At 63.7% G+C, this 111108-nt stretch carries 107 protein-coding genes, 4 tRNA genes and 1 pseudogene (1 of these 112 running past the window's edge); 66 read left to right on the top strand and 46 right to left on the bottom strand.

The window, feature by feature from the left end:
• Nucleotides 1–8: 8 nt before the first annotated feature.
• Nucleotides 9–1781: a trypsin-like peptidase domain-containing protein gene (locus K3725_RS14070; protein WP_260015929.1), complete on the bottom strand. Its 1773-nt coding sequence runs from the start codon at nt 1779–1781 to the stop codon at nt 9–11.
• 256 nt (nt 1782–2037) lie between these two features.
• Here K3725_RS14070 and K3725_RS14065 point away from each other — a divergent pair, with 256 nt between their 5' ends.
• From K3725_RS14065 to glmM, 8 genes are all read left to right on the top strand, one after another.
• Nucleotides 2038–2979: a glycine--tRNA ligase subunit alpha gene (locus tag K3725_RS14065; RefSeq protein WP_260015928.1), complete on the top strand. Its 942-nt coding sequence runs from the start codon at nt 2038–2040 to the stop codon at nt 2977–2979.
• A gap of 17 nt (nt 2980–2996) precedes the next feature.
• A complete protein-coding gene (locus K3725_RS14060; RefSeq protein ID WP_260015927.1) occupies nt 2997–3530 on the top strand; it encodes a DUF6446 family protein in 534 nt (177 codons plus the stop codon).
• Nucleotides 3531–3606: 76 nt separating this feature from the next.
• The gene (gene glyS / locus K3725_RS14055) at nt 3607–5832 is read left to right on the top strand and encodes a glycine--tRNA ligase subunit beta (protein ID WP_260015926.1); all 2226 of its coding nucleotides are present in this window, start codon (nt 3607–3609) and stop codon (nt 5830–5832) included.
• Between the two features lie 177 nt (nt 5833–6009).
• Nucleotides 6010–8586, top strand: a complete 2577-nt coding sequence (locus K3725_RS14050; protein ID WP_260015925.1) for a pyruvate, phosphate dikinase — start codon at nt 6010–6012, stop codon at nt 8584–8586.
• Nucleotides 8587–8758: 172 nt separating this feature from the next.
• Entirely contained in the window at nt 8759–9415 is a 657-nt protein-coding gene (locus K3725_RS14045) for a cell wall hydrolase (RefSeq protein ID WP_260015924.1), read from the top strand.
• A 128-nt stretch (nt 9416–9543) separates the two neighbouring features.
• Nucleotides 9544–10464 carry a dihydroneopterin aldolase gene (locus tag K3725_RS14040; RefSeq protein ID WP_260015923.1) on the top strand — a complete coding sequence of 307 codons (921 nt, stop codon included), beginning with the start codon at nt 9544–9546 and terminating at the stop codon, nt 10462–10464.
• Complete coding sequence (gene folP / locus K3725_RS14035) at nt 10461–11456, top strand: dihydropteroate synthase (RefSeq protein WP_260015922.1); 996 nt, start codon at nt 10461–10463, stop codon at nt 11454–11456. The genes K3725_RS14040 and folP overlap by 4 nt, the downstream gene beginning before the upstream one ends.
• A 23-nt stretch (nt 11457–11479) precedes the next feature.
• A complete protein-coding gene (gene glmM / locus K3725_RS14030; RefSeq protein WP_260015921.1) occupies nt 11480–12826 on the top strand; it encodes a phosphoglucosamine mutase in 1347 nt (448 codons plus the stop codon).
• Nucleotides 12827–12839: 13 nt separating this feature from the next.
• Here glmM and K3725_RS14025 read toward each other — a convergent pair whose 3' ends face one another.
• The 3 genes from K3725_RS14025 to ilvC all read right to left on the bottom strand — a co-directional run bounded on the left by K3725_RS14025 (nt 12840) and on the right by ilvC (nt 15858).
• Entirely contained in the window at nt 12840–13745 is a 906-nt protein-coding gene (locus K3725_RS14025; RefSeq protein ID WP_260015920.1) for a DMT family transporter, read from the bottom strand.
• Between the two features lie 92 nt (nt 13746–13837).
• Entirely contained in the window at nt 13838–14746 is a 909-nt protein-coding gene (locus K3725_RS14020) for a DMT family transporter (RefSeq protein ID WP_260015919.1), read from the bottom strand.
• A gap of 89 nt (nt 14747–14835) precedes the next feature.
• Nucleotides 14836–15858: a ketol-acid reductoisomerase gene (gene ilvC / locus K3725_RS14015; RefSeq protein ID WP_019298383.1), complete on the bottom strand. Its 1023-nt coding sequence runs from the start codon at nt 15856–15858 to the stop codon at nt 14836–14838.
• A 132-nt stretch (nt 15859–15990) separates the two neighbouring features.
• Here ilvC and K3725_RS14010 point away from each other — a divergent pair, with 132 nt between their 5' ends.
• The 4 genes from K3725_RS14010 to K3725_RS13995 all read left to right on the top strand — a co-directional run bounded on the left by K3725_RS14010 (nt 15991) and on the right by K3725_RS13995 (nt 19029).
• Nucleotides 15991–16446: an Lrp/AsnC family transcriptional regulator gene (locus K3725_RS14010; RefSeq protein WP_222480646.1), complete on the top strand. Its 456-nt coding sequence runs from the start codon at nt 15991–15993 to the stop codon at nt 16444–16446.
• On the top strand, nt 16443–16901 hold the full coding sequence (locus K3725_RS14005) for an Lrp/AsnC family transcriptional regulator (RefSeq protein WP_065268380.1): 459 nt from the start codon (nt 16443–16445) through the stop codon (nt 16899–16901). The genes K3725_RS14010 and K3725_RS14005 overlap by 4 nt, the downstream gene beginning before the upstream one ends.
• On the top strand, nt 16901–17677 hold the full coding sequence (locus K3725_RS14000) for a hypothetical protein (RefSeq protein WP_260015918.1): 777 nt from the start codon (nt 16901–16903) through the stop codon (nt 17675–17677). The genes K3725_RS14005 and K3725_RS14000 overlap by 1 nt, the downstream gene beginning before the upstream one ends.
• Before the next feature lie 227 nt (nt 17678–17904).
• Nucleotides 17905–19029, top strand: coding sequence for an aminotransferase class V-fold PLP-dependent enzyme (locus tag K3725_RS13995; RefSeq protein WP_260015917.1), 1125 nt, complete (start codon nt 17905–17907; stop codon nt 19027–19029).
• On the opposite strand, the gene K3725_RS13990 is transcribed toward K3725_RS13995, so the two are convergent.
• The 4 genes from K3725_RS13990 to K3725_RS13975 all read right to left on the bottom strand — a co-directional run bounded on the left by K3725_RS13990 (nt 19026) and on the right by K3725_RS13975 (nt 22063).
• Nucleotides 19026–19730 carry a M50 family metallopeptidase gene (locus tag K3725_RS13990; protein WP_260015916.1) on the bottom strand — a complete coding sequence of 235 codons (705 nt, stop codon included), beginning with the start codon at nt 19728–19730 and terminating at the stop codon, nt 19026–19028. The genes K3725_RS13995 and K3725_RS13990 overlap by 4 nt on opposite strands.
• Before the next feature lies 1 nt (nt 19731).
• Nucleotides 19732–20928, bottom strand: coding sequence for a UbiH/UbiF family hydroxylase (locus K3725_RS13985; protein WP_260015915.1), 1197 nt, complete (start codon nt 20926–20928; stop codon nt 19732–19734).
• Nucleotides 20929–21006: 78 nt separating this feature from the next.
• The gene (locus K3725_RS13980) at nt 21007–21255 is read right to left on the bottom strand and encodes a hypothetical protein (RefSeq protein ID WP_039184022.1); all 249 of its coding nucleotides are present in this window, start codon (nt 21253–21255) and stop codon (nt 21007–21009) included.
• Nucleotides 21256–21418: 163 nt separating this feature from the next.
• A complete protein-coding gene (locus tag K3725_RS13975) occupies nt 21419–22063 on the bottom strand; it encodes a pyrimidine 5'-nucleotidase (RefSeq protein ID WP_260015914.1) in 645 nt (214 codons plus the stop codon).
• 142 nt (nt 22064–22205) lie between these two features.
• On the opposite strand from K3725_RS13975, the gene K3725_RS13970 reads away from it, so the two are divergent.
• On the top strand, nt 22206–22850 hold the full coding sequence (locus tag K3725_RS13970; protein WP_260015913.1) for a GntR family transcriptional regulator: 645 nt from the start codon (nt 22206–22208) through the stop codon (nt 22848–22850).
• On the opposite strand, the gene K3725_RS13965 is transcribed toward K3725_RS13970, so the two are convergent.
• Together K3725_RS13965 and carA are read right to left on the bottom strand one after the other, a co-directional pair.
• Nucleotides 22810–24747 (bottom strand): glycosyltransferase, encoded by a 1938-nt coding sequence (locus K3725_RS13965; protein ID WP_260015912.1) that lies wholly within the window; start codon nt 24745–24747, stop codon nt 22810–22812. The genes K3725_RS13970 and K3725_RS13965 overlap by 41 nt on opposite strands.
• Nucleotides 24748–24857: 110 nt before the next feature.
• Entirely contained in the window at nt 24858–26018 is a 1161-nt protein-coding gene (gene carA, locus K3725_RS13960; protein WP_260018615.1) for a glutamine-hydrolyzing carbamoyl-phosphate synthase small subunit, read from the bottom strand.
• 182 nt (nt 26019–26200) lie between these two features.
• Here carA and K3725_RS13955 point away from each other — a divergent pair, with 182 nt between their 5' ends.
• Nucleotides 26201–26674, top strand: coding sequence for a GatB/YqeY domain-containing protein (locus tag K3725_RS13955; RefSeq protein WP_260015911.1), 474 nt, complete (start codon nt 26201–26203; stop codon nt 26672–26674).
• Nucleotides 26675–26769: 95 nt separating this feature from the next.
• Here K3725_RS13955 and K3725_RS13950 read toward each other — a convergent pair whose 3' ends face one another.
• The gene (locus K3725_RS13950; protein WP_260015910.1) at nt 26770–27261 is read right to left on the bottom strand and encodes a DUF2244 domain-containing protein; all 492 of its coding nucleotides are present in this window, start codon (nt 27259–27261) and stop codon (nt 26770–26772) included.
• 155 nt (nt 27262–27416) lie between these two features.
• Nucleotides 27417–29090 carry a cytochrome c oxidase subunit 1 gene (locus K3725_RS13945; protein WP_065268372.1) on the bottom strand — a complete coding sequence of 558 codons (1674 nt, stop codon included), beginning with the start codon at nt 29088–29090 and terminating at the stop codon, nt 27417–27419.
• A gap of 234 nt (nt 29091–29324) precedes the next feature.
• On the opposite strand from K3725_RS13945, the gene K3725_RS13940 reads away from it, so the two are divergent.
• Together K3725_RS13940 and K3725_RS13935 are read left to right on the top strand one after the other, a co-directional pair.
• The gene (locus K3725_RS13940) at nt 29325–29744 is read left to right on the top strand and encodes an HIT family protein (protein ID WP_260015909.1); all 420 of its coding nucleotides are present in this window, start codon (nt 29325–29327) and stop codon (nt 29742–29744) included.
• 375 nt (nt 29745–30119) lie between these two features.
• Nucleotides 30120–31799, top strand: a complete 1680-nt coding sequence (locus tag K3725_RS13935; RefSeq protein WP_260015908.1) for an alpha/beta fold hydrolase — start codon at nt 30120–30122, stop codon at nt 31797–31799.
• Between the two features lie 2 nt (nt 31800–31801).
• On the opposite strand, the gene lipB is transcribed toward K3725_RS13935, so the two are convergent.
• Nucleotides 31802–32452 carry a lipoyl(octanoyl) transferase LipB gene (lipB, locus tag K3725_RS13930; protein ID WP_260015907.1) on the bottom strand — a complete coding sequence of 217 codons (651 nt, stop codon included), beginning with the start codon at nt 32450–32452 and terminating at the stop codon, nt 31802–31804.
• Nucleotides 32453–32578: 126 nt separating this feature from the next.
• Here lipB and K3725_RS13925 point away from each other — a divergent pair, with 126 nt between their 5' ends.
• The 7 genes from K3725_RS13925 (at nt 32579) to K3725_RS13895 (ending at nt 42891) form a co-directional block, all read left to right on the top strand.
• Nucleotides 32579–34192, top strand: coding sequence for a peptidoglycan-binding protein (locus K3725_RS13925; RefSeq protein WP_260015906.1), 1614 nt, complete (start codon nt 32579–32581; stop codon nt 34190–34192).
• Nucleotides 34193–34431: 239 nt separating this feature from the next.
• Complete coding sequence (locus K3725_RS13920) at nt 34432–36009, top strand: caspase family protein (RefSeq protein ID WP_260015905.1); 1578 nt, start codon at nt 34432–34434, stop codon at nt 36007–36009.
• Nucleotides 36010–36179: 170 nt separating this feature from the next.
• Nucleotides 36180–36266, top strand: a tRNA-Leu gene (locus K3725_RS13915).
• Between the two features lie 298 nt (nt 36267–36564).
• The gene (locus K3725_RS13910) at nt 36565–38742 is read left to right on the top strand and encodes a glycosyltransferase family 2 protein (RefSeq protein WP_260015904.1); all 2178 of its coding nucleotides are present in this window, start codon (nt 36565–36567) and stop codon (nt 38740–38742) included.
• A 111-nt stretch (nt 38743–38853) separates the two neighbouring features.
• Nucleotides 38854–40422 (top strand): class I SAM-dependent methyltransferase, encoded by a 1569-nt coding sequence (locus K3725_RS13905; RefSeq protein WP_260015903.1) that lies wholly within the window; start codon nt 38854–38856, stop codon nt 40420–40422.
• Between the two features lie 119 nt (nt 40423–40541).
• Entirely contained in the window at nt 40542–41915 is a 1374-nt protein-coding gene (locus K3725_RS13900) for a hypothetical protein (protein WP_260015902.1), read from the top strand.
• 73 nt (nt 41916–41988) lie between these two features.
• The gene (locus K3725_RS13895) at nt 41989–42891 is read left to right on the top strand and encodes a hypothetical protein (protein ID WP_260015901.1); all 903 of its coding nucleotides are present in this window, start codon (nt 41989–41991) and stop codon (nt 42889–42891) included.
• Here K3725_RS13895 and K3725_RS13890 read toward each other — a convergent pair.
• The 6 genes from K3725_RS13890 to K3725_RS13865 all read right to left on the bottom strand — a co-directional run bounded on the left by K3725_RS13890 (nt 42875) and on the right by K3725_RS13865 (nt 49143).
• On the bottom strand, nt 42875–43813 hold the full coding sequence (locus K3725_RS13890) for a hypothetical protein (protein WP_260015900.1): 939 nt from the start codon (nt 43811–43813) through the stop codon (nt 42875–42877). The two genes, K3725_RS13895 and K3725_RS13890, sit on opposite strands and share 17 nt — an antisense overlap.
• A 4-nt stretch (nt 43814–43817) precedes the next feature.
• Nucleotides 43818–45128, bottom strand: a complete 1311-nt coding sequence (locus K3725_RS13885; protein WP_260015899.1) for a TRAP transporter large permease — start codon at nt 45126–45128, stop codon at nt 43818–43820.
• A gap of 6 nt (nt 45129–45134) precedes the next feature.
• A complete protein-coding gene (locus tag K3725_RS13880; RefSeq protein ID WP_260015898.1) occupies nt 45135–45668 on the bottom strand; it encodes a TRAP transporter small permease in 534 nt (177 codons plus the stop codon).
• A gap of 73 nt (nt 45669–45741) precedes the next feature.
• Nucleotides 45742–46716 (bottom strand): TRAP transporter substrate-binding protein, encoded by a 975-nt coding sequence (locus K3725_RS13875; RefSeq protein WP_260015897.1) that lies wholly within the window; start codon nt 46714–46716, stop codon nt 45742–45744.
• 49 nt (nt 46717–46765) lie between these two features.
• Entirely contained in the window at nt 46766–48019 is a 1254-nt protein-coding gene (locus tag K3725_RS13870) for an FAD-binding oxidoreductase (RefSeq protein ID WP_260015896.1), read from the bottom strand.
• Entirely contained in the window at nt 48016–49143 is a 1128-nt protein-coding gene (locus tag K3725_RS13865; RefSeq protein WP_260015895.1) for an enolase C-terminal domain-like protein, read from the bottom strand. Before K3725_RS13865 ends, K3725_RS13870 begins: the two co-directional genes overlap by 4 nt.
• 100 nt (nt 49144–49243) lie before the next feature.
• On the opposite strand from K3725_RS13865, the gene K3725_RS13860 reads away from it, so the two are divergent.
• The 3 genes from K3725_RS13860 to K3725_RS13850 all read left to right on the top strand — a co-directional run bounded on the left by K3725_RS13860 (nt 49244) and on the right by K3725_RS13850 (nt 51678).
• Nucleotides 49244–50146, top strand: coding sequence for a LysR family transcriptional regulator (locus tag K3725_RS13860; protein ID WP_260015894.1), 903 nt, complete (start codon nt 49244–49246; stop codon nt 50144–50146).
• A gap of 95 nt (nt 50147–50241) precedes the next feature.
• On the top strand, nt 50242–50934 hold the full coding sequence (locus K3725_RS13855; RefSeq protein ID WP_065268704.1) for a GntR family transcriptional regulator: 693 nt from the start codon (nt 50242–50244) through the stop codon (nt 50932–50934).
• 9 nt (nt 50935–50943) lie between these two features.
• A complete protein-coding gene (locus K3725_RS13850; RefSeq protein WP_260015893.1) occupies nt 50944–51678 on the top strand; it encodes an aspartate/glutamate racemase family protein in 735 nt (244 codons plus the stop codon).
• A 113-nt stretch (nt 51679–51791) separates the two neighbouring features.
• Here K3725_RS13850 and K3725_RS13845 read toward each other — a convergent pair whose 3' ends face one another.
• From K3725_RS13845 to K3725_RS13815, 7 genes are read right to left on the bottom strand one after another with little or no spacing between them, the layout of a single operon-like run.
• Nucleotides 51792–52724, bottom strand: coding sequence for an AEC family transporter (locus K3725_RS13845; protein ID WP_260015892.1), 933 nt, complete (start codon nt 52722–52724; stop codon nt 51792–51794).
• A 50-nt stretch (nt 52725–52774) separates the two neighbouring features.
• Nucleotides 52775–53572 carry an MBL fold metallo-hydrolase gene (locus K3725_RS13840; RefSeq protein ID WP_260015891.1) on the bottom strand — a complete coding sequence of 266 codons (798 nt, stop codon included), beginning with the start codon at nt 53570–53572 and terminating at the stop codon, nt 52775–52777.
• Nucleotides 53572–54381 carry a TatD family hydrolase gene (locus K3725_RS13835; RefSeq protein WP_260015890.1) on the bottom strand — a complete coding sequence of 270 codons (810 nt, stop codon included), beginning with the start codon at nt 54379–54381 and terminating at the stop codon, nt 53572–53574. Before K3725_RS13835 ends, K3725_RS13840 begins: the two co-directional genes overlap by 1 nt.
• Nucleotides 54382–54416: 35 nt before the next feature.
• Complete coding sequence (locus K3725_RS13830; RefSeq protein ID WP_260015889.1) at nt 54417–55535, bottom strand: DNA polymerase III subunit delta'; 1119 nt, start codon at nt 55533–55535, stop codon at nt 54417–54419.
• Nucleotides 55532–56191 (bottom strand): dTMP kinase, encoded by a 660-nt coding sequence (tmk, locus tag K3725_RS13825; protein WP_260015888.1) that lies wholly within the window; start codon nt 56189–56191, stop codon nt 55532–55534. Before tmk ends, K3725_RS13830 begins: the two co-directional genes overlap by 4 nt.
• Nucleotides 56188–57402 (bottom strand): D-alanyl-D-alanine carboxypeptidase family protein, encoded by a 1215-nt coding sequence (locus tag K3725_RS13820; RefSeq protein ID WP_260018614.1) that lies wholly within the window; start codon nt 57400–57402, stop codon nt 56188–56190. The genes tmk and K3725_RS13820 overlap by 4 nt, the downstream gene beginning before the upstream one ends.
• The gene (locus K3725_RS13815) at nt 57386–58309 is read right to left on the bottom strand and encodes an SPOR domain-containing protein (RefSeq protein WP_260015887.1); all 924 of its coding nucleotides are present in this window, start codon (nt 58307–58309) and stop codon (nt 57386–57388) included. The genes K3725_RS13820 and K3725_RS13815 overlap by 17 nt, the downstream gene beginning before the upstream one ends.
• A gap of 252 nt (nt 58310–58561) precedes the next feature.
• Between K3725_RS13815 and K3725_RS13810 the strand changes: the two genes are divergently transcribed.
• Both K3725_RS13810 and K3725_RS13805 read left to right on the top strand, forming a co-directional pair.
• Nucleotides 58562–58651: transfer RNA gene (locus K3725_RS13810), tRNA-Ser, on the top strand.
• A gap of 181 nt (nt 58652–58832) precedes the next feature.
• A complete protein-coding gene (locus tag K3725_RS13805; protein ID WP_260015482.1) occupies nt 58833–59765 on the top strand; it encodes an IS5 family transposase in 933 nt (310 codons plus the stop codon).
• On the opposite strand, the gene K3725_RS13800 is transcribed toward K3725_RS13805, so the two are convergent.
• A complete protein-coding gene (locus tag K3725_RS13800; RefSeq protein ID WP_260015886.1) occupies nt 59696–60022 on the bottom strand; it encodes a hypothetical protein in 327 nt (108 codons plus the stop codon). The two genes, K3725_RS13805 and K3725_RS13800, sit on opposite strands and share 70 nt — an antisense overlap.
• A 112-nt stretch (nt 60023–60134) precedes the next feature.
• Here K3725_RS13800 and K3725_RS13795 point away from each other — a divergent pair.
• From K3725_RS13795 to K3725_RS13785, 3 genes and pseudogenes are all read left to right on the top strand, one after another.
• Nucleotides 60135–61274, top strand: a pseudogene (locus K3725_RS13795) (IS3 family transposase).
• Nucleotides 61275–61340: 66 nt separating this feature from the next.
• Nucleotides 61341–61664, top strand: coding sequence for a c-type cytochrome (locus K3725_RS13790; protein WP_260015885.1), 324 nt, complete (start codon nt 61341–61343; stop codon nt 61662–61664).
• Entirely contained in the window at nt 61651–61830 is a 180-nt protein-coding gene (locus K3725_RS13785; RefSeq protein WP_260015884.1) for a hypothetical protein, read from the top strand. Before K3725_RS13790 ends, K3725_RS13785 begins: the two co-directional genes overlap by 14 nt.
• Nucleotides 61831–61871: 41 nt before the next feature.
• On the opposite strand, the gene K3725_RS13780 is transcribed toward K3725_RS13785, so the two are convergent.
• Complete coding sequence (locus tag K3725_RS13780) at nt 61872–62327, bottom strand: Rrf2 family transcriptional regulator (protein ID WP_260015883.1); 456 nt, start codon at nt 62325–62327, stop codon at nt 61872–61874.
• 108 nt (nt 62328–62435) lie between these two features.
• On the opposite strand from K3725_RS13780, the gene K3725_RS13775 reads away from it, so the two are divergent.
• Genes K3725_RS13775 through K3725_RS13755 form a run of 5 tightly spaced genes read left to right on the top strand, consistent with a single transcriptional unit; the run spans nt 62436 to nt 66383 of the window.
• Nucleotides 62436–62945 (top strand): cytochrome C oxidase subunit I, encoded by a 510-nt coding sequence (locus tag K3725_RS13775; RefSeq protein ID WP_260015882.1) that lies wholly within the window; start codon nt 62436–62438, stop codon nt 62943–62945.
• Nucleotides 62946–64406, top strand: a complete 1461-nt coding sequence (locus K3725_RS13770; protein ID WP_260015881.1) for a cbb3-type cytochrome c oxidase subunit I — start codon at nt 62946–62948, stop codon at nt 64404–64406. It begins immediately after the preceding gene.
• A complete protein-coding gene (locus tag K3725_RS13765; protein WP_260015880.1) occupies nt 64406–65005 on the top strand; it encodes an SCO family protein in 600 nt (199 codons plus the stop codon). The genes K3725_RS13770 and K3725_RS13765 overlap by 1 nt, the downstream gene beginning before the upstream one ends.
• Complete coding sequence (locus tag K3725_RS13760) at nt 65002–65571, top strand: hypothetical protein (protein WP_260015879.1); 570 nt, start codon at nt 65002–65004, stop codon at nt 65569–65571. Before K3725_RS13765 ends, K3725_RS13760 begins: the two co-directional genes overlap by 4 nt.
• A complete protein-coding gene (locus K3725_RS13755; protein ID WP_260015878.1) occupies nt 65568–66383 on the top strand; it encodes a formate/nitrite transporter family protein in 816 nt (271 codons plus the stop codon). The genes K3725_RS13760 and K3725_RS13755 overlap by 4 nt, the downstream gene beginning before the upstream one ends.
• A gap of 166 nt (nt 66384–66549) precedes the next feature.
• Here the strand turns inward: K3725_RS13755 and K3725_RS13750 are convergent.
• The 5 genes from K3725_RS13750 to K3725_RS13730 form a co-directional block, all read right to left on the bottom strand.
• A tRNA-Glu gene (locus tag K3725_RS13750) sits at nt 66550–66624 on the bottom strand.
• Nucleotides 66625–66728: 104 nt separating this feature from the next.
• Nucleotides 66729–68468 (bottom strand): single-stranded-DNA-specific exonuclease RecJ, encoded by a 1740-nt coding sequence (gene recJ / locus K3725_RS13745; protein ID WP_260015877.1) that lies wholly within the window; start codon nt 68466–68468, stop codon nt 66729–66731.
• A 113-nt stretch (nt 68469–68581) separates the two neighbouring features.
• Entirely contained in the window at nt 68582–69568 is a 987-nt protein-coding gene (gene glpX / locus K3725_RS13740) for a class II fructose-bisphosphatase (protein ID WP_260015876.1), read from the bottom strand.
• Between the two features lie 156 nt (nt 69569–69724).
• Entirely contained in the window at nt 69725–71011 is a 1287-nt protein-coding gene (locus tag K3725_RS13735) for a homoserine dehydrogenase (RefSeq protein ID WP_260015875.1), read from the bottom strand.
• 116 nt (nt 71012–71127) lie between these two features.
• On the bottom strand, nt 71128–71382 hold the full coding sequence (locus tag K3725_RS13730) for a hypothetical protein (protein WP_039184135.1): 255 nt from the start codon (nt 71380–71382) through the stop codon (nt 71128–71130).
• A gap of 167 nt (nt 71383–71549) precedes the next feature.
• Between K3725_RS13730 and K3725_RS13725 the strand changes: the two genes are divergently transcribed.
• Both K3725_RS13725 and K3725_RS13720 read left to right on the top strand, forming a co-directional pair.
• Nucleotides 71550–72137: a TetR/AcrR family transcriptional regulator gene (locus K3725_RS13725; protein WP_260015874.1), complete on the top strand. Its 588-nt coding sequence runs from the start codon at nt 71550–71552 to the stop codon at nt 72135–72137.
• The gene (locus K3725_RS13720) at nt 72134–72613 is read left to right on the top strand and encodes a GNAT family N-acetyltransferase (protein ID WP_260015873.1); all 480 of its coding nucleotides are present in this window, start codon (nt 72134–72136) and stop codon (nt 72611–72613) included. The genes K3725_RS13725 and K3725_RS13720 overlap by 4 nt, the downstream gene beginning before the upstream one ends.
• Before the next feature lie 8 nt (nt 72614–72621).
• On the opposite strand, the gene K3725_RS13715 is transcribed toward K3725_RS13720, so the two are convergent.
• The 4 genes from K3725_RS13715 to K3725_RS13700 all read right to left on the bottom strand — a co-directional run bounded on the left by K3725_RS13715 (nt 72622) and on the right by K3725_RS13700 (nt 76322).
• Nucleotides 72622–72924, bottom strand: a complete 303-nt coding sequence (locus K3725_RS13715; protein WP_226430105.1) for an antibiotic biosynthesis monooxygenase — start codon at nt 72922–72924, stop codon at nt 72622–72624.
• 185 nt (nt 72925–73109) lie between these two features.
• A complete protein-coding gene (locus K3725_RS13710) occupies nt 73110–74021 on the bottom strand; it encodes a pirin family protein (protein ID WP_260015872.1) in 912 nt (303 codons plus the stop codon).
• A 182-nt stretch (nt 74022–74203) separates the two neighbouring features.
• Nucleotides 74204–75391, bottom strand: a complete 1188-nt coding sequence (locus K3725_RS13705; RefSeq protein ID WP_260015871.1) for a 4Fe-4S double cluster binding domain-containing protein — start codon at nt 75389–75391, stop codon at nt 74204–74206.
• A 55-nt stretch (nt 75392–75446) separates the two neighbouring features.
• Nucleotides 75447–76322: a LysR substrate-binding domain-containing protein gene (locus K3725_RS13700; protein ID WP_260015870.1), complete on the bottom strand. Its 876-nt coding sequence runs from the start codon at nt 76320–76322 to the stop codon at nt 75447–75449.
• A 121-nt stretch (nt 76323–76443) separates the two neighbouring features.
• On the opposite strand from K3725_RS13700, the gene K3725_RS13695 reads away from it, so the two are divergent.
• Both K3725_RS13695 and K3725_RS13690 read left to right on the top strand, forming a co-directional pair.
• A complete protein-coding gene (locus tag K3725_RS13695; RefSeq protein WP_260018613.1) occupies nt 76444–77400 on the top strand; it encodes an NAD(P)-dependent oxidoreductase in 957 nt (318 codons plus the stop codon).
• 103 nt (nt 77401–77503) lie between these two features.
• Entirely contained in the window at nt 77504–77980 is a 477-nt protein-coding gene (locus K3725_RS13690; protein ID WP_260015869.1) for a hypothetical protein, read from the top strand.
• Nucleotides 77981–78000: 20 nt separating this feature from the next.
• Here the strand turns inward: K3725_RS13690 and K3725_RS13685 are convergent, their stop codons facing one another.
• The 3 genes from K3725_RS13685 to K3725_RS13675 are packed head-to-tail and all read right to left on the bottom strand — an operon-like array spanning nt 78001 to nt 80793.
• Nucleotides 78001–78630, bottom strand: a complete 630-nt coding sequence (locus K3725_RS13685; protein WP_260015868.1) for a TadE/TadG family type IV pilus assembly protein — start codon at nt 78628–78630, stop codon at nt 78001–78003.
• 4 nt (nt 78631–78634) lie between these two features.
• Nucleotides 78635–79171, bottom strand: a complete 537-nt coding sequence (locus K3725_RS13680) for a TadE/TadG family type IV pilus assembly protein (RefSeq protein ID WP_260015867.1) — start codon at nt 79169–79171, stop codon at nt 78635–78637.
• Complete coding sequence (locus K3725_RS13675) at nt 79168–80793, bottom strand: TadE/TadG family type IV pilus assembly protein (protein ID WP_260015866.1); 1626 nt, start codon at nt 80791–80793, stop codon at nt 79168–79170. Before K3725_RS13675 ends, K3725_RS13680 begins: the two co-directional genes overlap by 4 nt.
• Nucleotides 80794–81129: 336 nt before the next feature.
• Between K3725_RS13675 and K3725_RS13670 the strand changes: the two genes are divergently transcribed.
• The 17 genes from K3725_RS13670 (at nt 81130) to ribD (ending at nt 98151) form a co-directional block, all read left to right on the top strand.
• Nucleotides 81130–82560, top strand: coding sequence for a Glu/Leu/Phe/Val dehydrogenase (locus K3725_RS13670; protein WP_260015865.1), 1431 nt, complete (start codon nt 81130–81132; stop codon nt 82558–82560).
• A 265-nt stretch (nt 82561–82825) separates the two neighbouring features.
• Nucleotides 82826–84079, top strand: a complete 1254-nt coding sequence (locus K3725_RS13665) for a sarcosine oxidase subunit beta family protein (protein ID WP_260015864.1) — start codon at nt 82826–82828, stop codon at nt 84077–84079.
• A gap of 66 nt (nt 84080–84145) precedes the next feature.
• Nucleotides 84146–84415, top strand: coding sequence for a sarcosine oxidase subunit delta (locus tag K3725_RS13660; protein WP_260015863.1), 270 nt, complete (start codon nt 84146–84148; stop codon nt 84413–84415).
• Nucleotides 84412–87357, top strand: coding sequence for a sarcosine oxidase subunit alpha family protein (locus tag K3725_RS13655; RefSeq protein WP_260015862.1), 2946 nt, complete (start codon nt 84412–84414; stop codon nt 87355–87357). The genes K3725_RS13660 and K3725_RS13655 overlap by 4 nt, the downstream gene beginning before the upstream one ends.
• Entirely contained in the window at nt 87350–87895 is a 546-nt protein-coding gene (locus K3725_RS13650) for a sarcosine oxidase subunit gamma (RefSeq protein WP_260015861.1), read from the top strand. Before K3725_RS13655 ends, K3725_RS13650 begins: the two co-directional genes overlap by 8 nt.
• A gap of 37 nt (nt 87896–87932) precedes the next feature.
• Complete coding sequence (locus tag K3725_RS13645; protein ID WP_260015860.1) at nt 87933–88271, top strand: hypothetical protein; 339 nt, start codon at nt 87933–87935, stop codon at nt 88269–88271.
• Nucleotide 88272: 1 nt separating this feature from the next.
• A complete protein-coding gene (gene dnaG, locus K3725_RS13640) occupies nt 88273–90264 on the top strand; it encodes a DNA primase (protein WP_260015859.1) in 1992 nt (663 codons plus the stop codon).
• A 131-nt stretch (nt 90265–90395) separates the two neighbouring features.
• Nucleotides 90396–92378, top strand: a complete 1983-nt coding sequence (rpoD, locus tag K3725_RS13635; RefSeq protein WP_260015858.1) for an RNA polymerase sigma factor RpoD — start codon at nt 90396–90398, stop codon at nt 92376–92378.
• A gap of 48 nt (nt 92379–92426) precedes the next feature.
• On the top strand, nt 92427–92912 hold the full coding sequence (locus tag K3725_RS13630) for a hypothetical protein (RefSeq protein ID WP_260015857.1): 486 nt from the start codon (nt 92427–92429) through the stop codon (nt 92910–92912).
• Nucleotides 92913–93356, top strand: a complete 444-nt coding sequence (locus tag K3725_RS13625; RefSeq protein WP_260015856.1) for a thiol-disulfide oxidoreductase DCC family protein — start codon at nt 92913–92915, stop codon at nt 93354–93356.
• Nucleotides 93353–93898: a DUF4166 domain-containing protein gene (locus tag K3725_RS13620; protein WP_260015855.1), complete on the top strand. Its 546-nt coding sequence runs from the start codon at nt 93353–93355 to the stop codon at nt 93896–93898. Before K3725_RS13625 ends, K3725_RS13620 begins: the two co-directional genes overlap by 4 nt.
• Before the next feature lie 83 nt (nt 93899–93981).
• On the top strand, nt 93982–94278 hold the full coding sequence (locus K3725_RS13615; protein ID WP_260015854.1) for a hypothetical protein: 297 nt from the start codon (nt 93982–93984) through the stop codon (nt 94276–94278).
• A 106-nt stretch (nt 94279–94384) separates the two neighbouring features.
• The gene (locus K3725_RS13610) at nt 94385–94786 is read left to right on the top strand and encodes a hypothetical protein (protein WP_260015853.1); all 402 of its coding nucleotides are present in this window, start codon (nt 94385–94387) and stop codon (nt 94784–94786) included.
• A 776-nt stretch (nt 94787–95562) separates the two neighbouring features.
• Entirely contained in the window at nt 95563–95988 is a 426-nt protein-coding gene (locus tag K3725_RS13605; protein ID WP_260015852.1) for a hypothetical protein, read from the top strand.
• A 59-nt stretch (nt 95989–96047) separates the two neighbouring features.
• The gene (locus tag K3725_RS13600; protein ID WP_260015851.1) at nt 96048–96464 is read left to right on the top strand and encodes a secondary thiamine-phosphate synthase enzyme YjbQ; all 417 of its coding nucleotides are present in this window, start codon (nt 96048–96050) and stop codon (nt 96462–96464) included.
• Between the two features lie 122 nt (nt 96465–96586).
• A complete protein-coding gene (gene nrdR, locus K3725_RS13595; protein ID WP_260015850.1) occupies nt 96587–97054 on the top strand; it encodes a transcriptional regulator NrdR in 468 nt (155 codons plus the stop codon).
• A gap of 20 nt (nt 97055–97074) precedes the next feature.
• Entirely contained in the window at nt 97075–98151 is a 1077-nt protein-coding gene (gene ribD, locus K3725_RS13590; protein ID WP_260018612.1) for a bifunctional diaminohydroxyphosphoribosylaminopyrimidine deaminase/5-amino-6-(5-phosphoribosylamino)uracil reductase RibD, read from the top strand.
• A 73-nt stretch (nt 98152–98224) separates the two neighbouring features.
• On the opposite strand, the gene K3725_RS13585 is transcribed toward ribD, so the two are convergent.
• The 3 genes from K3725_RS13585 to K3725_RS13575 all read right to left on the bottom strand — a co-directional run bounded on the left by K3725_RS13585 (nt 98225) and on the right by K3725_RS13575 (nt 102764).
• On the bottom strand, nt 98225–100237 hold the full coding sequence (locus tag K3725_RS13585; RefSeq protein ID WP_260015849.1) for a capsular polysaccharide biosynthesis protein: 2013 nt from the start codon (nt 100235–100237) through the stop codon (nt 98225–98227).
• A 5-nt stretch (nt 100238–100242) separates the two neighbouring features.
• Nucleotides 100243–101376, bottom strand: coding sequence for a polysaccharide biosynthesis/export family protein (locus tag K3725_RS13580; protein WP_260015848.1), 1134 nt, complete (start codon nt 101374–101376; stop codon nt 100243–100245).
• Nucleotides 101377–101471: 95 nt separating this feature from the next.
• Nucleotides 101472–102764 (bottom strand): capsule biosynthesis protein, encoded by a 1293-nt coding sequence (locus tag K3725_RS13575; RefSeq protein ID WP_260015847.1) that lies wholly within the window; start codon nt 102762–102764, stop codon nt 101472–101474.
• A gap of 163 nt (nt 102765–102927) precedes the next feature.
• On the opposite strand from K3725_RS13575, the gene K3725_RS13570 reads away from it, so the two are divergent.
• From K3725_RS13570 to K3725_RS13545, 6 genes are all read left to right on the top strand, one after another.
• Entirely contained in the window at nt 102928–103515 is a 588-nt protein-coding gene (locus tag K3725_RS13570; protein ID WP_260015846.1) for a riboflavin synthase, read from the top strand.
• Nucleotides 103516–103732: 217 nt separating this feature from the next.
• Nucleotides 103733–104860 (top strand): 3,4-dihydroxy-2-butanone-4-phosphate synthase, encoded by a 1128-nt coding sequence (ribB, locus tag K3725_RS13565; protein WP_260015845.1) that lies wholly within the window; start codon nt 103733–103735, stop codon nt 104858–104860.
• Between the two features lies 1 nt (nt 104861).
• Nucleotides 104862–105413 carry a 6,7-dimethyl-8-ribityllumazine synthase gene (locus K3725_RS13560; protein ID WP_260015844.1) on the top strand — a complete coding sequence of 184 codons (552 nt, stop codon included), beginning with the start codon at nt 104862–104864 and terminating at the stop codon, nt 105411–105413.
• Nucleotides 105410–105892, top strand: coding sequence for a transcription antitermination factor NusB (nusB, locus tag K3725_RS13555; RefSeq protein ID WP_260015843.1), 483 nt, complete (start codon nt 105410–105412; stop codon nt 105890–105892). Before K3725_RS13560 ends, nusB begins: the two co-directional genes overlap by 4 nt.
• A 170-nt stretch (nt 105893–106062) precedes the next feature.
• Entirely contained in the window at nt 106063–106389 is a 327-nt protein-coding gene (locus tag K3725_RS13550; RefSeq protein ID WP_260015842.1) for a hypothetical protein, read from the top strand.
• A 351-nt stretch (nt 106390–106740) separates the two neighbouring features.
• The gene (locus K3725_RS13545; protein WP_260015841.1) at nt 106741–107223 is read left to right on the top strand and encodes an MmcB family DNA repair protein; all 483 of its coding nucleotides are present in this window, start codon (nt 106741–106743) and stop codon (nt 107221–107223) included.
• 103 nt (nt 107224–107326) lie between these two features.
• On the opposite strand, the gene K3725_RS13540 is transcribed toward K3725_RS13545, so the two are convergent.
• Together K3725_RS13540 and K3725_RS13535 are read right to left on the bottom strand one after the other, a co-directional pair.
• Entirely contained in the window at nt 107327–108856 is a 1530-nt protein-coding gene (locus tag K3725_RS13540; protein ID WP_260015840.1) for a hypothetical protein, read from the bottom strand.
• Nucleotides 108857–108981: 125 nt separating this feature from the next.
• On the bottom strand, nt 108982–109167 hold the full coding sequence (locus K3725_RS13535) for a DUF6324 family protein (RefSeq protein ID WP_260015839.1): 186 nt from the start codon (nt 109165–109167) through the stop codon (nt 108982–108984).
• 90 nt (nt 109168–109257) lie between these two features.
• Here K3725_RS13535 and K3725_RS13530 point away from each other — a divergent pair, with 90 nt between their 5' ends.
• Together K3725_RS13530 and K3725_RS13525 are read left to right on the top strand one after the other, a co-directional pair.
• The gene (locus tag K3725_RS13530) at nt 109258–109758 is read left to right on the top strand and encodes a GNAT family N-acetyltransferase (RefSeq protein ID WP_260018611.1); all 501 of its coding nucleotides are present in this window, start codon (nt 109258–109260) and stop codon (nt 109756–109758) included.
• A 175-nt stretch (nt 109759–109933) separates the two neighbouring features.
• A tRNA-His gene (locus tag K3725_RS13525) sits at nt 109934–110010 on the top strand.
• A 210-nt stretch (nt 110011–110220) separates the two neighbouring features.
• Here K3725_RS13525 and K3725_RS13520 read toward each other — a convergent pair.
• Complete coding sequence (locus K3725_RS13520; RefSeq protein ID WP_260015838.1) at nt 110221–110559, bottom strand: hypothetical protein; 339 nt, start codon at nt 110557–110559, stop codon at nt 110221–110223.
• A 152-nt stretch (nt 110560–110711) separates the two neighbouring features.
• On the opposite strand from K3725_RS13520, the gene K3725_RS13515 reads away from it, so the two are divergent.
• Nucleotides 110712–111108, top strand: partial view of a hypothetical protein gene (locus tag K3725_RS13515; protein ID WP_260015837.1) — the 5' portion only. The gene runs 185 nt beyond the window's last position; only the first 397 of its 582 coding nucleotides appear in the window; its start codon is at nt 110712–110714; the stop codon falls past the right edge of the window.

The raw sequence follows: 111108 nt of genomic DNA, 5'->3' as shown, positions 1-111108 counted from the left end.
GGCAGGGATTACTCCCAGCAGCTGACCAGGACGGTCATGCCGGAGGCCAGCCGGGTCATGGCCGCGTTCGGCAGGCTGCCGCCGGAGGCGGGCTGGGCGGCGGGGCTCAGCCCTGCGCCGTTCAACGCGCCGCGGATCACCTCGGCGTTCACTGCAAAGCTGACGCCTTCGGGCAGCTGCTTCCCGCCGGACTGCTGCGGCAGCAGCATCCCCAGCACCGCGCCGGTTGCATCCAGCACCGGGCCGCCGGCATCGCCGGGCTGGGCTGCCAGCTCCAGCCGGGCGACATTGGTGTTGCCGTCCAGGCTTTTCACGTCTGCAATCTTGCCCCAGGTGAGGCTGGGGGCGCCAAGCACGCCCTCGTAGGAGAAGCCGGAGACCGCGACCTCGGACTGTAGTCGCGGCGAGGCGGTGCTGAGGCCGCCCACGGCGGCAGGCGCCAGCGCCTGCACCGGGGTCAGGACCGCGATGCCGTCAGCGGTGTGATTGGCGGCGACGGTGGCTTCATAGCCGTGATCCAGGGTGATCCGGGTGCAGCCGGCCACCACGTCCGAGGTGGTCAGGACGCTGCCATTTCCGTCCACGAAGAAGCCGCTGCGCGACAGCTTCGGCTTGCGGATCTCCAGGCCGGAGACCAGGTCGACGCTTTGCACCGCGTCGCCGCCTTCTGCCGGGTCCAGCACGCCATCCAGACGGGTGAAGCTGGACTGCATCGCCGCCAGAACGCGCGCGCGGCGCTCTTCGTCGCCCGCGGGCCAGACCAGGGTGAAGCCCTTGATCTCGCCGTTTTTCAGGCTGGCCTGGGTGAAGGAGACGATGCTCGCGTTGCGGCCTTCGATGGTGAAGCTGTCAGCGCCGCGTTCGCGCGGGCCATCCAGCGGCACGATTTCCAGCGTTTGCAGGATGTCGTAGAGGCCGAACAGGGTGCGCTTGTCGCCGGGCTGGCTGATCAGCAGCAGCTGGGCGCCCAGGCCGCCTTTGCTGGTGTAATGGGCAAAGGGCGATTCATAGCGGTCAAAACCCACTTCACTGCCTGGGATCTGCAGCGCGATGCCGGCCTTGGCGTCCTCAGCCCGGGCCATGCCCACGGAGATCAGAGGCGCGTTGAATTCATCCATCAGCACCTGGCGTTGGGCGGTGGTCAGCACGCCGGTCGGCTCAAAGCCGCGGGCTGCCTGCCAGTCGCTCATCGAGGCGCGGGTGCCGCGGCCGAAGGCGCCGTCGATGCCGGAATTGTAGAAGCCTGCCGCCTTCAGGGCGACCTGCAGCTCCATCCGCTGTTCACGGCTGAGCGCGCTTTCGCTGCGCCGCGCCTGGGCCGGGGTTTCATCCGGCAGGGTGGTCTGCAGAGCGGTTTGCGGCTGCGGTTCGGGTTCCTGCACCGCGGGTTCCGCGGGGGCAGGTGCCGGGGCCGGCTGCGCAGGCTGGGTGGCATCCGCGGCCACCGGGTAGAACTGGCTGCGCAGGTTGCGTTCAAAAGCGATGAAGCTGTCGCGCGGGATCTGGCCTTCGGCGCGGTAGACCTGCAGCACCCGTTCTGCGTCCTCGCGGGCGTAGGGGCCCAGCACCACGCCGTACCAGCCGCCGCCAAGCGCATAGCCGGAGACATCGGGCAGGCGGGCGGCATAGCTGCGGGCCTCGTTTTCGGCCTCGCGCAGGGAGGGGCGGGCGGCAATCTGGATCCAGACGCCATCGCGGCTGCTTTGCGCCGAAACCGGCGCCGTGAACGCAATGGCCAGCGCAATCAGCGGCAGGGCCAGAGCGGCAAACAGTTTTTTCATGATCAGGGCCTCGTATCCCGGAAGTACTCTTATTCTTTGAGGCGGAGGTTAAGCATTTTGCGGCGGCAAAGGGAACTCCTCATGACAGGGGGAATTCCCGGCCCGTTGCCGCATTCCCGCACTTTTGTTGCCGATGCGCTGCGGGCATCGGGGCAGAGCCGGGGCCTGATGCGCCGCAGGGCGTTGACCCTGCCAAGAGCCTTGCATAGGAAGAACCCCGCAATTGCTGCCCCAGATGCCCCTAAAGGGATAAGAGATGACCCAGACCAACGGCGCGCCGCGCTCCTTCCAAGAGATTATCCTGAGGCTCCAGAACTACTGGGCCGCAAAAGGCTGCGCGGTGATGCAGCCCTATGACATGGAAGTCGGCGCCGGCACCTTCCACCCGGCGACCACGCTGCGCTCTTTGGGGTCCAAGGCCTGGGCCGCCGCCTATGTGCAGCCCTCGCGCCGCCCGACCGACGGGCGCTATGGCGAGAACCCGAACCGGCTGCAGCATTACTACCAGTACCAGGTGCTGATCAAACCCAGCCCGCCGGACCTGCAGGAGCTGTATCTGGGCAGCCTTCAGGCGATCGGCGTCGATATGGCGATGCATGACATCCGCTTTGTCGAGGATGACTGGGAAAGCCCGACCTTGGGCGCCTGGGGCCTGGGCTGGGAGGTCTGGTGCGATGGCATGGAAGTCAGCCAGTTCACCTACTTCCAGCAGGTCGGCGGCCACGACTGCCACCCGGTGTCGGGTGAGCTGACCTATGGGCTGGAGCGTCTGGCGATGTACATCCTGGGCGTCGATCATGTGATGGACATGCCCTACAACGACCCGGACGCGCTGATCCCGCTGAGCTATGGCGACGTGTTCAAGCAGACCGAGGAAGAATACGCGCGCTGGAACTTTGACGTGGCCAATACCGAAGTGCTGCTGCGCCATTTCGAGGAAGCCGAGGCGGAATGCGCCGCGATCCTCGCGCAGGAACATCAGGACCCGAAGACCGGCAAGCGCATCATCATGGCGCACCCCGCGTATGATCAGTGCATCAAGGCCAGCCACATCTTCAACCTGCTGGATGCCCGCGGGGTGATTTCGGTCACCGAGCGCCAGGCCTATATCGGCCGCGTCCGCGCCCTGGCCAAGCAATGCGCTGATGCCTTTGTGCTGACCGAGGCCGGCGGCCACGCGCCCGAGAGCGCGGCCTGAGCAGGGGGCGGCACGTTATGGGGAAACTCCTTGCCCTGATCCTGATCGTCTCCGGCCTCGCGGCCGGGGGGGCGATGTATTACCTGCAGGTCTATGGCTTTTATGATGAGGTCGCGCTGCAGCCGGGCCGCGATGTGGTGCTGGTGCCGCTGGATGGCGGTGAGGCCCAGCCGATTGCCTATGCGGATTTCGAGGCGATTGACGCCGGCAGCTCCCCCATCCGCTACCGCGCCTGCTTCAGCACAAAGATGACGCCGGACGCGCTGGCGCAGGTCTTTACCCTGTCGGACAAGACCGAGCCGCGCAATGCGCCGGACTGGTTCGAGTGTTTCGATGCTGCAGCTATTGGCGGGAAACTGGCAGAGGGTTCGGCCAAGTCGTTCCTGTCGGTCAAGAACATCTCCTATGGCGTCGACCGCATTGTCGCCGTCACCGATGAGGGCCGCGGCTATGTCTGGCATGAGCTGAATGACTGCGGCCAGAAAGCCTATGACGGCACCGTGGTGGGCGAGGAATGCCCGACGCGGCCTGAGGCGGGTGCAAGCGAATGATGCGCCTTCGCCCGATGCCCGCCTTTTCTGAATTTTCCGCTGCGCCCGCCCGCGCGGCCACGCCCGAGGATATCTGATGCCCGATCTGCTGATTGAACTGTTTTCCGAGGAAATCCCGGCCCGCATGCAGGCGCGTGCCGCCGAGGACCTGAAAAAGCGCGTGACCGATGGTCTGGTCGAGGCGGGTCTGACCTATGCCGGTGCCGCCGCGCTGTCGACACCGCGCCGCCTGACGCTGGCGGTGGATGGCCTGCTGGCGGAAAGCCCGACCATCCGCGAAGAGCGCAAGGGGCCGAAAGTGGGCGCGCCGGACAAGGCCATCGAGGGCTTCCTGCGCGGCGCTGGCCTTACCCGTGACCAGCTGGAAGAGCGCGAGACCCCCAAGGGCGCGGTCTATTTTGCGATGATCGAAAAGCCGGGCCGCCCGGCAGCCGAAATCATTGCCGAGGTGCTGGAAGACACCATCCGCAACTTTCCCTGGCCGAAATCCATGCGCTGGGGCGCAGGGTCCTTGCGCTGGGTGCGGCCCTTGCATTCGATCCTCTGCATCCTGTCGGATGAGGCAGGCGCATCCGTGGTGGATCTGGACATTGATGGCATCAAATCGGGCAACACCACCCGCGGCCACCGCTTCATGGCGCCGGATGAAATCACCGTCACCGGCTTTGACGACTATGCCGCCAAGCTGAAGCGCGCCTTTGTGGTGCTGGACCCGGCGGAACGGCAGGCGGCGATCTGGCAGGAAGCGACCAATCAGGCCTTTGCGTCGGGTCTGGACGTGGTTGAGGACAAGGGCCTGCTGGCTGAGGTTGCCGGGCTGGTCGAATGGCCGGTGGTGCTGATGGGGGCGATTGACGCCGAATTCCTGGAGCTGCCGGCAGAGGTGCTGCAGACCTCGATGAAGGAGCACCAGAAGTTTTTCTCGGTGAAGAACCCCAAGACCGGCCGCATCGAGAGGTTCATCACCGTTGCCAACCGCGAGACCGCGGACAATGGCGCCACCATCCTGGCGGGCAACCAGAAGGTGCTGTCGGCGCGTCTGGCAGATGCCAAGTTCTTCTGGGAAAACGACCTGCGCACGGCCAAGTCCGAAGCGGGCATGAGCGCCTGGGTGGAGAACCTGGGCAACGTGACCTTCCACAACAAGCTGGGCACCCAGGCCGCGCGCATCGACCGTATCGCCGCGCTGGCGCGGGAAATCGCGCCGGTGGTCGGGGCGGACGCAGATCTGGCAGAGCAGGCGGCGCGGGTGGCGAAGGCCGACCTCAGTTCCGAAATGGTCTATGAGTTTCCGGAACTGCAGGGCCTGATGGGCCGCTACTACGCTGAGGCTGGAGGCCTGCCGCAAGAGGTCGCCAACGCCTGCGAACAGCATTACTCGCCGCTGGGGCCGGGTGACGATGTGCCGTCGGAGCCGGTCTCGGTTGCCGTGGCGCTGGCCGACAAGCTGGACACGCTGACCGGCTTCTGGGCGATTGATGAAAAGCCCACCGGGTCGAAAGATCCGTTCGCCCTGCGCCGCGCCGCACTGGGGGTGATCCGGCTGGTGCTGGAGAATGATGTGCGGATGCCGCTGGACCGGTTCTTCGACAGCCAGCTTCTGCGGGCGGAAAGCGCCGCCAATGGCGGGCTGCCGGCGGAGACCGTGAATAGCCTGCTGCAGGAGATTGCAGAGCACGGCGTATTCGGGTCCGCTTTTGAGGCCGTGAAAGAGAGCCTTGGCGGGTCTCCTGCGGAAGCCTTCCTGAACCTCGAAAAGAAGGTTCCGGATACTTCGGATGATCTCCTCTCCTTCTTCCATGACCGGCTCAAGGTCTTCCTGCGTGATCAGGGCATCCGCCATGACGTGATCGACGCCTGCATCGCGATGGACGGCAACGATGACCTGACCCTCTTGGTGAAACGCGCCCGCGCGCTGGAGGATTTCCTTAAGACGGAGGATGGCGGGAACCTGCTGCAAGGCTTCAAACGCGCCAACAACATCCTCAGCCAGGCGGAGGAAAAGGACGGTGTCGAATACTCCTATGGCGCCGACCGCAAGTTTGCCGAGGACGACGCTGAAAAAGCGCTGTTCGATGCGCTGGAGGCGGGCGGGGCGGCGGTCTCTCCGGCCATCGAGGCCGAAGATTTCGCGGCAGCCATGCGGGGCATGGCTGCCCTGCGTGCCCCCATCGATGCGTTCTTTGAAGCGGTGCAGGTGAATGCGGACAGCGAAATCGTCCGCCGCAACCGGCTGAACCTCCTGAGCCAGATCCGTCAGGTCTGCGGTCAGGTTGCCGACCTCACCAAAGTCGAGGGCTGAGAGAGCCGCTGGCCCCTCCATCTTTCTAGAAATACTCCCGCCGGAGGCACCGGCCTTGCCGCAAGGGAAGGCCGGTTTTCCGTATCTGCGCCCGCCTGACCCGTTACCGCCCCGTTACAAGACCCTTGCGCCGTCGCGTCTTGGCCTTATGGTGACTTTCAAAGGAGACGTGCTGCAGTGCAGAAAGATTTCGAACAGACCCCGCAGGCCTCGCTGATCACTTCGACAGCTCCCATTGCCACCGCCACCCACGGCGGCCGGGCGAAATGCCTGCAGCGGCTGGTGCGGCTGGACCTGCCGGTGCCGCGCACGGTGGCGCTGTCGTTTGATGCGGTGCACTCCATTGCCGAGGGGCAGATGCCGGACTTGGGTGCGGTGCTGGCTGAATTCGACCCGGAGGCGCTCCTGTGCGTGCGCCCGTCCTCGGAGGATCCGGATTGGGGCGGGCCGGGCGCGATCCTGAACATCGGCATGAACGATGCCCGCTATGTCGACCTCTGCGACAGCCTGGGGCGGGAGGCCGCGGCGGCGCTCTATCTGCGGTTCGTGCAGTCTTATGCGGTGCATGTGGCGCGGCTGGACCCGGATGTGTTCGACGATGTCGAGGACGGCGGCCCGGATGCCCTGAGCGAGATCCTGCATGCCTATGAGGCAGAGACGGACGAGCCTTTCCCGCAGGACCCAGGCGAGCAGCTGGCGGCGGTGCTGCGCTCGATGGCACGGGCCTGGGAGGGCACCTCGGCGCGGCTGCTGCGCCAGGCCAAGGGGGCGCCGGCCGATGCGGGCCTCGGGCTGGTGGTGCAGGAGATGATCCCGGGCGTGGGCCAGGGCGAATGCGGTTCGGGTGTCTTGCAGCTGGTGAATTCCACCACCGGCATGCCGCAGCTGACCGGCCGCTATCTGAGCCAGAGCCAGGGGCGTGATGCGCTGGGGGCCGGGGCCGGGGCGCTGTACCTGGGCAAGGATGCGCGCGGGCTGTCGCTGGAGGAACTGGCGCCGGAGGCTTTTGCGGACCTGAAGGCCCACGCGGCGCAGATGCGGGTGAAGCTGCGCGAGGAGATGCAGCTGGAGTTCGTCATCGAGAGCGGCCGGGTGCACATTCTGGACGGGGTGCGGGTGGCGCGCTCGTCGCAGGCGGCGGTGCGGATTGCCATTGCGCTGGCCGAGGACGGGGTGATCCCCAAGGAAGAGGCGCTGATGCGCGTGGATGCGCATATCCTGAACGAGCTGCTGCACCGCCAGGTGGCGCCGGATGCCGAGCGCGACGTGATCGGCCGCGGCATTGCCGCAAGCCCCGGCGCCGCGACCGGCAAGCTGGTGTTCACCGCCGCCGGGGCGCAGGCCAGTGCTGCGCGCGGTGAGCCCTGCATCCTGGTGCGCCGGGAAACCTCGCCCGAGGATGTGCGCGGCATGCATGCCGCCGCCGGTGTACTGACGGAGAAGGGCGGCATGACAAGCCATGCGGCGGTGATCGGGCGCGGCCTCGGCCTGCCGTGCATTGTCGGCGCCTCCAACATGAAATTCCACAGCAAGCGCAAGATGCTGGAGTCCGCCGATGGCCGGGTGTTCAACGCGGGCGACATCATCACCATCGACGGCAGCAGCGGCCAGGTGCTGGCAGGCCAGCCGCAGATGCTGGAGGCGGCTGAGGACGGGGCGCTGCTGACCCTGCTGGCCTGGGCCGACGAGGCCCGCGATATCGGCATCCGTGCCAATGCCGACACTCCGGAAGACGCTGAAATGGCGCGGAAATTCAACGCACAGGGCATCGGCTTGTGCCGGACGGAGCATATGTTCTTTGAGCCCGGGCGGCTGACCGTGATGCGCGAGATGATCTTTGCTGAGACGCCCTCGGGCCGGGCGGCGGTGCTGGAGCGCCTGCTGCCGATGCAGCGCGACGACTTCCGCGAGCTGTTCCGGATCATGGAGGGGATGCCGGTCTGCATCCGCCTGTTCGACCCGCCGCTGCATGAATTCCTGCCCGCCACCAAGACCGGCCAGCGCGAATTGTCGGAGGCCTTGGGCATTCCGGTGAGCGATGTGACCCGGCGGGTGGAGGAGATGGACGAGTACAACCCGATGCTGGGCCTGCGCGGGGTGCGGCTGGGGGTCACCGTGCCGGAAATCTACGACATGCAGGCGCGCGCCATTTTCGAGGCCACGCTGGAGGCCTCGAAATGGGGCGAGCCGGTGGTGCCGGAGATCATGATCCCGCTGGTGTCGGCCAAGCGCGAAGTGGAGCTGGTCAAGGCCCGCATCGATGCGGTGGCCGCGGCGGTGAAATCGGAGCGCGGCGAGGATTTCACCTACCGGCTGGGGGTGATGGTGGAAACGCCGCGCGCGGCGCTGCGGGCGGGGGAGATTTCGCCGCATACGGCTTTCCTCAGCTTCGGCACCAACGACCTCACGCAGATGACCTATGGGCTGTCGCGCGATGACGCCGGGCGGTTCATGTCGGAATATGTGAACCAGGGGGTGTTCCCGGAGGATCCGTTCCATGTGCTGGACACCGACGGGGTTGGCGAACTGCTGAAACTGGGGGTTCAAAGGGGCCGCGCGGAGAACGGCGAGATCACGCTGTCGATCTGCGGCGAGCATGGCGGCAACCCCGAATCGATTGCATTTTGCCGTGACGCGGGATTTGATTACGTTTCCTGCTCGCCGTTCCGGGTTCCGGTTGCGCGGTTAGCCGCCGCCCAGCTGGCAATCAGCAGCCGAACCGGGCAGATCGCGCCAACTTACCAAAAATATTAGGAAAATTCTGAATATCCAGTGGCCGGAGACGGTCCTGGCCCCGCCTGTGCGTTAACCATGCTGTCGCACCCCCGGGCGGCAAGCTGGACGTTTGGGGTCATTTCCTTTAAAGGCTGCGTCCGCATGTGGCCGGGGCAACCGGTTGCAAGCTGCTAGGACGGGGGAACCCTGAATGAAATTGTTGACTATGATTGCCGTGATGGCTGCCACCATCACGATGGGTAAGAGTGTTTCTGCCGAAACCGGCCTGGATGCGCTGATCGAGCGTGAGCAGGCCAGTCTCAACGCGGTGCCTGCGCGGAAGTTCAGCGGATTTTTCGGATTCCGCTCCAATCCGTTCAAGAACCGCAAGACCGGCACGCAACAGGTGGAGTACTCAAAAGCCTGGCTGGATGCCCAGCCCAAAGCGACCGGCGGCGAACAGTTCGCCTGCCTGGCCGAGGCGCTGTACTTCGAGGCGCGCGGCGAGACCGTGAAGGGCCAGTTCGCGGTGGCCGAGGTGATCCTGAACCGGGTCCAGAGCGAACAGTTCCCGAACACGCCTTGCGGGGTGATCAACCAGGGGACCGGGCGCAAGTACCAGTGCCAGTTCACCTACACCTGCGACGGCTACGAGGAAGTGATCCGCGAGAAGAAAGCGTATCAGCGGGTGGCCAAGGTGGCGCGTGCCGCGCTGGACGGGCTGAAGTCGGAGCTGACCGCAGGCGCGACCTACTATCACACCACCGCGGTGCGCCCGCGCTGGAGCCGCACCTTCACAAACACCACGCGCATCGGCGTGCATCTGTTCTACCGCGACGATCGCTATCAGACCGCGATGAGCAACTGATGTCTTGAAGGCGGCATCCCGGTGCCGCTTTCTGCTACTGGCATGGCGTATGCGGGACTGTTAAGAAGCCGCTGAAAGTCTATTGTTGGGTCCCGCACCTGACACAGCCAGCCAAAGGCCCGTTTCCCATGTCCTCTGAAATCCGCCTTGCCTTTGCGCATCCGTCCGAACGTTCGATGGCCACCGCGGCTCCCGGCCCGCTGGACCGGATTTCGCTGCGAGACCATACGGTCGAAGTGGAGATCGGCGCGTTCCAGGCAGAGCGCGGCACCACCCAGCGGATCAGTTTCAACGTGGTGGTCGAAATCGCGCCGCTGCCCAAGGACCTGGACGACGATGTCGACCGGATCCTGTCCTATGACAAGCTGACCGAGGCCATCGCCCATGAACTGGCGGCGGAACGGCTGAACCTGCTGGAGACGCTGGCCGAGCGTGTGGCGGAACGGATCCTGCTGGAGCATCAGGCGGTGCGCGCCTTTGTGCGGATCGAGAAGCTGGACCGCGGTCCCGGCGCGCTGGGCGTCGAGGTGGTCCGCTCCAAGGATCAGATCAGCCATCTGGCGGAAGAGCAGGACCGCCCGCATCCGCGGCTGATGTACCTGTCCAATGGTGCCATCGACAGTGAACACCTGACCACCTGGATCGACCAGATGGAGTGCCGCAAGCGGCCGCTGATCCTGTGCGTCGGAACGCATCCGCTGGCGGTGCCTGCCACGGGTCACAAATGGACCCAGCGGCGGATCGATTTGCTGGCGATTGAACAGAATGCCTGGCGCCTTGCGGCCAAGGACGACCGCTGCGTCGTGGTCTCCACCCGGACCGAGCTGGACTGGGCGATGAAGAACGGCCAGATCTGTGTCTGGGCGCCGTCCAAGATCGTGCTGGATGCGGTGGACGGCCCTTCGGCGCCGCCGTCGAACTCGGTGGCGCTGGCGGCCTGGTTTGCGGCGACCTTCGAGGCGGGCGAGATGATTGTGCTTGGCGGGGATTTGCCTGATAATCCCGGTGTCCCCTTGCGGGCCGTCAGCGTGGAGCAAGCACAACTGTGACATATTACCGGCCGTTGGTTCAGCACGGTGAGGCGCGTCCCGAAGGCGCGGTTCCGCTGGCGGGCAGTGCACTGTGGTTCACCGAGGTTGAAATCCTCAGCCGCGAGGCGCCGCCGCGGATTGTGCCTGCGGGCCTGGTGCCTGAGATGGAGCGCCGCCGCCTGAGCGCGCGGCGTGCGTCGATTGCCGGGCTGGACATGACACAGCCGCAGATCATGGGCATTCTGAACGTGACGCCGGACAGTTTCTCGGATGGCGGCAAACATGCCGGTATCGAGGCTGGAAAGGCAGCGGCACTGCAGATGGCGGCTGATGGCGCCACGATCATCGACGTGGGCGGCGAGTCCACCCGGCCCGGGGCTGCCGAAGTGCCCGAAGCCGAGGAGATCGAGCGCACGGCGCCGGTGATCGCGGCCATTCGTGCCGAGAGCCCGGTGCCGGTCTCCATCGATACCCGCAAAGCCACCGTAGGCATGGAGGCGCTGGAAGCGGGGGCGAACCTGCTGAATGATGTCTCAGGCTTCACCTTTGATCCGGCGCTGGCGCCGCTGGCGGCGCAGGCCAGCGTGCCGGTCTGCATCATGCATGCGCAGGGCGATCCGGCCACCATGCAGGATGACCCGCAATACGGAAATGTGCTGCTGGATGTCTATGACTTCCTGAGCGATCAGATCGACCGGCTGGAAGCCATCGGCGTGGTGCGCGAGCAGATCGTGGTCGACCCGGGCATCGGGTTCGGCAAGACGCAGGCGCACAACCTGACGCTGCTGCGCAATCTCAGCCTGTTTCACGGGCTTGGCTGCCCGGTGCTGCTGGGGGTGTCGCGCAAGAAATTCATCGGCACCATCGGCGATGCGCCGCGCGCGGATGCAAGGGCGCCGGGGTCGATTGCGGTAGGGCTTGCAGCGCTGGCGCAAGGCGTGCAATTCCTGCGCGTGCATGACGTGGCTGAGACGGTCCAGGCTCTGCGGCTTTGGCAGGCGGTCCGGTAAGGCCTTATTGGCAGGAAAGCATAATGCGGAAACTCTTTGGTACCGATGGCGTGCGCGGCACGGCCAACATCCATCCCATGACCGCGGAGATGGCGCTGCGCATCGGCGCGGCGGTGGGGCGCTATTTCCGGCGTGACGGCACCGGGGTGCACCGGGTGGTGATCGGCAAGGATACCCGTCTGTCCGGCTATATGTTCGAGAACGCGCTGACGGCGGGGCTGACCTCGACCGGCATGAACGTGCTGCTGCTTGGGCCGGTGCCGACGCCGGCGGTGGGGCTGATGACGCGCTCGATGCGGGCGGATCTTGGCGTGATGATCTCTGCCAGCCACAACCCGTCCGAGGACAACGGCATCAAGTTCTTCGGCCCCGACGGCTTTAAGCTGTCGGACGGTGCCGAGTTGGAGATCGAGGCGCTGGTGGAGGCCGGGGTCGAACCGGCCCAGGCTGTCAATATCGGCCGTGCCAAGCGGATCGATGATGCCCGGTTCCGCTATGGCGAGCGGGTCAAAAGCTCCTTGCCGCGCAATCTGGGCCTCAATGGCCTGAAGGTGGTGATCGACTGTGCCAATGGCGCGGCGCACCGGACCGCGCCCGAGGTCCTGTGGGAACTGGGGGCTGAGGTGATCCCGGTGGGGGTGGCGCCGGATGGTCTGAACATCAACCGCGGCTGCGGTTCGACCCATCCGCAGGCCGCGGCTGAGGCGGTGGTGGCACATGGCGCGCATGTCGGGATCTGCCTGGACGGCGATGCCGACCGGGTGATCCTGATCGATGAGACCGGCACCGTGGCGGATGGCGACCAGCTGATGGCGCTGCTGGCCAGCCGCTGGGCGGAGGATGGCCTGCTGACCGGCGGGGCGCTGGTTGCAACCGTGATGTCGAACCTCGGGCTTGAGCGTTTCCTGGAGGGCAAGGGCCTGGGGCTGGAGCGCACGGCTGTGGGCGACCGCTATGTGGTGGAACGGATGCGCGAAGGCGGGTTCAACCTGGGCGGCGAGCAATCCGGCCATATCGTGATGAGTGACTATGCCACCACTGGCGACGGGCTGATGGCGGGGCTGCATTTCCTGGCGGCGATGGTGCAGACCGGCCAGAAGGCCTCCGCGCTGGCGCATCAGTTCGAGACCGTGCCGCAGCGGCTGCGCAACGTGCGGTTCCAGGCGGGCCAGGTGCCGCTGGAGGATGCGCGTGTGCAGGAGGCGATTGCCGCGGCTGAGAAGATGCTGGACGGCCAGGGGCGCCTCTTGATCCGCAAGTCCGGCACCGAGCCGCTGGTGCGGGTGATGGCCGAAAGCGAAGACGCAGAAGTGATGACGCTGGCGGTCGACAGTGTTGTTGCCGCGGTTGAGGCGGCTGTCGCGGAGTAACTGAAGGGGGCGTTTAGCCCCCTTTGCCGAACAGGCGGCTGAGCCTGCCGAACTGGCTAAGGCCAAGGCCGCCCAGGATCAGAACCATTGCCAGCAGCATCGAGGGCGGCAGTTCCTCGCCCAGGAACACCGCCCCCAGCACCACCGCCCAGACCGGCACCTGGTAATTGGTGAGGGTCATGAAGGTCGGCCCTGCCTCGCGCACCACGATGACGCGCAGGAGATTGGCGGCGGCGGTCGGGATCAGGCCTAGGATGGCGGCGATCAGCAGCGTCCGCGTGTCCGGCATCACCGGCGGGCCTTCGGCAATCCAGGCGGCCGGAAAGATGATGAAACAGCCGATCACCAAAAAGATTGCAGCCAGCCCGACCGGGTCGGCGGGCGGCAGGCGGCGGGTCAGGATGGAACTGACGGAGTAGCAGGCCGCCGCTGACAGGCAGGCAGCGCGGCCATAGGCTTCCAGCTGGGCGCCGCTCGTCTCAAACGCCTTGCCGCCGATCAGCAGTGCGACCCCGGCAAAGCCGATGCAGAAACCGATGAGGCGGCGCAGGGTCATCTGCTCCCCGGGCACAAAGACATGCGCCAAGGGCAGCACCATCAGCGGGATTGCCGCCATGCTGACACCGGTGAAGCCGGAGGAGACATGCTGCTGGCCCCAGTTGATCAGCATGAAGGGCAGGGCGGTGCTGAGGATGCCGATCAGGATCAGCGAGGGCCAGTTGGCCTCGCCCCGGAACAGCTTGAACCCGCGCCACCCCCAGACCGCACAGAGCAGGAGCGCAGCAAAGCCGATCCGGCTGGCCGCCAGCCAGAATGGGGTGGTTCCCTCCAGCGCCAGCTTGATCAGCAGAAAGGTTCCGCCCCAGACAAAGCCCAGGGTGGCAATCATCAGCCAGTAGCGCGGGGCGATATCGGGCATGGGGTCCTCGTGCCGGGTCTCCGCGCGACAAGACCCCGCCGGGCGGGCGGGGTCAATGGCAATTGCTTTGTTACCGATCGAAGTGTTTGCTCTCAGGCAGTGCGCGGGCGGCGGTTGCGGCTGAGGAGGAGGCCGCCGAGGATCAGTGCAAGGGCGGCAAACAGCTGCGGCGGCAGGGTTTCGCCCAGGAGGGCGGCGCCGAAGATCACCGACCAGACCGGCACCTGGTAGTTCACGGTGGACAGGAATGCCGGGCCTGCGCTGCGGGCGACTTGCACAAGCAGCACCTGGGCGAGGGCGGTGGGCAGCAGGCCAAGGTAGATAACGGCACCAAGCGGCAGGACGGCGGGCAGCTCCGGCACGCCCTCGGCCCAGAGCGCGGCGGGGGTCATCATGGCGGCCCCGCAGAGGAGAGCGGCGGCGGAGAGCGACAGCATGTTCACCTGCGGGCAGAGCCGGGTGATGATCGAGCCTATGGCGTAGCACAGAGAGGCGCCAAGGCAGGCAAGGCGGGCCAGCGATTCAAAGTCGGACCCGGCAGAGCGGAAGGCGTCGAGCCCGATCAGCACCACCACACCGGCAAAGCCGATCAGGAAGCTGATGGTGCGGCGCAGGGTCATATGCTCACCCGGCACCAGCAGATGCGCCAGCGGCAGCACAAACAGCGGCACCACCGCCATGCAGACCCCGGCAAAGCCGCTGGCCACATAGGTCTGCCCCCAGCTGAGCAGGGTGAAGGGCAGGGCGTTGGTGAAGAACCCCATGCCGAAGGCGCAGGCCCAGATGATGCGGCCCTCGCGGGAACGCGGGGACGGCAGGCAGATGCCCATGGCATAGACCACGCTCAGGAGACACAGCGCGCCGATGGAGATCCTGAGCGCGGCGATGGTCATTGGCGGGAAGCCCCGCAGCGCCAGCGACACCGCCATGAAGGAGGCGCCCCAGATCACACCGAGGAGCAGGAGCTTGGCCCAATTTGCGGCGCCGGGGGAGTCTGGCATCGGATACCCTCAATGAAACAAATGAAAAAGGGCGCCCCGAAACGGAGCGCCCTGCAGAGGTAAGGTCAGCGGAGGATTCCGCGGGCGCCTTAGTTCTTCTCTTTGTCGACCATCTTGCCGGCCGAGATCCACGGCATCATGCCGCGCAGCTTGGCGCCGGTTTCTTCGATCAGGTGCTCGTCGTTGGCACGGCGGGACGCCTTCAGGGTCGGCTGGCCAACCTGGTTTTCCAGCATGAAGTCGCGGACGAATTTGCCCTGCTGGATGTCTTCCAGAACCGCTTTCATGCGGGCTTTGGTTTCGTCGTACTTCAGGATGCGCGGGCCGGTGACGTACTGGCCGTACTCGGCGGTGTTGGAGATCGAGTAGTCCATGTTGGCGATGCCGCCTTCATAGATCAGGTCAACGATCAGCTTCACTTCGTGCAGGCACTCGAAGTAGGCCATTTCCGGGGCATAGCCGGCTTCGACCAGGGTCTCGAAACCGCAGCGGATCAGCTCAACCAGGCCGCCGCACAGAACCGCCTGCTCGCCGAACAGGTCGGTTTCGCACTCTTCGCGGAAGTTGGTTTCGATGATGCCGGAGCGGCCGCCGCCGATGGCGGAGCAGTAGGACAGGCCGGTTTCCAGCGCTTTGCCGGTGGCGTCGGTGTGAACCGCGACCAGGCAGGGCACGCCGCCGCCTTTGGTGTATTCGCCGCGCACGGTGTGGCCCGGGCCCTTGGGCGCCATCATGATGACGTCGACGCCTTCTTTCGGCTCAATCAGGCCGAAGTGCACGTTCAGGCCGTGGGCGAATGCGATGGCTGCGCCCGGACGGATGTTGTCGTGGACGTATTTCTTGTAGGTCTCAGCCTGCAGTTCGTCGGGCATGGTGAACATGATCACGTCGCACCAGGCGGCAGCTTCTGCAATGCCCATGACCTGCAGGCCTTCGCCTTCGGCCTTCTTGGCGGAGGGGGAGCCTTCGCGCAGAGCAACGACAAGGTTCTTGGCGCCGCTATCGCGCAGGTTCAGCGCGTGGGCGTGGCCTTGGGAGCCATAGCCCAGAATGGCCACTTTCTTGTCCTTGATCAGGTTCACATCGCAATCGCGGTCGTAATAAACGCGCATGATCCACGTCCTTTCGTTTGGTGTTTGAGGGCATCATAGGCATGTGGGCGGGGAAGGCGATTGCTGTTGCGCATGAAATTCACAGTTTCTTTGCGGTAGTCATTCGTCGATTTGACTGATAGTGAATAAATCATGCTTGATGATCTGGACCGGCGCATTCTGCGCTATATGCAAAGCGACCCGGAGCAATCGATTCCGGATCTGGCCGAACGGCTGGGCCTCAGCGCGTCGCGTCTGTCGCGGCGGCTGGAGAAGCTGCGGGAGGGCGGCGTAATCCTCGGCCAACGGGCCGTGATCGACTGGCGGGCCCTGGGGTATGAGGTGGAGGTGTCGCTGCGGGTGACGCTGGACAAGACCAACCCGCGCGCCTTTGACGAGTTCATCGAGGCGGCCCGCGGCATTGCCGAGGTGATCGAGATCCAGACCTTTCTGGGCCAGGTCGATGTGCGGCTATCGGTGATCGCGCGGGACATGCCGCATTATCAGCAGATCTACCGCGCCGCCATTTTGAACCTGCCGCATATCACCGATATCGAAGCGCTGATGCATGTGGCGCGGATTAAGTCGGATGAGGTGCTGCCGGTATGAGCGCGCTGGATGATCTGGACTTTGCCATCCTGCGGGCGCTGTCGGAGGATGCAACGCTGTCCGCTGGGGCGCTGGGGCGGCAGCTGGGGTTGAGTCAACCGGCCACCTGGCGGCGGATCAAGCGGCTGCAGGAGGCGGGGATCATCGCGGGCCGCAGGCTGGAACTGGACAAGGAGAAGCTGGGGTTTGGCGTCACCGTCTTTTTGGGCGTGAAGCTCGCCACCAAAGGCCGGGTGTCCCTGGAGGATTTTGAGCGTGCGGTGTCTGCCATTCCCGAGGTGCAGACGGTGGAGCATGTGCTGGGCATGTATGACTACCGCCTGCGGGTGACGGCGCGGGACATTTCCGATTTTGAACGGGTGCTGCGGCGCCGGGTGATGACCCTGCCAGGGGTGGGGAATGTTGAGGCCAATGTGCTCTTGAGCGAGGAGCGCAGGCCGGGGCCGCTGGGGTGATGGGGCGACGGGATCTGCAAGGCAAGAACGGAAAGCCGGTGAAGGCGACACTGCCGGCGGATCATGAATTCGCGGAACTGATTGCGGAAGCCTACAGGGTTTTTGCGGCACCCAAGCCCGCGGAGACTGGCGTCTGCAAGGGGTGCTGCATGGATCCAAGCATCGAGGCAGATTTCCTGGTGCCCGATATTGCGGACCTGCCGCTGCACTTTCTGCAGGACTGGTATTTTGCCGCCGTGTCCGATGCCTTCGGTCAGAACATCTGGCGTTACCTGCTGCCGAGGGTTCTGGAGGTGCTCGCCAGCGGAGAGGAGCTGGCCTATGTCGGGCTCGAGGTCAGCCTGAACCGGTTTCCAACCGGAGACGCTGCGCGCTGGAAGGCAGCGGAGTGGGCGGTGCTCGACAAGTTCCAGCGGATGTATCTGGACTGGGCTGTCCGGCAGGGCGAGGACTGCCTGGATGATGTGCTGTGCATGTTCGGGATCGCCGGATGGAGGCTGGAGGATTTGTTCGCGCAGGTGCTGGACATTCCGGCAGAGACGCTTGCGGAGAGACTGTGGCGTGACTGGTGCATCGGGCGCCCGTCCATCTGGATCACGGCGTTCTGGGACAATGGCGGAAATTCTGCGGCCTTTGCCTTTTACACCTCGCCGGTGCTTTACTGGCGGATGGCAGATCTGGCTTTGGATGACCGTACCCGGCCGGAGATCGCTGAAAAGGCGCTGGCGGTGGCAGGGGTGATCGAGCAGGCGGTGGCCTGGGACGCCGGCGGCTGAGGCGCGATTGCGCCGGATGGGCGCGCCGCAGCGGAGTGTTTGTTGCCGATCAGAAACCCGCTTGGCGCAAATGCGGGTGTTTTCTGTCGTGCTTGGGCTGTCTTTTCCTTTGCGTTTCGCCAGTATCCCCCTTCGGAGAATAGCGGCGGCGCTGTATGCCATTGTAGGCTTTGCCAAAGCCTGCGGCACCGGCTAGCCGTTAGTAAAGGAAGACAAGGGAGGCCCAGATGGCACTGCTCGATACCGTGGACCCGCAGGGTCTGGATGAATTTTCGGTGGTTTTCACCGACCGCTCGCTGAACCATATGTCCAAGACATTCCAGCAGGTGATGCTGGATATCAACGCGATGCTGAAAGAGGTCTATAACGCCGAGGCCGTAGCGCTGGTGCCCGGCGGCGGGACCTATGCGATGGAGGCGGTGGCGCGCCAGTTTGCCTGCGGCGCCAATGCGCTGGTGGTGCGCAATGGCTGGTTCTCCTACCGCTGGAGCCAGATTTTCGAGGCAGGCGGCTTCACCGCGTCCTCCACCGTGATGAAGGCGCGCCGCACCGGCAATGAGAGCATCTCTCCGTTTGAGCCCGCGCCGATTGCGGATGTGGTGGCTGCGATTCACGAGCAGAAGCCCGATATCGTTTTTGCCCCGCATGTGGAAACCGCGGCAGGTGTGATCCTGCCGGACGACTATGTGACCGCCATGGCCGCAGCCGCGCATGAGGTTGGCGCGCTGATGGTGCTGGACTGCATCGCGTCGGGCTGTGCCTGGATCGATATGAAGGCAACCGGTGTCGACGTGCTGATCTCTGCCCCGCAAAAGGGCTGGAGCGCCTCGCCCTCGGCTGGTCTGGTGATGTTCTCAGAGCGTGCGCTGGCGCGGCTGGAAGAGACCTCGTCCGACAGCTTTGCCATCAACCTGAAGCAGTGGCGCACCATCATGAAGGCGTATGAGGATGGCGGCCACGCCTATCACGCGACCATGCCGACCGATGCGCTGAAGGCCTTCCGGGACACCATGCTGGAGACCAAGGAATACGGCTTCGATAGGCTGCGCGATGCGCAGTGGGCGCTGGGCAACGGCGTACGGGCCATGCTGAAAGAGAAAGGCATCACTTCGGTGGCTGCGGACGGCTTTGGCGCGCCGGGCGTGGTGGTCAGCTACACCAGCGATCCGGACGTGCAGAACGGCAAGAAGTTCCTGGCGCTGGGCACTCAGATTGCCGCCGGCGTGCCGCTGCAGTGCGATGAGCCTGCCGATTTCCGCACCTTCCGTCTGGGTCTGTTCGGCCTGGACAAGCTCTATGACGTGGATGCCACCATTGCGCGGCTGAAAACCGTCGTGGATCAGGTGCTTTAACGCAAGATCCGGACTGGGCTGCGCAAGGGAATATTGCTTGTGCGGCCCAGCCCGTGGCGCAGGGTGAGCCAGATCACCCCGAGGCTGATTGCCAGCCAAACTCCGCCCCACAGCATGGTTGCGCCGCCGAACTCCTCGGCCATCATCCGCGCGTCGGATCGCAGGTAGGACCGCGCAATGGTGTCGTCCCAGAGATCAAGCGGCGCGTAGATCATGCTGCTGACCCCGATCACCCTCAGGATCATGTCGTTGATGTTCAGGCTGAGGTACCGCGACGCGGCCAGCATCAGCGCGCCGGTGGCAAAGGTGAAGCCGAGCGCAAAGAGATCCCGGACATAGAAAGCTGCAACAGCGAGGGTGATTGCGCCGAAGACGGCAAGCACCTTGCGGTCCCAATCGGTGCGCAGGGCAATCACGAACAGGGCCGCGCCGATCAGCAGTGAGCCGGTGTAGCCAGCCGTGAGCGTCAGGAACCGGCTGCCGCCGCGCGAGACCACCCTGCCGCCCTCGTAGGGGTCTATGGTCAGGCTGACCACATCGCCGCCGGTGAGCAGGGTTGCTGCTGCGTGCGACAGCTCATGCAGGAATACGGTCAGGATCCGCAGCGGGAGCAGTGCCGGGGTCTGCCAGAGAACAGCAATGGCCAGGGTCAGGCAGAGAAGCTGCCAGTGGCCTTTCACAAAGCGTCCGGCAGCCTGCATCCTATTTAACACCCAGCCCCATCTGCATCAGCGTCTTGCGCACCGGCGCCAGGGAATAGAGCGCGTTGAGGCCAAAGGCGCGCAGGTCGCGCAGCGGACGGGGGGACAGCATCGAGGTGCGGTTCAGCAGGTCGATGCCCTTCACGCGCAGCAGGATCTCGTTGTGGCGGGCCTTGTGGTAGGCGGCCAGCATCTGCGCATCGCCTAAGGCTTCGGGGCGGGCTTCGGCCAGGTCCAGCAGGCTGCGCAGATCGCCCAGGGACATGTTCAAACCCTGGGCGCCGATCGGCGGCACCACATGGGCGGCTTCGGCCATCAGCGCCAGCCGCTCGCCGTTCAGCCGCTCTGCCGATTGGCTGATGATCGGCCAGATGGTGCGGCGCGAGGCCAGTTTCAGATCGCCGAACAGCCCGCAGCTGCGCTCGGTCATCGCGGCCTCAAAGGCGGCGGGTTCCAGGTTCAGCAGTTCCTGCGCCTTGGGGCCGCGCTCCATCCAGACAATGGCGGAGGACGGCTGGCCCTGGTAGTCGGGCAGAGGCACCAGCGTGAACGGCCCGCCGGAGCGGTGGATCTCGGTCGAGACGTTTTCATGCGGCACCGGATGGGTGACGGCAAAGGCCAGCGCCTTTTGCCCGTAACGGGTGGTTTTCACCGGAATGCCTGCGGCCTCGCGCATGGGGGAATTGCGGCCGTCACAGGCCACTACCAGTTTTGCGGTCACCTGGGTGCCGTCGCTGAGGGAGACGCGCGCCTCATCGGTGCGGGTGAACAGGCCCGTGGTGCCGGTGCCGAAACGCAGGTCGACGTTCGGCAGTTCTGCCAGCCGGGCAATCATCTCGCGCCGCAAGAGCCAGTTGGGCAGGTTCCATCCGAACGGCTGGTCCGAGATGTCGGCGGCATTGAAGTCCTTGACCACCCGCGGTTCGGGCCGGGCGCCGCCCGCATCGACGATGCGCATGATCTGCAAGGGGGCGGCGTGGTCCGCCAGACGCGCCCAGATCCCGCAGCGCTCCAGCAGCGCCTGGGCCGGTTGCAGAAAAGCGGTGGTGCGCAGGTCGGAGCCTTCGGCGTCGCGTTCGGTGACCGGCGGGGCCGGGTCGGCGCAAATGACGCTGAAGCCTTGGGAGGCAAAGGCTGCGGCTGCGGTCAGTCCCGCAATGCCGCCGCCGGAAATCAGGATGTCGCAGGTCTCGCCCATGGTTTCAGCCCTCCGTTGTTGCCCTGAAATAGGCCCTGACGGAGGGGGAAGACAAGCGGCAACCTGCCGCGCGGGGAATTAGCCGCGGGTGATGGACAGCAGTACCAGGAACATCACCGGCACCATGCACAGCGCCGGGATGTAGAGGCCCGGAATGCCGAACAGCAGGATGGAGCAGCCCCAAAGGCTGACAAAGGTTGCCAGGGCGTAGCCGATGTTCTCTTCGGGGCCGTAAGCGACCTCCTTGAAGATCCGTCCCAGCAGCGGCACGGCAAACAGGATGCGCTGCCACAGGGTCAGGCGGGCGGGGAGGGTGTATGCGCTCATCGGGTGGTCTCCTGCGTGTGGGTTCGCGGCGCATATAGGGAGGAAAACATGCAGCAAACAGGTATATTTTGACGCAGTTGCGAAGTTTTGCCGGAATGCAATGGCACACATTCCGCGTTGCGGCAAACGGCTGCGTAAAAGCGTCCCGGCGCTGGTTCCGGGGTCAGGTCAGGGCGGCGAGAAATCCGGCCAGATCGTCCGAGTGATGATGGATATGGTCCGCCTGGACCGGCTCCGGCGCCACATGCACGGTGCGCATGCCCATTTCATGCGGGGCGGCCAGATTGCGCGGGTCGTCCTCGAACATGGCGGCCTGCTGCGGGGCGATCCCGGCGCGGGTAAACACCCGGTCAAAGGCGCGGCGTTCGGGCTTGGGGTGGTAGTCCGCGTGTTCGACACCGTAAACGTCATCGAACAGTCCGGACAGCCCGCGCGCGGCCAGCACCCGCTCCGCATAGGGGGCAGAGCCGTTGGTATAGACGATCTTCTTGCCTGGCAGGTTGCGGATCGCGGCCGCCAGCGGAGCGTCCTCTTCCAGGTGGTCCATCGAGATGTCGTGCACCGCAACCAGATAGGGGTCCGGGTCCAGATCGTGCTCGCGCATCAGCCCTGCCAGGGTGGTGCCGTGCTCGCGCCAGTAATGGCTGCGCAGGCGGTCGGCCTCGGCCTTGTCCACCTTGAGCGCGTCCATCACATAGGCGGTCATCTTGACCTCGATCTGGTCGAACAGCCGTGCGGAGGGGTGATAGAGGGTGTTGTCGAGATCGAACACCCATTGGCGGACGTGGGAAAAGGCGTGTTTGGGCATGGTGCCGAAGTAGGGATCCCAAGCGGCATTTGCAATCAAAAGCGCATTTTGCCTGCGGGTTTTCAGCGCGTTGGCGCCATCAGGGTTGATTGCTGGGGGATGCACTGTAGAGATTGTCGGATCAAAATAGACAGGGACGACCATGAGCCAGAGCCGCAGCAACCAGAAAGATGCCTATGCGCTGATCCTAGAGGCCATCGACTCGGGGATCTACAAACCGGGTGACCGGCTGGTGGAAAGCGATCTGGCGGAACGCTTTGGTGTGTCGCGCACCCCGATCCGCGAGGCGCTGCAGCGGCTGGAGACGCAATCGCTGCTGGAGCGTGACGGGCGGTCGCTGATCGTCGCCTCGCTGGATCACAACCAGATGGCGGAGCTGTATGTGGTACGGCGCGAGCTGGAGGGGCTGGCGGCCCGGCTGGCGGCGCGCCATGCCACCGAGGAAGAGATCAAGGTGCTGAAGGAGATGGTTGAGTCCGACGACAAGCTGATCGGCGATCCGACGGCGCTGTCCAAGGCGAACCGCCGGTTCCATGAGCAGATCCACCTGGCCTCGCACAACCGCTATCTGGTGCAGCAGCTGGATCTGGTGCACCGGACGATGGCGCTGATGGCCACCACCTCGCTGGCGGCCGAGGGCCGCAGCGAGATTGCCCAGTCCGAGCACAAGGGCATTGTCGACGCAATCAGCCGCCGCGACGAGGCGGCGGCGGGCGAGGCTCTGAAGGAGCACATCTCGATTGCCTTCATGACCCGGCTGAAGCAGGACGCCAGCGGGCGGGGATAACCCGCCAGAGCCAGCGCCGGCGCCTGGGCCGGGCTGCCGGTTTGATGCCGTGGGCCGTCTTGTCCCAGAAATACGGGCGGGCCAGCAGTTCATGCGCCGCCTTGGCAACAGCGATGGCCCCCATCGGGAAGTAGAGGATCATCGCCGGCGCCCAGGCGGCCAGCCAGGGCCGCCCCATGGCAAAGGCCGCAGTGATGCTGATCACCAGCCCCAGCCCTTCAAAGAGCACCAGCGTGGCCGCCGCCAGCGTCAGCAGCTGCGGCGGCAGGCTTTCGGCGCCAGGGTGCGGCAGGCCCAGGGTAAACAGCCAGAACGACCAGAGCACGGGGGCAAACAGAAACTGCCCGATTGTGCCCAGAAAGAAGGCCTGAAAGCCCAGGAAGCGCTTCCAGCCCAGATCCGCCAGCAGCCGCAGCGGCTGGCGCATATGCACCAGGTAGGTCACCATGAAGCCCTTGAGCCAGCGCGAGCGCTGCCTGATCCAGGGCCAGGGGCGCCAGTTTGCCTCCTCATAGGTGGTGCTGGGCAGCATTTCGGTGCGGTAGCCCGCCCGGTACAGGCGGACGCCCAGATCGGCGTCCTCGGTCACGTTGTGGGCATCCCAGCCGCCCAGTTCTTCCAGCACCTCGCGGCGCACGAACATTGTGGTGCCGCCCAGGGGCACCACCAGGCCAAGCCGGGCAATGCCATCCAGGACGATGCGGAACCAGCTGGCATATTCCAGTGTGAAGCAGCGCGAAATCCAGTTGGTGCCCGGATTGTAGTAGTCCAGCACCCCCTGAAAGCAGGCAGTGCGCTTCCCGGCGGAGGCGAAGGCCTGCGCCACCCGGTTCAGCTGGTCTGTCTGGGGCGCGTCCTCGGCATCCCAGACCCCGATGATGTCGCCCCGGCAGAAGTTCAGCGCATAATTCATCGCCCGCGGTTTGGTGGTCAGCCCGCCATAGGCCGGGACCTCCACCACCCGGATCCACGGCGGCAGGCGGGTGTTCTCCAGGGCGGCCCGGGTGACGCTGTCGTGCTCCTCCAGCACCAGGATCACGTCCGTCTGCGCCCGCGGGTAGCTGAGTTTCCGGATCCGGGCAAGCAGCGCATGGCTGATCTCGGCCTCCCGGTAGAGCGGCACCAGGATCGAAATCATGGGGCAAGAGGGGCGGGCGGGGGAGGCCGACGCCGGCGCAGCGGATGTCCTCTCTGCCCGCGCCTGCCAGTAAGAGGCGAGCCCGAAAAGCTTGAGCGCCGTGAACAAAAATACGGTCAGCAGGGCGATTGCACTGAGGGCGGCGGGAAGTGCTGCCGGCGCGTGCCAGGCCAGATAGAGCGCCGGGGCCGTCAAGGCGGCCAGCAGAGCGCGGCCCCGGGGCGGCCGCAAGGAGCGGCAGCTCAGGCGCGGGGGCACGCTGCAGCTTGCCTGCCGCACCAGCGCCGGGCTGAAGTGAGCTGTCAGCAGCGCCGTGATTTGCGCTTCGCTGGCCAGAACAGGCGTGATCCGTTCGAAATTGTCCTGCAGCTCCTGCTGCAGGGTTTCAAACCGGTCGGGGTGGGCTACGGCCAGGGTGACGGTCCGGCCCAGCTGCATCCAGGGAACAGCGCAGTGGCGCAGCCAGAACGCTGCGGGTTTGCAGGCGAGCAGCCGCGCATTGGCCATTTGGCCGGACAGGTCGGCGCGGGGCATCCGGTACTGGCTGGACAATGTGTCCTGAACCCGGTCTTCGCTGGCCAGGCCTTCGGCGACCAGCACCCGGCCAAGCGCGGCCCCCTGATGCTGGCGCAGCACCAGCGCCTTCATCATGCTGCTGCTGTCCACCGGTGGCAGAGCACCAGAGGCCCTGCCCTGCTGCGGGGGCTTTCCATGCTGCGGCAGACGGAACTGCCGCAGCGGCTTTGACACAATACCCATCGCCTGCCCGCAACACTGAAACCAGAGGCGCTCAGGCTGGCGGTCGGGGGTTAAGAGTTGGTAAACGCGGCATTAACCATGCCGCCCGGGCGGCATGGTTAACTGATTTTTTACGCGGATTTGCGCTCTGCCATTGCGTCGGCAAAGCGCTCGAACAGGTAGAAGCTGTCCTGCGGGCCGGGGCTGGCTTCAGGGTGATGCTGCACCGAGAAGACCGGCTTGCCGGTGATGCGGATGCCGCAGTTGGAGCCGTCGAACAGCGAGACATGCGATTCTTCGACGCCCTCCGGCAGGGTCTGCGCATCCACCGCAAAGCCGTGGTTCATCGAGGTGATCTCCACCTTGCCGGTGGCATGCTCCTTGACCGGGTGGTTGGCACCGTGGTGGCCGTGGTTCATCTTGACGGTCTTGGCGCCCAATGCCAGCGCCAGCATCTGGTGGCCAAGGCAGATGCCAAAGACCGGCAGGTCCGCTTTCAGAACGTCCTGGATCATCGGCACCGCGTATTCGCCGGTGGCAGCCGGATCGCCCGGGCCGTTGGACAGGAACACGCCGTCGGGGTTGTGCGCCAGAACTTCCTCGGCCGTTGCAGTGGCGGGCAGCACGGTCACGTCGCAGCCCGCGGAGGCGAGGCAGCGCAGGATGTTGCGCTTGGCGCCGTAGTCGACCGCCACAACCTTGTGCTTGGGGGCTTCCTGGCGGGCATAGCCGTCCGGCCAGGCCCAGCGCATCTCGTCCCAGCGGTAGCTTTGCGCGCAGGTCACGTCCTTGGCCAGATCCAGGCCGACGAGGCCGGACCAGCCGCGGGCCCTGGCGACCAGCGCCTCGACGTCGAAGTTGCCTTCGGGGTCATGCGCCAGCGCCACATGCGGCGCGCCTTGCTGGCGGATCGCGCGGGTCAGGCGGCGGGTGTCGATGCCGCCGATGGCGATGCGGCCGGTGCGGGTCAGCCAGTCCTTCAGCTCTTCGGTTGCGCGCCAGTTGGAGGCCAGGGTCGGATCCCATTTCACCACCATGCCTGCGGCAACCGGATCGCCGGTCTCGTCATCTTCCGGGGTGACGCCGGTGTTGCCGATGTGCGGGAAGGTGAAGGTCACGATCTGGCCCGCATAGGAGGGGTCTGTCATGATCTCCTGGTAGCCGGTCATCGCGGTGTTGAAGCAGAGCTCGGCCACGGTGTTGCCGGTCGCGCCGAAACCGGTGCCGTAAAAGACGGTGCCATCAGCGAGCGCCAGGCATGCGGTGGGCTTGGTCGGGGCGGAAGCGGCCATTGCGCGAGTCTCCATGCGGGTAAAATTCATGGGCTTGTAAGGGGAGCGCCCATGCGGGTCAAGCCTGCAAGGGGCGGGCAGGCTGACGCGGGGTCCGGAATTGAAAGTTTACTGAAAACTTGCGCAGAAGCGCCGGAATGGATAACCATCGGTGTCCGGCAACCATGGGGATGCTTTTGCATATGGATACGCGCACTCGGGTCAATCAGGCCCTGAAGCAGGCGATGAAAGACAAGGCCGCCGCCCGGCTGGCCACGCTGCGGCTGATCAATGCCGCCATCAAGGACCGCGAGATCGCGGCCCGTGCCGATGGCGAGGAAACCAGCATCGGCGACGGCGAAATCCTTGCCATTCTCGGCAAGATGACCAAGCAGCGCAAGGAAAGCGCCCGCGCCTATGAGGAAGGCGGGCGGCTGGATCTGGCGGAGCGGGAACTGGGCGAGATCAGTGTGATCGAGGAGTTCCTGCCGCAGCAGCTGAGCGACGAGGAAGCGTCCGAGGCGGTGAAGGCCGCGGTGGCGGAAACCGGCGCCGAATCGATTCGCGACATGGGCAAGGTGATGGCTGCGCTGAAGGCGAAATACACCGGCCAGATGGATTTCGGCAAAGCCGGGCCGATGGTCAAGGATCAGCTCTGCAGCAAAGGCGATTGCTGATCCGCTGCTGCCAAGCGGATACCGCGCTGGCGCGCGGTGCCTGCGGCGCGAGTATTTGAAGAATGATGAAGAGAGGCCCGCAGCGCGGGCCTTTTTCATGCCTGCTGCACGGACAGGGCGTCTTTCAGGTCGCCGTAGAGCGCCACCCGTTCCTCTTCTGACAGGAAGGCGCCGATCTCCACTTCGCGGCCGCCGCCCTGCAGGGTGACGTAGTGGGGCACCGGGCCGTCATGGTCGTGCATCTCCACGCGGGTCCAGTAGCGGTTGCAGTGCCAGCTTTGGCGGCCCCCGTCCGGGTTGATCCGCTCCAGCCGGGCTTCCTTGGCTGTGAGGGTCAGCACTTCGAGAATCTGGTGGTCGCGGCGGCTGCGGTCCAGCGCCCATTTCATGCCGAACAGCGCCAGCAGCAGGAAGGGCAGCAGGCCCCAGAGCAGGAAGGATCCCAGGAGCGGCACCAGCGGCACGCAGATCAGAGCGGCAGTGAGGCCAATGAAGCGCACGTAGCCCTTGGGCGGCAGCGACTGGTGCGGCCAAAGGTGCAGTTCGCGCTCGGCGCCGGCCTGCGGGCGGGTCCAGGTGTAGGGCATTGGTTCGGGCCTGCTGGGGAGGGAAGCTCTTGTTCAAAGAATGTGCCGGAAGGGCGGAATGTCCACTGCGGCTGTTCCGCCCGTCAGGAGGGCAAGAAAAAGGCCCCGGAGCATCAGCGCCGGGGCCTTTTCGCTATGTCAGGATCCGGACCCGCTTAGTGCGAATGCGAGCGGTCCCAGTCTTCCTGCTTGGGCAGGATTTCGAAGGTGTGCTCCGGCGGCGGAGAGGGCAGGGTCCACTCCAGGGTGTCCGCGTATTCGTTCCAGTAGTTGTTCTGGGTGACGCGGGCGCCGCGCAGCAGCGAATAGATCACCACGCCGAAGAACAGCAGGAACGAGGCAAAGGACAGGAACGCGCCGTAGGACGAGATCTTGTTCCAGTAGGCGAAGCCTTCCGGGTAGTCGATGTAGCGGCGCGGCATGCCCTGACGGCCCAGGAAGTGCTGGGGGAAGAAGGTCAGGTTGGCGCCGATGAAGAACATCCAGAAGTGGATCTGGGCACCCAGTTCGTTGTACTGGCGGCCGGTCATCTTGCCGAAGTAGAAGTAAACGCCCGAGAAGATCGCGAACACCGCGCCCAGCGACATCACGTAGTGGAAGTGCGCCACAACGTAGTAGGTGTCGTGATAGGCACGGTCAACGGCAGCCTGGCTCAGCACCACGCCGGTCACACCGCCGACGGTGAACAGGAACAGGAAGCCGAAGGCAAACATCATCGGCGCTTTGAACTCGATCGAGCCGCCCCACATGGTGGCGATCCAGGAGAACACTTTCACGCCGGTCGGAACCGCAATCACCATGGTCGCCAGCATGAAGTAGGCCTGCTGGTTCAGCGACATGCCGACGGTGTACATGTGGTGCGCCCACACGACAAAGCCCAGAACGCCGATCGCGATGATCGCCCAGACCATCGGCAGGTAGCCGAAGACGGGTTTGCGCGCGAAGGTGGCGATGACGTGGGAGATGATGCCGAAGCCGGGCAGGATCACGATGTACACTTCCGGGTGGCCGAAGAACCACAGGATGTGCTGGTACAGGATCGGGTCGCCGCCGCCGGCTGCATCAAAGAAGGTGAAGCCGAAGTTGCGGTCCATCAGCAGCATGGTGATGGCGCCGGCCAGAACCGGCAGGGACAGCAGGATCAGCCAGGAGGTGACGAAGATCGACCAGGAGAACAGCGGCACCTTGAACAGGGTCATGCCCGGGGCGCGCATGTTCAGGAAGGTGGTGATCATGTTGATCGCACCCAGGATCGAGGAGGCGCCCGAGACGTGCACGGCGAAGATCGCCAGGTCCATCGAGTAGCCGCCTTCGTTCACGGACAGCGGCGGGTACAGAACCCAGCCGACGCCGGAACCCAGCTGGTCATTGCCGCCCGGGGAGACAACCGAGAGGACCGCCAGCGAGGTGCCTGCGACATACATCCAGAACGACAGGTTGTTCATCCGCGGGAACGCCATGTCCGGCGCGCCGATCTGCAGCGGCATGAAATAGTTGCCGAAACCGCCGAACAGGGCCGGGATCACCACGAAGAACATCATCAGGATGCCGTGGGCGGTGATCATCACGTTCCAGAGGTGGCCGTTCGGAGTACATTCCGCAGCGGCGTCTGCGAACAGGCGCGCGCCTTCCAGGCACATGTACTGAACGCCGGGATCCATCAGCTCCAGCCGCATATAGACGGTGAAGATGACGGAGATGAGACCTGCAATCGCCGAAACGATCAGGTAAAGAATGCCGATATCCTTATGGTTCGTGCTCATGAACCAGCGGGTGAAAAAGCTCCGCTCGTCCTCGTGGCCGTGACCATGAATGGCTGCGTCTGCCATTTAGGTGCCTCCTGCTGCATAACGAAAGGCCACCGGAGACGGACTCCGGGCGGCCTGGATTCCTTGCGAGTTTTAGTGTGGCCCGCCGGGGCCTTCAATGGCGGAGTTTGATCTGGATCAAGATTTATTGCCGCAGGGGCTTGAATGCCCTGGGATTTGCCGGGTTCTGGGCGCTTGACCTGAGGGCGGGGCGCGCGCACAACCGGGGAAATCCAGAACAAGGAGCCCGGACGCATGCCTGCCTATGACCCCGACAATATTTTTGCCAAGCTCCTGCGCGGCGAGATCCCCTCGACCCGCGTTTATGAGGATGACGATACCCTGGCTTTCATGGATATCATGCCGCGGTCTGACGGGCATCTGCTGGTCATTCCCAAGACGCCGTGCCGCAATATTCTGGATGCCAGCCCGGCGCAGCTGGCGGCGGTGATGCAGACGGTGCAGAAACTGTCGCAGGCGGTGATCACCGCGTTCGGCGCGGATGGGGTGACCGTGCAGCAGTTCAATGAGGCGGCTGGCGGGCAGGAGGTGTTCCACCTGCATATGCATGTTCTGCCGCGGCACGACGGCGACCGGCTGCGCCCGCCGGGAACCATGGGTGACATGGAGCTGATCCAGGCGCAGGCCGAAAAAATCCGGGCGGCGCTGGCCTAGAGCCGGCCTTTCCTGCCGGGCAGCATCTTTGGAAATGTGGAAACACCGCAGCCTGAACCTGCGGTGTTTTGGTATGCGAATTCATGCATTTGAAATAAATGTTGAATTTTAGTTGAATTTGATCATAGCTGTTTCGCAAATTGGTTGTAGGTCAGAGAGGGCGCCCGCGCCCAGGAGTTTGGGACCCCAAGAATTGGGGCACTCCGGCAGTTCATGCCAGCCCGGTTCCGGGCGGCATCTGCCGGGTATTTTCTGTTTACAGGCAGGCTGCCTGAAACATGCAGGCCAGAAGGCCTGCACTATCCCCTGCGCTTGCCGCGTGCTTGCCGGGTGCGGTGCTTCTTTGACTTCATAAGCTGTATTGGAGGGGCAGGGGTGACTCTCTTGAGCCATGGGCAGGCCTTGTCGCAGGACCAGGTCGTGGCCGCCATTTATGAAACGATGATCCGGCCGGAGCAATTCGACCGGTTCACGCCCGGTGCGCAGGACGGCCCGGGTGCGGCTGCTGCGCGCGGTGCGCCGCAAGGGCGGCCGAGGGCGGTCCCGTTTCTGCAGGCGCATTTTGCACGGGCGGCTGAAATTCAAGAGCAGCAGTGGCAGCGGGCAGGGCGTCCGCACCCCGGTGCCTATTCCGGCAACTGCAGCCGGTTCTGGCTGCTGGCGGAGGCGCGTGCGGATGGCGGCCTTCTGAACGCCTCGCAGCGGGCGGCGCGCCAATTGACCGGCACTGTGCCGCTGCCGGCGGCGCTGGGGCTGACGGAGGCGGCGGCTGAGCTGTGGCAAAGCTACCTTGAGGACGTGCGCTGCGGGGATTTTTCCTGGCGGGACGTGCTGCTGCTGGCTTCCCGCACCCCGGGCGAGCAGTTCCTGTGCCGCCCGGTGCGGCTGAGCGGTGCGGATGCGCCTGTTGCGGTTATGGCCGAACGGCTGGAAGGCGGGTGGACGGCAGAGGCGGCTGTCCCGGTTGCCGCAGCGCTGGGCCTGCAGGAGGCTGATTTTGCGGCTCTGAAAGATACGGCGGACAGCGCGGGCGGCAAGGTGGATGGCAGGCTGGAACAGGCTGCGGGCGAGGCCGGCGCGCCCGGCCCGGCAGAACTGATCCGGCTGGCGGTCTTTCTGATGAATGAACGCAGCCGGGACCTGGCCGTGTCCCGGGGCGAGGTGCTGCCGCCGTCCGGGACTTTTGAGGACAGCGCCGGCCGGCGCTCCCAGTACTTCCGTCTGGGGGCGGAAACCGGCCAGCCGGTGATTTTCGTGCATGGCATGCTGGACGGGATTGCGCCGCTGCAGCGCTTGCAGCCGCAGTTGCGGACTTTGGGTTTCAGGGTCTATGCACCGTTGCGCCGCGGCTATGGCGGTTCGGTGCCCCTGAAACGCGGAGAAGACCCCGCGGATGCCTTTGTGCGGCAGCTGATTGCGCTGATGGCGCATGAAAACCTGCAGCGTCCGGTGCTGCTGTGCCATCGCGGCGGCGCGCTTTACGGATTTATCGCAGCGAGCCGCCTGGACAGCAGGATTGCCGGCCTGGTGGCCGCCGCCTCAAACTGCGCCATCAGTTCGCCGCGGCAGTTTTCCGGCCTCAGCGGCTATGCATGGCTGGTTGCGCAGGCCGCCACCCGGGCCAATTGGCTGCTGCCTGTTCTGATGAGGGGCTGGGCGGCGGCGCTGCGCTGGTACGGGCACAAGACGCTGCTGCGGATACAGACCCGCAGCGGCAGCAAAGAGCGCGCGAGGCTGTCGCAACTGGACCTGTTGCAGCTGCTTCAGCAGAGCCAGGTGCTGTTCCAGGAGCAGGGCGGCGCGGGGTTCATGGCCGATGTGCAGATGCTGCGGCAGGGCACCCGGACCGGCATCCCGGCCCGGGTGCCGCGATCCGTGTTCGTTCACGGGGGAGAAGACCACGTCGCGCCGCTCTCTGTGGTCCGCGAGATGCTGAACGGGCTGCCGGACGCCCGGCTGTGCATCAGCCAGGAAGCGGGGGCGCTGCTGTTTTACAACTACCCGGAACTGGTGCTGACGGCGCTGCAGGATCTCACTTCTGCCTCCGATGGCTGAGGTCAGCTGCCGAAGACCTGCTCGAAACTGCGCCTCAGGGCGACATCCACGTCGGCCATGGTCACCGGCAGGCCCAGATCGACGAGACTGGTCACCCCGTATTCGGTGATCCCGCAGGGCACAATGCCGGTGAAGTGCTCCAGCTCCGGCTCGACGTTGATCGAGATGCCGTGAAAGCTGACCCATTTGCGCAGCCGGATGCCGATGGCGGCGATCTTGTCCTCAGCGGTGCTGCCCGAGAGGGTGAGGGGCTTTTCCGGGCGTTCGACCCAGACACCAACCCGGCCATCGCGGATATGGCCTTTGATGTTGAACTCATCCAGGGCGGCAATCACCCAGGTCTCCAGCTGCTGCACAAACCGGCGCACGTCGTGCCCGCGCGCGCCAACATTCAGCATCACATAGACCACGCGCTGGCCCGGCCCGTGATAGGTGTACTGGCCGCCGCGCTTGCTGTCGTAGACCGGGAAACGTTCAGGATCTGTCAGGTCTTCGCGCTTGGCCGAAGTGCCGGCCGTGTAAAGCGGGGGGTGTTCAACCAGCCAGATGCATTCCTCCGCCGATCCGGCGGCGATGGCGGCGGCGCGCTCCTCCATGAAGGCAACTGCTTGATCATAATCGACTAAACCGTCTGAAGTGATCCACTCAACCATGGCTGCTGCCGTCCTTTTCCATCCCGCCTGGGGCTTGCCGGCGGAATTGGCGGGAAAACCCTAGGTACTAACGCTGCCTGTGGAGTATCCTGATTCCGTAGCGAGTATCCATAGGGGGCGAGTATCATGTTTTCCAAGCCGCTCAAACCGGCCCTGACTGCCGCATTTCTGGCGACATCCGTAACCGGGCCTGCAGCCGCAGACGAATTGGGGGCCGCCATTGCCGGCGCCGTTATCGGCGGTGTTATTGTCAACGAAGTCCACAAGAACAAGCAGCGCCGCCGTGCCGCGACCACGTACCGGCGGGCGCCGACCTATTCGGCTGCGCGGGCTGAGAACCGCGAAACCCAGGTCGCGCTCAATTACTTCGGCTTCAACGCGGGCACACCGGACGGGGTGCTGGGGCGGCGGTCGCGCGCCGCGGTCACCCAGTACCAGGTGCACATGGGCTATCCGGCGACTGGTCATCTGGCCCCATACGAACGCACTTTCCTGGTCAGTTCCTATAACCGTGCCCAGGTGGGCGGCCCGCAGGTCATCAAGGCGATGCAAGGCCCGCAAGGGGTGCGCGGCGTGCTGCACACCTGGCGGGATGAGGCGGCAGGTATCCGTGCTCCGGGCAGCACCTATGCCAGCGGCGGCTATGGCGGTCTGCCGCCGGAAGTCAGCCACGCGGTGGATGAGATCGCCGCCAGCTCCGAGCCGACGGGGGAACAGCTGCTGCAGCGCACCGGTTTCATGCAGCTTGCCGACCTGAACGGGGACGGGCGCAACGACTATGTGCTGGATACCTCTGTTTCCGGCAGCTCGTTCTGGTGCGGTGCTTCCAACTGTTCGGTGATGGTCTTTGCCTCGACGCCGCAGGGATACCAGCGCAATGACTTCCTGGCCCGCGGCGTGACCCCGGCCAGCTTTGCCTGCCATCAGGGCACCTGCCGGATGACTGACACAGGAGCGGAGACGCCGGTGCAGGCGGCCCAGCAGAACCGCAGCACGGTCATGGCCTTTGCCGGGCAGGAAAGCGCGGCTTTGGGCGGCATCACCCTGTTTGACCAGCAGGAGCAGAGCGCCTCGCTCACCAGCTATTGCAGCAAGGTGAGCCTGCTGACCAGTTCGAACGGCGGGTTCATGACAGCAGACAGCATGAGCGACCCGGAGCTGGCGCTGGGCGAGCAGTTCTGCCTGGCCCGCACCTATGCGATCAATGCGGGCGAAGCCCGGGCTGGCAAGGTCGCAGGCGCGTCGCAGTCGCAGATCGACAGCCAGTGCGATGCGTTTGGTCCCGCCCTGAAACCCTATCTGGCCAAGCTGGGCACTGCGGGCAGCGGTGAAGTGATGGGGGATGTGCAGAAATTCGTCCTGCAATCGGGCATGTCGCTGGATCAGCTGTCCAATACGGCCGGGATCTGCCTTTTCTCCGGCTACCGGCGTGATGACATGGATGTGGCGCTGGGGTCTGCCCTGATCCTGGCAGGGACCGGGCAGCGGCCCTATGCCGAACTGATCGGCCATCACCTGGCGCTGGGCTTTGGCGCGCCGAATGCGGTGAAGAAGGCGCAGGAATGGTACAGTATGGCGGTGATTGCGTTGGAGAGCGGCGCCGAACCCGTGTTCGCGCCAGGCCAGCCGGGCCGTGCGGAATTGATCAGGGCTGCCTCGACAGAGCTGGCAGGCGGCCGGGTGCAGCCGGTGCAGGCCTCTGGAGGGGCGGCTGCCTTGCCTTCTTTCAACAGCGAATGAACGCCTGATCCCAACGGAGGCAAGAGATGGAAAGGCCGGCATTTTTGCCGGCCTTTCCGGTGGTGCCTCACCGGCCCTCTGGGGGGCGGCGGCCCAGGGGCAGAACCCTAAATATTATGCAGTATTTGCCTGGTGCCCGGTGGATTTTTGACGGTTTGCTGACGGGGGTCGATATTCCCTTAGAAGTGATTTGATGTAGTGTCTATGCAATCTCTGAATGTATTTCGTTAGGGGGTTCCATGCGTTTCAAACTGCTTTTTACCTTCGCCCTAAGCCTGCCGCTGGTTTTCATGCCCGCTTCCCGTGCTGCCGCCGACGCCGGCGACTTTGCCGCCGGTGCGATTATCGGCGGCATTATCGGTAATGCTCTGGGTAAGAACCAGCAGCGGCGGTCCGGATCGAAGGCTCCACGCCGCTCCCGGCTGCCTTCGACCCAGGAAGGCCGGCAGATTCAGCAGTCGCTGAACTATTTCGGGTTCCCGGCCGGCACGGTGGACGGCCAGCTGGGCCGTAAGTCGCGGGAAGCGATTTCCACCTACCAGGCCTATTTGGGCTACCCGGTCACGGGCCAGTTGAACGATTTTGAAAAAGATCTCCTGGTCTCATCCTTCCAGCGGGCGCAGGCCAGCGGCTATTTGGCGGCACAGCAGGCAATGGCGCATCCTGACGGTCCGCGCGGCTTGCTGAAAATCTATCTGGCGGAACGCATGGCGCCGCAGCCGCAGCAGCCTTATGGGTTGCCCCAGGCAACTATGGCTGGGAACACGGCGGGCACCTTTGGCGTGCCGCAGCAATACGGCCAGGCGGTACCGCAGCCGCACTACGGCCAGCCGCAGATGGGATTTGCGGCGTCAAGCCAGACCTACGGGATCGCCCAGCAGCCGCAGTATGCGGGGCAGCAGGGGCAATTCGTGCCGCAAGGGCAAGTCCCGCAGCAGGGCCGGTTCATGCAGCAAGGCCAGGTTCCGGCTGCCGTGCCGGGGCAGGCCCCGATCCAGAATGGCGGCGCGGTGCAGGGTCTTGCCGCCGCTGCGGCCCCGGTGCTCCTGCCGCAAAACGGCCAGGCCGTGCTGCCGCAGATCAGCCGCCGTGCGCTGGTGATCGGGGTGGACGGCTATCAGAACCTGGCGGCGCTGCAAAAGGCGCGCAACGATGCACAGGCCGTCAGCAGCACGCTGGCGGCGCTGGGCTTTGATGTCACCACGCTCTACGACGCCAGCCGCCGTGACATCAACAGCGCGGTGTCCACCTTTGCCAACCGGATTGAGCCGGGGGACGAGGTGCTGTTCTATTTTGCCGGTCACGGGGTGGAAGTGGACGGGCGCAACTACCTGCTGCCCTCGGACGTGCCGGTGGTGAATTTTGGCGACGAAAGCTACCTGACAGGCGAGAGCATTGCCGCCGACCGCGTGCTGGGCACATTCCAGCGCAAGGGCGCGCGGTCGACCATCATGATCCTCGATGCCTGCCGCAACAACCCGTTCCCGCAGGATGGCCAGCGGTCGGTCGGCGGCAGCCGCGGCCTGGTGCGGATGGAGCCGCCGGAAGGCGCCTTCATTCTCTACTCCGCAGGTGCCGGGCAGACGGCGCTGGACCGGCTGTCGGACAATGATGCCAATCCGAACTCCGTCTTTACCCGGGCCTTGCTGTCGCGGCTGAACGAGCCGGGCATGACCCTGCACCAGCTGGCCAAGCAGGTGCGCCGGGATGTGCAGGATCTGGCGGCAACGGTGAATCACGATCAGTTCCCGGCCTATTACGACCAGATGTCAGGCGAGATGGTACTGCGCCGCCAGATGGCGGCCCAGGGCAACTGAGCGCCCCCTATGATCTTCTCCTGGCGGGAGGGCAGCCGGAAAAACCGGCTGTTCTCCGCCAGTTGGCAGCCCGGAACAGCAGCCGCGATATTCTCTGCAAAAAAGACGATTTTCGGCTTCACATCGCATCCGCGCTGGTCTATACGCCGCTACACCAAGCCTAAGACAGTGCGGTCGTGGCGGAATTGGTAGACGCGCAGCGTTGAGGTCGCTGTTCCTTAACCGGAGTGGAAGTTCGAGTCTTCTCGACCGCACCATCATCTTACTAAAAGCTTAAGAGTCAACATCTGCATCCTGCGTGTATCGGGAATGCCTGTTGCCCTTATACCAGTCATTTGACCTCTTGCAGTCAGTCTGCGGCGTTTGCCGGTTCCGGCACTTCAGTCCGCAGGGTATAAGGACTCCGCCCCTTCCATCTGTAGCGGGGCCAAGAATGTCGCGATGTGAAGCAGCAGTATGTCCAATCCAGATCCCGGGAATTGCAGCGGTCAAGTCCTTGAACGTGAATTCAGCGCGCTGTCAGTGGCCGGAGCGGATCTGCTTGATGCAGTGCAAATGGCTGGTCCGGAAACAAGCGTGGCGCGGCTGTTCTTCCGGTCCGGAACGCCGCAGGAAACCGTGGCTGCCATGTCCTCCCGCGCAGACACGGTGCTGCATAACTTTGGCGGTGCTCCGGTTCTGGATGTTCCGGCCGGCAGTGCCGGCAGCGCGGTAAGCCTTGCGGCCGACGGGGGAGAGCTTCAGATACCGCTCCATCCGGACGAGACAGGGCTGTTTGCGGGGCAGAATGTCCTGGCCGCCGTCCGCAACGGGGAAAGCGCGGAGGCGGCGGCGGAATGGCTGCGCTTTCATGTCTCTCAGCATGGCGTGCAGGGGGCGGTTATCCTGGACCGGGCGCCGCCGCAGGACAGCCGCCGTTTCATCCGGGATCTGCGGGAGCTTGCCGGCAGTGTTCCGGGGCTGGGCACGGTTGTTGTCATTCATTCGAAGCTGCCCCTGGGCAAGGCCGGGCTGCCGCCCGAGGCGCACCCCTTCAATGTGCCGGGCGCGCCGGGAAAGGACCGGATGGAGATCCCGCCCGCGGACCCCTGGCAGGCGCCGCTGGGGGAGTTCCTGATCTATGAGATCCTGCGCGCGCGGTTTCTGGCGCGGGCGCGTGCCGTGGCCAATATTGATCTGTTCGACCTGCTGGCCCCGGCCGGCGGCCCGAATGTGTTTGACCGCGCCGTTGACGCCCCCTCCGGCTGCCTGCGCCTGGGCGGGGTGCAGGCCTATCCCTGGCGGGTGCGCAATGGCGATGAGCCTGCCTTTGCCGACCACATCTGCACCCAGTTCGACGCCACTGGTCTGCGCCCGCGCTGGTGTCTGGCGCCTGCCAAGGCCGGTGCGGAGAGTATCTGGCGCCTGATACGTGTCGTTGGGGTTGAGCCGGACCCGGACCAACTCGCCCGGTTCTACCGCTGCATGGCGCTGCGCCACCCGGCGGATACGGTTTCCAGGATCGTGCCGAAAACAAGCCTGGTGGAGACCCCGGAACTGCTGGAGCTGGCAACCGGATATTTCAACGCCAAACCCGTCCGCATTCCCGAAGAGCAGGCGGTCCAGCGCCCTGGCGGCAAGGCGAGAACCGCGATTGTCACCACGATGAAGAACGAGGGGCCGTTCATCCTGGAGTGGCTGGCCTACCACCGGGCGATCGGGGTGGATGATTTCCTTGTCTATACAAACGATTGCACCGACGGGACCGACACGATGCTGCAGATGCTGCAGGCGAAGGGCCTTGTGCAGCACCGTGAAAACCCGTTCCGGGGCACCGATCTGAAGCCGCAGCACGCGGCGCTGCAGGCGGCTGACGAAGAGCCGGTCATCCGCAATGCCGACTGGCTGGTCTGCATGGATGTCGATGAGTTCATCAACATCAAATGCGGTGAAGGGAGGCTGGCGGACCTGTTTGAGGCGGTGGGTGATGCCAACATGATCTCGATGACGTGGCGGCTGTTCGGCAACAACGATGTGCGCGATTTCAGCGGCGGTCTGATCACCCGGGAGTTTACCCGTTGCGCGCATGAAGTCACCCGCAAGCCGCATCAGGCCTGGGGCTTCAAGACGCTGTTCCGCAACAACGGCATCTTCAAGAAACTGGGCGTGCACCGGCCCAAGGGGCTGAAGCCGCAGCTGTGGGAAGACATCCGCTGGGTCAATGGCTCCGGCCGGGACATGCCGCGGGAGATGTTCCGCAACGGATGGCGCTCGTCGATGAGCACCTATGGCTATGACCTGGTGCAGCTCAATCACTACGCGGTGCGCAGCGCCGAGAGTTTTCTGGTGAAACGCGACCGCGGCCGGGTCAACCATGTCGACCGGGATCAGGGCCTGTCCTATTGGTTCCGGATGAACAACAACGCCGAGGAGGAGCGCTCGATCCAGCGGATGATTCCGGCGCTGGAAGCCGAAATGGCGCGGCTGCTGGCGGATCCGGACATTGCCGCGGCGCATGAGTTTTCGTGCCGCAAGCACCGCGAGAAGATCGAAGAGCTGAAACCCCGCGATGACATGCAGGAGCTGTTCCGTGAACTGACCAGCAAAAAGCTGTGCAAGCTGTCCCGGATGCATGCGCATTTTGGCGCCAATGTCTTTCTGAGCGGCCCGGGCGTGATCCCGGACGAAGTTGCCGAGAAAGAGCCGGGCAGCGATTTCTGGTTCACGGTGGCGCGCGGCGAGACCACACACTAGGGCCGGGGTGCCCGGGCAATTTGACAGGTTTTTGAGTCGAAGGCTAATTTGCGCCAACAAAATAACGCATTCAGGCGGTAGACGTAACGAGGATAACAAAGGGCAGGTATCATGGCACTTCCGGTCATCGCATCACTTTGGGTGGGCGCTGAGCTCAGCTGGCTGGAACAGCTTTGCCTGAAGTCCTTTGCCGACAACGGCCACGAGGTGGTTCTGTTCACCTATGATGAGGTCAAGGGCGTGCCGGAAGGTGTGCGGGTTGCGGATGCCAATGATATCCTGCCTGCAGACCGCATCATCCGTCATGCCAAGACCGGCAGCCCGGCCTACCATGCGGATGTCTTCCGCCTGCACATGCTGCGCCAGACGGATTATGTCTGGGCCGACACGGATGCCTATTGCTGCCAGCCCTGGGAAATCAAGGGCAAGCACTTCCACGGCTGGATCTCGGACAAGAAGCCGATGGTCAACAATGGCGTGCTGCGGTTGCCGAAAACCTCCAAGACACTGCAGGCGATGCTGAAATTCACCAGTGACGAATACCCCATCCCGCCCTGGTACAGCGCTGAGAAGCAGGCAGAGCTGCAGGCCCTGAAGGAAGCCGGGCAGGGGGTGCATGTGTCGCTGCTGCCCTGGGGCGTTTGGGGGCCGGATGCGCTGACCTGGTTCCTGCAGGAAACCGGTGAGATCTCAAACGCGAAGCCCGGCCATGTGATCTATCCGGTGCCATTCAAGCAGGCTGGGGTGGTGCTGAACCCGAACCGCCGCAACCAGGCTGCCAAGCATATCCGCAGCGACACCCTGTCGATCCATTTCTGGGGGCGGCGGTTCCGCAACATTGCCGCCAAATACGGCGGCGTGCCGCCGGAGGGCTGCTATGTGCATGAGCTGCTGGCGAAACACGGGATCAATGCAGAAGAAACCCGCCATCTGCTGCAGCCCGCACCGGAACAAGAGGTATCCATGACACATGAAATCGATCCCGCGACGCTGGATTTTTCCATGTTCAGCGCCCAGGATGTGGCCAACATCCTGTTGCAGCGAAGCGAGCTTGCCAGCTCGGGGCAGACCATCCGGGACTGGCTGGCGGGCGATGAACAGCTGCTGCTGGAAGAAGCCAGAGCCCAGCGGGAGCATATCCTGCACGAGTCGATCCGCATCGCGGAACGGGAGTGCCAGTTCTTTGTGAAACCGGCAGACGCGATAGCGCCGAAACGCTCGGCCGATATCGGCTGCGGGTATGCCTTTGCCAGCCTGGTGCTGCACCGCCGTTACGGCTGCGACGTTGTCCTGATCGACATCGAGGAAGGGAACAGCCGCCATTTCGGATTTGAGGGGGAAGGCGCGGGTTACACAAGCCTGGAAACTGCGCGGGCTTTCCTGGAAGGAAACGGCGTGCCGGCGGAGCAGATCACTTGCATCAACCCCAAGTCGCAAGATACGGCGGCGCTGGGCGGTTTCGACCTGGTGATCAGCCTTGCCTCCTGCGGGTTCCACTATCCGGTTGGCACCTATGACAGCCTGTTCCGCAGCCAGATCAATGACGGCGGCGGCATTATTCTGGATATCCGCAAGGGATCCGGCGGCATTGGCGCGATGAAAACCTACGGTGCGGTCGAAGTGCTTGCAAAACATGGCAAATACTCCACGGTCCTGACCCGTGCCGGGCAGGCCGTGTGAAAGGTACGGGAGCGTTAACCAATTGCTGTTATGAGACGGCAGCGGTGCATTGTTTTGCGGCGGGCAGCAGGCAGGGGCGAACGGGCATCTGGAGGGCACAGGAAGGCGGATGAAGACACATGCTGACCAGTGAATTCGACTTCAGGACGGTGCTGCCGGAGCTGGATGCCGACGACGTCGGCAGTGTTGCAGATGTCAACGGGCAGGCGCCGGAACTGTGCATCCTGCTGCATCACAGGTTCGGCTGCCGCATTGATCTGGTCTGCCTCGACCACAAGGGCAGGCCCAGAACACCCGAAGCATCGGAGCTGCAAACCTGGCTTTCCCGGCTCGAACAGGGCGGGGTGGACAGGGAGGCCATCGAAATTACCGAGGGCGGAGATGAAGCCCGCCAGTACGACGTGATCCTTGCGCTGAACAGCTTTGGCGTGCGCCACAAGATCCAGAACATCAGACCGTTGCTGGACAGCGCGCTGCACCCGTTGAGCCGGGTCGTGATCGAAATCCGCAAGGGGTCGGGCAGTTACCCGTTTCTCAAGTCCTATGGCGGCTGCAATACGCTGCTGGCGCCCGGGTCGGACGGCAACGGGCTGGCGATCCTGTCTGCCGAACCTCAGGAGGTGCTCCCCCCCTCCGGTGAATGGTCCAAGGTGGCCCGCGCGCTGGCCGGCAAAGAAGGGTTCTTTGACGAGCTGGAGGAGCATTCCTTTCTGTTCATGCCGCGCGGGGAGACGCTGGTTGTCACCTTCGACAATCTCGATATCGCGATGACCAAGCGGGAGGACCGGCGGCCCTGGGGCTTCAGCTTCATCGAGGCACAGGGCTGGTCGATGCTCGGGGTAATGGCCAATGGCTGGACCTGGTTCCGCCATCAGGAAGTCACCCGCAAGTTCGAGGAGCTGCGCGACAGCGGATTCTTCCAGCAGTTTTCCCGTGTTGTGTTCTATGGCGCCTCGATGGGCGGCTATGCGGCAGCAGCCTTTGCCGCGGCTGCGCCGGGCTCCACCGTGTTTGCGATCAGCCCGCAGTCCACCCTCGACAAGTCCCTCGTGCCCTGGGAGATGCGCTACAAGAAGGTTTGGGGCCGGGATTTCTCCGGCCCCTTCGGCGACGCGGCGCAGGCCAGCCACGGGGCAGGGGACGTGCATATCATGTTCGATCCTTACGTGGCGCCGGATGCGGCCCATGCGGCCCGGTTTACAGGGGGCAATGTGACATTCTGGCGGTGCCCGCTGCTGGGGCACCGGCTGGGGTCCTCGCTGCAGCAGATGGGCGTGCTGCAGGAGGTCGCCCGCGGCGCCATCGCCGGGGACCTGACGCCGCACCGCTTCCACCGTTTGCTGCGCAAGCGGCACGGCTTTCCCAGGTTTCAGCGCGAGCTTGCCAATCTGGCACTGGACCGCGGCCATCCGGGTCTTGCGAAACAGGTTTGCGCCTATATCTTGCGGCAGAGGGACGACCGGTTTTTCCGCCGGATGAAGGAACGGCTATGAGATGCGCAGAAGCCCATACGGCTGGCTGCAACAGCGCCGCTGAGCAAAACCCGGGCAGAGGCCGGAAAGGATAATGAGCCAGTCGAACACGGACATACGGGATGTTTCCCTGGCCTTCCACATAGGGGCGCCCAATACCGACAACGGCCAGCTGATCTGGTCGCTGCGCAAGGATGCGCAGCCGCTGCTGGACCGCGGTGTCATGATCCGCCGGCCCGGCACTTATATGACGGCGCTGAACCAGCTGATCCGCAAACAGAACAAGGAATTTGTGACCGATGAGGAGCGGGAGGCGCTGCTGGCGGGGCTGGTCAAGGACCAGGCGGTCTCGCGGATCATCCTGACAAACTCCGGCTTTCTGGGGATGCCGGGCTGGATGCTGCAGGGCGGGCGGCTGTACCGTAACGCGGGAAGCAACACAGCGGCCCTGCGCGGTCTGTTTCCCGGCAATCCTTGCGAGTTCTTCCTTGGCCTGCGCAACCCGGCCACCCTGATCGGTCCGGTGTTCAAGTCGCAGTCCGGCAGAACCTGGCGCGAGTTTGCGGGGGATACCGATTTTTTGAACCTGCACTGGTCGGAAGTGGTCGAGGACATTCAGGAGCGCAATCCAGAGTGCCGCATCACGGTCTGGTGCAACGAGGAAACGCCGGTGATCTGGCCCAGCATCCTGGGTCACGTATCCGGCCTGGGGGACAGCTTCCGCTTCAGCGGCGAGCTGGACATCACCCGCGGCATCATTTCAGAGGCAGGTTATGAGCGGCTGGAGGCCTATCTGGCAGGCCGCCCCGGGCTGTCCGAAGACCAGCGGGAGCGGGTCCGCGCCCTGTTCCTGAGCTATTATCATGACGAGGCGGAGATCGAGGAGGAAATAGATCTCCCCGGCTGGTCGCAGGCGCTGGTGGACGACATGAGCGAGTCCTATCAGGCCGATGCCGAACTGATCCGCCGGATGCCGGGCGTTACCTTCCTGTCCTGAGGGCCGCCCGGTTGTAGAGCGGTTTCATCAGAATTGCGGTCAGATACATCGGGATCTGGTAGCAGCCGAGGAAGATCAGCAGGGGATCGGTCGTGGCTGCGGGCAGGGCGATCAGGAAGAGGGCGAAGTTCCGGTTACCGGCGACAACGGAAACGGGCACCGCGCCACTGCCCGCGCGGCGGCGCAATACTGCAAACACCAGTACCTGCAGGCCCAGGTTGGCCGCCAAAGCAAATCCCAGCCACTGCAGGACCAGCAGCGGGTCCATGCGCAGCGCAGGCCCCAGCGCGGCCATCAGCCCGACCACAATCACTGCCAGCGCAATCACGGTCAGCCCGTCGATGGCTTTGGCCTGGTCCTCATGCATTTGCGGCAGGGTCAGGCGGCGCAGCAAAAAGGCGGCCGCCACGGTCAGGCCAATCGCGCCTATCAGCCGCCCGGCGGCGCGCAGCACCTCGCCCAGATCGCCAAGGCTGGGCGCCAGCAGGAACACCGGAAGCACTGTCAGCGGCATCAGCGCAGTGCCGGTGATCAGCAGGCGGAAGGCCGGTTCCGGCGCGTGCCCCATCAGCGCGGTGATATTGGGGCTGCCGGTCACGGATGGCGCGCTCAGCATCAGGATCAGCGCTACAGCGGCAGGGGTTTGCGCAACCCCAATGAGCGCGGCAAGCCCCAGGGCCAGCAGCGGCAGGGCGACTTGCAGCAGGGCGACGGCCTTCAGCGTGCCGATGCCATCTGCCAGCCCGCCCGCGGCCTTGCGCAGGCCGATCCGGTAGGCGTTCAGAAACAAAAGCCCGGCCACCATCTGCGGCAGCCAGGGCTGAAGCGCGGCGGCGAGGCCGGGCAGAAGCAGCCCGGCCAAGAGCCCCAGGACCAAACCGGCCCGCCCGCGCCGGGCGGCAAAGGCGAGCGCGCTGAGCATGAAGTCAGACCGGCCCCGGCCTGAGGTTGTTGGGCAGATAGGTCGCCAGCTCCGGGAAGGCGATCAGCACAAAGACCATCAGCACCATGATCAGGAACATCGGGATCGCGGCGCGGGCGATATAGCTCATCTCGTGGTTGGTCATGCCCTGCATCACAAACAGGTTGAAGCCGATCGGCGGGGTGATCTGCGCCATCTCGACCACCACCACAATGAAGATGCCGAACCAGATGAGGTCAATGCCTGCCTGGCGGATCATCGGCTCCACCACCGCCATGGTCAGCACCACCGAGGAGATCCCATCGAGGAAACAGCCCAGGATGATGTAGAAGACCAGCAGGACCATCAGCAGCTCCAGGCGGCTCAGCTCCCAGCCGGCAATCAGGTCGGCGAGGCCCCGTGGCAGGCCAGTGAATCCCATCGACAGCGACAGGAAGGCTGCACCCGCCAGGATCAGGGCAATCATCGCACTGGTGCGGGTGGCGCCCATCAGGCTCTCAGAGAAGGTTTTCCAGCTGAGCGAACCCTGACCCAGCGCCAGCAGCAGCGAGCCGATAACACCGAAGGCCGCTGCCTCGGTTGCGGTGGCAAAGCCCAGATACATCGACCCGATCACCACGATGATCAGGGCAATCACCGGCGCCAGGAAGCGGGAGTTCTTCACCTTTTGCGCGAAGGTCAGCTTGTCTTCCTGTGCCGGGTTCCAGTCCTTGCCCACCTTGGAATAGATCGCCACGTAGCCCATGAACATCGCCGCCAGCACCAGGCCAGGCAGGATGCCTGCAAAGAACAGCTTGGTGATGGATTCATTGATGGTGACGCCGTAGACGATCAGCGTCAGCGACGGCGGGATCATCAGGCCCAGCGTGGCCGCGCCTGTGAGGGTGCCGATCACCATGCGCTCCGGGTAGTTGCGCTTGCGCAGTTCCGGGATCGACATCTTGCCCACCGTCGTCAGCGTCGCGGCGGAGGAGCCGGAGACCGCGGCAAACACCGTGCAGCCGACGATATTGGTGTGCACCAGCCCGCCGGGAAGCGGCGCCATCCAGGGGGAGAGGCCCTTGAACATGTCCTCCGATAATCGCGTCCGGTAGAGGATTTCCCCCATCCAGATGAACATCGGCAGCGCTGTCAGGGTCCAGCTGGAGGAGGCCGACCAGACCGTGGTCAGCATCACGTCGCCCACTGGCCTGGTGGTGAACAGCTCCATGCCGACCCAGGCCACGCCCATCAGCGCCAGGCCGACCCAGACGCCGGTGCCCAGAAGGGTGAACAGCACGAAAAGAAACAGAATGATGACTGAGATGTTTTCCATGTGCCCTTACTCCGCGTGGCTCTGATCGTCGAGATCCCGGGTGATGCGGTGATCGCCGCGGAAAATCACGTGGATCAGATGGTCGGTGAGGGCGATGGCCAGGATGACGGCACCGATCAGCATGGCGCTTTGCGGCATCCAAAGCGGCGTGCGGTCCTGACCCTGGCTCACGTCGTTGAACTTCCAGCTCCAGTAGACAAAACGGTAAGCGTAAAAGCAGAAGTACCACATCACCGCGGTGCCGATGCCAAAGCACCAGATCTCCAGCACCCGGCGGAAGCCTTGCGGAACTGCATTCAGCAGGATCGACACCCGGATATGGCTGCCGCGGTTCAGGGCATTGGCAAAGGCCAGGAACGACGCAGCGGCCATCGCATAACCTGCGTAATCCGGCGCTCCGGGGAAGACCTCTCCGGTCCAGCGGGCCAGCATCTGGACCACGATCAGCCCCAGAATGGCAATCAGGCAGAGGGCGGCCAGCACCCCCGCCGCAAGGTATAGAAAATCCAGTCCGGAGCGCAGCCCCCTGAGCACAGTCATGGCATCCCCATCGGCATTATTCTTATGAGAATACGGGCGGCACCAGCCGCGCCGCCCGCATCACCTTGTCTGATTACTCGGCGCGGAAGGCGTCGACGATGGCCTTGCCTTCGTCCCCGGCCGCTTCCAGCCATTCATTGGTCATGGTGACGCCGATTTCCTTCAGCTCACCCACCATCTGGTCGGACGCTGGGCCAACGGTCATGCCGCCATCGCGCAGGCCCTGCAGGGTAAAGCCGGTGTATTCCTTGGCGCGCCAGTTGCCCGCGTATTCGGCCAGCTTGGCACAGCCCTTGATCACGTTCTGGTTCGCCTCGGAGGTGCCGTTCCAGACATCGGAGTTCACGAACACATAGTTGCGCGGCAGCCAGGCATCCACTTCGTAGAAATAGTTCAGGCTTTCCCAGACCTTGCGATCGTACCCGGTGGAGCCGGAGGACACCATCGAATCTGCCACTCCGGTGGCAAAGGCCTGACTGATTTCAGCCGCCTCGATGGTCACCGGCAGCATGCCGGTCAGCTCTGCCAAGCGCGATGTGGCGTTGTTGTAGGAGCGGAACTTGATCCCCTTCATCTCGGCAACCGAATTCACCTCGTTCTTGAAATAAAGACCCTGCGGCGGCCACGGCACGGCATAAAGCAGCGTCAGGTTCTGCTCTGCCAGCAGCTTTTCGATGGAGGGCTTGGCCGCCTTCCACAGCTTGTCACTGTCATCGAACGAGGTCGCCAGGAACGGGATCGAGTCAAAGCCGAAGAGCGCGTTTTCGTTCTGGTGGCCGGACAGCAGGCGCTCGCCGATCGGCGCCTGGCCGGTCTGCACCGCGCGCTTGATGTCGGCGCCCTTGAACAGCGAGCCCGACGGATGCGTCTTGACTTCGATCTCGCCGCCGGTGCCGGTGGTCACACAGTCTGCAAACTCCGCGCCGGTGGCAGAGTGGAAGTTGGAGGCCGAATAGGCCATCGGCATGTCCCAGGTTTCTGCCGCGGCGGGCAGGGCGGCGGTGGCAGTCAGTGCAGTGGCGGCCAGCAGTTGGGTCAGTTTCTTCATCATTTACTCCCTGTTGTGGTTGCGGCCCCTTATGGGGCACTGGTTGGTATCAGATCGCGTATCGCGCCGGGTCGTAGGCGCTCATGTCCATGTTCGGGGTGTGGCCCGAAATCATCTGCGCCAGCAGGCGCCCGGTCTTTGGCCCGCCTGTCAGGCCTATATGGTGGTGGCCAAAACCGACCCAGGCGCCGGACAGGCCGGGCACTTCGCCGATCACCGGGATCGAGTCCGCCGGTGCCGGGCGGGCGCCTTGCCATTCTTCTTCGTGTTTCCAGGTGACACCCGGCAGGATGCGGCGCGTGTTCCGGTGCAAAAGCTCCAGCGGGCCTTTCGACGGCCCGGCCTCCAGCCCGCCGAATTCCACAATGCCTGCAATCCGGATCCGTCCCTCCATCGGGGTCACCACGCATTTGGCCGCTGCCACCATCACAGGTGCCTTGGGCATCGCCGAAGGCTCCCATAATTCAAGATGATAGCCGCGTTCTGCTTCCAGTGGTACGGAAATTCCCAGTTTCTCTGCCAGCGGCCTGGACCAGACGCCCGTGGCCACCACGACCGCATCACAAGCGATGGTCTCGCCGCCGGCCCTGACGCCGGTCACCTTGCCGTTTTCGCGCGCCACATCGGTCACAAAGGCCTGGATCAGCCGGCCGCCATTGGCAGTCACATGGGCTGCCAGATCCTTCACATACTGGCCAGGGTCGGTGATGATACCGTGGTCCTTCAGCCGGGCGGCAAAGGTAATGTCTTGGGAATAGATGCCATCATAGGCGCGGAACTCCGCGCCCTCCAGCTCATCCCATTTGAAACCATGTTTCTTGCGCAGGCCCCAGCCAAAGGCGTCCTCGCCGAAATGCGCGCGGTCATTGTAGAGGAACAGGTAGTCCGAGGGCTTCAGATGCCGCTCCGCCCCGGTGCCCGCCGCCAGCGCCTGATGATCGGCCAGCGAGTCCCCCACAATGGGCGCCAGCGCGGCGGCAATGCGGGTGGTGTCGCCGGCATTGGCATGGCCCATGTATTTCATCAGCCAGGGCGCCAGTTTCGGAAGGTACCCCCAGCGCATGAACAGCGGCTGGTCCGGGTCCAGCAGCATCTTTGGCGCCTTCTTCCACAGCCCCGGGCCTGTCACCGGCACGATGGAGCAGGAGGCCAGAATGCCGCCATTGCCATGGCTGGTGCCTTCACCCGGTCCCTTGCCGTCAATCAGGATCACCTGATGGCCGTTGCGCTGCAGCTCAACCGCGGCGGAAACGCCGACAATCCCGGCGCCAATAATGGCAACGGTTTTCCTGGCCTCGCTCATGCCGCAACCTTCTTGAACACCGCGAAACGATCCAGCTTCTCAACATCCGGCTTGATACCCAGCCCCGGCCCGTCCGGCACTACCACCTGGCCGTCCCTGATCTGAAAGGGGGTTTCCAGAATGTCCTCCTTCAGGAAATAGCTCGCCTGGTAAAATTCGCAGCCCAGCCGGATCTCGGGCGTCGCGGCAATCATGTGCGTGCCCGCCAGATGCGCCACCCCGGCCTCGAACATGTCGCCGCCATAGGCCGACAGCCCGTTCGCGGCCGCAATCCGCGCCACTGTCTGGCTGCGGCTGAGGCCGCCGGATTTCATGATCTTGACCGAAACACCGTCGCAGATGCCCTCGCGCGCCGCGCGCACCATGTCCTCGGGGCCAAAGACGCTTTCGTCCGCCAGCAGCGGCACGTCAATCATCTGGCGCAGCTTGGCCATCATGCCGAAGTGATGGAACCGTACCGGCTGCTCGATGAAATCCGGCTTGAACCCGGCCACATCGCGGATTTTCGCAGGCGCGTCCTCGATGCTGAGGCCCTGGTTATAGTCCACCCGCACCCGGAAATCGGGGAAGTCCCTGGCAATCCGCTCCAGCCGCATGATGTCAAAGGCATGGTCCTTGAACCCGGTCTTCAGCTTGATCAGCCCGACCTTGTCCGCCCGCAGCCGGTGCAGCAGCTCCACGTCCTTCTCAAAATCCGGATCGGCAATCGAACAGCTGAGCGGGATGGTATCGCGGCACTTGCCGCCGATCAGCGCCCAGACAGGTGTGCCGGTGATCTGCCCGGTCAGATCCAGCAGGGCGGTTTCCAGCGCCGCCTTGGCCTCTGTGCAATGGGCTACCGCCTTGGCCGCATCCTCCATGATCGCCGCCCTGTCCGCCACCCGGCGGCCCTCCACCAGCGGCCGGATGTAGCGGTCGAGCGCCGCAAGGCTGGCCTCGGGCGTGCCGGTGAACACCGACCAGGTCGAGGCCTCGCCGTATCCTTCGGCGCCGCCCTCGCTGCGCAGCCGGACAATCACAACTTCACAGGAGCCCTCAACAGACCCGATCCCATGGTCGCGGCGCGACATCACGGGCAGCGCGAGATGCCACAGATCCATCCCGGCAATCTTCTGTTCCAGCACTTTGTTCTTCCTCCCAGGTGCCGGGAAAGCGTGCCTTGACTGGATCATCATTACCAATACAAAGAAGTGGACAAGGTATCATGAAAAGTGATGATCGGACATGTCCCTCCGCTTCCGCCAGCTGCAGGCCTTTCACGCCATTGTCGAGACCGGCACCGTCACCGGTGCGGCGGAGCAGCTGGGCATTTCCCAGCCCGGCATCTCCAATCTGCTCTACCAGCTGGAGCGCCAGACACGGCTCAAGCTGTTTGAACGCAGCAAGGGCCGCCTGATCCCGACGCCAGAGGCAGGCGTGCTGTTTCAGGAGGTCGACACGGTGGTGCGCGGTCTGGACCACGTGGCGCAGGCGGTCACGGACCTGCAGAACAAGCAGGCGGGTCAGCTTCAGGTCGCCTCGCAGCACTCCATGTCCTTCGGCTTCATGCCCGCGCTGATCGCCCGCTTTGCCCGTACGCGCCCCGATCTGTCGATCTCCTTTCAGGCGCAGTATTCGCTCAAGATCCAGGAATGGGTCACTGCAGGCCTGTTTGAGATCGGCGTCTGCGAAATGCCGCTGATCCACGACGGGCTGGAGGTGCACCCGGTCAGCGTCGAAACCCGTCTGGCAATCCCGGCGGGCAGCCCGCTGGCGGATTATGAGGTGCTGACGCCCGAGCTGCTGGAAGATGTGCCCTTTATCGTCATGGGGCCTGAGCATATGACCCACCGCCGCACCCGGGAGGTGTTTCAGCAGGCAGGCATACCGCTCAGGACCCGGGTGCATTCGCATCTGTTCAAGAACCTCCTGAGTTTCGTGCAGGAGGGGATGGGGGTCTCGATCCTGGATCCCTTTGTGCTGGACTATGAGACTGGCGGCGGCTTCATCTCCCGCCCGTTCCGGCCCCGCATCATGATGGAAATGGCGGTGATCACTTCCAAATCGCGCCCCCTTTCGGCGGTCGGGCAGGAGTTCCTGGCGCTTTTGAAGCAGGAGCTTGCGCCCTACACCACGCCCCAGGAGTGACTGGCTCGTAAATTGTATTCAATTCCGAATTCAATCTTGCGCGGGCCGGACGTGCCGCCTAGTCTGCAGGGCGGATTAAACACACGGCGGGAATGATGGCCAAACGCGAAAGCAATGTGGACAGGGTCTATGAGGCGCTGCGCCGGATGGCGGCGGATTTTGCCTTCAAGCCCGACCAGCGGATCAATGAAAGCGCTCTGTCAGAGGTGCTGGGCGCCAGCCGCACACCGCTGCGCGAGGCGCTGAACCGGCTGGTTGCGGAGGGGTTTTTGACCTTCCAGAACAACCGCGGCTTCTTCTGCCGGCCGCTGACCCCCAGCTATATCATGGATCTCTATGAGGCCCGGGTGGCGGTGGAATGCGAAGCCGCGCGGCTGGCCTGTACCCGCGCCGCGGATGAGGATATCGCGGCGCTGGCGGATTACCTCAACCGGATGGAACCGGAATACGAAAGTGCCACCGACCCGGAAGAGCTGCTGGCGATGGATGAAAGCTTCCACGCCCGGCTGGCGCAGCTGTCGGGTAACAGCGAATTGCAGCGCATCCTGAACAACCTCAACGGCCGGATCCGTTACATCCGGCTGATTGACCTCAAACGGATGCGCGACCGGGCCGGGGGCAAGGCACCAGGCGACATCTCGGCCCACCGCCAGATCGTCGAGGGCATTGCAGCCCGCAACACCGATGCGGCGGTAACGGCCATGCGCAGCCATATCGAGAAACGCCGGGAGGAGGCGACGGAAGCGGTCCGCATCGCCTTCTCCCAGCTTTACGTTCCGGACGAATAGGGGAGCCTCATGGAACACGGCGGCAAGACGGTCTTTGGCGCGGCGGTTGGCATCCTGATGCTGGAAACCCGCTTTCCCCGCATCCATGGCGACATGGGCAACGCGATGACCTGGGACTTCCCCGTCCACTACAAGGTGGTGCGCGGGGCCAATCCTGAGAACGTCGTGCGCGGTAACCCCAAGGAGCTGGTGGACCTGTTTGTCGAGGCTGGCCGTGACCTGGTCGCCATGGGAGCGGATGGCATCACCACCAACTGCGGTTTCCTGGCGCTGATCCAGGATGAGGTGAAGCAGGCGCTGGGCGTGCCGGTGGCAACGTCCTCGCTGATGCAGGTGCCGATGGTGCAGAACCTGCTGCCCGCGGGCAAGCGTTGCGGCATCCTGACCATCTCCAAGGCGACGCTGACGCCCGCCCACCTTGTTGCCGCAGGTGTTGCGCCGGATACGCCGATTGCCGGCACCGACGGCCTCCGCGCCTTCACCCGCGACATCCTGGGCGACGCGCCTTCGATTGACTTCGAGGCCTGCCGTCTGGACATGATAGACGCGGCCCGCGCGATGGTGGCAGACATACCGGATCTGGGCGCCATCGTGCTGGAATGCACAAATATGGTGCCCTACGCCCGCGACGTGAGGAAGACCACCGGCCTGCCGGTGTTCTCGATCCATTCCTTCATCAACTGGTTTCAGGCCGGTCTGCTGCCCAAGGGATTTCCGCTGGAACTGGATGATCCCCGGTTTTGAGGGCGGTAACCATTTGGTGGAAAATTGCTAATGAAATCTGAAGGATAAGGTCAGCCTTGTTGTCCGAATGTTTCGCGCGCGAAACATTTGGACAGAAGTGCTGACCTTTCTTTTCAGCTCAAAACCAGCAGCCAGAACCACACGGTCAGAATGCTGGCCCCAGTGGCGATCAGCACCGAGGACGCCGCCACCCGTTTGGCCCGCCCGTACATATTGGCGAAGATGTAACCGTTGAACCCGGTCGCCATCGCTGCATTCAGCACGCCGGAGCGGAACAGGTCCTGCGGCAGAGCCAGCGCCGTGCCTAGCGTCCAGACAATTGCCGGGTGGATCATCAGCGAGGTGAGGCAGACAAACAGGATCGCCCGCATGTCGCCTTCGGGGCGGTATTTCACCAGCACGCCGCCAAGCGCAAACAGCGCGCAGGGCAGGGCGGCGCGGATAATCAGCGACAGCGCCTCATCCACCACCAGCGGAATGGCAAAGCCGGACAGGTTCACCGCAAACCCCAGCGCGATCCCCAGGATCAGCACATTGCGGAACATCGCGTTCAGAACGGACACCGCGGTTTTGACCCCGCCCGCGCCGCGGTTGCGCACGAACTCCATCGCGGTGATGCCCACGCCGTAGCAGAACGGCGAGTGAAAGGCGATGATCGCATAGTTTCCGGTCAGGTTCTCCGGCCCGAACGCGCGCTCGGTTATCGGCAGTCCCAGCAGAACCGAGTTGGAGAACAGGCAGCAGAAGCCGATGGCAATGCAGTCCTCCCAGTCCCGCTTGAACAGGATACGGGCGCCGAACACCCCGATCAGGAAGCAGGTAAAGGCCCCGGTATAGAAGCTCCCCAGCAGCCGCGGGTCAAAGCTGGCCGACAAGTCCAGTTCCGCCATTGCCTTGAACAGCAGGCAGGGGATCGCAAAGCCCTGCGCAAACTTCATCACGCCTTCGATGTGGTCCTGGCTCAGCGCGCCCCGCGCGGTCGCGGCATAGCCTGCGCCGACAACCAGAAACACCGGCAGGATGACGTCAATCAGGCTTTGGAACACTGTACGGCCTCAAATTGCGCAAATGAAAAAGGGCGCTGTTATGCGCCCCTTCAGATCTCCATCCGGATCACCATGCCGTCATAGGCGGGCGTGATGTGCTCTGGTGTTTCGGCGTCGATGGTCGCGTAGTCCATGTCGATGTGCATGTTGGTGATGATGCCGCGTTTGGGCGCCATCTTTTCGAACCACTCCAGCGCGTCCTGATAGCTGAAATGCGTCGGATGCGGCGTCCGCCTTAGCCCGTCCAGGATCCAGACGTCCAGCCCCTCCAGTTCCGGCAGGGCGGCCTCCGGGATTTCCTTCACATCCGGCAGATACGCCAGTCCGCCGATGCGGAACCCCAGCGCGTCGATGGAGCCGTGGCTCACCTCAAACGGGCGGAACGGGATTTCGCCGCCAGGGCCGTCAATGGCGAATGGTCCGCTGATGCTCTTCAGGTCCAGAATGGGCGGGTAGGGGGAGCCGTCGGGCTGCGCAAAGGCATATCCAAAGCGGTTCAGCAGGTCGTTCTGGGTTGGCCCGTCCGCATAGACCGGGATGCGCTGGCGCATGTTGAAATAGACCATGCGCAGATCGTCGACACCGTGCAGATGATCGGCGTGGGAATGGGTGTAAACCACTGCATCCAGCCGGCCAACTTCGGCATCCAGCAATTGGTTGCGCATGTCCGGCGGGGTGTCGATCAGCACAGAGGTTGTTCCATCCGGTCCGTCGCGCTCCACCAGCATCGAACAGCGGCCGCGGCGGTTCCTGGGGTTCCCCGGGTCGCAATCGCCCCAATGGCCGCCGATCCGCGGAACGCCGCCGGAGGAACCCGAGCCAAGGATGGTGAAACGCAACTCAGCCATCAGGCGGCGGCCTCATAAGCTGCGGCTTTCCAGAACAGGCGGTCGAAATTCGCCTGTGTCTGGGCGGCAAAGGCGGCGTAGTCCATGCCGAACACGTCTGCCCCCACCTTGCCGGTAAAGGCAGTGTAAGCGGGCTCGTTGCGCTTGCCGCGGTAAGGCGGCGGCGCCAGATAGGGCGCGTCGGTTTCCAGCAGGATGCGCTCCACCGGGGCGGCGGCGAAGATGTCGCGCAGCTCCTGGCTCTTGGGGAACGCGGCAATGCCGGACATCGACAGGTAGAACCCCAGATCAAGGGCCGCCCTTGCCAGCTCTGCGGAAGACGAGAAGCAGTGCATCACGCAGGAGTAGGCGCCGTTCTTCATCTCCTCACCCAGGATGCGCGCCATGTCATCGTCGGCAGCGCGGGCGTGGATGATCAGCGGCAGGCCGGTCTCGCGGGCGGCGGCAATGTGAATGCGCAAGCTCTGCTGCTGCACCGCGGCGCTGTCGGCGGTGTAGTGGTAGTCGAGGCCCGTCTCGCCGATGCCGACAAACTTCGGGTGTTTGGCCAGTGCCACCAGTTCGTCGACAGTGACCAGCGGCTCGTCTGCAACGCTCATCGGGTGGGTGCCAGCGGCGTAAAACACCGGCGCGTGGGCCTCGGCAATGGCGCGCACGGACGGCTCGTTCTTCATCTTGGTGCAGATCGTCACCATCCGGGTCACGCCGGCCTCCGCCGCGCTGGCGATCACTTCATCCAGGCGGCCTTCAAAGTCCGGAAAGTCCAGGTGGCAGTGGCTGTCCGTAATCTGGGGGGGCGTCTCGGTCATTTGTCCTCTGGTGCCGCTTGCGCCGCGCCAAAACCCTAGCGCGACGCGGTTTCCTGCATCTTGAAAACCGTATCTAGGACAAGCGCCGCGGGGTCAAGGTTCACCGCCTGCCCGTGGCGGGCGCGTGCTGTCACTTCTGCGGCAAGGTCGGCCCAGGCGCGCGCCTTGCGCGAGTCTGGCGACAGTCGGCTCAGCATCGCGGCCTCTTGCGGTGCCGCTTCGGGCGCTGGCGGAGCGCCGGTGGCGCCGGTGCGCGCCAGCCGCGCCAGCGCCATCTCGGTCAGCGACAGCAGCAGCTCAAAACGCTCCGCTGCGCCGCGCTGGGCGGCGGCCTCGGCCAGGGCCATTGCCCGCTGCCGGTCCAGCCGGGGCATCGAGTCGAGGATCTGCACCAGTTCGGCATAGATCTTGAGCCCGCCCAGATTGATCAGCCGCAAGGCAGCGCCGACGGAGCCGCCCGCGAGGGCCGCGAGATTATCCATGTTCTGGGGCAGCTCGACCCCCGACTGCGCCAGCGCGGCTTCCATGTCCGGTGCCGACAACGGCCCCAGCCGCAGCGTGCGGCAGCGCGAGCGGATGGTGGGCAAGAGGCGCGATGGCTGGTGCGAGATCAACAGGATCGTGGTGCGCGCCGGCGGCTCCTCCAGCATCTTCAGAAGCGCATTGGCGGCGCTCACGTTCATGTCGTCGGCGGCGTCCACGATCACCACCCGCCGCCCGCCGTCGGTGGCAGACAGGCCAAAGAAGCGGTTCAGCTTGCGGATGTCGTCGACCACGATCTGGCTGCGCAGCTTGCCCTTGTCGTCATAAGAGCGGGTGATCGGCGCCAGACCGGGTTCGGCCAGCGCCTGGATGCGGTGGGAGAGCGGGTGCTCCGGGTCAATGTCCAGCGTCTGCGGCGGCGGCGGGGCGCCGAACAGGCCGTCCTCGGCCGGCGGCGTTGCCAGCAGGAAACGGGCAATGCGCCAGGCCAGCGTTGCCTTGCCGACGCCCTGCGGGCCGGTCAGCAGCCAGCCGTGGTGCAGACGGTCGGACGTGTAGGCGGTCAGGAAATCCTGTTCCGCCGCCTCCTGCCCGATCAGCCGCAGGGTTTCGCGCGGATGCGGCGCACCCTCGGCCTGGTCGGCGCGGGGTAGGTCTTCGTCAGCGCTCATGCGGCAGGCCTTTCCAGCGCTTCATCCGCCAGTTCGCGGACGTCTGCGGCGACCTCCTCCACCGGGCGGCCGCCGTCGACCACGCGGAAGCGGTCGGCAAACTCCTGCGCCAGCGCCAGGAAGCCTGCGCGCATCTTTTCCTGCAGCCCGACGCCGAAATCCTCGAACCGCTCTTCCTTGCCCTGACGCCCCTTGGCGCGGGCCAGGCCTTCTGCCGGGTCCATGTCAATGAGCAGCGTCAGATCCGGCTCGCGGCCGATCATCAGCTTGTGCATCTGGTCCACCGCGGCGCGCAGATCGCCGCGGGACAGGCCCTGGTACATCCGGGTGCTGTCGGCAAACCGGTCGCAGATCACCACCTTGCCAGCCGCCAGGGCGGGCTCGATGGTGCGCTCCAGATGATCGCGGCGCGCCGCCATGAACAAGAGCAGCTCTGTTTCTGCCGACCAGCGGTCGGGGTCCCCCTCCAGCACCAGGCGGCGGATTTCCTCGGCGCCAGGAGAGCCGCCGGGTTCGCGTGTCAGCACCACATCGCGGCCCTCTGCCTGCAGCGCCTCACCCAGCAGGCGGCATTGGGTGGACTTGCCGGACCCGTCGATGCCTTCAAAGGTGATGAACAGGCCGCGCCCTGAGCCAGATTGCGTGCCAGCTGTCACAGTGCCCCCTCGGGACCGGTCAGAAATTGCTTGATCAGCACCTGGGCTGCGGTTTTCACCCGCACCACAAAGCCGCCCGCAGGCACATCGGTTTCAGCGACCAGCGGCAGCCGCACCTCGGGCAGGTCTTCCGGCTGCAGCACCAGCTCTGCCAGGCGCTGGCCCTTGGCCACCGGCGCCTCAATCGGGCCGCTGTAGACCACTTCGCCCTCGATGGTGCCGCTTGCCAGAGAGGGCAGCAGGATTTCCAGGTCCTTTGCGGGCACCAGCCCTACCGATCGCTCGGCCCCCCGCCAAATCTCGGCTTCGGCGATGGGGATGCCCTCCTTGGCAACGGTTTTTTTGGTAAATTGGCGAAACGACCAGTTAACGAGGGCTTCTGCCTCCTCTGCGCGTCCGCGCTCGCTGTCGAGGCCGGAGACCACAAAGATCACCCGCCGGTCGCCCTGCTTGGCGGAGCCGACCAGACCATAACCCGCTTCCTCTGTGTGGCCGGTCTTGAGCCCGTCCGCACCAATGCCCAGTTTCAGCAGCGGGTTGCGGTTACGGACATTGGAGGGCGCACGGCCGTCAAACTCGAACTTGGTTTCGGCAAACAGCGGGTAGTATTCCGGAAAATCCTCGATCAGCCGCTCGGCCAGAACTGCCAGATCGTGCACCGACATCCGGTGCCCGGCGGCGGGCCAGCCGTTCGAGTTGGCAAAGGTCGAGGCAGTCATGCCCAGTTCCTGGCCGCGTTTGGTCATGTAGCGGGCAAAGCCCGCCTCGGTTCCATCCGGGCTTAGCGCCTCGGCAATCACCACGCAGGCGTCGTTGCCGGACAGCACGATGATGCCGCGCAGCAGATCCTCGACCCGGACCCGGTCCAGCGTGTCCAGGAACATGGTGGAGCCCTTGTAGCTCATCGCGTGTTCGCTGACGGGCAGGGTTTCGTTCAGGGTCAGCCGGCCGTCGCGCAGCGCCTCAAAGGCCACATAGAGGGTCATCAGCTTGGACATCGAGGCTGGCGGCAGCGGCACATCGGCGTTTTTCGACAGCAGAACGGTGTCGGTCCCCGAATCCAGCACATAGGCGGCACGTGCCTTGGTATCAAAAGCGGCCGCTGACAGCGCTGACAGGCTGACGGCAAGACCAGCAGCAAGACCCGTGCGCAGCGAAGACTTCAGGAGACGCGCCAGATGCGCGCCGGGGGTGTCAGTTCGTGACAGCATAGGCATCAGCGAATCCGGTGTCCTTTACGCTTTTCAGAAGCTGGCTGCGCTCCGCCTTGGTTTGCGCCGGGCCGACCAGCACCCGCCAGAAGGTCTTGCCGCTGGTGGATTGCTGGCGCACTTCCGGCACCATGCCTGAGCTGCGCATAGCGTTGGCGGCATGTTTGGCGTTGGCTTCAACGCTGAAGATGCCGATCTGGATGTAGGGTTTTCTCAGCGAGGTCTTCTGCTGTTTTGGGGCAGGCGCTGCGGCCGCTTCGGCCGTGGCCGGCGCAGCGGCTGCGTCCGGAGCGGTGGGCGCGGAGGCCTCAATCGCGGCGGCGGCACCGGCAATCGGATCCAGCGGCGTCTCGGAAATCTCGCTGCCGGCCAGCGCGGCTTCGGCTGCTTCTGTGCCTTCCGGCAGGGTGTCCTCTCCGGCAGCAGCCTCTTCCGGCTGCGGTTCCGGGGCGACTTCCTCGCGGCGCAGGGCGGTGACGTTCACTTCGACCGGAGCGCCGGCGAGCATTCCCAAGGCAGCTGCCGCATCCGAGGACACCTGCAGCCGCGGTCCCGGAATGTCGCGCTCGCGGCGGAAGAGGGCGCCGATCACGAACTGGCCGTTGGCATTGTTGCGGATGATCACCCGTTCCGGGTCCTTGGTGTCCGGGTGCGCCACCCAGACGCCGCCGATCGACGGGCGCCCGTCCCACAGGCCGGCCTCGGTCACCTGGAACACGTCGGGCGCTTCCACGTCGCGTTCGACCAGTTTGGTGCTGCTGGAGGCGCGGACCTCGCCTTCGGCCTTGGGTTTCGGTTCCAGGAAGCCCAGTTTCGGCCCGTCCTCGCAAGCTGCCAGGACCAGCAGGCCCAAGGCCGCTGCGGCCGCCCGCGGGGCCCTTCTTGCTTTCGACACCGTGTTTGACATGCTTTCATCCTTGCCTGTGCCCGCGGCGCTTTTGCGCCCCTGCCGGAATGCCCGGTCTTCTTGATTTGCGGCATGATAGCCTGCGCTTCCGGTCATGAAAACCCTGCCGGAGAACGATGCAAGGGAAAGCCGCGCCGGCGGCAGGTTTCCGCGTGCCGGGCGGCCCCCGCAAAATTTCTCTTGCGCACATTCCGCCGGCCAAGGATTTCCGCTTGCCTCGCCCGGCGTGGCATCCTAAACCGCTGACGGACCGGGGAGGTGGCAGAGTGGTCGAATGCGGCGGTCTTGAAAACCGTTGAACGTGAGAGCGTTCCCAGGGTTCGAATCCCTGTCTCCCCGCCATTATCTTATTTTGGCAAGAAATCCCCTCTAACAGCTTGAATGGCAAGGTTGTTTTTGGTGTTCGAAGCCCTTCATTTCGCGCATATGTAATTTGCTCTGCAAAGGTCGGCCTCAGGACGGCTCTGTTGCGCAAATCGGGTGAGGGATTCATCTCATGAATCCAGCGTGATAGCTGGAGGGCATGAGCAGACCAACACCCCCGACCTACAAGATCAAGAACTGGCGGGCCTATAACGAAGCGCTGAAGCGTCGTGGCTCTCTGACGATCTGGTTCGATCCCGAGATGACGTGGGAGGCCCGGCCGACCGGCAAGAGAGGCCGACAGCCCATCTATAGCGACGCCGCGATCAAGACCTGCCTGACGATGAAGGTGCTGTTCCGTATGGCGCTCAGGCAGACGACCGGCTTCGTGGAAAGTCTCCTGCGATTGAGTGGATTGGACTGGTCGGTACCGGATTTTAGCACGCTTTCACGCCGCCAGAAGTCTCTCGCCGTGAACATCCCGTATCGTGGTTCTGAGGGGCCGCTACACCTGCTGATCGACAGCACTGGGATAAAGGTAGAGGGCGAAGGCGAGTGGAATGCGCGCAAGCACGGTGGCTCGAAACGCCGCGTGTGGCGCAAGGTTCACCTCGGTATCGACGAAAAGACACTGGAAATCCGGGCAGTCGAGTTCACCAGTAGCAACATTGGTGATGCGCCCATGCTGCCGGAACTGCTTAATCAGATCCCGCCCGAGCAGGAGATCGGCAGTGTCACGGCAGATGGCGCCTACGATACGCGCAAGTGCCACGATGCCATCGCCAACCGAGGTGCCAATGCCGTCGTCCCGCCCCGCAAGAACGCCAAGCCCTGGAAACCCGACACCGCAGGCGCGATTGCGCGCAACGAAGCGCTGCGGGCGTCGAAATACCTTGGCCGAGCGCTTTGGCGGAAATGGAGTGGATACCACCGCCGAAGTCGTGCCGAAACCAAGATGCACTGCATGAAACTGCTGGGACAAAGACTGATGGCACGGGATCCTGGACGTCAGGTTGCCGAGCTTCAGCTCCGTGTTGCGGTCATGAACGGATTCACCGCGCTTGGCATACCCGTCACAGAGGCAGTGGGATAAGTCCGTCTGGGGAAAGGGGAACCTTGGCCCTCAACCGATTTGCGCAACAGAGTCACTTTTTCGTCTAAGATCAGCTTCTCACGCTCCATCTTTTCGATCCGCTTCTCGTAGGCTTTGATCAGGGTTGGGTTGTCGGCGTCTACAATACGGTCCAACAGGCCTTCGATTTTCTTTGCCAGTTGGTTGCGCTCTGTGAGGATCAAACGCTTGTCAGCCTCCATTTGCCCCACACGTTGCCCCCAAGCATCCTTGAACATCTTTGTGACCACTGCAAACATACCCTCAGATGGTGTGGTCCTGCCCCCTGAGACTGGTCCGGAGTGAATGCGAATTTTTGGGAACATTTCTGGCAAGAGAGGGAGTGTACCGATGCCGAAGAAACGATTGAGCGACGAACAGATTGCCTTTGCTTTGAGGCAAGCGGAAGCCGGGACGGCGGTTGGAGAGATTTGCCGCAAGATGGGGGTCGCGGAAGCGACGTTCTATCGCGGTAAGAAGGTCTATGCGGGGATGGGTGTGTCGGAGATCCGGCGGCTGAAACAGCTCGAAGACGAGAACAGCAAGCTGAAGCGCCTGGTCGCTGATCTGACGCTGGACAAAACGATGTTGCAGGACGCGCTGAGAAAAAAGTGGTGAAGCCTGTCCGCCGCCGCGAGGTCGTCCGGCACTATCAGGGTGTGTTTGAGGTGTCGGAGCGCCGTGCTTGTAATGCCATGGGCTTCGGACGGGCTTCCCGCAGATATCAATCCAGGCGCGATCCGGCGGTTGAATTGCGGATGCGCCTGAAGGAGTTGGCCGAAAGCCGTGTGCGGTATGGATATCGTCGCCTGCACATACTGCTGCAAAGGGAGGGGTGGCATGTGAACCACAAGCGCCTGTACCGCCTGTACTGCGAAGAGGGCCTGTCGATCCGGACCCGCAGCCCGAAGCGGCGCCGGGCCTGCCGGTATCGATCCGGCCGATCCGAGGCTGACGGCATGAATGAGATCTGGGCAATCCCTGCCCGGCAGGCGATGCCGTGCATCGCCGGGAGGGGACTTCATGTCGGACCGGCCGTTCGACGAAAAACCGTTTCGTATTGCGACCATTGCCGACTGCTTTACGAGAGAGGCTCTCGCGACTGCTGCGAGGACAAACTTCCGAGCCTGCCAGGTCAGTGATGAATTGGATCGGTTAGCCCGGATCCGAGGCAAGCCACGAAGCATTCGAGCCGACAAGGGGCCTGAGTTCGCCGGCCGGTTACTTGACCAGCGGGCCTACCTGAACAAGGTCGAGTTGGACTTCTCGAGGCCCGGAAAACCGAAAGATAACGCATACATCGAAGCGTTCAACAGCCGCCTTAGACAGGAATGCTTGAACGCCTCATGGTTCCTGTCGATGGACGACGCCCGAAAGCGGATCAGCGAATGGAGAGCCGATTACAATGAAGCCAGGCCGCATTCCTCGCCGGGGAACTTGACGCCGAGCGAATGTGCGGCCCAACTGAACGAAACCCGAAAGGTCGCATGAAGCCCGGGCCAAAAATGGGGTGAGCTCCAGACCCACGATGCACTAACAATTAAACCGGACCACCCGATGGGGGCACGCCAGGCAGTGGAATTTGTGCTGTCGCTGTCAGGACAGGCGCATAACGCGGAGCTGGCCGAAGCGGGCAGGACGGTGTTTGAGGACAACTGCGCTGCCTGTCACGGCGATGACGGGCGTGGCGGCTACGAAAACGGCGCGCCGGACCTGGGTGACAGCCGGTGGATTTATGGCGGCAGCCGGGACGACATTTACCGCAGTGTCTACTATGGCCGGATGGGCGTCATGCCGGCCTGGCAGGGACGGCTGAGCGATGCCCAAATCCGGATGCTGACATTGTATGTGTTGTGGAATGGCAGTGATGCACGGGACTGAGAACACACGGCCGGAAGAGAACCTGCGTTTCCGCAGGATGATGTACCTGCTGATACTGGCGCTGCTGGCAGGCTACGCCGGGTTCAAGGCCTGGCACCTGTCCGTGGCGTTTGAAGCCTGGAACTGGCAGGTGCTGGAGGGCACGGTGTCTGGTGCCGCCAAGTGAAGAGGGGGTAAAACGGCAGCGGCCTTGCAGGCTGCCGCTGCCTATTTCAAGGCCTGCTCCGCCTCCAGCTTTCGGATCAGGTTCTTCATGCCGCGGTTTCCTTCCAGCACGTCCTTGAGGGTGCGGTTGTCCAGCGCGGCAAAGAAGGCCTCCTGCGCCTCAGACAGGATCGGCAGCAGCCCGCAGGCCGGCGTCATCACACAGCAGCCGCCGTCCTCTTTCATGCATTCCACCAGCGGTGTGCCGTGTTCGGATTTGCGCAGCAGAGCGCCGATGGAGATTGCCTCGGGCCGCTTGGCCAGGCGCATGCCGCCGTTGCGGCCGCGGACCGATTCCACATAGCCCTCGTGGGTCAGCCATTGGGAAATCTTGGCCAGGTGGTTGAACGGCAGCTGCTGCATCCCGGCAATTTCGCGGGTGGTCATCAGCCCGTCCTCGTGGGTGGCGAGGTGGATCAGGATGCGCAGGGCGTAATCGGAAAACTTGGTGATCTGCATAAGCGTTCATCCCATAAATAATATGCACTGAAAAGACGTATTTTGTTGACATGTATCCGGGCAATCCAATAATAGGCATCTAAAATACCTATTAAATGGAGGCGGCGCATGCAGCCGGTTGTTCTTTTAATCTCGCTGGTCCTGATGGCGGCGCTGTCAGCGGTGTTTGCCGCTGCTGCGCGGTCTTCGCGCGGTCCGGCGCCTGGTCCGGGCGCCAACGCAAAACGCAAGGGGCTGATCTGGGCGATGACAATAGCGGGCGTGATCATCTCTGTTGCTTCGCTGCGGGAGTGGCCGCATGCGCTGGCCGGCACCGGCGATGCGCTGGAGGTGAATGTCAGCGGCGGCCAGTGGTGGTGGGACATTGACACCGCGGAAATTCCGGCGGGCCAGCCGGTCAATTTCAACGTGACCACCGAGGACGTGACCCATGGGATGGGCATCTATGACAGCGAGCTGACACTTCTGACCCAGGTGCAGGCGATCCCCGGCTACACCACGCAGATCACCTACACCTTTGAGGAACCCGGCAGCTACCAGGTTCTCTGCATGGAGTTTTGCGGCGTGGCGCATCACGACATGGTCAATGAATTCGAAGTTATCGCGGCGGAGGAGTAAATGAGCACTGCATCTGAAAATTATGTTCCTGGGCTTGCAGCGGCTGCGCCGCAGGCCGGGGCGGTCAAGCTGACGATGATCCTCACTGGCGCGGTGTTTGCGCTGATGATGGTCTTCGGCCTCCTCATGCGCGCAGCGCAGGGCCAGTGGATTGAGCTGGACCCGGCACTGTTCTACCAGCTGCTGACCGCACATGGCGCGGGCATGGTGGGCACTGCTGCGCTGTCGGGCGCGGCCATCATGTGGTATTTCTGCGGCCGCCATCTTGTGCTGTCGGGCGGCATCTTCTGGGCCTTCCTGGGGCTTTTCCTGCTAGGCGTGGCGCTGATCCTTGGCGCGATCTTCATTGGCGGTTACGGCGGTGCCTGGACTTTCCTGTTCCCTCTGCCTGCCCTGTCCGGCGGCGCCTGGGAGGCAGGTGCAGCCGCGTCCTTCATGCTGGGATACACTGCCATCGGGGTGGGCTTTCTGCTGTATTACCTGGAGCTGGGCCGCCGGATCCATGCGCGTTATGGCAGCCTGGTCCGGGCGCTGGGCTGGAATCTGATCCTGGGGCGCGAGGACAACGATCCACCGCCGCCGGCCATCGTGGCGGCCGCGGCTGTGACAATATTCAACTCGATTGGTATCATCCTGGGCGCGGCCGTTTTGGTTGCAAGCCTGGTGCATCTGCTGGTGCCGGGGTTCGAGGTGGATGCGCTGCTGGCCAAGAACCTGATCTATTTCTTCGGCCATGTCTTCATCAACGCCTCGATCTATATGGCTGTGACGGCGGTCTATGAGATCCTGCCGGAATACACCGGAAAGCCCTGGAAATCGAACCGGCTGTTTGCAATCGCCTGGAATGCGGTGCTGATCTTTGTGATGGCAGTCTACTGGCACCACCTGTTGCAGGATGTGGTGATGCCGCCGTGGATGCTGGTAGTGGGGCAGCTGGTCTCCTACTTCAGCGGCATTCCCCTGATTGCGGTCACCGCCCTTTCCACCTTCCTTTATGTGCGCGGCTCCAAGATGACCTGGGACCTGGCATCGTCGCTTCTGGTGCTGTCAGTTGCGGGTTGGTCGGTGGGGTCCATTCCGGCCTCCATCGACGGGATGATCAGTGTCAACAAGGTGATGCACAACACCATGTGGGTGCCGGGCCATTTTCACACCTATCTGCTGCTGGGCGAGGTGGCGATGGCCTTTGGCTTCATGGCCTGGCTGGTGCGCGGCAAGACGATCTCGCAAATGGGCGGTTTGGACCGGGCGGCTTTTGTTACCTACCTGGTGGGTGCCGCAGGGTTTGTGACGGTGTTCCTGTTCTCCGGTGCCGCCTCGATCCCGCGCCGCTGGGCTGTGCACTATGAGGAATGGCTGGCCCACGACCGCATCGGCACCTTTTTCGGCGGTCTGGTTGTGCTGGGGACGCTGGTCTTTGTCCTGCGCTTTGCGGCGCGGCTAGGGCGGCGCGAAGGCTGATGCTGGCCCGTGTTCTCCCTTCGGTTCTCGCCGCCGTGATTGGCGGCGGGATCCTGTGGCAGGCCACCGACGGGGCGCAGGCCTTCACCAGCGAGGCGGCGCGGCGGCTGGATGTGGTGCAGTCGCCGCGTCAAGTCCCCAAGGTGCTGCTGGAGGACATGACGAGCCGGCCGGTGCCATTGCTGCCTCAAGCGGGTGAGGTTGTTCTGGTCGAGTTCATCTATACCGTCTGCGGCGACATCTGCCAGATCGCCGCGGCCGATTTTGCAGAGATCCGCGACCGCCTGCAGGCGCAAGGGGTGAAGGTCCGGCTGCTCTCAGTCAGCTTCGACCCGGAGCGCGACACGCCGGAGCAGATGGCGATCTATGGCGATGCGCATGAGGCCGACGGCATTATGTGGACCATCGCACGGCCGGAGCAGAAGGCACTGCCGGAGCTATTGGACCTGTTTGACGTGACTGTCATCCCGGATGAGTGGGGCGGCTACCAGCATAATGCAGCGATCCATGTGATCACCGGCGATGGCCGCTTCTCTGCTGTCTACGATACCGACGCAGTGGACGCTGTGCTGGCACATGTGAACGGGTCGCGGCCATGAGGATGATCTGCCTGGCCTTGCTTGCCTTTGCCGAAGCCGTTGCACTGCGGGATGCGGCGGTGGCCAGCCCGGTCCAGCATGTCCTGGTGCAGATGCCCTTGCTGGTGCTGGCGGGCGTTGTGGCAGCCTGGAACCTGAAAGCCCCGCGCAGCTGGGCCGTGCCCCTGCTGCTGGCGGCGCTGACCACCTTTCTGTTCTGGATGCTGCCGCGCAATGTGGACTGGGCGCTGTCCCCGGCCGGGGAGGCCGCCAAATATATCACTTTGCCGCTGCTGCTGGGGGTGCCGTTGCGGCTGTCCTGGCCTTGGCTGGGCCCAATCCTGCGCGGCTTTCTGAAAGCGAATGCGCTGTCGATGCTGGGGGTGCTCGGGTTTCTGTATACCCATGCGCCGGTACGGATCTGCAACTCCTACCTGGTCTCGGCCCAGCAGGATCTGGGCTTTGCCTTCCTCTATCTCGCCGCGGCTCTGGCCTGCCTTTGGGCTATCCCGGTTCTGTTCGGACATCCGCGCAGGCTGCGCTGGGCAGCTCCGGATACGCCCAACGCGGAGCTTGAAGTAAAATGACCTATGCTGAAACCGTTCTGGGATTTGCCGAGGTCGCGCAGAACAAAAGCGCCAGCCTGCGGGCCGACCCATTGGGCTTCCTGATCCTCGCCTTTAAAGCGGGTGCATTCGTGGGGGCGGGTATCCTGCTGATATTCTCAGTGGGTCAGGGAGCTGACGCCGCCATCCGGCCCATTGTGATGGGCGCAAGCTTTGGTATTGCCCTGACGCTGGTGGTTTTTGCAGGGGCCGAGCTGTTCACCGGCCACACCATGTACATGACGCATGGCTTTCTGACCGGGCAGAGCAGCTTGGGCGACCTCCTGCAATGCTGGGCAGCCAGCTGGGCAGGCAATCTGATAGGAGCGCTTTTGCTGGCGCTGCTCTTTGTGGCGGGCGGCGGCGGGCTGATCCTGGCGGCAGGAGAAGAGGCTCTGCTACTTAAAGTGGCAGCCAAGAAAATGCACGGAACGGGTGTTCAGCTGTTTGCCAAAGCCGTCTTGTGCAACTGGCTGGTGTGCCTGGCCCTGTGGTGCACCGCGCGGGCCAAGGACGACGTGACCAAATGCATCATCATCTTTTGGTGCCTCTATGCCTTCATCGCGGCGGGCTTCGAGCACAGCATTGCCAATATGACGGTATTCTCGGTGGCGCTGATGTCGGATCACCCGGCCAGCATCACAATTGCCGGCGCAGCCCATAATCTGACCTTCGTCACCCTTGGCAATATCTTTGCAGGGGCTGTGATCATGGGGTGGGGCTACTGGCGCGCGGCCTCTCGTCCGCAGGCCGGAGCCGCTGTCAGGTCCGGCTCTGCCTCAAGCCCTGGCTGAAAGGGTATTCGGTCAAAATTCCAATCGACTTGCGGTGCGAATACGAGAGTCTCTCAGACCATTCTGGCGGAGGAAAGCGGCGCAGAGCGGACTGGGGCTGGGAGCCGCACAAGTTCCAGAAGTGTTCCTGAGAACGCTCAATAGGAGAATTGTTCGGGAGAAAAAGTGGCAGCCCGTAGGGGAATCGAACCCCTCTTTCCAGGTTGAAAACCTGGCGTCCTAACCGATAGACGAACGGGCCACTCTGTGCGTGAGCGGGTGTTTAGTTGCAAGCGCCGGAACCCGCAAGGGAAAAAATACGCCTTTGTGAAAATTCTTATCCACAGGCGGCAAGGCCTTGAAAAATCAGGATTCTGCGGCGTCTTCCAGGCGCAGTTGCGGGCTTTGGCGGCCGCCCCAGGTGTTGATTTCCAGCCGTCCGGCAAAATGGAAGCGCGCGCCGCCGTGCTCCAGCAGCCGGGGGCCGAGCGCGGTATCGAAGGCGCCAAAGCAGATCGCATCGACACCGCCGCCCATACCGTCACTGAGAGAGAGTTTCAGATGGCTTTCACCCACTTTCTTGGCGAAGCGCACCTGCAGATCCGGCAGCGCATAGCGCGGGGCAGGGGCGCCTGCGCCAAACGGGCCTGCCTGTTCGATCTGCCCGATCAGATCCACGCTGGCCGCCCCCGGCATCAGCGCGCCGTCGAGCTTCAGGTCTGCCGGGCCGCCCTCTCCAGCGCCCTGTTTGGCCAGCAATTCACTCAGCCGCGCCATGGCCGGCTCCAGCTTGTCGCGCATCACGGTGAGGCCCGCAGCCATCTTGTGGCCGCCGCCCTTGACCAGCAGCCCTTCGGCCGCCAGCCGCTGGATCGAGGCGCCAAGATCGACGCCGGACACAGACCGGCCTGATCCCTTGCCCTCTTCGCCGTCAAAGCCGATCACGACGGCGGGCCGGTTGGCGGCTTCCTTCAGGCGGGAGGCGACGATGCCGACCACGCCCGGGTGCCAGCCCTCGCCCGCGGCCCAGACCAGCGGGGCGTCCAGACCGCGCTCCTCGGCCTGCTCCAGAGCAGCAGCGCGCACGGCGTTTTCGATATCGCGGCGCTCGGTGTTCAGCTCGTCCAGCCGTTCCGCAAGCGCCGCGGCCTCATGCGGGTCACTGGTGGACAGCAGCCGGGCGCCGAGGTCTGCCTTGCCGATCCGCCCGCCGGCATTGACCCGCGGGCCCAGCAGAAAGCCGAGGTGGTAGGTGGAAGGCGCCGAATCCATGCGGGAGACATCGGACAAAGCCACCAGTCCGGGACGTTTGCGTGCGCCCATCACTTTCAGGCCCTGGCGCACCAGCGCCCGGTTGGCGCCGATCAAAGGCGCCACATCCGCCACGGTGGCCAGCGCAACCAGGTCCAGCAGTGCCATCAGATCCGGCCCCTTGGCACCCGACTCGCGCAGCTGGCGGCCTGCCTCGACCAGCATCAGGAACACCACGCCGGCGGCACAGAAATAACCCAGGTCGCCGCTTTCGTCCTGCCGGTTGGGGTTCACCACCGCCACACAATCCGGCAGCGTCTCGCCGCCCAGGTGGTGGTCCAGCACGATGACATCTGCACCCTTGGCGGCGGCAATGGGTTCGTGGCTGAGGGTGCCGCAATCGACACAGATGATCAGGTCATGGGCGGCGGCCAGTTCCTGCATGGCAGGGACGTTGGGGCCATAGCCTTCATCAATGCGGTCGGGGATATAAAGTGTCGCCTGCAGCCCCATCTGGCGCAACCAGACCAGGAGCAACGCGGCAGAGCTGCCGCCATCGACGTCATAGTCGGCAAAGACCGCAATCCGCTGCTTGCGCCGCACGGCTTCCAGAAAGCGGGCGGCGGCGGCCTCCATGTCCTTCATTTCGCGCGGGTCGGGCAGCAGTTCTTTCAGCTTCGGTTCCAGAAAGCCCTTGGCCTCCATCGCCGGCACACCGCGACGGGCCAGAACCTGGCAGACAGAGCGGGGCAGGCCGGTCTGCTGCGCCATCATCTCGGAGGCACGGTCCACTTCGACCCCGGGGCCAACCCAGCGGCGGCCGGTCAAGGACTGCTCTACACCCAAAAAGCTCATGCGTCTCACCCGTAAGCAAAGGCCGGACCCAATTGGATCCGGCCCTTTCATCTTTCCTCAAATACTCCCGCCGGAGGCAGCGGCGCAAGCCGCTTCGCAGGCGCAGTGCCGGTTCACTTCTGGTGCGGTTCCAGCGGCGTGCGGTAGGACATGCGGCGCACCGAGCCGGTCTTGGAGCGCATCAGCAGGGTGGTGGTCTCCACCCAGCCCGGGGTGCGTTTGATCGAAGGCAGCAGCGAGCCGCCGGTGACGCCGGTGGCGGCAAAGATCACGTCCTGGGTGACCATCTCGTCACGCGCATAGATCCGGTCCAGGTCGGTGATGCCGGCCTTGGCGGCGCGGGCTTTCTCGTCGTCGTTGCGGAACAGCAGGCGGCCGAAGATCTGACCGCCCATGCATTTCAGCGCGGCCGCGGCCAGAACACCCTCAGGTGCGCCGCCCTGGCCCATGTACATGTCGATGCCGGTCACATCGCTTTCGGCGCAATGCATGACGCCGGCCACGTCGCCGTCGGTGATCAGGCGGATGGCGGCACCGGTCTCACGCACTTCGGCGATCATCGCTTCGTGGCGCGGGCGCTCCAGGATGCAGACAGTGATGTCGGACGGTGCGCAGCCCTTGGCCTTGGCCAGCGCCTCGACACGCTCGCGCGGGGACATGTCCAGCGAAACCACGCCGTCCTCGTAACCGGGGCCGATTGCCAGCTTGTCCATGTAGGTGTCCGGCGCGTGCAGCATGGAGCCGCGCGGGCCCATGGCGATCACGGTCAGCGCGTTCGGCATGTCCTTGGCGGTCAGCGTGGTGCCTTCCAGCGGGTCCAGCGCAATGTCAACGCCGGGGCCGTTGCCGGTGCCGACTTCCTCGCCGATGTACAGCATCGGTGCTTCGTCGCGCTCGCCCTCGCCGATCACCACGACGCCTGCGATGTCCAGCAGGTTCAGCTGCTCGCGCATGGCGTTGACGGCGGCCTGGTCGGCGGCCTTTTCGTCGCCGCGGCCGATCAGCGAGGCAGAGGCCAGCGCGGCCTGTTCGGCAACGCGGGCGAGGCCCAGCGACAGCATGCGGTCATGAAAAGGCGCGTCAGAGGTGTTCGAAGTCATACCGGAAATCCTGTCTCAACGGGTCAGAAGTGAATGGGCGTTTCAAGCCGAATAGCGCGGGGCGGGGCTGGCTCGCAAGAGGCGATAGGGGGCACGGCGGCAGGAAATCCCAGCCGCAGCGCTGTAAACTGCCATTTTTGGCCGGTTTCGGCCGGCTCAGACCTCTTCTATGCGCAATGCAACGGGGGTGCCATCGACCACGTCGGTAGCGGTGAGACCTTCCAGTGCAACGTCCAGGGTCGCGCGGGTGCATTTGTGGGTGACGAACAGAACCGGTGCCACCGGCGCCTTGTGGCTGTACTGGCGCATCCTGTCGATGGACACGCCTGCCTCGCCCAGAATGGCGGCAACTTTGGCAAGTGCGCCCGGTTTGTCCAGCAATCCCATGCGCAGGTAGAAGGGGGCGGGCAGGCCGGTCTGGGCGGCGGGCACATCCTGCAGCGTGCTGGCGGGCTGGCCGAAAGTTGCTATACGCAGGCCGCGGGCGAGGTCGAGGATATCGCCCATCACCGCGCTGGCGGTCGGGCCTTCGCCGGCGCCGGGGCCGCGCAGCACCACCTGTTCAATCGAGTCGCCTTCGATCACCACCATGTTGGTGCCGCCTTCCAGCTGGCCCAGCGGCGAATTGTCGGGCACCAGGCAGGGCGACATGCGCTGTTCCAGCCCGCGGGCGGTGCGCTGTGCCACGCCCAGGAGCTTGATGCGGTAGCCCATATCGGCAGCGGCGCGGATGTCGTCCAGCTGGATGCGCTGGATGCCTTCCAGCTCGACGTTATCGAAGGCCGGCTTGGTGCCGAAGGCGATGGAGGCCAGCAGCGCCAGCTTATGGCCAGCGTCGATGCCGCCCACGTCGAGATTCGGGTCGGCCTCGAGGTAGCCAAGGCGGCCGCATTCTTCGAACAGGGCGTTGTAGCCTTGGCCGGTAGCCTCCATCTGGGTCAGGATGTAGTTGCAGGTGCCGTTCATCACGCCCATCACACGGGTGACTTCATTCCCGGCCAGACCTTCGGTCAGGGACTTGATCACCGGGATGCCGCCGGCCACGGCAGCTTCAAACCGGATCACCCGGCCCGCAGCCTCGGCCTGTTCCGCCAGTTCCTGGCCGTGAATGGCCAGCAAGGCCTTGTTCGCAGTGACCACATCCTTGCCGGCGGCCAGTGCGGCTTCGGTCGCAGCTTTGGCCGCACCTTCGTGGCCGCCCATCAGCTCGACAAAGACGTCAACGTCGCCGCGTACGGCCAGCGCCACCGGATCGGTCTCCCAGGCGTAATCCTTGAGCGGCACACCGCGGTCCTTGTTCGGATCCCTTGCCGACACGGCGGAGATGACGACAGGGCGTCCGGTCCGCGCCTCCAGCAGCGCTGCGTGGCGGCGGATGATTTTCACCACGCCGATGCCGACGGTGCCCAAGCCTGCGATCCCTAGGCGTAGCGGTTCTGTCATGGCTGGAGGTCCTTTGTCCGAAAACTTGTCCGCCCCGCCTTAGCGGGTTCGGCGCAGGCGTGCAACGGCGCCGCGGAACAAGGCGCAGCAGGGCGGGCAGGAATGCCGCGGAGGGGTCAGAGTTCGGCGTTTTTGACGGCTTCGGCGCGGCGTTTCAGGCGGTCGCTGCGGGCGTCGAGCTCCTCCTGCAGATCCTGGCTGGCCTGCTGCGGCGGATCCAGCGGTTCCAGTGCGTCATCCAGCGGCAGGAGGTCGGGATAATCCGCGCCACGCAGGTCCGGGGTCAGCCTGTCCTCCAGCTCTGGCACCCGGGTGCAGGCGGCGGCTGCCGTCACGGCCAGAAAGAATGCGATCCGAGTCCAAAACTGCATTGCCTAAATCCCATGCTCAGCTGGAGCGGTTTTAGGAGGTCCGGCAGGCTGGCACAATTGAATTTCTGCGGCTGTTGGGGGATGTTCCTGCAGCCGCGGGCTGATAGAGGCATGGGGTGGGGGCATTCGCTCTTTTTTCTGAACATTCGTTCAGTTATTGTCGCCCCATGGCACGCACCCAAGGCTCCCACTCCGATATCACCGGCCCCCGCATCCGCGAGGCGGCCCTGCGGCTGTTTGCGCAGCATGGCTATGCCGCCGTCTCGATGCGCCAGATCGCCAAAGAGGTCGGGGTGCAGGCGGGCGCCCTGTACAATTACACGCCGGACAAGCAGAGCCTGCTGTTCAATCTTATGGCGGGCCATATGGCAGAGCTGCAGGCGGCCTGGGATTCGGTGCCGCAGGCGGACAGCGCGCTGGAACGGCTGCGCGCTTTCACCGGCTTTCACATCCGTTTTCACCTGGAGCGCCCGGATGCGGTGTTTATCGCCTACATGGAGCTGCGCAATCTGACGGAGGAGAATTTCACCGTCATCGAATCGCTGCGCCGGGACTATGAAAACGGGGTGGAGGGGATCCTGAAGCAGGGGGTGGAGCAGGGGGTGTTTGCCATTCCCGACACCAAGATCGCAACGCTGGCGGTGATTGCGATGCTGAACGGGGTCAACACCTGGTACCGCTCAGAGGGGCGGCTGTCGTTGGACGAGGTGGAGCGGGTCTATTGGGGCATGGTGCAGAAGGCAGTCAGCAAGTGAACCTGCTGGACCTGAAGACCAGCCGTCTGCGGGCCGCTCCCTGGCAGGATCTGACAGCGGCAGAACTGGCGGGCCTGTTTGCGCCGAAGGCGGTGCAATGGCTGCCGGACGGGTTTCAGGCACAGGGCAGCGATCAGAGCCGCCGCGAATTCCTGGCGGCAGTGTCGCAGCAGGCCGAAGTGGCGGCGCTCCGCAATGCGGCGGGCGAAGGTGCCGGGCTGATCATCCTGTCCTTCCCTGAAGAGGGCAGCAGCATCCGGAATCTGGGATATCTATTTGCCGAATCCGCTTGGGGGCAGGGGCTGGCCAGCGAATTGATTGGCGGATTGCAGGCGCATTACCGCGGCAGCGGCGTCACGCTGTCCGGCGGGGTCATGCAGGAAAACGCGGCCTCGGCCCGGGTGCTGCAGAAATCCGGTTTCACGCCGGAGCGCGCGGGGGCGGAGACCTTGTACAGCTGGTATTCCGGCGGCTGACGGCCTGATCAGCTCAGCAGTCCAAGCATGTCGTAGTGGTCGATCTGGCGGCTCAGCACCATCGGGTCCTCTTCGGGCAGCACATGCGGCTGTTCCCAATCCTCGCCGGCAAAAGCCTGCAGCGCCTCGACGCTTTCCCAGACCATCACCACGCAGAAGGTTGCCGGCGAATCCGGCCGCGGCAATCCGGCGGTGACCGAAACAAGGCCCGGCTGGCGGCGCACGTGCGGCACAGCGGTATCGGTCAGAAAGGCCTTGAAGTCCTGGATCTTGTCGTCACGGACGGTGGCACGGAACACCCGGATAATCATCACTCCCCCCCATCGGTCATTGGACAAGGGGAGTATAGCACAACATCAGTGCGTTTGGCGGGCCGATACGCCCTGTGCGCGGGTTTGTTGCACCGCGCACAGGGAAAAGCGGGCACCGGTTTTCCCGTCCTGTGCGCGGGCTTGATGCGCCGCGCACAGGGAAAAGTGGGCACCGGTTTTCCGGGTCAGTGCGCGGGCTTGATGAATGTGCCGTTGCGCAGGTCGCGGAAGGCCTGGTGCAGTTCGGCCTGCGTGTTCATCACGATCGGCCCGTGCCAGGCCACCGGCTCGTTGATCGGCGCGCCGGAGATCAGCAGGAACCGCACGCCATTCGACCCGGCCTGTACGGTGATCCCGTCGCCGGTGCCGAAGCGGATCAGGGTGCGGTCGCCGGACAGGTCGCGGATGTTGACCTCCTGGCCAGCGACCTCCTTCTCCAGCAGCACGCCTTGCGGGGCGGAGGCATCGGCAAAGGCCGCTTCGCCTTCGAACACATAGGCAAAGGCCCGGCGGTAGGTGTCGACCGGCAGGGTCTTTTTCACCCCTGCCGGGATGAAGACGTCCAGGTACTGCGGGTCGGCGGCGATGCCGTCGACCAGCCCGCGTTTGCCCCAGAAATCGCCGGCGATCACTTTCACCCGGGTGCCGTCGTCGTCGATGATCTCGGGGATTTCGGTGCCTTTGACGTCCTGGTAGCGCGGCGCGGTCATTTTCTGGCTGGCGGGCAGGTTGCCCCACAGCTGGAAACCGTGCATCTGGCCCTTGGCGTTGCCCGCGGGCATCTCCTGATGCAGGATGCCCGATCCGGCGGTCATCCACTGCACGTCGCCTGCGCCCAAAGTGCCTTCATTGCCCAGCGAGTCGCCGTGTTCGACTGTGCCTGCCAGCACATAGGTGATGGTCTCGATGCCGCGGTGCGGATGCCAGGGGAAGCCGCGCAGGTAGTCCTCCGGGTTTTCGTTGCGGAAGTCGTCGAACAGCAGGAACGGGTCCAGCTCCGACGGGTCCTGAAAGCCGAAGGCGCGGTGCAGCTTGACGCCGGCGCCCTCGGTATGCGGCTGCGCTGGGCGGGTTTCGAGGATGGGTCTGAGGGACATTTGCCTGCCTCCTGTGAGCGGTTGTTCTGGCAAGATAGTGTGTGCGGAGCCAGGGGGAAACCAAGCCAGGTTCACTCGCTTTGTGCGCAGGTGAACAGTAGGCGCCGCAGCCCGCAGGGCTGCCCGGCCCAACGGGACGCGGTGCCGGAGGCGCCAAGGACGGGCGGGAGCCCTCGCGCCCGTCAGTCTTCACCGGGCGAGGATGCGGCCCACCAGTCAGCCGGTTTGCGCCGCCCGCCATGGTTGCCGGCAAGCCGCAGTGCCAGTTTGCGGAAGGGGCCAAGCGCCAGTTTCAGCCACATCCTGTTCAGGGGCTTGGCATAATCCCGGTTGAAAGGGCAGACCCGCATGCAAATCGCGCAATCTGATGCCATTTTGGCCCAGAAGGAGAAGCATTTCTCTGCATCGGAGGTCCATTTCTTCACGCCTTTGATGGCCGAGATATTGGATGTCTGCGCTGACGGCGGCCCATAAGGCAGGGCCTTAACCGGGCAAGCATCAGCACATTTGGTGCAGATGTCGCAGAACGCCTTCACCCCCTTCGGTTTTGGAGCGTCATGCGCCAGTGGCAGGTTGGTGAAAATCTTGGAAAACCGCAGGCGCGGCCCATACTCCGGCGTGATCACCATCTGATTGCGGGCGTACTCGCCAAGGCCTGCCTTCACGGCGTAGGGGATCACCAGCCCGGTGTCATTCATTGACGGCACCGCCTCATACCCCAGGTTGCGGATATAGGCAGCAAGCTGCATCACGATGGAGGCTTCGTGGCTGTATTCCCGCCCTGTTGCGGCGCCGGCCAGGGCGGACGGGTAGGTGGCCACCAGATCCTTATCCATCTCATGGCCCAGCACAATCACGCTGGTCAGCCCTTCCGGCAGATCATGCGGCGCCTCGGACATGTCGCGGGCATCGACGCGGGCGGTGTATATCCACCGCTCGTCCAGATCGGTTATGCCGCAGAGATCGGCGCCGAAGAACTTGGCGATGCGCTTTATCTCCGCGGACATCTTGGCGGGGTCGCCAATTTCCAGCACATCCTTTGCCACCGGGGTGTCAGGCCGGATGGCGGCCTGGAACCCTTCGCGGATGCCCTCGTGCGCGCGGCGGGAGGAGACCATGTCGGAAATCAGCCAGGCCGCGTTGCGCAGGGCAAAATCGCGCTGGGTGAACCCGTCGCCGCGCCGGGGCGCCGCTTCCATCCGGTAGGAGGAAAAGAATTTCGCCGTGTGCTTGGACTTCACCCGGTCATCCCAGAAGGCGCGGGTGAAAATGTCGTTGCGCTGCGTGAACCGTTCGAAACCGTCGGTGACTTCGATTCCTGCAGCTGCATCGCCGTCACGCTGGGGCGGGGTGTTCTGGGGCCAGGGCATGACGGGACGCTAACCGCCCGCCCGGTTTCGGGCAAGGGCTGCCGGCTTGGAGCTGTCAGCAGAACAGGGAGACGACCCAGTCCCGCACCATGGCGACCTCGGCGCTGTTGGGGGCTTCGCCCGCGGCGGGCATCAGATAGTGGCCCTGGCCCATCGGGATTTCGGTGTCCAGAACGGGCGCAACACGGCCCAGCGACAGCGGCAGTTCCGCATAGCGCCGCATCAGCATGGCTACACCGGCACCTGAGGCGGCCATTTCAATCGCCGCCAATGAGGTGTCGACATAGAGCGGTGCGGAGCGGTCCCTGAGCGGAACGCCCGTCTGTTCGGACAGGCGCAGCCAGTGATCCTGGTAGCCGTGGATGTGAATCAGTGTCTGGCTGAACAGCTGGTCCACTGATTTCAGCTGCTCCGCCAGCCGCGGCTGTGCCACAGGAATCACGCTTTCGGTTGCCAGCAGATGCGCGCGGCGGTCGAACCAGCCCGATGGCCCCAATCGCAGGTCGATGTCGACGTCCTCGTCCTGGGTGCTATCGGCCCAGACGGCAGAGATCAGCCGGATGCGGATATGCGGGTGCGCCGCGTGAAAGGCCCCCAGCCGCGGCGCCACCCACAGAACCGCAGTAGAGACCGGCGCCCGCAGGGTTACGGTCCGGGTCTCGGCATGGCCCAGCAGCCCGCGGGTGGAATAGGCAATGTCGGTCAGCGCCTGCGCGACCGAGGGGTAGTAGGCGTGGCCCAGCTGCGTCAGCTCCAGATGACGGGCGCGGCGGATGAACAGGGTGATGCCAAAGCTTTTCTCCAGGCTGCGGACCTGGTGGCTGACGGCGGCCTGGGTCAGGCCCAGCTCATCAGCGGCGGCGGTGAAGCTTTGCAGGCGGGCGGCGGCCTCAAAGGCGCGCAGCCAGACCAGATTGGGCAGATCAGACATTTGCGTTGCAAAAATTCTTGGGGTCAGGTCGCGTTATTATTCGTTTTTGTTTTGGCTTAGGTCAAGCTAGCCCTTTTGCAAGCGATTACCCCGGGAGGAGAAACGGGACATGAAAACGGATATGAAGATCGGCTTCATCGGCCTTGGCAATGTTGGCGGCAAGCTGGCAGGCAGCCTGGTGCGCAACGGGCTGGATGTGGCTGTGCATGACCTGGACGCGGCGCTGGTTGAAAAATTCGTGGCGCGCGGCGCCAAGGCAGGCGGCAGCCCGGCGCAGATGATGCAGGAGTGCGATGCGGTGATCACCTGCCTGCCCAGCCCGGCGGCATCGGATGCAGTGGTGACCGAAATGCTGCCGCATGTGAAACCGGGCAAGATCTGGATGGAAATGTCCACCACCGACGTGGCGGAGGTGAAACGCCTCGGCGCCCTGATCGTCGAGCGCGGCGGTGAACCGGTCGATTGCCCGGTCTCCGGCGGCTGCCACCGGGCGGATACCGGCAATATCTCGATCTATGCGGGCTGCGAGCGTGCCACTTTCGACCGGATCCTGCCGGTCCTGACCACCATGGGCCGCCGCATCCTGCATGTGGGGGAGATCGGCAATTCCTCCACCCTCAAGGTGATGACCAATTACCTGGCCAACCTGAACCTGCTGGCCGTCATGGAAGCGCTGACAGTGATGAAGGCTTGCGGCATGGATCTGGGCATGACCTTCGAGGCGATCTCGATGTCGTCGGGCACATCCTTTGCGCATGAGACCGAAAGCCAGCTGATCCTGTCCGGCTCGCGCGATGTGAATTTCACCATGGATCTGGTGATGAAGGACATTGGCCTGTTCCAGACCCTGGCCGACCGTCACAATGTGCCGCTGGAGCTGTCCCCGCTGATGATCGAGATGATGAAAGACGGCCAGCGCCGCTATGGCGAGCGGGCGCAGTCGGACCGGATGATCGAGCGCTTGGAGGAGGCCACCGGCCTGTCGATCACCGCGCCGGGCTTCCCGCAGGAATTGATCGACGACGAGCCTGAAGAGCCGGGCTATGAGGTAGTCGTGCGCCGCGCTGCTGCGGAATAAGTTTCCCCAAACTGCACGGCTGCATTCAGCCCCCGGCGTGCCGGGGGCTGTTTTCTTGTGCCGATCCGGTTTATGCCCGGCAAAGAAAAACAGGGAGCAGCAGATGGGCAACGACATTCTGGCGACGATTGAGGCCTCGGCCAGCCGGCGCGTTATGGGCACGGCGATGCTGGGGCTGACCGGCGGCCTGCTGGTCTATGTGGCTTTTGCCGCACCGCCTTCGCCGGCCTGGCTGGTGTTTCTGGTGGTGGTTGGCGCAGGTGCTCTGTGGCTGGCCGCTCGGATGTGGCAGGCTACTGTTCACAGGATTGAGCTCACGCCGGAAGAGCTGCGCTGCTCTGATGGGCAGGTGATCGCGCGGGTCGAGGATATCGAAGCCATCGACCGCGGCTTCTTTGCCTTCAAGCCGTCCAACGGCTTTCTGATCCGCACCGGCACCCAAGGCAGCCGGGCCTGGATGCCAGGGTTGTGGTGGCGGTCCGGCAGGCGGATCGGCATTGGCGGCGTGACGCCCGGATCGCAGGGCAAGGCCATGTCAGAAATTTTGGCCGCGATGCTGGTGCAACGCGGCCAAAGCTGACTGATTGATCCGGTAACTGATCAGGCCGGCGGCGAAACCTTTTCGGCATCGTCGTTGTGATTGTTGCCGTTGCCCTTGTCCTCGAGGAAGACAACCTGAGGCGCAAAGCGCGGACGGGTGAACACGAAGTTCTGAACGTCCAGAAGCGGCAGGCCGATGTTGAAGGCCGGGGTCACTTCGTTCCAGGTTTCCACCACGATCACGCGTTCCTGGTCGTACATCGCAGGCAGTTTTTCCTCGGCTTCGGCGATAGAAGCATCGTCCCATTCCGTGAAGGTCGAGCCGCGGACTTTGGACCAGTCGACATAGTAGCGCTGATCGCCGTCATCCCAGCGCACAACGGAAATGCGTGTCGACAAAGAGGTGTCGCCGCGCACCAGCTCCGTTGCCAGCGCGTGCATGCTGTCGATGTAGGTCTCATTCACATAATTGGTCTCGCGCGAGATCAGGTCGGAGACTGTGTAGGCTGCTTTCAGGTTGACGTTCTCCTGGCGGAAGGCATCGAAGAACGTATAGATCGCAGCGAACATGAACATCAGCAGCGGCGCATAGATGGCGAACTCCATCGAGACGCTGCCTTTGGTGTTTTCAACGAAGCCGCGCAGCGGTCGCGGGGTCCGGTTGGAAAGGCGGGAAATAAGCGTCAGCATGGCGTTACCTCGGTTCCTGGACAAAGGCAGAAGATGCAATCAGCTGAATGCGGCCGTCTTCGTCCTGTGCAATATGGGATGCAAGCCCCCAGGTCGGGAAAATCGGATTGAACTTCATGCAGGCCCGCAGGAACATCAGTTCGTTGGACTGGCCGTTTTCAAAGCTGCGCACGGGCTGAACGTCGTCAATGACGTCGATACAATCCGGCGTCGGATCAATCTCAGCCATGTTGAACGGGTCCAGGCGGATCATCTCCAGCCGCAGCGAGTCCGAGCAGTTGCTGATGAAGCCTGAGCGGGCGCAGATCGCGTCGCGCAGCTGATCGTGCTGCAGGTCGGCTCCGGTGCTGAGGCGGATGTCGCGGACAGTCTGGTCCACGGCACGCTCCAGCTGGGAATGGCGCAGATTGATGATGCCGAGTTCGACCGTGGCCAGCAGGATCATAAGAAAGGCTGGGACGATGATGGCAAATTCCATTGTAGCATTGCCATCCTCACGGTGCCGGAACCGGCGCAGGGCGGTTTGGATACGGTGTGTCATTGGGTGAGCCTCAGCTGACGGATGGAAGTCGCAATTGACGAGAAGGCGTCGGTGATCTCCAGGCCATCCACGTCAAAGAAGTGGGCGGGGGAGCTGGCGCAGTCTTCCAGGACCTTGATACCGCCGGACGGGGCCTCAAAGCCGACCGAGTACACGATCACACCCTGATCCTTGGTGATGTCGCAGATGTGCTTGGTGTGCTGGTCCTTGGCGACACGGTTGTGGAAGTAGCGGCCTGCGTGGAACCAGTCGGCCCAGGCGCTGCTGCTGAACTCGTAGATGTATTTGGCAATCCAGGCCAGCGAGGCGCGGGCATGCAACTCCGGGTAGGTCAAGCGGGAGGATGTGCCTTCCTCTGTGTGGGTCGTGCAGCCATAAGAGTCGCAGGTCTGGTAGGTGCCCTCGCCGTAAGGATGGTCTTCCCAGCGGTTCATGTGCTCCCAGTAGTAGTTCTTGGTGCCGTTGGAATGGTAGACGGAGTAGGCATCTGCAGTGGGGTTGTACCACACGTCAGAGTCCCCTTCCCGCCGCGACGGGTTCACCATGTACTGGTTGGTGTTCTGGCCGTCCGACATCAGCACGATGATCTTCAGCGTGTCGCCGCTGCCGTACTCGGTGGGCCGGTCCACGAAGGATGCATCAATCACGCCGTCGGCGATCAGGTCGTTCACAACCGGACGTGCCGTCGGATCAAGCAAGGCGCTGCCCCACTTCATGCCAATATCGATTGAGGTGTTGCCGCTTGCGGTCAGCTTGTCGATGTGCTCGTGCAGCAAAGCAGCATTGTTGGTCAGAGGCAGGATCTGGGAGCCGTCCCGGGTCGGGCAGACAGGCGTCGAGATCATGTTCTCGGAGTAGGTGAACGTGTCGAAATGGGCGGTGCGCTCAAGCCGTTCATCGCGGGGCAGCGTGTGTTTGCTGAACTGGTCCTTGATGAAGTTCACGCAGTGAGAATAGCTGTGCTCCTGAGTGACATTGGTGTATTGGCTCAGCAGCTCTTCCCCCACATTCACCTGAGTGGCGTAGGGGATGATCGAGATCGACAGGTTATCGATGTCGGTGTTCTGGGTAATCTGATCCACAAAGCTGTGTGCTGCGGCCTTCAGATTGACCAGCCTGTTGTTACGGGACATCGAACCGGAAATGTCGAGAACCATCGAGATCTCGACAGCGCCGATCGTTTCTTCGGCCCGGGAATTCGCGTAAACCGGAAGGTCGCCGACGCCGGCGAACTTCAGCAGGTGTGCCGGGAAGGTCGCGTTGATCGTGCTTTCAACACTCTTGTAGCCCAGTGACTGCTCGACTTCCGGCTCGCTGTAATAGTTGGCGAGCCCGGCCTTGGTCAGGTACTCCTGAACAACCGTTGCCGGATCCTGTTGTTGATCAAGGTCGGCAGCCGCAAGAACAGCACGGTCCAGCGTGTATTGAAGGGTGGTGCGGTCACGCTCCATCCGCATCAGGTCAACGCCCATGCCGCCGGCGGCCAGCATAAGGAGCAGCGTGATAATCATTGGCTTCGCCAGAACGCCATCCTCTTCCCGCAGGAAGCCTTTGACCTTGTCCCGGCAGCGCAGAAAGAGCGGATTGCTCAGCGCAGTTGAATTCTTGTGGTGCTTACTCATTTAAATACCCCCTTCCGGCTGGGGAACGGGCCAGCTCGGCTTCTGCAGCGGAATTCCATTAATTAATGCTTGGTAAAGTGGGCGGAAATGGGGCGGAAATTGGCCGAAAACTCTCCCATTGTTGCAGTCCTGGGCGCTAATCCTGCGCAATTCCGCGGGGTTGTGGTGCGGGTCGGGACAATTGCTCTTTGGGTAACAGCGAATCGCAGGTCACATGCCGGGAATAGATTCTTTTTGGCCGCAAATGGTCAAAAAGGTCGCACTCCTTAAGTAACTCTGCATAGAGTGAGATCATCATCGGCAGCGAGTCGATGTTTGATCACGGAGAAATTTTTGATGAGCAGCCGCACAGAGCCGAGCTTCCGCGAGAGCGTGGACCTGATGTTTAACCGGGCAGTGAAACTGATGGATCTGCCGCCGGGGCTGGAGGAGAAGATCAGGGTTTGCAACGCAACCTACACGGTGCGTTTCGGCGTGCGCCTGCGGGGCGCAATGCACACGTTTACCGGCTACCGTTCGGTGCATTCGGAACATATGGAGCCTGTGAAGGGCGGCATCCGTTATGCGACCGGGGTAAACCAGGATGAGGTTGAGGCGCTGGCGGCGCTGATGACTTATAAATGTGCTTTGGTGGAAGCCCCGTTCGGCGGATCCAAGGGCGGCCTGTGCATTGATCCGCGCGAATATGAGGAGCATGAGCTGGAGCTGATCACCCGGCGCTTTGCCTATGAGCTTGCCAAGCGCGATCTGATCCATCCTTCGCAAAACGTGCCAGCGCCCGACATGGGCACTGGTGAGCGTGAAATGGCTTGGATTGCCGACCAGTATGCGCGCATGAACACCACCGACATCAATGCCAAGGCCTGTGTGACCGGCAAGCCGCTGAATGCCGGCGGCATTTCAGGCCGGGTCGAGGCAACCGGCCGCGGCGTGCAGTACGCGCTGCAGGAGTTCTTCCGCCATGAGGAAGATAAGGCCGCTGCAGGCCTTTCAGGCAAGCTGGATGGCAAGCGCGTCATTGTTCAGGGACTCGGCAATGTGGGCTACCACGCTGCCAAGTTCCTGTCCGAGGAGGACGGTTCACGCATCATTGGCATCATCGAACGCGATGGCGGGCTGTTCAACGCTGACGGGCTGGATGTCGAGGCGGTGCGCAACTGGATCGTGAAACATGATGGCGTATCCGGTTATCCCGATGCTCAGTTCGTGGAAAACGGTGCGGCGCTGCTGGAGGAGGAATGCGACATCCTGATCCCGGCGGCCTTGGAGGGGGTGATCAACCTGTCCAACGCCCAGCGCGTCAAGGCGCCGCTGATCATCGAGGCCGCGAACGGCCCGGTGACCGCAGGCGCGGATGAGATCCTGCGCAAGAAGGGCTGCGTGATCATTCCTGACATGTATGCCAACGCAGGCGGTGTGACCGTTTCGTATTTCGAGTGGGTGAAAAACCTCAGCCACATCCGCTTTGGCCGGATGCAGCGCCGCCAGGAAGAGGCGCGCCATCAGCTGGTGATCGACGAACTGCAGCGTCTGGATGACGTCATGGGGGACACTTGGTCAATGTCGCCGGACTTCAAGGAGAAGTACCTGAAGGGCGCGGGCGAACTGGAACTGGTGCGTTCTGGCCTCGATGACACCATGCGGGCGGCCTATCAGTCGATGCGCGAAGTCTGGCACAGCCGCGACGATGTCACGGACCTGCGCACCGCGGCCTACCTGGTGTCGATCGACAAGGTGGCCAAAAGCTATCACGCCAAGGGTCTCTGACCGCGCCGGGCGAAACGTGTTGTGCAGGGCGGAGGGGAAACTCTCCGCCCTGTCTTCTTTCCTCTGACCCGCACTACGGCATTCGCCGTCGCAAATAGCACTAGACACAAGTGAATAGTTTGTGTGTTTTGCGGCAAGGCCATGCTGAAGTGCTGCAACGAGAGCCTTGGGGCTAGGAGCAGCACGCGAAAGCGGGTAGCAATGCCGCCAGGGCCCGGACCAGATTTTCCCGGGCGGCGGAAGTGATTTGACGGGGAGGGACGACATGCGGTTTTCGGGCTGGCGTGTGCTTCGCGAGGGGCTCACCGGAAACAAGGGGTGGAAACCCCATTGGCGGGACCCTGAACCCAAATCCGAATACGACGTGGTGATCATCGGCGGCGGCGGCCATGGGCTGGCAACGGCCTTTTACCTGGCAAAGGAACATGGCGTCACCAATGTCGCGGTGCTGGAAAAGGGCTACCTCGGCGGCGGCAACGTGGGGCGCAACACTACCATCGTGCGTGCCAACTATTATTTGCCGGGCAATTCGGAATTCTACTCCCACTCGCTGAAACTGTGGGAGGGGATGGAACAGGACCTGAACTACAACGCGATGATGTCCCAGCGCGGCATTATCAACCTGTTCCACAATGACGGCCAGCGCGATGCTGCGGTGCGCCGGGGCAATTCCATCATCAACCAAGGCGATGATGCAGAGATTCTGAGCCGTGACGACCTGCGCCGGATGGCACCGTTCCTGAACTTCGACAATGCCCGCTTTCCGATCATGGGCGGCCTGATGCAGCGCCGGGCTGGCACCGCGCGCCATGACGCGGTCGCCTGGGGCTATGCCCGTGCTGCCGACATGCGCGGGGTGGACCTGATCCAGAACTGCGAAGTGACCGGCATTGATGTCGAAAACGGCAAGGTGGTGGGCGTGCAGACCGCGCGCGGCCCGATCCGCGCCAAGAAGGTGGCGCTGGCGGCGGCGGGCCGGTCCGGCCAGGTGGCCGCAATGGCCGGCCTGACGCTGCCGATTGAAAGCCATGTGCTGCAGGCATTTGTCTCGGAAGGGCTGAAGCCGATCGTGGACCATGTGATCACCTTCGCCGAGGGGCATCTTTACATCAGCCAGTCGGACAAGGGCGGCATGGTGTTCGGCAGCTATCTGGATTTCTACAGCTCCTACGCTGCGCGGGGCAATCTGCCGATGGTGGAGCATACGATGGAGAGTTTTGTGGCGATGGTGCCTGCGCTCAGCAAGGCGCGGCTGTTGCGCAGCTGGGGCGGCATCATGGACATGACGCCGGACGGCTCCCCGATCATCGACCATTCGCCGATTGACGGCCTCTACCTGAACTGCGGCTGGTGCTACGGCGGCTTCAAAGCAACGCCGGGATCGGGCAGCGTTTATGCGCATCTGATCGCCACGGACCGGCCGCACGGGGCAGCCACGAAATTCAAGCTCGACCGTTTCCGCAGCGGCGTTGGCCTGATGGATGAGGAGGGGACCGGTGCGCAGCATAATCTGCACTAAGCGTTTGAAGCGCGCCGGGTATGCCTCCGGCGGGAGTATTTTTGCAAAGATGAAGGAGCGCCGGTCATGAGAATTACCTGTCCGCTCTGCGGCGAGAGGGACCGCCGCGAATTCTATTACAAGGGCGCTGCACTTGTGCGCCCGGCGGAAGGCGCGGATCTGGATGCCTGGCATGAGTATGTGAACCTGCGGGAAAACCCGGCGGGGCCGCTGGATGAGCTGTGGTACCACGAAATGGGCTGCAATGCCTGGCTGAAGGTCACCCGCAATACCGCGACGCATGAAATTCTGGAGGTGCAACTGGCCTCCGAGGCCGGGCTGGGAGGTGAGACATGAGACTTCCCGGGAAAGGCCTGAACCAGGGTGCGAAGCCGATCACCTTCGCCTTCAACGGCCGTCACATGATGGGGCTGGAAGGTGATACGCTGGCGGCGGCGCTGTTGGCCAACGATGTGCATCTGGTGGGGCGGTCGTTCAAATACCACCGCCCGCGCGGGGTGCTGACGGCAGGCAGCGAGGAGCCGAACGCGCTGGTGACCATCGGCACCGGCGGCCAGCAGGACCCGAACGTGCGCGCCACCCAGCAGGAACTGTTCGAGGGGCTGGAGGCGCGCAGCCAGAACTGCTGGCCGTCGGTTGAGCGCGACGTGATGGCGGTGAATGATCTGGCGGCGCCGTTCTTTGGCGCGGGCTTCTATTACAAGACCTTCATGTGGCCTGCGGCGTTCTGGGAGAAGGTTTACGAGCCGATGATCCGCAATGCGGCCGGTCTCGGTGCGCTGTCAGGCGAGGCGGATCAGGACCGCTATGAGAAGGCCTTTGCGTTCTGCGACGTGCTGGTGATCGGTTCGGGTCCTGCCGGGCTGATGGCGGCGCTGGCCGCGGGCCGGGCCGGGGCGGATGTGATCCTGGCGGAAGAAGACAGCCGCATGGGCGGCCGCCTGCTGGCGGAGCGCGAGGAGGTCGGCGGCAAGCCGGGCCCTGAATGGGCCGCAGAAGTGCTGGCTGAGCTGGAGGCGATGGACAATGTGCGGCTGATGACCCGCACTGCCGTCACTGGCGCTTATGACCAGGGCACCTACGGCGCGCTGGAACGGGTCTCGCATCATCTGCCGCGGCGTCATTCGCTGAAGGGCAGCCATCTGCCGCGTGAATGCTTCTGGCGGATTGCGGCCAAACACGCGGTGCTGGCGGCGGGCGCGATTGAGCGCCCGGTGGCCTTCCGCAACAACGACCGTCCCGGCATCATGATGGCGGGTGCCGTGCGGGCCTATTTGAACCGCTGGGGGGTGGCGCCTGGCGAACGCGTCACCGTCTTTGCCAACAATGATCAGGCGCACCGCACTGCACGCGATCTGCATGACGCGGGCGTGCATATCGCTGCGGTGATCGACAGCCGGCATGACGCGCCCGTTGACGGCCCGTATCAGGTGTTCAAAGGTGCGCAGGTCTGCGGCAGCGCGGGCCGCCAGCGCGTCGAGAGCATTACCGTGCGCTCGGTCAAGGGCGAGGAGAAGATCCAGACTGACTGCCTGGCGATGTCCGGCGGCTGGAATCCGTCTGTGCACCTGACCTGCCATTTGAACAGCCGTCCGCAATGGAACCGCGAGGCGCTGGCCTTTGTGCCGGTTGAGGGCGCAGTGCCGGGTCTGATGACAGCTGGCGCTTGCAATGGCACATTCTCGACTGCAGGAGCGCTGCGCGAGGGCGTTGCGGCGGCTGGCAAGGTGCTGGAGGCGCTGGGCCTGAAATCCTCCGCGGCAGAGCTGCCGGATGCAGAGGATGATCCCTACCGCATTGCCGCGCTTTGGGCGGTGCCGGGCAAGGGTCGCGCCTGGCTTGATTTCCAGAACGACGTGACCGTCAAGGACGTGAAGCAGGCGGCCACCGAAAACTTCCGCTCGGTCGAGCATATGAAGCGCTATACCACGCAGGGCATGGCGACCGATCAGGGCAAGAACTCCAACGTCGCCGCGCTGGCGGTGCTGGCGGATGCGACCGGGCGGACAATTCCCGAGACCGGCACCACCACCTTCCGTCCGCCGTTTGTGCCGGTGGCTTTGGGCGCGATGGGGGCAGGGGCCACGGATGAGGGCTTTAAGCCGCAGCGCTTCCTGACTTCGCACAGCGAGGCTGACACCCGCGGGGCGCATCAGCTAGAGGTGGGCCTGTGGTACCGCGCTGCCTATTTCCCCAAGCAGGGAGAGACCAACTGGCGCCAGTCCTGCGACCGCGAGGTGACTCTGGTGCGCAAGGCTGTGGGCATCTGCGATGTCTCCACCCTTGGCAAGATCGACATTCAAGGGCCGGACGCGGGCAAATTTCTGAACTTCCTCTACACCAACACCTTCAGCACGCTGAAGGTGGGCAAGGTGCGCTACGGCCTGATGCTGCGCGAGGACGGTTTTGTCATGGATGACGGCACCACAGCGCGGCTGGGTGAAAACCACTTTGTCATGACCACCACCACCGCCGCCGCAGGGCAGGTGATGGCGCATATGGAGTTCGTGAGCCAGGTGCTCTACCCGGAATGGGACGTGCGCTTTATCTCGGTGACCGAGCAGTGGGCGCAGTTTGCTGTCGCCGGACCGAAATCGCGGGAACTTCTGAACGGGCTGATCGACGAGGAGGTGAATGGCGAGACCTGGCCCTTCATGGGCTGCGGCGAGGCGACTGTGCTGGGGATCAAGGGGCGGTTGTTCCGGATCTCTTTCTCGGGTGAGCATGCCTATGAGGTGGCCGTGCCTGCGCGCTATGGCGAGGCTCTGTTCCGCGAGCTGCTGAAGCGGGCGGAGGCGATGGGCGGCGGTGCCTATGGCATGGAAGCGCTCAATGTCCTGCGGATCGAGAAAGGGTTGATCACCCACGCCGAGATCAACGGCACTGTGACCGCCTTTGACCTGGGCCTGCAAGGGATGATGTCGAAGAAGAAGGATTTCCTGGGCAAGGCCATGTCCACGCGTGAGGGGCTGATGGCCGAAGACCGGATGCGCCTTGTGGGACTGAAACCCGTTGGTGCTGCCAAGGAAATCACCGCCGGTGCGCATCTGTTCATGCCGGGGGATCCGGTCGAGCGGATTTATGACCAGGGCTATGTCACCTCGGCCGGCTATTCGCCCACCCTTGGGCATCCGATTGGCCTGGCGTTCCTGAAGGAGGGGCCGGAGCGGATCGGCGAGACCGTGCGTCTGGTTGACCATATGCGCGGTGTGGATACCCTGTGCGAGGTAGTCTCGCCTGTGTTCTTTGACCCGGAAGGAGGGCGTGCCCGTGGCTGAACTGATCGCAAAAAGCCCCTGTGACAGGCTGCTGCCGGTAACTATTGGAGGCATGAGCCTCACTGAGGAACAGCCCGGCAGCATGTGGGCCTTGGCGCCATTCAAGGGGCAGGAGAAGGCGCTGGGCAAGGCGCTGGAGGCCGCGCATGGAATGGCCTTCCCGGCGGTGAACCGCGCCACCGGCAAGGCAGGCAGCCGGGCTGTCTGGTTCGGCCGCGACATGGCGCTACTGATGGGGCCGGAGCCTGACGCCAGCCTGGCCGAACATGCCGCACTGACGGATCAGAGCGACGCCTGGTCCGTTGTCCGGCTGGACGGCAAGGGAGCTGAGGACGTGCTGGCGCGGCTGGTGCCGGTGGATTTGCGCCCCCAGGTTTTCAAGCGCGGCCATACCGCCCGAACGGAACTCAAGCACATGATGGCCTCGGTCACCCGCATTGGCCCGCAGGCGTTTCAGATCATGGTGTTCCGCTCGATGGCAAAAACGCTTGTGCATGATTTGAAAACAGCCATGGAAGCCGTCACGGCGCGGGGGTAACCTGCGGAGATCACCAACTGATTCCCGGAGCGCATCTATGATCCGCATCGCCCTTGCAGCCGCCTTGCTGGCGGCTCCGGCCTATGCTTCTGAAAACAAAGAACAAAGCTGCAAATACCAGGGCCAGGTCATGGCCGCGGTGCAGCAGGCGCGGCTGGACCGGGTGAAGCAGGAGGAGGTGGAGCAGGTGATTCTGGACAGCAATCCAGAGTGGCCTGATGCCTACTCCAATGCGATCCCGCAGCTGACAAGCCATGTCTATGCGATGAAGCGGCGCGAGCTGAAGGAAACCGACCTCGGCGCGCTGTTCGAACAGCAGTGCCTGCAGAACTGGGATCAGATCCAGGCGATGCAGAAACAACTGAAGTCGAACTGATATGTCCCTGCCGCCCGGCTTTCTGGATGAATTGCGCACCCGCATCAGCATATCTGATGTTGTCGGGCGCAAGGTCATGTGGGACCAGCGCAAGTCACAGCCGGGCAAGGGCGACTTCTGGGGGCCGTGCCCCTTCCACCACGAAAAGACCGCCTCGTTTCACGTGGAGGACCGCAAGGGGTTCTATTACTGCTTCGGCTGCCACGCCAAGGGCGACGCGCTGAAGTTTGTTCAGGAGACCGAGAACGTCGGTTTCATGGAGGCGGTGGAAATCCTGGCAGGGGAAGCGGGCATGGAAATGCCCAAGCGCGATCCGCGTGCGCAAGAGAAACAGGACCGCCGGACGCTGCTGGCCGATGTGATGGAGCAGGCGGTGCAGTTCTTCCGCCTGCAGCTGAAAACCAATGCCGCCCAGGATGCCCGCGCCTATCTGCAGCGGCGGGGCATAACGGCGCAGGCGCTGGACCGCTGGGAAATCGGCTTTGCCCCCGATGGCTGGCAGAACCTGTGGGACGCTTTGCGCGGCAAGAACGTGCCCGAGGACCTGATCATCGGCGCTGGGCTGGCAAAGCCGTCGAACAAGGGCGGCAAGCCTTATGACACCTTCCGCAACCGGATCATGTTCCCGATCCGCGATGCACGCGGCCGGGCGATTGCCTTTGGCGGCCGGGCGCTGGACCCGAATGACAACGCCAAATACCTGAACTCGCCCGAGACTGAGCTGTTCGACAAGGGCCGCAGCCTTTACAATCACGGGCCGGCACGGGCGGCCTCCGGGCGCGGCTCCACGCTGGTTGTGGCCGAGGGCTATATGGATGTGATTGCCCTGGCGGAAGGCGGGTTCCAGTCCTCTGTCGCGCCCTTGGGGACCGCGATCACCGAAAACCAGTTGCAGATGCTGTGGCGGATGTCGGATGAGCCGATCATCGCGCTGGATGGCGACACCGCGGGCATTCGCGCCGCCATGCGGCTGATTGACTTGGCGCTGCCGCTGCTGGAGGCGGGCAAATCCCTGCGCTTTGCCATCATGCCGGAGGGCAAGGACCCGGACGACATGATCCGCAGCGAAGGCCCGGAGGCCGTGCAGGCGGTGCTGGACCGGGCAATCCCGATGGTCAAACTGCTGTGGCAGCGTGAAACCGAAGGCAAGGTCTTTGACAGCCCGGAGCGCAAGGCGGCGCTCGACAAGAGCTTGCGGGAAAAGATCAAGCTGATCCGCGATCCCTCGATCCGTAAGCATTACGGCGAGGACGTCAAAGAGATGCGCTGGCAGCTGTTCCGGGGCAACCGGGACAGCGGCAGCTATCAGCAGAGGACCGGCAAAGGCGGCGGCTTCCGCGATGGCGCCCGCGCGCCCTGGAAATCGGGCAAGGGCTTCGGCCCGATTCCGCAGCCGCGCGCCACCACCCGCGCCTCGCTGGTGGCGGGAGCCAATGATGAATCCTTTGCCGCGATGCGTGAGGCGGTGATCCTGGCCACGGCCATCACCACACCCGAGGTGATCCCGGAGTTCGAGACCAGCCTGGAACGCTTGCAGTGCGCCGACCCGGATCTGGCGGCCCTGCGCGACATGGTGCTTCGCCACGGCATCAGCGCGCCGGATCGGTTGCGTGAGGAAATCGACTGGTCTTTGGGGCCGCATGCCCTTGAAAACCTCTTTGCCCTTCGCCACGTTGCAATCATCCCCTGCCTGCGCAAACCCGGCGACACCGAACTGGCCAGCATGACGCTGGCCGAAGAACTCGCAAAACTCGAAACGCTGCGCGGGCTGGATGCAGAACTGGCAGAAGCCGAAGAGGATTTGCACGGCCTTGCGGATGAGGCGCTGACCTGGCGGCTGCGGCAGGCGGCAGAGGCCAAGAACAAAGCCGTGCGCAGCGAAAACGAGGACAAGGCTACGTATGACGTGGGCAAGAACGGCGCGCGGCTCAACCGGGATGAGCGCGATGCCTTCGGGGCCCTTTTGGACCGGATCGGCTTCTCCGAGAAGTAACACGCGGGGGTGATTCTGCGTTTTGCTAAGGAAGAGCACAGGAAAATTGGGTAAACGGGGTGACGAATCAGATGATCGCGCTAATGATTCGCTCAGCGAATCGCCCCGCAGCCCCTGAGTAGGAGCATTTAATGGCCGCCAAAGACACCGACGACCGCAAACCTGACGATCAGGACGCCGAAATCTCCCTTGATATGAGCCAGGCTCAGGTCAAGAAGATGATCGCGGAGGCCCGCGAGAAAGGCTACATCACCTACGATCAGCTCAATCAGGTTCTGCCGCCGGATCAGGTCAGCTCGGAACAGATCGAAGACGTGATGTCGATGCTCAGCGAAATGGGCATCAACATCATCGAGGACGAAGAGGCCGAGGAAGAAGAAAACAAGGGCACCACCGACCTTGTGACCACCGAAGGCCCGCGCGAGGTTGCGCTGGCCGGCGCCCAGACCGAGAAGCTGGACCGCACCGACGACCCGGTGCGCATGTACCTGCGCGAGATGGGCTCGGTTGAGCTGCTGTCCCGCGAGGGCGAGATCGCAATTGCGAAGCGCATCGAGGCGGGCCGCAACACCATGATCGCGGGCCTGTGTGAAAGCCCGCTGACGTTCCAGGCGATCACCATCTGGCACGACGAACTTCTGTCCGAGGACATCCTGCTGCGCGACGTCATCGACCTGGAAGCCACCTTCGGCAACCAGCTGGATGAGGACGGCGAGGAAGAGCCGGTCGTCGACACCTCCGCCGTGTCGGCGGCCAAACCGGCCAAGGAAGAAGGCCCGGAACTGGATGCCGACGGCAACCCGATTGCCAGCGATGATGACGAGGACGAGGACGATCAGGCCAACATGTCGCTGGCCGCGATGGAAGCCGCGCTCAAGGACCGGGTTCTGGTCACGCTGGAGCGGATCTCCACCGACTTCGCCGAACTCAGCGAAATGCAGGACAGCCGGATCTCGGCAACCCTGAACGAGGATGGTTCCTTCAGCTCCGAGGATGAGGCACGCTACCAGTCGCTGCGCTCGGAAATTGTCGAGTTGGTGAACGGTCTGCATCTGCACAACAACCGGATCGAGGCGCTGATCGACCAGCTCTATGGCATCAACCGCCGCGTCATGCAGATCGACAGCTCTATGGTGAAGCTGGCCGACCAGGCCCGCATCAACCGCCGCGAGTTCGTGGACGCCTACCGCGGCCGCGAGCTGGACCCGAACTGGCTGGCCGACATGGGCGAAAAGCCGGGCCGCGGCTGGCAGATGTTCATCGAACGCTCCACCGACAAGGTCGAAGAACTGCGCGCAGACATGGCCCAGGTCGGCCAGTATGTCGGTCTGGACATCTCCGAATTCCGCCGCATCGTGCAGCAGGTCCAGAAGGGTGAGAAGGAAGCCCGCCAGGCCAAGAAGGAAATGGTCGAGGCCAACCTGCGGCTGGTGATCTCGATTGCCAAGAAATACACAAACCGCGGTCTGCAATTCCTGGACCTGATCCAGGAGGGCAACATCGGCCTGATGAAGGCGGTGGACAAGTTCGAATACCGCCGCGGCTACAAGTTCTCGACTTATGCGACCTGGTGGATCCGCCAGGCCATCACCCGCTCGATCGCCGACCAGGCCCGCACCATCCGGATCCCGGTCCACATGATCGAGACCATCAACAAGCTGGTCCGCACCGGCCGCCAGATGCTGCACGAGATCGGCCGCGAGCCTACCCCGGAAGAGCTGGCCGACAAGTTGCAGATGCCGCTGGAGAAGGTCCGCAAGGTGATGAAGATCGCCAAGGAGCCGATCTCTCTCGAAACCCCCATCGGCGACGAGGAAGATTCGCAGCTGGGCGATTTCATCGAGGACAAGAATGCCGTGCTGCCCTTGGACAGCGCCATTCAGGAGAACCTCAAGGAAACCACCACCCGGGTTCTGGCCTCGCTCACCCCGCGTGAGGAGCGGGTTCTGCGGATGCGTTTCGGCATCGGCATGAACACCGACCACACCCTGGAGGAAGTCGGTCAGCAATTCAGCGTGACCCGCGAACGGATCCGCCAGATCGAGGCAAAGGCGCTCAGGAAACTGAAGCACCCCAGCCGTTCGCGCAAACTGCGCAGTTTCCTGGATCAGTAAGACAGAAGGCGCCCCCTGGGGCGCCTTTGCATTTCATGGAGATGTATTTTGAGGATTTTTCTGTCCGGCCTTTTTTTACTGGCCAACAGCGCAGCAGTACTGGCATGTCCTGAGGGAGCCGAGACGATGGTTTCCTGTACATTCAAGGATGGAGTAAAAAAGCTGACGACCTGTTTGCAGGGGGAACAGGCGACTTATGTTTTCGGGACACCTGGGCGGCAGCCGGAACTTGAAATGAAACGGGATGTGCGCGACGTGGACATGACCCCATGGCCGGGCATTGGCGGGTCGATCTGGGAGGAAGTCATTTTTACCAATGCCGATGCCCGCTACATCGTTTATTACAGTATTTCGAAGGATCCGGGAGCGCAGAACCCTATGGAAGGGGGCGTTGTCGTCGAACAGAGCGGCAAAGAACTGGCGCACCTGCGGTGTGATGCGGGCAGTGTGGACAGCGGCTACCCTTTGCCGCTGTTTGACGCAAAAATCGCAGCCGGGCAGGAATACTCCTTGGAAACGGGGGCGTGGCAATAGGTGAGCGGCAAGGCACGAAACCAGGAGCCGGAGCACAAGTTCCTCATCGTTTTTGATGGCGAATGTGTGCTGTGCTCGGGCTTCTTCCGCTTCATGCTGCGCCACGACCGTACCGGGCAGTTTGCCTTTGCCACCGCGCAGTCACCGCTGGGACAGCAGCTGTACCGTGATCTTGGGCTGCCCCAAGATGATTTTGAGACCAACCTGGTGATCGTTGACGGACACCCCCATCAGCGTCTTGATGCCTTTGCCGCGGCGATGCGGGCGCTGCCGTGGCCATGGCCGGTCTTGTCTGTGTGCCGGTTTCTGCCGCAGCGCCTGAAGGATGCGCTCTATTTCAGTGTCGCCCGCAACCGCTACCGCCTGTTCGGGCGGCGTGACACTTGCATGGTCCCCAGTCGGGAAGTCCGCGACCGCTTTGCCGTGGGGGGCTATGGCGGATGAGGGACGCCTTTGGCGAAATCATCGCCGCAAAATCTCTTCAGGTGCCGCCGGCGCTGATGCGGTTTCATGCAGAACCGCCTGAACGAAGCTTTGGCGTGGTTCGCGTCGAGGGCGGAACCCGCTGGGCGCAATTGCTGGCCCGGCTGGCAGGATTTCCGCCGCCGATGCCGCAAAGCCGGTTCCGGCTGGACATCGCACAGCAGGGAAACGGCCATGTCTGGCGGCGTGTTTTCGGCAAGCATCAGACCCGGTCTGTGCTGCGCTACGATGCGCGCACGGGCCGCGCGGTGGAGCGCTTAGGTCCGGTTGAGCTGGAGCTTTCAGTTGGGGTGCAGCAGGGCGCCCTGATGGTTTCAGTGGAAAAAGCCCGCCTGTTCGGACTTCCGCTGCCGAGGGCTTTGTGCCCCGAAAGCGCATCGATGGAGTATGAGACGCCGCAGGGGCACTTGGGGTTTGATATCTCCGCCAGCCTGCCAAGACTCGGCCTGCTGGTTCGCTATACCGGCCACATTGCACTGCCGGAATTGAACCTTAGGCGTTAACCATTTGCTAACCGTGGCGTTGCCCGCCGGCGGCCTGAGTTTTAAACTCGCAGCATCCGCATTTACCTTCCGGGGGGAAGAAGATGTCTGCACATGCCGATTTGAATGGGGCGCTGGATGCGCTGCAGGGAAAGCTTCAGTCGCTGAATAACCTGGTCAGCGCCAATCAGTTCATGGTGGAGGTGATGGCCAGCCAGGGTGACGCACTGAAACAGATGAGCAGCGACCACACCCGGGACATGCTGCGCCATCAGGCCCGGGTCCGGTTTCATCCTGAAACCGGAACTTCACCTGATGCAGCGGTTCTGGCCATTCTGGAAGAAGTGCTGGCTCCTCGCCAGGAGAGCGCAGAGATCATTCCTTTTCCCGTCCGGGCATGACACCTTCCGGCACACATCTGCGAGAGCTTGCCGTCTCGTCCATGATCGATCCTTGGAGAGCATGCGGCTAGTCCCTATGTTGAGGCAAACAAAGGGACATTTCCTGATGAAAAACCTCATCACTGCTGCCTTGCTGTCCTGCGCTTCAGCCATGCCCGCTGCTGCCGATACATTCGTTGCCAATCGCGGTGTGCGTGTTCTGCCTGTCAGCGATTTTGTCTACGAGGTGGTGCCGGGCCGCTCTGGCGGGACCTGGGACTATTGGTGTGCCGGCGCGCAATATGCCCGCCGGGTGCTGGGCGCGAACTGGACAGACCGGTATTACGTCGTGCGCGGACGTGATGTCAGCGTCACGACAGGGCGCCGGTCCTCCGTGCAGTTTACCCTTCATCCGGAACAGGCCGGGGTGCCGCCCAAGACGGGCTGGCTGTCGCTGGGTTTCCGCCCGGGTGAAAGCCTGTCGGTGCAGCAGGGGTACGGGTACTGCGTGCAGGCGCCGGCGCTGTAGTTCCTTCCAGAAGGGGAACTGGTTCACAGGCGGCCACAGATTTGTGCGGCCGCTGCGAGAAGCGCGTGGATGAGCTGATCACCACCGTTTGGCAGGTTGTTCGCGGCAGGCGGCAGAGGGTATCTGGCCAACCGCTCTAAGGACTTGCGATTGCTCGGAGTTTCCAAAGCCTGTGCGGTGGTGTCCTGCGGTGTCCCGGCTTGAAGCCTGAGGGCGGGTTTGACTGCACAGCAGTGTGTATGGCCTGTGTTTCAGATTTCCGTACCCTGAAAACCGGGCGCAGCGTTTTGCGCCATGCCGAATGAAAGGGGGCCGCCATGAAACCTGTTTCCGCAGCTGTTATCGCCGCTGCAATTTTAATGTTGGGGCTGCCCGTCAGGTCCGAAGCCAATGCCAGCCGGCACAGCATAAACGTCAATCAAATGCCAGGCGGTGTGTTCGAAGTGATACCAAGATCTGGAAACGGTTACTTGTACTGGTGCGGTGCCGCAGACTATGCCCACCGTGTTATCGGGGCGCCCTGGAGTGCCAGCCTGCACATAACACGTGGTTTGGGGCCCAGTGAAACCACGGGCCGCAGGTCAGCAGTTCAATTCACGCTGGATTCCAATCTGGCCCAAACACCTCCGTCTGGCGGATACGGGTCTGTTAACAGCCTGCAAGCTGGTGATACAATGAGTGTCCAGAGAGCTTTTGATTATTGTTTTGTGCCGTTCGGGCGGCCGTGAAGGTATTATGATCCACGGTTGTTCCGGATGGCGGAGTAGGAGGTTGAGATGACCTGCAAGAGACTTTTGCTGTCAGGAATGCTGGTATTGGTTCTGTCCGTTCCTGTGCCCGCGTCCGCCTGGAGGGCGATCAACCGCAATGAGGTGTTGCCGGTCTCCGAAGGTGTTTGGGAAGTGGTCGCCCGGAGCCGCTCCGGCGCCCAGGACTACTGGTGCAGTATCGCCGATTTTGCCATTCGCCAGCTGCGGGCGCCAGTGAACCAGCGGATCTACGTCTGGCGCGGCGAAGGCCCCTCGGTGAACCGGCCAGGGCGCAAAGCCGTGCAATTTGCCTTTGGCCTGCCGCCGGGGGTTCCTGACCGCTCCGGCAGCCTGCCGCTGAATATTCGTGAAGCAGGGGACAGCCTGCGGGTGACCTCGGCGCAGAACTACTGCTACGACCGGCTTCCCGGGCGCGACCGCTGGCTGCCGTAAAGGGCAGCGGCCAGCGGTGCAGGGTTGCCTGAACATGGTGCTTGCGCCAGAAAGGCCGCATGCAGCATGACTTCTCCATTCCGACGCGCGGGCAGGGTCTCTATGAGTTTACCCGCGACGTGCAGGCCTGGGTGGCAGCGAAGGGCTGTCAGGACGGGCTGCTGACGCTATTTGTGCGCCATACGTCCTGTTCCCTGTTGATCCAGGAAAATGCCGACCCGGAGGTGCAGGGCGATCTGCATGCATTTTTTGCCCGTCTGGTGCCGCCGTCCTCTGATCCGTCCATGGGTTATCTGCGTCATACCTACGAAGGGCCCGACGACATGCCAGCCCATATCAAGGCCGCGATGATGCCTGTCAGCTTGTCGGTTCCGGTCCGCAACGGTGCCCCGCTGCTCGGTACTTGGCAAGGCATCTACCTTTTTGAACACCGCGATGCGCCGCATCTGCGGCAGGTGGCGGCGCATCTGTCCTGAACCTCTTTATGTAGCGGCGGCAAATGCCCCCTACCCAAATTCTGGAGGGTCGCCTATAGTTGTGGATAACCGGGAAAACGCCGGCACAATAAACAGGCTGACAGGATTGAGGGAGCAGGCGGATGCGCTGCCCATTTTGCGGAAATATCGACACTCAGGTCAAGGATTCACGCCCCGCCGAGGATCACGTTTCGATCCGGCGGCGCCGGTTTTGCCCGGCTTGCGGCGGCCGTTTTACCACCTATGAACGGGTTCAGCTGCGCGATCTGGTGGTGATCAAGACCAATGGCAAGCGCGAGGATTTCGACCGCGACAAGCTGGAGCGGTCTATCCGTATTTCCATGCAGAAACGCCCGATCGAGCCGGACCGCATCGACCAGATGATTTCTGGCATCGTGCGGCGGCTGGAAAGCATGGGCGAGACCGATATTCCCTCCAAGAAGATCGGTGAAATCGTGATGGAGGCGCTGGCCCGTATCGACACCGTGGCCTATGTGCGCTTTGCCAGCGTTTACAAGAACTTTCAGGCAGCAGACGACTTTGAGGACTTCGTCCACGAGCTGCGCCCGCCGGTGGCACCGGAAGAATAATGGATACGGATCACCGTTACATGGCGCTGGCGCTGTCCCTCGGACGGCGCGGGCAGGGCAACTGCTGGCCGAATCCGGCTGTGGGTTGTGTCATCGTGCAGGGCAGCCGGGTTGTGGGGCGCGGCTGGACCAAGCCGGGCGGGCGCCCGCATGCGGAGACCGAAGCGTTGGCGCAGGCGGGGGACGCTGCGCGTGGTGCCACCGCCTATGTGACTTTGGAGCCCTGCGCCCATCATGGCGAAACACCGCCTTGCGCGCAGGCGCTGATCGATGCCGGGGTGGCGAGAGTCGTCGCTGCGATCGGGGACAGCGATCCGCGCGTTTCAGGGCAGGGCATCCGGATGTTGCGGGACGCAGGTATCAGAGTGGATACTGGCGTGTGGGGCGCGCAGGCTGCGCGGGACCATGCCGGGTTCTTCCTGAAGACCGAACAGGGGCGCCCGCTGGTGACACTGAAGCTGGCGGGCAGTTTTGACGGCCGCATCGCAACCGGATCGGGTCAAAGCAAATGGATCACCGGGCCGGAAGCACGCCGTGCCGTGCACGCGATGCGTGCCCGCCATGACGCGGTGATGGTGGGCGGGGGAACCGCGCGGGCGGATGATCCCTCGCTGACTGTACGTGATCTAGGGGTGGCGCATCAGCCGGTGCGGGTGGTGATCTCGCGCCACCTGGATCTGCCGCTGATGGGTCAGCTGGCCCGCACCGCCAAGGAGGTGCCGGTTTGGCTCTGCCACGGCCATGGAGCTGATCAGGAGCGCATCCGCGCCTGGGAAGGGCTGGGTGCCAGGCTGATCCCCTGTGCGTCGCATGGGGTGCAACTGGATGCCGGAGATGTTTTGCAGCAGCTGGGTTCGGCTGGATTGACCCGGGTGTTCTGCGAAGGCGGCAGCGCATTGGCGGCGTCGCTGCTGGCGTTCGATTTGGTGGATGAGCTGATCGGCTTCACCGCCGGTCTGGGGATCGGTGCCGAGGGGCTGCCGTCGATCGGCGCGCTGGGGATCGGAAGGCTGGAGGAGGCGCCACGGTTCGAACTGGTTGAGGCGCGCCCGGTTGGAAGGGATATCCTGCACCGCTGGACACGGGCTTTGCGGTAATCCTTCTAATTTGCTCCGCGTCGGCTGGGTGCAGCCTGTGCATCCTGCAGGCGCGGGAGCGCCTCTGCCCCGGTCAGCGCCACAGATGGGCGTAAGTTGCGAACAGTCCTTGCAGCTTTGATAGCAGCCGGTTGCTGAGGCCCGGATGCGGCAGATGTCCCTGACGCAAGCGCATCACTGCCACTTCCGGCGGGCAGGGCCGGCTGGTCACCGGGTCGAAATAGCGCGGATAGTCGATCAAAGCTGCGTGGGCGAGCCCCAGCAGCGGCACCTGCGCCCGCCGCCAGGGCGGAACCGGTGCCAGGTCGGTTGTCAGCCCCCAACCGGCATAGAAGGGGGTGCCAAGCGTTGCGACCTTAACCCCGCGCAGCAGCGCCTCGAACCCCAGAAGAGAGGTCATCGTCCAGACTTCCTGCACATCGCCGAGAAGCGACATTGGATCGGCCTGCCTGGCAACAACATCAGCCAGCTCCTCTGCTGCGATCCGGCCCTTGCGCAGGCCTGCCTCCACATCCGGGTGCGGCTTGTAGACGATCACCGCATCCGGATTGGCGGCCCGCACGGCGCGCAGCAGGTCAAGATTTGTCCGCACCTCGCCAGCACCGCAAAGGATCGAGGCGTCGTCCTCCACCTGGCCCGGCACCAGGATCCGGCGGCCCTCCGGCAGGGCGGTGGCCGCGCCGCCTAGGTTATACTTCGAAACACCGCCCCGGATCAGCGATTGCACAAGCCGCTCTGCGCGGCGCTCCTCAGCCTGGGTCATTTCAGCCCGCCGGGCAATCAGAGCGTCAAGGTCCGACGGCTGGCGCGGATCGTAGTAGATCCCCTGCTGGTCGGTCACCAGCGACAGCGGCGGCACCAGTTCCGCCCCTAGCCCGCGGGAGCGCAGGAAACCGTCCTCTACCCGCGCCGCGCCTGCCTGGGCCGCTGAGGCCTTGCCAGCCCAGACCATCTGTCTGCGGCCGCTGGCCTGTGCCTTGGCGGCATCATCGGTGAACAGCACCCGCCTGTGCGCGCCAAAAAACTTTTGCAATGGTTTGCGCTTCCAAAGCCGCATGCCAGAGGCGGCCCAGCCTAGGCTGTCCTCACGCCAGGCCCGCGCCTGGACCTCTAGGTTGTCCAGCACCGTTTCAAGCTCGCACAGCTCATCCCGGAACGGGTCGTGCCATTTCGGATAAAGGATCATCGCCGCAGCAAACAGCTGCGCCCGGGTCAGCCGCCGCTGCCGCCGCGGGGGCGGGGCGTCATCCGCGCTGAGCCCCCAGCCCGCATAAAACGGCTGCCCGAACACCCGTGGCTTGTGACCCGCCAGGATTGCCTCGAATCCCAGTTGCGATGAGACCGTGTAAACCCCGATGGCCCCGTCCAGCAGCGCCCACGGGGAGACACTGTCTGTAAACAGTTGCACACGCCCATTCGCATCATCCGCGTCGTAGTATCCCGCCCGGTATCCGCGCAGCGTCTCGGGATGGGTCTTGATCAGAACCCGTGCGCCGGGGTGCTCTTCCTGTGCGAACGCCAGCATTTCCAGAAACCGCGCCCGGTCCGCACGTGAGGCTGTAACGGAGGCATCGTCACGCGCCTGATCAGCAACCAGAACATAGCCAGGCTCGGGCACTGATGCGCTGGGATCAAACGCGTTGTACTTACTGAGATGCGCTGACTTGAGGCGGGCAATGGAGTCGCGCGCCCGTTGCATCAGATGCGCGTCATCCAGAGGGTGGGCTGCAAGCAGCTGTTCCAGATCCGACGGCTCCGCCGCATCGAAATGCACGCCGGAGCGGTCCAGCATCAGGCCCGCAGGCGGTTCTCCCGCGCGGCCGGGATGAAGCGACCGCAAAAACGCGTCCTCCACCCGCAGCAGTCCGCAGCCGCGCTTTGCAGCAACAGCCCGCCCGCGGTGCGCGGTGGGCGAGGCACCCCAGATGCCGACCAGGTCTTCTGCTTGCGGCAGGCCCACGCGGATGGAATAGCCGGACAGCTCAAGGATGCGCCGCATCCGGTGTTGAGTAACAAAGCCGCCGTTGTAGACAAAAAGCCGGGATGCTGCGCTCCCGGCTTTTTGGCGGCCTGCAGTCAGGCGCATCTTGCCTAGCCGCTGACAGCTGAGGAGGTGCTGGCCAGCGATCCCACCGGGGCAAGCAGCAGGGAGATGGTCTTGGTCCACTGAGCGTAGGGAGCCTCAGTCACATAGAGCGTGTCATCGTCGCGGATCACGAAATCGCGGGCCATGAACAGCCCGTTCGGCTGCGTCAGGTTCAGTACATAGACCATCCGCTGCGCGCCGATGAGATCATCACGGCCCAGTACCTGGTTTGCGATCTCGGCAGGTTCATTGCGCAGGACAAAGACACCGGTCGGGTCAGCGGCGGTGGAGATCAGGCCGCCGACCTGTGCAATGGCTTCTAGCGCCGACAGATCCTGGCTTTCAAACGGCACCCTTGCCTGAGCGGATGTTGCACCCAGCGCGGTGAAGGAGCGCGTGTCCTCCTCCACCAGAATGCGGTCGCCGCCGCGCAGGGCCACGTCCAGCTCCGGGTGGTCGAACAAGTCCTGGAACCAGATCTTGCCCTTTTCCTGGCCCCGGATCACGGTGACCTGGGCAATTTCAGGCTGGATCGTCACGCCGCCGGCCTGGGCCAGCATCGCGGACAATGTCCGGGTCGGGCGCTCGATGGGATAGACACCCTGTGCGCCCACAGAGCCGGTCAGGCTGACTGTGGCGCCATCCCCTGCCAGCCGGCGCACCTGCACCTGCGGGTCAGGGGTCTGATCCTCAAGCTTTCTGGTGATGGTTTCGCGCAGCTGCTCAGGCGTATTGCCAGAGGCGCGCAGGCGGCCCGCATAAGGCACGAAAATATAGCCGGCGCTGTCGACCTGCACTTCTTCCAGCACAGTTGAATTGGTGGCTTCTGCAGCCAAAAGCCCGTCGTCGACGTTTTCCCAGACCGTCAGCCCAAGGACGTCGCCGGGGCGGATGGTGTCCGACGTCAGCTTGCCCGCCGAAGTGAACCCGGAGGAAAAGCCGAGTGCCGGAACCACGGCTGTGGCGCGGGCAACCCGGTCATTGACGGAAACGATAAAGGCATCGCCTTCGCGCTGCACCGAACCGGCAAAGATCTGGCGCTTGGAAGGGCCGACTTTCGGCAGACCGCAGGACGCAGCAAGGGTCAATGCTGCCAGCATTGCCACGGGACGCGCCCAGCGAAGGGGAACGGATTTCACTGCTCGGTCTCCTCGACCAATTATTGTTTGCCTCAAGTTTTAGGGGCAACCTAACCGGCTGGCAGGAAAAAATCCAGTCTTTGGGTGTTTCCGCTTCAGGTCACCAGCCGCAACTGTTGCCGTGGAGCCGCTGTGCCCAGCCGCAGAGCGTCATATGGGTCTTCACCCGCCAGCATCATGTCGGCAACCTGGCGCAGCAGCTGGCGCCGCCCTTCGCGGGAATAATAGCCGCCCGGCACTTGCGAGGTTTCCAGCAGGAACCGCCGGTAATCCTTATAGGCGCGGCTGTCAGGGCGCGCCGGGGCCGCAAAGAACTGGGCCAGCGGCTGTTCCGACACAAACTCCGGCTTGCCATAGACCGCGCGGCCGAACACCCGCAGCGGAATGCCGCGCCACAGCACCTGCTGGCCGGCCGTGGAATTGACAGTTACCGCGCTGCGGGCTTCATTCAGCAGCTGAGCCAGCTTGCCGCCGCGCACATAATGCACCCGCCCGGCAATACCGTGGTCCTGCGCGAGCCGGCGCAGGGTGCGCCGCACCTGGGCCCGGCCATCCTCCAGAGGATGCGCCTTAATGACCAGATGGTGATGGCGCGGTGCGCCTTCGGCAAAGCCGGTGATCACTTCAGCCAGGAAATCGCCCATGCTTGTGAACGGGGAATGCATCTGGAAGGAACTGTCGTGCTCCAGCTGCAGCAGCGCCAGATGATAGGGAAATCCGCCATTGCGGATGCGCCGCTCCGCCAGCCGCCGCTCCAATGCCTGAAACGGCATCAGCAGCAGACGCTTGAGGTAGAGCTGAAATTCCTTGGTCACCGGCAGCGCCCGGTGCGGCCGGAAGTTGCTGTACTTGCGGTTCCGGAACATGACGAACCAGTGGTACAGCGCACCATAAAACACATGCTGGCGCATATCGCCCCAATGCGCGGGCGGAAGCGGCGCTTCCATGTCGGATAGTGCCAGTGCCTCCTGCATCTGCGGTACAGTCATTTCCATCAGCCGTGAATGGCCATTGGCGCCGCCGCGCTCATAGGTGACCCAATACGGGCGCAGGTAGCCTTCCTCGAACACATGCACGGTGATGCCGCGCTGCCGCGCCGCCGCGACGGCAGTGGCGTGAATGGGGCGGGTATCGCCGTACAGGACAATATCCGTCACCCCGCGGCTTTCCAGCACTCCGGCCAGGTAATTAGGCCAATCCTGGGGGCTTCCGTCATAGGGGAGGTAACTCGCCTTGGGGCGCCAGAATGCCTCATCGCCGGCATTGAACCCCACCCGCGCCACTTCGCAGCCCGCCGCCCTCAGCATCCGTCCGAGCGCGGCAAAGAACGGCCCGTGCGGGCCTTGCAGGAACAGGAAGCTGCGGTGTTTCAAGGCGGCTTTTGGCATCACGAGGAGTGTTATAAAGGAGCGATTTCAGGATTTGATTAACATTTGACTGGGGCGAAACTAAGGCTTGGCCGGCTGCAAACACAAGCCGGGGCTTGTGAAGGCCGCGCGGCTTGGCTACCTCTGCGGCAGGAATGACATATGACCTGCGGGGAGCGCACCCATGTTTACTGGCATCATCACCGATGTGGGCACCATTGCCGAACTGGAGCAGCAGGGCGACCTGCGCGCCCGCATCCGCACGGCCTATGACACCGCCACCATTGACCTCGGTGCCTCCATTGCCTCGGACGGTGTTTGCCTGACTGTGATCGCGCTGGGCGAGGACTGGTATGATGTGCAGATCTCGGCTGAGACCGTGTCCAAGACCAACCTGGACAGCTGGGCCGTGGGTAAGCGGGTGAACCTGGAACGCGCGCTGAAAGTCGGCGATGAACTGGGCGGCCATATCGTCTCCGGCCATGTGGATGGCGTCGCCGAAGTGGTGAAGATGAAGGACGAGGGTGACAGCACCCGCGTCACCCTGCGCGCGCCTCAGGCGCTGGCCCGCTTCATCGCGCCCAAAGGATCGGTCGCGCTGAACGGCACTTCGCTGACGGTGAACGATGTGGACGGCTGCGATTTCGGCATCAACTTCATCCCGCACACCAAGGAAGTGACAACTTGGGGTGATGTGAAGCTGGGCGACCGCATCAACCTCGAGATCGACACCTTGGCCCGCTACGTCGCCCGGCTGCACGAGGCAGGCTGAACGCGCCCGTCCCTTCATCTTTCCCAAAGTACTCCGGGGTGAGGCCGTCAGGCCGAGGGGCAGCGCCCCTCAGTACCCTGTGCGCCTGCGCACAGGACGCGTCCGGACGTCCGGTTGCCGTTTGCAGGACTGGCATTTGCCGCCGGCCTGGGCTATCTGGCTGGGAAAGAACCCGCAGTGCCAGGCGTGCTGCCCATGCGCATTGAAAGGCTGCCATATGAGCTTTGAAACACCGGGGCCGGTTGAGGCGCAATTGCGCGATGCCATCAGCCCGATCGAAGATATCATCGAGGAGGCCCGCCAGGGCCGGATGTTCATCCTTGTCGACCACGAGGACCGCGAGAACGAAGGCGACCTGGTAATCCCCGCCCAGCACGCCGATGCGGCTGCGATCAACTTCATGGCAACCCACGGCCGCGGCCTGATCTGCCTGACCATGCCGGCCGAGCGTATCGAGGAGCTGGGGCTGCCGATGATGGCGCTGCACAACTCCTCGCGCCACGAGACGGCCTTTACCGTTTCCATCGAAGCGCGCGAAGGGGTGTCCACCGGCATTTCCGCCGCCGACCGCGCCCTGACCGTGGCCACCGCCATCGACCCTGACAAAACCGCAGCCGATATCGCTACGCCGGGCCACGTGTTCCCGCTGCGCGCGCGCCGGGGCGGGGTGCTGGTCCGTGCGGGCCATACCGAAGCAGGCTGCGACGTTGCCCGTCTGGCCGGCCATTACCCGGCATCGGTGATCTGCGAGATCATGAAGGAAGACGGCACCATGGCGCGCCTGCCTGACCTGGTCGAATACGCCCAAAAACACGGACTGAAGATCGGCACCATCTCCGACCTGATCACCTACCGCGCCCGCAATGACAACCTGGTGGTGGAAACCTCGCGCGAGACCGTGACCTCGGAAATCGGCGGCGAGTGGGAAATGCGGCTGTTCACCGACCAGACCCACGGTATCGAACACGTGGTGATGATCAAGGGCGACATCACTACACCAGAACCGGTGCTGGTGCGCACCCACGCGCTGCACGAGGCAACGGATATTCTGGGCCTCGGCCCCAAGTCCGCCCGCCAGCTGCCCCGCGCCATGGAGATCATTGCCGAAGAAGGCCGCGGCGTCGTGACCCTGTTCCGCCAGCCGCGCAACGCGCTTTATGCCAACGAGGACGAAGGCCCGCGCACGGTGACCATCAAGCAGACCGGCATCGGCGCCCAGATCCTGTCGGGCCTGGGCCTGCATGAGCTGATCCTGCTGACCGACTCGCCCTCGACCAAATACGTCGGCCTGGATGCCTATGGCCTGTCCATCACCGGCAGCCGCCCCATTCTGAAGGACGCTTGATATGGCTGGACATGAAACCCACTACACCCTGCCGCGCGCTGAGTTCGACAAGCCGGTGAAGCTGCTGATTGTTGTCGCGCCGTACTACAAGGATATCGCCGACAATCTGGTGGCGGGCGCCGCAGGGGAGATCGAAGCCGCAGGCGGCACGTTTGAAATCGTGGAAGTGCCTGGCGCGCTCGAAGTGCCGACCGCAATTGCCATTGCCGACCGCACCTCCAACTTCGACGGCTACGTGGCGTTGGGCTGCGTGATCCGCGGCGAGACCACCCATTATGACACCGTCTGCAATGACAGCTCCCGCGCGATCCAGCTGATGGGGCTGCAGGGCCTGTGCATCGGCAACGGCATCCTGACCGTGGAAAACCGCAAGCAGGCCGAGGTGCGCGCCGATACCGCCGATCAGAACAAAGGCGGCGGCGCGGCAGCTGCGGCCTTGCATCTGATCGCACTCACGCGTAAGTGGGGCGCCCAGACCAAAGGCATCGGCTTCAAGGCGCCCGCAGGGGCGTATCAGGTTGCCGGTACAGACAACGGATCCACCAGCGCATGAGCACCCAGGACAGCCGCCCCAAGGGCAACGGCAAGAATCAGATGAGATCGGCAGCGCGGCTTTATGCCGTGCAGGCGCTGTTCCAGATGGAACACAGCGGCCTCACCTTCGACAAGGTGATCGTCGAATTTGAGGACCACCGTTTTGGTGCTGTCTATGAGGGTGACGAGATGGCGGAAGGCGACACTGCCGTTTTCCGCAAGCTGGTGCGCGAAGCGGTGAACCATCAGGCGCGGATCGATCAGATGACCGACCGCGCCCTGGTGGCAAAATGGCCGATCGCCCGTATCGACCCGACCCTGCGGGCGCTGTTCCGCGCCGCGGGTGCGGAATTGGTCCAGTCCGACACACCGCCCAAGGTGGTGATCAACGAGTTTGTCGACATCGCCCGCGCCTTCTTCCCCGAGGGCAAGGAGGCGAAGTTCGTCAACGCCGTGCTCGACCACATGGCGCGCGAGGCCCGGCCGGAAGCATTCTGAGCCGCCATTTGCCGCTGATTTGAGATGAAAATGGCGCGCCTCCGGGCGCGCTTTTTCGTGCCGCTGCCAACGCGGGCAAAGGGTGCGGCAAATTCCGCTCATCACCGCCGGAAGTGCTGGACGCCGCCGCAAAGGCTGCTAACCTCATGTAGCTTATCCGGAGGACTCAGATGCCTGAACTGGTGAAAATGTACATCCGCAACGTGGTGATCGGCTTTGGGATCGCGGCGGCCTTTGTGGCAATGCTGCTGTGGTTCAACGTGATGAACCTTTGGGCACTGGTCTCCGGTTCCGACGTCGGTTTACTGGCGGTGTTCCTGTTGTGGTTCATGAACGGCATCGTGTTTGCCGGCGTGCAATTCGCCTGGGCGGTGATGGCCATGGCAGAGAAAGATGATGGCCCCCGCGGCGGCACTCCCGCCGCGCATGAATTCCAGGTGGTGCGTGTCCCGGCAGAGGAAACCCATCCGCAGCAGCGCCAATTGCGCCGCCGCTGAACTGCGAAACACCTGAATGTCCGCCGCGCTTTCCCCGGAAGGCGCGGTTTTCGTTTGTGCTGGGGGGAGGAAAAGCGGCGGGACCACCAGTCAACCGTGCGGCTTTGATTCCCGAGGACCTGTATATACAGGTGGGCGCCAGGTAAACGGACCAGGATCCGGACAGAGCCAGCTCCCTCGGAATTGCTTAAGGCCACCGGAATGCTGCCTGTCACGAGAAGGGCAGAACCCGCCAAGCCCGTAAGTAAGCTGCCGGAGGCGCCGTTACAAGAGGGCGGTGGCCTTGCATGTGCCTTTCGCCGAAAAAGCGCGCCATTGCAATTTGTTCTCTAATTGTTCACATTTGCCGCCATGATGGAAGATTTGCAGCCTGGCCAGAAACTTGCCCGAGGGGTGTCGCGTTACCTGCGCTCGCTGGGCTTTGCGCCGCTTGAGGAATTCGTTCCGGCGCGCGGGTTGCGGGTGGACGTGATGGCGCTGGGACCCAAGGGGGAGCTGTGGGTGATCGAGTGCAAATCCAGCCGCGCCGACTTTCAGTCCGACAGCAAGTGGGTGGGCTACCTGGAATGGTGCGACCGCTACTTCTGGGCGGTAGACATGGAGTTCCCCACCGAACTTCTGCCGGACGGCACCGGTCTGATCATAGCTGATGCCTATGATGCGGAAATCATCCGCATGGCACCGGAGGACAAGCTGGCGCCAGCCCGGCGCAAGAAGCTGGTGCAGAAGTTCGCCATGGATGCGGCCCGCAGGCTGCAACGCCTGCGCGACCCGCGCCCGGGCAAGGACGGGCAGCTTTTTGGGGGAGCTGCCGAGGAGCAGCCGGACTGGTGATCGGGGAGGCTCCCGCGCCTGCAGAGGCCCCGGCTGCGCCAGGGCCTCTTTGCAGCCTTGGGCCGGGCAGCGCACCTGCGGTGCGCTGCTGGCAGCTTCAGGCTCAGGCCGTTGTGTTCACTGCCGCGGGCTGGTGCAGCAGTGCGATGGGGGCGTTCTGGCCGGTCGCAACACCGATGGCGCCGCCTTGGGACACGTTGGTGAAGGTGATGCTTCCGCCGGTGTCGAAGGTCAGAGTCAGCGTGTCACCGTCGCGCGTGGAGCTGTAGGCGGAGGCGCCCATTTCGCGCAGCTGCACAACGGCGTTTGCACCTTCTTTCAGTTCAACTGTGTCATGGCCGTCGCCGAGGCTGTACTGCAGCGCCACGGTGCCGCCCTGCAAGGAGAAGCGGTCATCGCCGCTGCCACCCCGTGCGGCCAGCGTCTCGCCCACCTGCAGGGTGATCTGGTCATCTCCGCTGCCGCCGCTGACCTGGGCGTAGCTGCTGAGCGCCTGGCGCATCTTCTCCGCTGCCGGGGCGCCGGCATTGTAAACAGGCGCAGGGCCTTCGTTCGGGCCGCGCAAGGCACGCTGAGCCGCGACCGAGATCACGTCGTTGCCGGCACCTCCGCGGATCCGCGACACCAGAGTGGCGGCAACCGCGATACTGTCATCGCCTGCCCCGGCACGGACACCGCGCAGCGTGCCCGCCTGGATCGCAATCGCGTCATCGCCGCCGCCGGTACTGATGTTACGGGCATGGCGGGCGCGGATCGAGACCGAGTCCGCATTGGAAAACTGTTCTTGCCTGCGCGCCTGGCCAGGCGCGTGCCGATGCCCGAGCGCCAGGCCTTGCATGCGGTTGAACCGGCGGCCGTAGCCGAACCCGGGGCCTTCAAAGGGGCGGGCGGAGGTGCGGTCGGTGTGAACGCCCTGCACGATGCGTCCCTCCAGCGCCACTGCATCAGCTCCGTCACCGGTGGCGACGCGGCGGATCACATCGGCACGCAGTTCAACCGTGTCGTCGCCTTCGGTGCCCGTCGTGTCTGTCACAATGGCTGGGATGTCCTGGGACGGGGTTTGCGGTTGCTCTGCTGCGGGCTGCGCAGGGGCGTCTGACTGTTCTTCCGGCAGGCCGGTCAGCAGGATGAGGGCCACCGAGTTTTCCGGCCAGGGCTGGGATGCAAGGGTGTGCAGCGCCTTGGCCATTTCGAAGATGCGCTTCTCATAATAGGTGGCTTCCGGACTGGCGGCGCTGGCCTGGGTCACCTCAAGCGGCGGCAGGACCTCTGCGGCTGGGCTTTCCGCCGGGGCAGGGGCAGTCTGCAGTGCAACCGATGCGTCCGGGGCCGATTGCTCCGCCGGGATGCCGGATTGGGGCGCGGCGTCAGGCGCAGCAGGGGCGCCGCCCAGCTTGACGACTGCAGTCTGCACCTGCGGCTTCTCCCACCCGTGGGCGGCAGGCGGCAGGCCTTCCGCTCCGCGGCGGCCCTGGCCGCCGAACAGGGCGTTGGCTTCCTGCTGCAATTCATCGGCGCTCAGACCGAGGGCCGGATTAATCCCGCCCAGAGACGCGCGCGCACCGCTGGTCACAGCGGTCAATTGCGCCGAATAGAAAAAGGGGTTGGCTGTGCTGCTCGTCAGGTTCACCATCTTACTCACTCCGATAACTGGCTGAGCACAAAGGTGAGCCCTGGGGCTTTAGATAGATATAATAGCTAAAAATGCAGTTTCGAAAATTCGTCTGAAAACAGAGGCGGATTTTCCGAAAGCTGATCTTACTTGACAGTACGTGCGGCCTGCGCTGCTGCCCGCAGTTCGTCAGCAATCTCTTCTGCTTCCTCCGGTTCAAAGTCCATCGGGATCTCGACACCATCCGCCTCGATGAAGATCCGCACCATGCCCTGATCGGTCGGGCCGATCTGCATGTTAGCTTCGACGTCGCGTTCGGTATTGATGCCCATCTTGCACTCCACTGGCAGTCAGCCGCTTGAATGCCGGTGCTAGCCCGCCGCCGGCTGAAACGCAAGCCGGGTTTGCGCTACACTGCCTGTATGATGGATGTAACGCTGCGCCGATTCGCCCCGACCGACATGCAATGGCTGGTGGCACGCCACCAGGATCTCTATTCCCGCGAAGCCGGGTTCGACGGCAGTTTCGGGGTGCAGGTCGCGGATATTCTCCACGGTTTCTGCGCAGCTCATGATCCCGCGTGTGAGCGCGGCTGGATGGCGGTCAGCGGCAAGGAACGTCTGGGCACGGTTTTCTGCATGAAAATGGACGCAAGGACAGCCCAATTGCGCCTGTTTCTCCTGACGCCAAAGGCGCGCGGCAAAGGGCTGGGCAAGCGGTTGTTGCGTGAGTGCATGGCCTTTGCCCGGGCTGCGGGCTACAGCGGCATGATGCTGAAGACCCACGAAAGCCACCGCACCGCCTGCGCCCTTTACCGCGCTTTCGGGTGGCAGTTGCAGGACAGCCGCCCGGTGCGCAATTACGGCCAGGATCTGGTGGAGCAGACCTGGCATCTATCGTTTCAGGAAGCTACGGTCTCATAGGGGCCGGCGGCGGAAATCTGGTTTAAGTGCAACTGGTTGCGAGTTGGAAGCCGCTCCGGTCCGCATGTGTTGCGGGCAGTCAGGCAGCCTGTCTCTCTGAGAGGCGGATTTCTGAAACGGAATGTTCAAAAACCTCTTGCACGCCTCCGGAGCGTGCTATAAATGCCCCCTCAGTGCCGCCTTAGCTCAGTTGGTTAGAGCGCTGGATTGTGGATCCAGAGGTCCCCCGTTCAAGCCGGGGAGGCGGTACCATACTCCACTTCACTATCTCATGGTTTTTGCTCCGCGCGGTGAAGTGCGGCAGCTTCCTCTGCAATTGTTTGCGGTAGGGGGCAGCGGCCTCGAGGAGACCGTCGGCCAGCGCGGCTTGCCCAAGTGCAGAACGGGCCGCCGCATGGCATTGCGGCGGCCCGTTCCGGTTTTGCCGAAGATTTTTTACGCCCTGCTGACGGTACGGCGGTATCAGTCGGTCGTGGTTGTTGTCGTGGTGGAGCCGTCGTCATCAGACACCACGATCACGAGCAAGGCACCTCCGACAACGGCTGCCGTGGCGCCGGCAGACAGGCCGGTTTCCGGCACGCCGCCCGCAGTGGCTTGCGCTACGGTTTCGGCGCCAGGTGCACGGCAGGTCACCTGGAGAGAGCCATTGGGAAGATAGCTGGCAGATACCGGCACCCCGGCACCGCACGCCAGCCGCCGTTTGGCTTCGTCCAGCGCCGGATTTGCCTGTGCCAGGGCTGCTTGGCCTGCGAGGGTCAGAGGAACCAGCAATGAAGCTGCGCGCAAGATACTGGTATACATGATAAAACAACCTTATGCTTTGAGGTGGGTTAAGGTTAACGGGCAGCCGGGAATCGGGCAATACGGCGCAATGGCAGTGGGCATGCTCCGGCAGGATGCTGCCCAGAAGAGCCGCGCAATGAGCGGTTTCAGACTGTAATGAGGGTAATGATATGTTCCAGACAGCCACCAGAATCTTGACCGCAGGCGCTGCGGGCCTAACATTCGGCGCTGCGCCCGTCATGGCGCAGACCCCGGGCGGGCTTGTTTACACGGTGGTGGTGCCCGCAGGTGAATTCGGATCGGCAGCCTTTTTGACAGAGCTTCTCGGCGGATTGACGGCTGCCAGGGCCTTTTGCGGGTCCACCGGCGATTCGTCTCTGCAGGTTGACTGCTTGTCCGAACGGTTGGAGGCCGCGGTCGGCGGCATTCCCAAAGGTAGCGACTATGAAGAGGTGCGGGAGGTCCTGCAGGACACGTCTCAGCAGCTGAAGCGGCTGGCCCGCCAAAACAGGGATCCAAACCGGGGGCGGGTGACGGTCACCAGTTCAACGGACCCGGCGCAAACAA

It is taken from the genome of Leisingera sp. S132, assembly GCF_025144465.1.
GTDB lineage: Bacteria > Pseudomonadota > Alphaproteobacteria > Rhodobacterales > Rhodobacteraceae > Leisingera.
The sequence above is the reverse complement of the archived record's forward strand: the minus strand, read 5'-3'. Positions and strand labels throughout refer to the sequence as shown.

What these genes read in the sequence shown, in the direction of transcription:
- K3725_RS13850 (WP_260015893.1), top strand. Translation starts at nt 50,944, where the DNA reads ATGGAACACGGCGGCAAGACGGTCTTTGGCGCGGCGGTTGGCATCCTG.
- K3725_RS13520 (WP_260015838.1), bottom strand. Translation starts at nt 110,559, where the DNA reads ATGTATACCAGTATCTTGCGCGCAGCTTCATTGCTGGTTCCTCTGACC.
- K3725_RS14010 (WP_222480646.1), top strand. Translation starts at nt 15,991, where the DNA reads ATGCTTGATGATCTGGACCGGCGCATTCTGCGCTATATGCAAAGCGAC.
- K3725_RS13560 (WP_260015844.1), top strand. Translation starts at nt 104,862, where the DNA reads ATGGCTGGACATGAAACCCACTACACCCTGCCGCGCGCTGAGTTCGAC.
- glmM (WP_260015921.1), top strand. Translation starts at nt 11,480, where the DNA reads ATGCGGAAACTCTTTGGTACCGATGGCGTGCGCGGCACGGCCAACATC.
- rpoD (WP_260015858.1), top strand. Translation starts at nt 90,396, where the DNA reads ATGGCCGCCAAAGACACCGACGACCGCAAACCTGACGATCAGGACGCC.
- K3725_RS13860 (WP_260015894.1), top strand. Translation starts at nt 49,244, where the DNA reads ATGTCCCTCCGCTTCCGCCAGCTGCAGGCCTTTCACGCCATTGTCGAG.
- dnaG (WP_260015859.1), top strand. Translation starts at nt 88,273, where the DNA reads ATGTCCCTGCCGCCCGGCTTTCTGGATGAATTGCGCACCCGCATCAGC.
- K3725_RS13655 (WP_260015862.1), top strand. Translation starts at nt 84,412, where the DNA reads ATGAGACTTCCCGGGAAAGGCCTGAACCAGGGTGCGAAGCCGATCACC.
- K3725_RS13675 (WP_260015866.1), bottom strand. Translation starts at nt 80,793, where the DNA reads ATGAGTAAGCACCACAAGAATTCAACTGCGCTGAGCAATCCGCTCTTT.
- K3725_RS13895 (WP_260015901.1), top strand. Translation starts at nt 41,989, where the DNA reads ATGAGCCAGTCGAACACGGACATACGGGATGTTTCCCTGGCCTTCCAC.
- K3725_RS13545 (WP_260015841.1), top strand. Translation starts at nt 106,741, where the DNA reads ATGATGGAAGATTTGCAGCCTGGCCAGAAACTTGCCCGAGGGGTGTCG.
- K3725_RS13540 (WP_260015840.1), bottom strand. Translation starts at nt 108,856, where the DNA reads ATGGTGAACCTGACGAGCAGCACAGCCAACCCCTTTTTCTATTCGGCG.
- ribD (WP_260018612.1), top strand. Translation starts at nt 97,075, where the DNA reads ATGGCGCTGGCGCTGTCCCTCGGACGGCGCGGGCAGGGCAACTGCTGG.
- K3725_RS14065 (WP_260015928.1), top strand. Translation starts at nt 2,038, where the DNA reads ATGACCCAGACCAACGGCGCGCCGCGCTCCTTCCAAGAGATTATCCTG.
- K3725_RS13735 (WP_260015875.1), bottom strand. Translation starts at nt 71,011, where the DNA reads ATGACAGAACCGCTACGCCTAGGGATCGCAGGCTTGGGCACCGTCGGC.
- K3725_RS13610 (WP_260015853.1), top strand. Translation starts at nt 94,385, where the DNA reads ATGAAAAACCTCATCACTGCTGCCTTGCTGTCCTGCGCTTCAGCCATG.
- K3725_RS13570 (WP_260015846.1), top strand. Translation starts at nt 102,928, where the DNA reads ATGTTTACTGGCATCATCACCGATGTGGGCACCATTGCCGAACTGGAG.
- K3725_RS13805 (WP_260015482.1), top strand. Translation starts at nt 58,833, where the DNA reads ATGAGCAGACCAACACCCCCGACCTACAAGATCAAGAACTGGCGGGCC.
- K3725_RS13605 (WP_260015852.1), top strand. Translation starts at nt 95,563, where the DNA reads ATGACCTGCAAGAGACTTTTGCTGTCAGGAATGCTGGTATTGGTTCTG.
- K3725_RS13840 (WP_260015891.1), bottom strand. Translation starts at nt 53,572, where the DNA reads ATGGCTGAGTTGCGTTTCACCATCCTTGGCTCGGGTTCCTCCGGCGGC.
- K3725_RS14040 (WP_260015923.1), top strand. Translation starts at nt 9,544, where the DNA reads ATGTCCTCTGAAATCCGCCTTGCCTTTGCGCATCCGTCCGAACGTTCG.
- K3725_RS13875 (WP_260015897.1), bottom strand. Translation starts at nt 46,716, where the DNA reads ATGAAGAAACTGACCCAACTGCTGGCCGCCACTGCACTGACTGCCACC.
- K3725_RS13660 (WP_260015863.1), top strand. Translation starts at nt 84,146, where the DNA reads ATGAGAATTACCTGTCCGCTCTGCGGCGAGAGGGACCGCCGCGAATTC.
- K3725_RS13820 (WP_260018614.1), bottom strand. Translation starts at nt 57,402, where the DNA reads ATGCTGTCACGAACTGACACCCCCGGCGCGCATCTGGCGCGTCTCCTG.
- K3725_RS13615 (WP_260015854.1), top strand. Translation starts at nt 93,982, where the DNA reads ATGTCTGCACATGCCGATTTGAATGGGGCGCTGGATGCGCTGCAGGGA.
- K3725_RS14070 (WP_260015929.1), bottom strand. Translation starts at nt 1,781, where the DNA reads ATGAAAAAACTGTTTGCCGCTCTGGCCCTGCCGCTGATTGCGCTGGCC.
- K3725_RS13835 (WP_260015890.1), bottom strand. Translation starts at nt 54,381, where the DNA reads ATGACCGAGACGCCCCCCCAGATTACGGACAGCCACTGCCACCTGGAC.
- K3725_RS13965 (WP_260015912.1), bottom strand. Translation starts at nt 24,747, where the DNA reads ATGGGTATTGTGTCAAAGCCGCTGCGGCAGTTCCGTCTGCCGCAGCAT.
- K3725_RS13760 (WP_260015879.1), top strand. Translation starts at nt 65,002, where the DNA reads ATGAGGATGATCTGCCTGGCCTTGCTTGCCTTTGCCGAAGCCGTTGCA.
- K3725_RS13680 (WP_260015867.1), bottom strand. Translation starts at nt 79,171, where the DNA reads ATGACACACCGTATCCAAACCGCCCTGCGCCGGTTCCGGCACCGTGAG.
- K3725_RS14060 (WP_260015927.1), top strand. Translation starts at nt 2,997, where the DNA reads ATGGGGAAACTCCTTGCCCTGATCCTGATCGTCTCCGGCCTCGCGGCC.
- K3725_RS13725 (WP_260015874.1), top strand. Translation starts at nt 71,550, where the DNA reads ATGGCACGCACCCAAGGCTCCCACTCCGATATCACCGGCCCCCGCATC.
- K3725_RS13765 (WP_260015880.1), top strand. Translation starts at nt 64,406, where the DNA reads ATGCTGGCCCGTGTTCTCCCTTCGGTTCTCGCCGCCGTGATTGGCGGC.
- K3725_RS13535 (WP_260015839.1), bottom strand. Translation starts at nt 109,167, where the DNA reads ATGGGCATCAATACCGAACGCGACGTCGAAGCTAACATGCAGATCGGC.
- K3725_RS13975 (WP_260015914.1), bottom strand. Translation starts at nt 22,063, where the DNA reads ATGCCCAAACACGCCTTTTCCCACGTCCGCCAATGGGTGTTCGATCTC.
- K3725_RS13550 (WP_260015842.1), top strand. Translation starts at nt 106,063, where the DNA reads ATGCCTGAACTGGTGAAAATGTACATCCGCAACGTGGTGATCGGCTTT.
- K3725_RS13790 (WP_260015885.1), top strand. Translation starts at nt 61,341, where the DNA reads ATGGGGGCACGCCAGGCAGTGGAATTTGTGCTGTCGCTGTCAGGACAG.
- lipB (WP_260015907.1), bottom strand. Translation starts at nt 32,452, where the DNA reads ATGGTTGAGTGGATCACTTCAGACGGTTTAGTCGATTATGATCAAGCA.
- K3725_RS13920 (WP_260015905.1), top strand. Translation starts at nt 34,432, where the DNA reads ATGCGTTTCAAACTGCTTTTTACCTTCGCCCTAAGCCTGCCGCTGGTT.
- K3725_RS13985 (WP_260015915.1), bottom strand. Translation starts at nt 20,928, where the DNA reads ATGGGCGAGACCTGCGACATCCTGATTTCCGGCGGCGGCATTGCGGGA.
- K3725_RS13870 (WP_260015896.1), bottom strand. Translation starts at nt 48,019, where the DNA reads ATGAGCGAGGCCAGGAAAACCGTTGCCATTATTGGCGCCGGGATTGTC.
- K3725_RS13685 (WP_260015868.1), bottom strand. Translation starts at nt 78,630, where the DNA reads ATGCTGACGCTTATTTCCCGCCTTTCCAACCGGACCCCGCGACCGCTG.
- K3725_RS13970 (WP_260015913.1), top strand. Translation starts at nt 22,206, where the DNA reads ATGAGCCAGAGCCGCAGCAACCAGAAAGATGCCTATGCGCTGATCCTA.
- K3725_RS14000 (WP_260015918.1), top strand. Translation starts at nt 16,901, where the DNA reads ATGGGGCGACGGGATCTGCAAGGCAAGAACGGAAAGCCGGTGAAGGCG.
- K3725_RS13900 (WP_260015902.1), top strand. Translation starts at nt 40,542, where the DNA reads ATGCTGACCAGTGAATTCGACTTCAGGACGGTGCTGCCGGAGCTGGAT.
- K3725_RS14025 (WP_260015920.1), bottom strand. Translation starts at nt 13,745, where the DNA reads ATGCCCGATATCGCCCCGCGCTACTGGCTGATGATTGCCACCCTGGGC.
- glpX (WP_260015876.1), bottom strand. Translation starts at nt 69,568, where the DNA reads ATGACTTCGAACACCTCTGACGCGCCTTTTCATGACCGCATGCTGTCG.
- K3725_RS13940 (WP_260015909.1), top strand. Translation starts at nt 29,325, where the DNA reads ATGCCTGCCTATGACCCCGACAATATTTTTGCCAAGCTCCTGCGCGGC.
- K3725_RS13945 (WP_065268372.1), bottom strand. Translation starts at nt 29,090, where the DNA reads ATGGCAGACGCAGCCATTCATGGTCACGGCCACGAGGACGAGCGGAGC.
- K3725_RS13665 (WP_260015864.1), top strand. Translation starts at nt 82,826, where the DNA reads ATGCGGTTTTCGGGCTGGCGTGTGCTTCGCGAGGGGCTCACCGGAAAC.
- K3725_RS13690 (WP_260015869.1), top strand. Translation starts at nt 77,504, where the DNA reads ATGGGCAACGACATTCTGGCGACGATTGAGGCCTCGGCCAGCCGGCGC.
- K3725_RS13880 (WP_260015898.1), bottom strand. Translation starts at nt 45,668, where the DNA reads ATGACTGTGCTCAGGGGGCTGCGCTCCGGACTGGATTTTCTATACCTT.
- K3725_RS13775 (WP_260015882.1), top strand. Translation starts at nt 62,436, where the DNA reads ATGCAGCCGGTTGTTCTTTTAATCTCGCTGGTCCTGATGGCGGCGCTG.
- K3725_RS13785 (WP_260015884.1), top strand. Translation starts at nt 61,651, where the DNA reads ATGCACGGGACTGAGAACACACGGCCGGAAGAGAACCTGCGTTTCCGC.
- K3725_RS13950 (WP_260015910.1), bottom strand. Translation starts at nt 27,261, where the DNA reads ATGCCCTACACCTGGACCCGCCCGCAGGCCGGCGCCGAGCGCGAACTG.
- K3725_RS13600 (WP_260015851.1), top strand. Translation starts at nt 96,048, where the DNA reads ATGCAGCATGACTTCTCCATTCCGACGCGCGGGCAGGGTCTCTATGAG.
- K3725_RS14005 (WP_065268380.1), top strand. Translation starts at nt 16,443, where the DNA reads ATGAGCGCGCTGGATGATCTGGACTTTGCCATCCTGCGGGCGCTGTCG.
- K3725_RS14045 (WP_260015924.1), top strand. Translation starts at nt 8,759, where the DNA reads ATGAAATTGTTGACTATGATTGCCGTGATGGCTGCCACCATCACGATG.
- K3725_RS13910 (WP_260015904.1), top strand. Translation starts at nt 36,565, where the DNA reads ATGGCTGGTCCGGAAACAAGCGTGGCGCGGCTGTTCTTCCGGTCCGGA.
- K3725_RS13585 (WP_260015849.1), bottom strand. Translation starts at nt 100,237, where the DNA reads ATGCGCCTGACTGCAGGCCGCCAAAAAGCCGGGAGCGCAGCATCCCGG.
- K3725_RS13890 (WP_260015900.1), bottom strand. Translation starts at nt 43,813, where the DNA reads ATGCTCAGCGCGCTCGCCTTTGCCGCCCGGCGCGGGCGGGCCGGTTTG.
- K3725_RS13955 (WP_260015911.1), top strand. Translation starts at nt 26,201, where the DNA reads ATGGATACGCGCACTCGGGTCAATCAGGCCCTGAAGCAGGCGATGAAA.
- ribB (WP_260015845.1), top strand. Translation starts at nt 103,733, where the DNA reads ATGAGCTTTGAAACACCGGGGCCGGTTGAGGCGCAATTGCGCGATGCC.
- K3725_RS13705 (WP_260015871.1), bottom strand. Translation starts at nt 75,391, where the DNA reads ATGCCCTGGCCCCAGAACACCCCGCCCCAGCGTGACGGCGATGCAGCT.
- K3725_RS13755 (WP_260015878.1), top strand. Translation starts at nt 65,568, where the DNA reads ATGACCTATGCTGAAACCGTTCTGGGATTTGCCGAGGTCGCGCAGAAC.
- K3725_RS13715 (WP_226430105.1), bottom strand. Translation starts at nt 72,924, where the DNA reads ATGATTATCCGGGTGTTCCGTGCCACCGTCCGTGACGACAAGATCCAG.
- nrdR (WP_260015850.1), top strand. Translation starts at nt 96,587, where the DNA reads ATGCGCTGCCCATTTTGCGGAAATATCGACACTCAGGTCAAGGATTCA.
- glyS (WP_260015926.1), top strand. Translation starts at nt 3,607, where the DNA reads ATGCCCGATCTGCTGATTGAACTGTTTTCCGAGGAAATCCCGGCCCGC.
- K3725_RS13905 (WP_260015903.1), top strand. Translation starts at nt 38,854, where the DNA reads ATGGCACTTCCGGTCATCGCATCACTTTGGGTGGGCGCTGAGCTCAGC.
- K3725_RS13815 (WP_260015887.1), bottom strand. Translation starts at nt 58,309, where the DNA reads ATGTCAAACACGGTGTCGAAAGCAAGAAGGGCCCCGCGGGCGGCCGCA.
- K3725_RS13980 (WP_039184022.1), bottom strand. Translation starts at nt 21,255, where the DNA reads ATGAGCGCATACACCCTCCCCGCCCGCCTGACCCTGTGGCAGCGCATC.
- K3725_RS13620 (WP_260015855.1), top strand. Translation starts at nt 93,353, where the DNA reads ATGAGGGACGCCTTTGGCGAAATCATCGCCGCAAAATCTCTTCAGGTG.
- K3725_RS13925 (WP_260015906.1), top strand. Translation starts at nt 32,579, where the DNA reads ATGTTTTCCAAGCCGCTCAAACCGGCCCTGACTGCCGCATTTCTGGCG.
- K3725_RS13780 (WP_260015883.1), bottom strand. Translation starts at nt 62,327, where the DNA reads ATGCAGATCACCAAGTTTTCCGATTACGCCCTGCGCATCCTGATCCAC.
- ilvC (WP_019298383.1), bottom strand. Translation starts at nt 15,858, where the DNA reads ATGCGCGTTTATTACGACCGCGATTGCGATGTGAACCTGATCAAGGAC.
- K3725_RS13700 (WP_260015870.1), bottom strand. Translation starts at nt 76,322, where the DNA reads ATGTCTGATCTGCCCAATCTGGTCTGGCTGCGCGCCTTTGAGGCCGCC.
- K3725_RS13695 (WP_260018613.1), top strand. Translation starts at nt 76,444, where the DNA reads ATGAAGATCGGCTTCATCGGCCTTGGCAATGTTGGCGGCAAGCTGGCA.
- K3725_RS13530 (WP_260018611.1), top strand. Translation starts at nt 109,258, where the DNA reads ATGATGGATGTAACGCTGCGCCGATTCGCCCCGACCGACATGCAATGG.
- K3725_RS13855 (WP_065268704.1), top strand. Translation starts at nt 50,242, where the DNA reads ATGGCCAAACGCGAAAGCAATGTGGACAGGGTCTATGAGGCGCTGCGC.
- K3725_RS13995 (WP_260015917.1), top strand. Translation starts at nt 17,905, where the DNA reads ATGGCACTGCTCGATACCGTGGACCCGCAGGGTCTGGATGAATTTTCG.
- K3725_RS13670 (WP_260015865.1), top strand. Translation starts at nt 81,130, where the DNA reads ATGAGCAGCCGCACAGAGCCGAGCTTCCGCGAGAGCGTGGACCTGATG.
- K3725_RS13990 (WP_260015916.1), bottom strand. Translation starts at nt 19,730, where the DNA reads ATGCAGGCTGCCGGACGCTTTGTGAAAGGCCACTGGCAGCTTCTCTGC.
- K3725_RS13830 (WP_260015889.1), bottom strand. Translation starts at nt 55,535, where the DNA reads ATGAGCGCTGACGAAGACCTACCCCGCGCCGACCAGGCCGAGGGTGCG.
- K3725_RS13730 (WP_039184135.1), bottom strand. Translation starts at nt 71,382, where the DNA reads ATGCAGTTTTGGACTCGGATCGCATTCTTTCTGGCCGTGACGGCAGCC.
- K3725_RS13770 (WP_260015881.1), top strand. Translation starts at nt 62,946, where the DNA reads ATGAGCACTGCATCTGAAAATTATGTTCCTGGGCTTGCAGCGGCTGCG.
- K3725_RS13885 (WP_260015899.1), bottom strand. Translation starts at nt 45,128, where the DNA reads ATGGAAAACATCTCAGTCATCATTCTGTTTCTTTTCGTGCTGTTCACC.
- K3725_RS13710 (WP_260015872.1), bottom strand. Translation starts at nt 74,021, where the DNA reads ATGTCCCTCAGACCCATCCTCGAAACCCGCCCAGCGCAGCCGCATACC.
- K3725_RS13800 (WP_260015886.1), bottom strand. Translation starts at nt 60,022, where the DNA reads ATGTTCAAGGATGCTTGGGGGCAACGTGTGGGGCAAATGGAGGCTGAC.
- K3725_RS13575 (WP_260015847.1), bottom strand. Translation starts at nt 102,764, where the DNA reads ATGCCAAAAGCCGCCTTGAAACACCGCAGCTTCCTGTTCCTGCAAGGC.
- K3725_RS14020 (WP_260015919.1), bottom strand. Translation starts at nt 14,746, where the DNA reads ATGCCAGACTCCCCCGGCGCCGCAAATTGGGCCAAGCTCCTGCTCCTC.
- carA (WP_260018615.1), bottom strand. Translation starts at nt 26,018, where the DNA reads ATGGCCGCTTCCGCCCCGACCAAGCCCACCGCATGCCTGGCGCTCGCT.
- K3725_RS13645 (WP_260015860.1), top strand. Translation starts at nt 87,933, where the DNA reads ATGATCCGCATCGCCCTTGCAGCCGCCTTGCTGGCGGCTCCGGCCTAT.
- recJ (WP_260015877.1), bottom strand. Translation starts at nt 68,468, where the DNA reads ATGAGCTTTTTGGGTGTAGAGCAGTCCTTGACCGGCCGCCGCTGGGTT.
- nusB (WP_260015843.1), top strand. Translation starts at nt 105,410, where the DNA reads ATGAGCACCCAGGACAGCCGCCCCAAGGGCAACGGCAAGAATCAGATG.